Annotated in this window: 105 protein-coding genes, 1 other RNA gene, 1 pseudogene and 1 riboswitch (1 of these 108 cut by a window edge); of the genes and pseudogenes, 52 read left to right on the forward strand and 55 right to left on the reverse strand. The window is 64.2% G+C overall.

Going from position 1 to position 113,074, the window contains the following annotated elements; translation table 11 throughout:
* Positions 1 to 106 precede the first annotated feature (106 nt).
* Complete coding sequence (locus ACLFKU_RS15265; RefSeq protein WP_410849634.1) at positions 107 to 586, reverse strand: hypothetical protein; 480 nt, start codon at positions 584 to 586, stop codon at positions 107 to 109.
* Positions 587 to 878: 292 nt separating this feature from the next.
* Here ACLFKU_RS15265 and ACLFKU_RS15270 point away from each other — a divergent pair, with 292 nt between their 5' ends.
* The 3 genes from ACLFKU_RS15270 (at position 879) to ACLFKU_RS15280 (ending at position 5,038) form a co-directional block, all read left to right on the forward strand.
* Positions 879 to 2,255, forward strand: a complete 1,377-nt coding sequence (locus tag ACLFKU_RS15270) for a DUF7024 domain-containing protein (RefSeq protein ID WP_410849635.1) — start codon at positions 879 to 881, stop codon at positions 2,253 to 2,255.
* Between the two features lie 285 nt (positions 2,256 to 2,540).
* Positions 2,541 to 3,536, forward strand: a complete 996-nt coding sequence (locus ACLFKU_RS15275; RefSeq protein ID WP_368585886.1) for an FkbM family methyltransferase — start codon at positions 2,541 to 2,543, stop codon at positions 3,534 to 3,536.
* Between the two features lie 131 nt (positions 3,537 to 3,667).
* On the forward strand, positions 3,668 to 5,038 hold the full coding sequence (locus ACLFKU_RS15280; RefSeq protein ID WP_410849636.1) for a DUF7024 domain-containing protein: 1,371 nt from the start codon (positions 3,668 to 3,670) through the stop codon (positions 5,036 to 5,038).
* Between the two features lie 207 nt (positions 5,039 to 5,245).
* Here ACLFKU_RS15280 and ACLFKU_RS15285 read toward each other — a convergent pair whose 3' ends face one another.
* Positions 5,246 to 5,977 carry a glycosyltransferase gene (locus ACLFKU_RS15285; protein ID WP_410849637.1) on the reverse strand — a complete coding sequence of 244 codons (732 nt, stop codon included), beginning with the start codon at positions 5,975 to 5,977 and terminating at the stop codon, positions 5,246 to 5,248.
* A gap of 24 nt (positions 5,978 to 6,001) precedes the next feature.
* On the opposite strand from ACLFKU_RS15285, the gene ACLFKU_RS15290 reads away from it, so the two are divergent.
* From ACLFKU_RS15290 to ACLFKU_RS15320, 7 genes are all read left to right on the forward strand, one after another.
* Positions 6,002 to 6,346 carry a hypothetical protein gene (locus tag ACLFKU_RS15290; RefSeq protein ID WP_410849638.1) on the forward strand — a complete coding sequence of 115 codons (345 nt, stop codon included), beginning with the start codon at positions 6,002 to 6,004 and terminating at the stop codon, positions 6,344 to 6,346.
* A 271-nt stretch (positions 6,347 to 6,617) separates the two neighbouring features.
* Positions 6,618 to 7,640 (forward strand): MraY family glycosyltransferase, encoded by a 1,023-nt coding sequence (locus ACLFKU_RS15295; protein WP_410849639.1) that lies wholly within the window; start codon positions 6,618 to 6,620, stop codon positions 7,638 to 7,640.
* Between the two features lie 11 nt (positions 7,641 to 7,651).
* The gene (locus tag ACLFKU_RS15300; protein WP_176109369.1) at positions 7,652 to 9,532 is read left to right on the forward strand and encodes a polysaccharide biosynthesis protein; all 1,881 of its coding nucleotides are present in this window, start codon (positions 7,652 to 7,654) and stop codon (positions 9,530 to 9,532) included.
* Positions 9,533 to 10,000: 468 nt separating this feature from the next.
* A complete protein-coding gene (locus ACLFKU_RS15305) occupies positions 10,001 to 10,519 on the forward strand; it encodes a DUF2778 domain-containing protein (protein ID WP_368585890.1) in 519 nt (172 codons plus the stop codon).
* Positions 10,500 to 10,757: a hypothetical protein gene (locus ACLFKU_RS15310; protein WP_368585891.1), complete on the forward strand. Its 258-nt coding sequence runs from the start codon at positions 10,500 to 10,502 to the stop codon at positions 10,755 to 10,757. The genes ACLFKU_RS15305 and ACLFKU_RS15310 overlap by 20 nt, the downstream gene beginning before the upstream one ends.
* A 63-nt stretch (positions 10,758 to 10,820) precedes the next feature.
* Positions 10,821 to 11,315, forward strand: coding sequence for a DUF2778 domain-containing protein (locus ACLFKU_RS15315; RefSeq protein WP_368585892.1), 495 nt, complete (start codon positions 10,821 to 10,823; stop codon positions 11,313 to 11,315).
* Complete coding sequence (locus ACLFKU_RS15320) at positions 11,296 to 11,550, forward strand: hypothetical protein (RefSeq protein ID WP_368585893.1); 255 nt, start codon at positions 11,296 to 11,298, stop codon at positions 11,548 to 11,550. Before ACLFKU_RS15315 ends, ACLFKU_RS15320 begins: the two co-directional genes overlap by 20 nt.
* 216 nt (positions 11,551 to 11,766) lie before the next feature.
* Here ACLFKU_RS15320 and ACLFKU_RS15325 read toward each other — a convergent pair whose 3' ends face one another.
* Positions 11,767 to 12,867: an MraY family glycosyltransferase gene (locus ACLFKU_RS15325; protein ID WP_368585894.1), complete on the reverse strand. Its 1,101-nt coding sequence runs from the start codon at positions 12,865 to 12,867 to the stop codon at positions 11,767 to 11,769.
* 249 nt (positions 12,868 to 13,116) lie between these two features.
* On the opposite strand from ACLFKU_RS15325, the gene ACLFKU_RS15330 reads away from it, so the two are divergent.
* The 3 genes from ACLFKU_RS15330 to ACLFKU_RS15340 all read left to right on the forward strand — a co-directional run bounded on the left by ACLFKU_RS15330 (position 13,117) and on the right by ACLFKU_RS15340 (position 16,097).
* Positions 13,117 to 14,682: a methyl-accepting chemotaxis protein gene (locus ACLFKU_RS15330; protein ID WP_410849640.1), complete on the forward strand. Its 1,566-nt coding sequence runs from the start codon at positions 13,117 to 13,119 to the stop codon at positions 14,680 to 14,682.
* A gap of 206 nt (positions 14,683 to 14,888) precedes the next feature.
* Complete coding sequence (locus ACLFKU_RS15335; RefSeq protein ID WP_410849641.1) at positions 14,889 to 15,176, forward strand: hypothetical protein; 288 nt, start codon at positions 14,889 to 14,891, stop codon at positions 15,174 to 15,176.
* Positions 15,177 to 15,212: 36 nt separating this feature from the next.
* On the forward strand, positions 15,213 to 16,097 hold the full coding sequence (locus ACLFKU_RS15340; RefSeq protein WP_410849642.1) for a hypothetical protein: 885 nt from the start codon (positions 15,213 to 15,215) through the stop codon (positions 16,095 to 16,097).
* Positions 16,098 to 16,173: 76 nt separating this feature from the next.
* On the opposite strand, the gene galE is transcribed toward ACLFKU_RS15340, so the two are convergent.
* The 4 genes from galE to ACLFKU_RS15360 all read right to left on the reverse strand — a co-directional run bounded on the left by galE (position 16,174) and on the right by ACLFKU_RS15360 (position 20,567).
* Positions 16,174 to 17,196: a UDP-glucose 4-epimerase GalE gene (gene galE, locus ACLFKU_RS15345; protein ID WP_368585897.1), complete on the reverse strand. Its 1,023-nt coding sequence runs from the start codon at positions 17,194 to 17,196 to the stop codon at positions 16,174 to 16,176.
* A 13-nt stretch (positions 17,197 to 17,209) separates the two neighbouring features.
* The gene (locus ACLFKU_RS15350) at positions 17,210 to 18,358 is read right to left on the reverse strand and encodes a glycosyltransferase family 4 protein (protein ID WP_410849643.1); all 1,149 of its coding nucleotides are present in this window, start codon (positions 18,356 to 18,358) and stop codon (positions 17,210 to 17,212) included.
* Positions 18,359 to 18,477: 119 nt separating this feature from the next.
* Positions 18,478 to 19,308, reverse strand: coding sequence for a glycosyltransferase (locus ACLFKU_RS15355; protein ID WP_410849644.1), 831 nt, complete (start codon positions 19,306 to 19,308; stop codon positions 18,478 to 18,480).
* Positions 19,305 to 20,567 (reverse strand): oligosaccharide flippase family protein, encoded by a 1,263-nt coding sequence (locus tag ACLFKU_RS15360; protein ID WP_410849645.1) that lies wholly within the window; start codon positions 20,565 to 20,567, stop codon positions 19,305 to 19,307. The genes ACLFKU_RS15355 and ACLFKU_RS15360 overlap by 4 nt, the downstream gene beginning before the upstream one ends.
* A 328-nt stretch (positions 20,568 to 20,895) precedes the next feature.
* Between ACLFKU_RS15360 and ACLFKU_RS15365 the strand changes: the two genes are divergently transcribed.
* The 4 genes from ACLFKU_RS15365 (at position 20,896) to waaA (ending at position 25,843) form a co-directional block, all read left to right on the forward strand.
* Entirely contained in the window at positions 20,896 to 22,290 is a 1,395-nt protein-coding gene (locus ACLFKU_RS15365; RefSeq protein ID WP_410849646.1) for a phosphomannomutase/phosphoglucomutase, read from the forward strand.
* A 235-nt stretch (positions 22,291 to 22,525) separates the two neighbouring features.
* Positions 22,526 to 23,467, forward strand: coding sequence for a lipopolysaccharide heptosyltransferase I (gene waaC, locus ACLFKU_RS15370; protein WP_410849741.1), 942 nt, complete (start codon positions 22,526 to 22,528; stop codon positions 23,465 to 23,467).
* An 80-nt stretch (positions 23,468 to 23,547) separates the two neighbouring features.
* Positions 23,548 to 24,432, forward strand: coding sequence for a Kdo hydroxylase family protein (locus tag ACLFKU_RS15375; protein WP_410849647.1), 885 nt, complete (start codon positions 23,548 to 23,550; stop codon positions 24,430 to 24,432).
* 97 nt (positions 24,433 to 24,529) lie between these two features.
* The gene (gene waaA, locus ACLFKU_RS15380; protein ID WP_410849648.1) at positions 24,530 to 25,843 is read left to right on the forward strand and encodes a lipid IV(A) 3-deoxy-D-manno-octulosonic acid transferase; all 1,314 of its coding nucleotides are present in this window, start codon (positions 24,530 to 24,532) and stop codon (positions 25,841 to 25,843) included.
* A gap of 58 nt (positions 25,844 to 25,901) precedes the next feature.
* Here the strand turns inward: waaA and ureG (ACLFKU_RS15385) are convergent.
* Positions 25,902 to 26,378 (reverse strand): annotated as a pseudogene (ureG, locus tag ACLFKU_RS15385) (urease accessory protein UreG); the annotation flags it as partial.
* 100 nt (positions 26,379 to 26,478) lie between these two features.
* On the opposite strand from ureG (ACLFKU_RS15385), the gene ACLFKU_RS15390 reads away from it, so the two are divergent.
* Positions 26,479 to 29,019, forward strand: a complete 2,541-nt coding sequence (locus ACLFKU_RS15390; protein WP_410849649.1) for an N-acetylmuramidase family protein — start codon at positions 26,479 to 26,481, stop codon at positions 29,017 to 29,019.
* Positions 29,020 to 30,090: 1,071 nt separating this feature from the next.
* Here ACLFKU_RS15390 and ureG (ACLFKU_RS15395) read toward each other — a convergent pair.
* The 19 genes from ureG (ACLFKU_RS15395) to ACLFKU_RS15485 form a co-directional block, all read right to left on the reverse strand.
* Positions 30,091 to 30,753, reverse strand: coding sequence for an urease accessory protein UreG (gene ureG, locus ACLFKU_RS15395; protein ID WP_410849650.1), 663 nt, complete (start codon positions 30,751 to 30,753; stop codon positions 30,091 to 30,093).
* A 20-nt stretch (positions 30,754 to 30,773) separates the two neighbouring features.
* A complete protein-coding gene (locus ACLFKU_RS15400; protein WP_410849742.1) occupies positions 30,774 to 31,454 on the reverse strand; it encodes an urease accessory protein UreF in 681 nt (226 codons plus the stop codon).
* A complete protein-coding gene (ureE, locus tag ACLFKU_RS15405) occupies positions 31,441 to 32,085 on the reverse strand; it encodes an urease accessory protein UreE (protein ID WP_410849651.1) in 645 nt (214 codons plus the stop codon). Before ureE ends, ACLFKU_RS15400 begins: the two co-directional genes overlap by 14 nt.
* Positions 32,086 to 32,087: 2 nt before the next feature.
* Positions 32,088 to 33,794, reverse strand: a complete 1,707-nt coding sequence (gene ureC / locus ACLFKU_RS15410; RefSeq protein WP_368585909.1) for an urease subunit alpha — start codon at positions 33,792 to 33,794, stop codon at positions 32,088 to 32,090.
* Positions 33,795 to 33,881: 87 nt separating this feature from the next.
* A complete protein-coding gene (locus ACLFKU_RS15415; protein WP_013088655.1) occupies positions 33,882 to 34,187 on the reverse strand; it encodes an urease subunit beta in 306 nt (101 codons plus the stop codon).
* Between the two features lie 25 nt (positions 34,188 to 34,212).
* Positions 34,213 to 34,515, reverse strand: a complete 303-nt coding sequence (gene ureA, locus ACLFKU_RS15420) for an urease subunit gamma (RefSeq protein WP_008923043.1) — start codon at positions 34,513 to 34,515, stop codon at positions 34,213 to 34,215.
* Positions 34,516 to 34,625: 110 nt separating this feature from the next.
* A complete protein-coding gene (locus tag ACLFKU_RS15425; RefSeq protein ID WP_368585910.1) occupies positions 34,626 to 35,438 on the reverse strand; it encodes a transporter substrate-binding domain-containing protein in 813 nt (270 codons plus the stop codon).
* Between the two features lie 214 nt (positions 35,439 to 35,652).
* Positions 35,653 to 36,522 (reverse strand): urease accessory protein UreD, encoded by an 870-nt coding sequence (locus tag ACLFKU_RS15430; protein ID WP_410849652.1) that lies wholly within the window; start codon positions 36,520 to 36,522, stop codon positions 35,653 to 35,655.
* A gap of 73 nt (positions 36,523 to 36,595) precedes the next feature.
* Positions 36,596 to 36,793, reverse strand: a complete 198-nt coding sequence (locus tag ACLFKU_RS15435) for a hypothetical protein (protein WP_368585912.1) — start codon at positions 36,791 to 36,793, stop codon at positions 36,596 to 36,598.
* 64 nt (positions 36,794 to 36,857) lie between these two features.
* Positions 36,858 to 37,217 (reverse strand): hypothetical protein, encoded by a 360-nt coding sequence (locus ACLFKU_RS15440; protein ID WP_368585913.1) that lies wholly within the window; start codon positions 37,215 to 37,217, stop codon positions 36,858 to 36,860.
* Between the two features lie 150 nt (positions 37,218 to 37,367).
* Positions 37,368 to 38,060, reverse strand: a complete 693-nt coding sequence (gene urtE / locus ACLFKU_RS15445; protein ID WP_368585914.1) for an urea ABC transporter ATP-binding subunit UrtE — start codon at positions 38,058 to 38,060, stop codon at positions 37,368 to 37,370.
* Between the two features lie 50 nt (positions 38,061 to 38,110).
* Positions 38,111 to 38,974: an urea ABC transporter ATP-binding protein UrtD gene (gene urtD / locus ACLFKU_RS15450; RefSeq protein ID WP_368585915.1), complete on the reverse strand. Its 864-nt coding sequence runs from the start codon at positions 38,972 to 38,974 to the stop codon at positions 38,111 to 38,113.
* A 10-nt stretch (positions 38,975 to 38,984) separates the two neighbouring features.
* A complete protein-coding gene (gene urtC, locus ACLFKU_RS15455) occupies positions 38,985 to 40,175 on the reverse strand; it encodes an urea ABC transporter permease subunit UrtC (RefSeq protein WP_410849653.1) in 1,191 nt (396 codons plus the stop codon).
* Between the two features lies 1 nt (position 40,176).
* The gene (gene urtB / locus ACLFKU_RS15460; RefSeq protein WP_410849654.1) at positions 40,177 to 41,811 is read right to left on the reverse strand and encodes an urea ABC transporter permease subunit UrtB; all 1,635 of its coding nucleotides are present in this window, start codon (positions 41,809 to 41,811) and stop codon (positions 40,177 to 40,179) included.
* Between the two features lie 188 nt (positions 41,812 to 41,999).
* Positions 42,000 to 43,298 carry an urea ABC transporter substrate-binding protein gene (gene urtA, locus ACLFKU_RS15465; RefSeq protein WP_368586640.1) on the reverse strand — a complete coding sequence of 433 codons (1,299 nt, stop codon included), beginning with the start codon at positions 43,296 to 43,298 and terminating at the stop codon, positions 42,000 to 42,002.
* A 539-nt stretch (positions 43,299 to 43,837) separates the two neighbouring features.
* A complete protein-coding gene (locus ACLFKU_RS15470) occupies positions 43,838 to 44,239 on the reverse strand; it encodes a hypothetical protein (protein ID WP_410849655.1) in 402 nt (133 codons plus the stop codon).
* A gap of 11 nt (positions 44,240 to 44,250) precedes the next feature.
* Positions 44,251 to 44,988, reverse strand: coding sequence for a LysM peptidoglycan-binding domain-containing protein (locus tag ACLFKU_RS15475; RefSeq protein WP_410849656.1), 738 nt, complete (start codon positions 44,986 to 44,988; stop codon positions 44,251 to 44,253).
* A 420-nt stretch (positions 44,989 to 45,408) separates the two neighbouring features.
* Positions 45,409 to 45,732, reverse strand: a complete 324-nt coding sequence (locus ACLFKU_RS15480) for a rhodanese-like domain-containing protein (RefSeq protein WP_018431735.1) — start codon at positions 45,730 to 45,732, stop codon at positions 45,409 to 45,411.
* Positions 45,733 to 45,821: 89 nt separating this feature from the next.
* Positions 45,822 to 46,475: a protein-L-isoaspartate O-methyltransferase family protein gene (locus tag ACLFKU_RS15485; RefSeq protein ID WP_368586643.1), complete on the reverse strand. Its 654-nt coding sequence runs from the start codon at positions 46,473 to 46,475 to the stop codon at positions 45,822 to 45,824.
* A gap of 285 nt (positions 46,476 to 46,760) precedes the next feature.
* Between ACLFKU_RS15485 and ACLFKU_RS15490 the strand changes: the two genes are divergently transcribed.
* From ACLFKU_RS15490 to ACLFKU_RS15515, 6 genes are all read left to right on the forward strand, one after another.
* Positions 46,761 to 47,849 carry a LacI family DNA-binding transcriptional regulator gene (locus tag ACLFKU_RS15490; protein ID WP_410849657.1) on the forward strand — a complete coding sequence of 363 codons (1,089 nt, stop codon included), beginning with the start codon at positions 46,761 to 46,763 and terminating at the stop codon, positions 47,847 to 47,849.
* A gap of 3 nt (positions 47,850 to 47,852) precedes the next feature.
* Complete coding sequence (locus ACLFKU_RS15495) at positions 47,853 to 49,340, forward strand: sugar ABC transporter ATP-binding protein (protein ID WP_410849658.1); 1,488 nt, start codon at positions 47,853 to 47,855, stop codon at positions 49,338 to 49,340.
* Entirely contained in the window at positions 49,321 to 50,334 is a 1,014-nt protein-coding gene (locus ACLFKU_RS15500) for an ABC transporter permease (RefSeq protein ID WP_368586646.1), read from the forward strand. The genes ACLFKU_RS15495 and ACLFKU_RS15500 overlap by 20 nt, the downstream gene beginning before the upstream one ends.
* A gap of 101 nt (positions 50,335 to 50,435) precedes the next feature.
* Positions 50,436 to 51,398, forward strand: a complete 963-nt coding sequence (locus ACLFKU_RS15505; RefSeq protein ID WP_368586647.1) for a substrate-binding domain-containing protein — start codon at positions 50,436 to 50,438, stop codon at positions 51,396 to 51,398.
* 68 nt (positions 51,399 to 51,466) lie between these two features.
* Positions 51,467 to 52,516 (forward strand): sugar phosphate isomerase/epimerase family protein, encoded by a 1,050-nt coding sequence (locus tag ACLFKU_RS15510; RefSeq protein ID WP_410849659.1) that lies wholly within the window; start codon positions 51,467 to 51,469, stop codon positions 52,514 to 52,516.
* Positions 52,517 to 52,532: 16 nt separating this feature from the next.
* The gene (locus tag ACLFKU_RS15515) at positions 52,533 to 53,684 is read left to right on the forward strand and encodes a Gfo/Idh/MocA family protein (RefSeq protein WP_368586649.1); all 1,152 of its coding nucleotides are present in this window, start codon (positions 52,533 to 52,535) and stop codon (positions 53,682 to 53,684) included.
* A gap of 39 nt (positions 53,685 to 53,723) precedes the next feature.
* On the opposite strand, the gene ACLFKU_RS15520 is transcribed toward ACLFKU_RS15515, so the two are convergent.
* Positions 53,724 to 53,984: a hypothetical protein gene (locus tag ACLFKU_RS15520; RefSeq protein WP_368586650.1), complete on the reverse strand. Its 261-nt coding sequence runs from the start codon at positions 53,982 to 53,984 to the stop codon at positions 53,724 to 53,726.
* 90 nt (positions 53,985 to 54,074) lie between these two features.
* Here ACLFKU_RS15520 and ACLFKU_RS15525 point away from each other — a divergent pair, with 90 nt between their 5' ends.
* Together ACLFKU_RS15525 and ACLFKU_RS15530 are read left to right on the forward strand one after the other, a co-directional pair.
* Positions 54,075 to 54,758 carry a class I SAM-dependent methyltransferase gene (locus ACLFKU_RS15525; RefSeq protein WP_410849660.1) on the forward strand — a complete coding sequence of 228 codons (684 nt, stop codon included), beginning with the start codon at positions 54,075 to 54,077 and terminating at the stop codon, positions 54,756 to 54,758.
* 54 nt (positions 54,759 to 54,812) lie between these two features.
* On the forward strand, positions 54,813 to 55,577 hold the full coding sequence (locus tag ACLFKU_RS15530; protein WP_410849661.1) for a hypothetical protein: 765 nt from the start codon (positions 54,813 to 54,815) through the stop codon (positions 55,575 to 55,577).
* A gap of 12 nt (positions 55,578 to 55,589) precedes the next feature.
* Here ACLFKU_RS15530 and ACLFKU_RS15535 read toward each other — a convergent pair whose 3' ends face one another.
* From ACLFKU_RS15535 to ACLFKU_RS15550, 4 genes are all read right to left on the reverse strand, one after another.
* Positions 55,590 to 56,354 carry a ParA family protein gene (locus ACLFKU_RS15535; RefSeq protein WP_368586653.1) on the reverse strand — a complete coding sequence of 255 codons (765 nt, stop codon included), beginning with the start codon at positions 56,352 to 56,354 and terminating at the stop codon, positions 55,590 to 55,592.
* Between the two features lie 97 nt (positions 56,355 to 56,451).
* Positions 56,452 to 56,862 carry a DUF302 domain-containing protein gene (locus ACLFKU_RS15540; protein ID WP_368586654.1) on the reverse strand — a complete coding sequence of 137 codons (411 nt, stop codon included), beginning with the start codon at positions 56,860 to 56,862 and terminating at the stop codon, positions 56,452 to 56,454.
* Between the two features lie 137 nt (positions 56,863 to 56,999).
* Positions 57,000 to 58,169, reverse strand: a complete 1,170-nt coding sequence (locus ACLFKU_RS15545; protein ID WP_410849662.1) for an ABC transporter substrate-binding protein — start codon at positions 58,167 to 58,169, stop codon at positions 57,000 to 57,002.
* A 51-nt stretch (positions 58,170 to 58,220) separates the two neighbouring features.
* A complete protein-coding gene (locus tag ACLFKU_RS15550) occupies positions 58,221 to 59,162 on the reverse strand; it encodes a CysB family HTH-type transcriptional regulator (RefSeq protein WP_410849663.1) in 942 nt (313 codons plus the stop codon).
* Between the two features lie 243 nt (positions 59,163 to 59,405).
* Between ACLFKU_RS15550 and ACLFKU_RS15555 the strand changes: the two genes are divergently transcribed.
* The 6 genes from ACLFKU_RS15555 (at position 59,406) to cobA (ending at position 65,643) form a co-directional block, all read left to right on the forward strand.
* Entirely contained in the window at positions 59,406 to 61,085 is a 1,680-nt protein-coding gene (locus tag ACLFKU_RS15555; protein WP_410849664.1) for a nitrite/sulfite reductase, read from the forward strand.
* Between the two features lie 22 nt (positions 61,086 to 61,107).
* Entirely contained in the window at positions 61,108 to 61,653 is a 546-nt protein-coding gene (locus ACLFKU_RS15560; RefSeq protein WP_410849665.1) for a DUF934 domain-containing protein, read from the forward strand.
* Positions 61,650 to 62,396 carry a phosphoadenylyl-sulfate reductase gene (locus ACLFKU_RS15565; protein WP_176366992.1) on the forward strand — a complete coding sequence of 249 codons (747 nt, stop codon included), beginning with the start codon at positions 61,650 to 61,652 and terminating at the stop codon, positions 62,394 to 62,396. Before ACLFKU_RS15560 ends, ACLFKU_RS15565 begins: the two co-directional genes overlap by 4 nt.
* A gap of 99 nt (positions 62,397 to 62,495) precedes the next feature.
* Positions 62,496 to 63,458, forward strand: coding sequence for a sulfate adenylyltransferase subunit CysD (gene cysD / locus ACLFKU_RS15570; protein ID WP_410849666.1), 963 nt, complete (start codon positions 62,496 to 62,498; stop codon positions 63,456 to 63,458).
* Between the two features lie 24 nt (positions 63,459 to 63,482).
* Complete coding sequence (locus tag ACLFKU_RS15575) at positions 63,483 to 64,799, forward strand: sulfate adenylyltransferase subunit 1 (protein ID WP_368586659.1); 1,317 nt, start codon at positions 63,483 to 63,485, stop codon at positions 64,797 to 64,799.
* 88 nt (positions 64,800 to 64,887) lie between these two features.
* On the forward strand, positions 64,888 to 65,643 hold the full coding sequence (gene cobA, locus ACLFKU_RS15580; RefSeq protein ID WP_368586660.1) for a uroporphyrinogen-III C-methyltransferase: 756 nt from the start codon (positions 64,888 to 64,890) through the stop codon (positions 65,641 to 65,643).
* 57 nt (positions 65,644 to 65,700) lie between these two features.
* Here the strand turns inward: cobA and ACLFKU_RS15585 are convergent, their stop codons facing one another.
* The 3 genes from ACLFKU_RS15585 to lptF are packed head-to-tail and all read right to left on the reverse strand — an operon-like array spanning position 65,701 to position 68,378.
* Positions 65,701 to 66,081 (reverse strand): sirohydrochlorin chelatase, encoded by a 381-nt coding sequence (locus ACLFKU_RS15585; protein ID WP_368586661.1) that lies wholly within the window; start codon positions 66,079 to 66,081, stop codon positions 65,701 to 65,703.
* A gap of 47 nt (positions 66,082 to 66,128) precedes the next feature.
* Complete coding sequence (gene lptG / locus ACLFKU_RS15590) at positions 66,129 to 67,277, reverse strand: LPS export ABC transporter permease LptG (protein WP_368586662.1); 1,149 nt, start codon at positions 67,275 to 67,277, stop codon at positions 66,129 to 66,131.
* A 3-nt stretch (positions 67,278 to 67,280) separates the two neighbouring features.
* Positions 67,281 to 68,378, reverse strand: coding sequence for an LPS export ABC transporter permease LptF (gene lptF, locus ACLFKU_RS15595; protein ID WP_368586663.1), 1,098 nt, complete (start codon positions 68,376 to 68,378; stop codon positions 67,281 to 67,283).
* Positions 68,379 to 68,515: 137 nt separating this feature from the next.
* Here lptF and ACLFKU_RS15600 point away from each other — a divergent pair, with 137 nt between their 5' ends.
* The 3 genes from ACLFKU_RS15600 (at position 68,516) to ACLFKU_RS15610 (ending at position 71,376) form a co-directional block, all read left to right on the forward strand.
* A complete protein-coding gene (locus ACLFKU_RS15600) occupies positions 68,516 to 70,027 on the forward strand; it encodes a leucyl aminopeptidase (RefSeq protein ID WP_368586664.1) in 1,512 nt (503 codons plus the stop codon).
* 52 nt (positions 70,028 to 70,079) lie between these two features.
* Entirely contained in the window at positions 70,080 to 70,496 is a 417-nt protein-coding gene (locus tag ACLFKU_RS15605) for a DNA polymerase III subunit chi (protein ID WP_027196963.1), read from the forward strand.
* Between the two features lie 85 nt (positions 70,497 to 70,581).
* Positions 70,582 to 71,376 (forward strand): DUF2486 family protein, encoded by a 795-nt coding sequence (locus tag ACLFKU_RS15610; protein WP_410849667.1) that lies wholly within the window; start codon positions 70,582 to 70,584, stop codon positions 71,374 to 71,376.
* A gap of 24 nt (positions 71,377 to 71,400) precedes the next feature.
* On the opposite strand, the gene ACLFKU_RS15615 is transcribed toward ACLFKU_RS15610, so the two are convergent.
* Both ACLFKU_RS15615 and ilvD read right to left on the reverse strand, forming a co-directional pair.
* Positions 71,401 to 71,739, reverse strand: coding sequence for a c-type cytochrome (locus ACLFKU_RS15615; protein ID WP_410849668.1), 339 nt, complete (start codon positions 71,737 to 71,739; stop codon positions 71,401 to 71,403).
* A gap of 145 nt (positions 71,740 to 71,884) precedes the next feature.
* Positions 71,885 to 73,558: a dihydroxy-acid dehydratase gene (ilvD, locus tag ACLFKU_RS15620; protein ID WP_410849669.1), complete on the reverse strand. Its 1,674-nt coding sequence runs from the start codon at positions 73,556 to 73,558 to the stop codon at positions 71,885 to 71,887.
* Between the two features lie 159 nt (positions 73,559 to 73,717).
* Here ilvD and ACLFKU_RS15625 point away from each other — a divergent pair, with 159 nt between their 5' ends.
* Both ACLFKU_RS15625 and lgt read left to right on the forward strand, forming a co-directional pair.
* Complete coding sequence (locus tag ACLFKU_RS15625) at positions 73,718 to 74,704, forward strand: LysR family transcriptional regulator (RefSeq protein WP_368586668.1); 987 nt, start codon at positions 73,718 to 73,720, stop codon at positions 74,702 to 74,704.
* Between the two features lie 58 nt (positions 74,705 to 74,762).
* Positions 74,763 to 75,668, forward strand: a complete 906-nt coding sequence (gene lgt / locus ACLFKU_RS15630) for a prolipoprotein diacylglyceryl transferase (protein WP_410849670.1) — start codon at positions 74,763 to 74,765, stop codon at positions 75,666 to 75,668.
* 114 nt (positions 75,669 to 75,782) lie between these two features.
* Here the strand turns inward: lgt and ACLFKU_RS15635 are convergent, their stop codons facing one another.
* From ACLFKU_RS15635 to ACLFKU_RS15655, 5 genes are all read right to left on the reverse strand, one after another.
* Positions 75,783 to 76,508, reverse strand: a complete 726-nt coding sequence (locus ACLFKU_RS15635) for an SIMPL domain-containing protein (protein ID WP_410849671.1) — start codon at positions 76,506 to 76,508, stop codon at positions 75,783 to 75,785.
* 256 nt (positions 76,509 to 76,764) lie between these two features.
* Positions 76,765 to 77,223, reverse strand: a complete 459-nt coding sequence (locus tag ACLFKU_RS15640; RefSeq protein WP_176121144.1) for an EVE domain-containing protein — start codon at positions 77,221 to 77,223, stop codon at positions 76,765 to 76,767.
* Positions 77,224 to 77,362: 139 nt separating this feature from the next.
* Positions 77,363 to 77,544, reverse strand: a non-coding RNA gene (ssrS, locus tag ACLFKU_RS15645) — 6S RNA.
* A 78-nt stretch (positions 77,545 to 77,622) separates the two neighbouring features.
* Positions 77,623 to 77,937, reverse strand: a complete 315-nt coding sequence (locus tag ACLFKU_RS15650) for a cell division protein ZapA (protein ID WP_410849672.1) — start codon at positions 77,935 to 77,937, stop codon at positions 77,623 to 77,625.
* Positions 77,934 to 78,293, reverse strand: a complete 360-nt coding sequence (locus tag ACLFKU_RS15655; protein WP_410849673.1) for an ATPase — start codon at positions 78,291 to 78,293, stop codon at positions 77,934 to 77,936. Before ACLFKU_RS15655 ends, ACLFKU_RS15650 begins: the two co-directional genes overlap by 4 nt.
* A 220-nt stretch (positions 78,294 to 78,513) precedes the next feature.
* Positions 78,514 to 78,778, forward strand: a riboswitch (cobalamin riboswitch).
* Between the two features lie 89 nt (positions 78,779 to 78,867).
* On the opposite strand from ACLFKU_RS15655, the gene ACLFKU_RS15660 reads away from it, so the two are divergent.
* From ACLFKU_RS15660 to cobC, 6 genes are all read left to right on the forward strand, one after another.
* Positions 78,868 to 80,799, forward strand: a complete 1,932-nt coding sequence (locus tag ACLFKU_RS15660; RefSeq protein WP_410849674.1) for a TonB-dependent receptor domain-containing protein — start codon at positions 78,868 to 78,870, stop codon at positions 80,797 to 80,799.
* A 39-nt stretch (positions 80,800 to 80,838) separates the two neighbouring features.
* Complete coding sequence (locus ACLFKU_RS15665; RefSeq protein ID WP_368624194.1) at positions 80,839 to 81,903, forward strand: FecCD family ABC transporter permease; 1,065 nt, start codon at positions 80,839 to 80,841, stop codon at positions 81,901 to 81,903.
* On the forward strand, positions 81,903 to 82,754 hold the full coding sequence (locus ACLFKU_RS15670) for an ABC transporter ATP-binding protein (protein WP_410849675.1): 852 nt from the start codon (positions 81,903 to 81,905) through the stop codon (positions 82,752 to 82,754). The genes ACLFKU_RS15665 and ACLFKU_RS15670 overlap by 1 nt, the downstream gene beginning before the upstream one ends.
* A 35-nt stretch (positions 82,755 to 82,789) precedes the next feature.
* Positions 82,790 to 83,851, forward strand: a complete 1,062-nt coding sequence (gene cobT, locus ACLFKU_RS15675) for a nicotinate-nucleotide--dimethylbenzimidazole phosphoribosyltransferase (protein ID WP_410849676.1) — start codon at positions 82,790 to 82,792, stop codon at positions 83,849 to 83,851.
* 73 nt (positions 83,852 to 83,924) lie between these two features.
* Entirely contained in the window at positions 83,925 to 84,701 is a 777-nt protein-coding gene (locus ACLFKU_RS15680; RefSeq protein WP_410849677.1) for an adenosylcobinamide-GDP ribazoletransferase, read from the forward strand.
* Positions 84,686 to 85,276 carry an alpha-ribazole phosphatase gene (cobC, locus tag ACLFKU_RS15685; protein WP_176121149.1) on the forward strand — a complete coding sequence of 197 codons (591 nt, stop codon included), beginning with the start codon at positions 84,686 to 84,688 and terminating at the stop codon, positions 85,274 to 85,276. The genes ACLFKU_RS15680 and cobC overlap by 16 nt, the downstream gene beginning before the upstream one ends.
* A gap of 53 nt (positions 85,277 to 85,329) precedes the next feature.
* Here the strand turns inward: cobC and ACLFKU_RS15690 are convergent, their stop codons facing one another.
* From ACLFKU_RS15690 to cobU, 4 genes are read right to left on the reverse strand one after another with little or no spacing between them, the layout of a single operon-like run.
* Positions 85,330 to 86,280, reverse strand: coding sequence for a cobalamin-binding protein (locus ACLFKU_RS15690; protein WP_410849678.1), 951 nt, complete (start codon positions 86,278 to 86,280; stop codon positions 85,330 to 85,332).
* 54 nt (positions 86,281 to 86,334) lie between these two features.
* The gene (gene cobD, locus ACLFKU_RS15695) at positions 86,335 to 87,423 is read right to left on the reverse strand and encodes a threonine-phosphate decarboxylase CobD (protein WP_410849679.1); all 1,089 of its coding nucleotides are present in this window, start codon (positions 87,421 to 87,423) and stop codon (positions 86,335 to 86,337) included.
* Positions 87,424 to 87,456: 33 nt separating this feature from the next.
* A complete protein-coding gene (cbiB, locus tag ACLFKU_RS15700; protein ID WP_410849743.1) occupies positions 87,457 to 88,398 on the reverse strand; it encodes an adenosylcobinamide-phosphate synthase CbiB in 942 nt (313 codons plus the stop codon).
* Positions 88,398 to 88,952 (reverse strand): bifunctional adenosylcobinamide kinase/adenosylcobinamide-phosphate guanylyltransferase, encoded by a 555-nt coding sequence (gene cobU, locus ACLFKU_RS15705; protein WP_368586677.1) that lies wholly within the window; start codon positions 88,950 to 88,952, stop codon positions 88,398 to 88,400. The genes cbiB and cobU overlap by 1 nt, the downstream gene beginning before the upstream one ends.
* A gap of 90 nt (positions 88,953 to 89,042) precedes the next feature.
* Between cobU and ACLFKU_RS15710 the strand changes: the two genes are divergently transcribed.
* Positions 89,043 to 90,569 (forward strand): cobyric acid synthase, encoded by a 1,527-nt coding sequence (locus tag ACLFKU_RS15710; RefSeq protein ID WP_410849680.1) that lies wholly within the window; start codon positions 89,043 to 89,045, stop codon positions 90,567 to 90,569.
* 56 nt (positions 90,570 to 90,625) lie between these two features.
* Here ACLFKU_RS15710 and ACLFKU_RS15715 read toward each other — a convergent pair whose 3' ends face one another.
* Complete coding sequence (locus ACLFKU_RS15715) at positions 90,626 to 91,045, reverse strand: PaaI family thioesterase (protein ID WP_410849681.1); 420 nt, start codon at positions 91,043 to 91,045, stop codon at positions 90,626 to 90,628.
* A 245-nt stretch (positions 91,046 to 91,290) separates the two neighbouring features.
* On the opposite strand from ACLFKU_RS15715, the gene ACLFKU_RS15720 reads away from it, so the two are divergent.
* A complete protein-coding gene (locus ACLFKU_RS15720) occupies positions 91,291 to 91,929 on the forward strand; it encodes a ParA family protein (protein WP_368586680.1) in 639 nt (212 codons plus the stop codon).
* Positions 91,930 to 91,972: 43 nt separating this feature from the next.
* On the opposite strand, the gene panD is transcribed toward ACLFKU_RS15720, so the two are convergent.
* The 4 genes from panD to ACLFKU_RS15740 all read right to left on the reverse strand — a co-directional run bounded on the left by panD (position 91,973) and on the right by ACLFKU_RS15740 (position 94,642).
* Positions 91,973 to 92,359: an aspartate 1-decarboxylase gene (panD, locus tag ACLFKU_RS15725; RefSeq protein ID WP_018431692.1), complete on the reverse strand. Its 387-nt coding sequence runs from the start codon at positions 92,357 to 92,359 to the stop codon at positions 91,973 to 91,975.
* 60 nt (positions 92,360 to 92,419) lie between these two features.
* Complete coding sequence (gene panC, locus ACLFKU_RS15730) at positions 92,420 to 93,253, reverse strand: pantoate--beta-alanine ligase (protein WP_013088714.1); 834 nt, start codon at positions 93,251 to 93,253, stop codon at positions 92,420 to 92,422.
* A 259-nt stretch (positions 93,254 to 93,512) separates the two neighbouring features.
* Positions 93,513 to 94,436, reverse strand: a complete 924-nt coding sequence (locus ACLFKU_RS15735) for a segregation and condensation protein A (protein WP_368586681.1) — start codon at positions 94,434 to 94,436, stop codon at positions 93,513 to 93,515.
* Between the two features lie 20 nt (positions 94,437 to 94,456).
* Positions 94,457 to 94,642 (reverse strand): DUF3460 family protein, encoded by a 186-nt coding sequence (locus ACLFKU_RS15740; protein ID WP_013088716.1) that lies wholly within the window; start codon positions 94,640 to 94,642, stop codon positions 94,457 to 94,459.
* Positions 94,643 to 94,909: 267 nt separating this feature from the next.
* Between ACLFKU_RS15740 and ACLFKU_RS15745 the strand changes: the two genes are divergently transcribed.
* Both ACLFKU_RS15745 and ACLFKU_RS15750 read left to right on the forward strand, forming a co-directional pair.
* On the forward strand, positions 94,910 to 96,757 hold the full coding sequence (locus ACLFKU_RS15745; RefSeq protein ID WP_368586682.1) for an autotransporter assembly complex protein TamA: 1,848 nt from the start codon (positions 94,910 to 94,912) through the stop codon (positions 96,755 to 96,757).
* A gap of 44 nt (positions 96,758 to 96,801) precedes the next feature.
* Positions 96,802 to 101,142 (forward strand): translocation/assembly module TamB domain-containing protein, encoded by a 4,341-nt coding sequence (locus ACLFKU_RS15750; protein ID WP_410849682.1) that lies wholly within the window; start codon positions 96,802 to 96,804, stop codon positions 101,140 to 101,142.
* A 97-nt stretch (positions 101,143 to 101,239) separates the two neighbouring features.
* On the opposite strand, the gene metG is transcribed toward ACLFKU_RS15750, so the two are convergent.
* Both metG and ACLFKU_RS15760 read right to left on the reverse strand, forming a co-directional pair.
* The gene (gene metG / locus ACLFKU_RS15755; protein ID WP_410849683.1) at positions 101,240 to 103,375 is read right to left on the reverse strand and encodes a methionine--tRNA ligase; all 2,136 of its coding nucleotides are present in this window, start codon (positions 103,373 to 103,375) and stop codon (positions 101,240 to 101,242) included.
* A gap of 400 nt (positions 103,376 to 103,775) precedes the next feature.
* Positions 103,776 to 104,429 carry an OmpA family protein gene (locus ACLFKU_RS15760; protein WP_410849684.1) on the reverse strand — a complete coding sequence of 218 codons (654 nt, stop codon included), beginning with the start codon at positions 104,427 to 104,429 and terminating at the stop codon, positions 103,776 to 103,778.
* Positions 104,430 to 104,767: 338 nt separating this feature from the next.
* On the opposite strand from ACLFKU_RS15760, the gene apbC reads away from it, so the two are divergent.
* The 5 genes from apbC to ACLFKU_RS15785 all read left to right on the forward strand — a co-directional run bounded on the left by apbC (position 104,768) and on the right by ACLFKU_RS15785 (position 110,398).
* A complete protein-coding gene (apbC, locus tag ACLFKU_RS15765; protein ID WP_410849685.1) occupies positions 104,768 to 105,856 on the forward strand; it encodes an iron-sulfur cluster carrier protein ApbC in 1,089 nt (362 codons plus the stop codon).
* A gap of 130 nt (positions 105,857 to 105,986) precedes the next feature.
* On the forward strand, positions 105,987 to 106,523 hold the full coding sequence (locus tag ACLFKU_RS15770; protein ID WP_018431686.1) for a superoxide dismutase family protein: 537 nt from the start codon (positions 105,987 to 105,989) through the stop codon (positions 106,521 to 106,523).
* 180 nt (positions 106,524 to 106,703) lie between these two features.
* Positions 106,704 to 107,273 carry a dCTP deaminase gene (gene dcd, locus ACLFKU_RS15775; protein ID WP_013088723.1) on the forward strand — a complete coding sequence of 190 codons (570 nt, stop codon included), beginning with the start codon at positions 106,704 to 106,706 and terminating at the stop codon, positions 107,271 to 107,273.
* Between the two features lie 90 nt (positions 107,274 to 107,363).
* Complete coding sequence (locus ACLFKU_RS15780) at positions 107,364 to 109,649, forward strand: Orn/Lys/Arg decarboxylase N-terminal domain-containing protein (protein ID WP_410849686.1); 2,286 nt, start codon at positions 107,364 to 107,366, stop codon at positions 109,647 to 109,649.
* A 2-nt stretch (positions 109,650 to 109,651) separates the two neighbouring features.
* Entirely contained in the window at positions 109,652 to 110,398 is a 747-nt protein-coding gene (locus tag ACLFKU_RS15785) for a lysozyme inhibitor LprI family protein (protein WP_410849687.1), read from the forward strand.
* A 31-nt stretch (positions 110,399 to 110,429) separates the two neighbouring features.
* Here the strand turns inward: ACLFKU_RS15785 and ACLFKU_RS15790 are convergent, their stop codons facing one another.
* Both ACLFKU_RS15790 and ACLFKU_RS15795 read right to left on the reverse strand, forming a co-directional pair.
* On the reverse strand, positions 110,430 to 111,356 hold the full coding sequence (locus ACLFKU_RS15790; RefSeq protein WP_410849688.1) for a bestrophin family protein: 927 nt from the start codon (positions 111,354 to 111,356) through the stop codon (positions 110,430 to 110,432).
* A 152-nt stretch (positions 111,357 to 111,508) separates the two neighbouring features.
* On the reverse strand, positions 111,509 to 113,074 hold the 3' portion of the coding sequence (locus ACLFKU_RS15795; RefSeq protein WP_410849689.1) for a bifunctional transcriptional regulator/glucokinase. 351 nt of this gene lie beyond the right edge of the window; the window shows 1,566 of its 1,917 coding nt (coding positions 352-1,917); its start codon lies beyond the right edge, outside the window; it ends in the stop codon at positions 111,509 to 111,511.

Consider the following 113,074-nt stretch of genomic DNA (forward strand, 5'->3'; position numbering starts at 1 on the left):
CCAACGTCCTGGAGCCGGAACTCGACCAGAACTGACAAGGAAATCTACAATCGACACCGCGCAACGCCCAACCCCGCCGAATCGGTCACGTTCCCGAAATCGGCGGTCACGTTCGCCGAAATCCGCAGGATACGATAAAGGGGTCGCTGAAGCTCCCCATGAACGCGAGCAACGCCAGCCAAAAAAAAATTGCCTTCGAAAGCTGTGGCGCGCACCATTGACGATACGCGAACCAGAACAGACCTGCCCCGAGAAGGATCGTCGTGATGTGCGTGGGTGCGGTGCCGAGAACACGCATCGAGTGGTCGTCGATGACGATTGGAAGTCCCAGGCACACGAACACCGCTGCCTGTTGCCATCGGCTATCCGGGGTGATCTGACCGGTCATCCAGATGCAGGAGCAGACAACAGCTGCCCAGACCATCGCTGGAAAAATAAACAGGATTCGAGGGGTTAACCCCAGGAAGAGAGTCAACACACCCTCTGGAAGCAAATCCGTGAAATAGAATGGGTCGGGGGGGAATTCCCAACCGCGAAGCAGAGGATTGCCGAGCACTATGTCTCGGGCTGCCAACAACGAGTTCACGTCATCGCTGGTTCGTGCCAAAAAATGAAACAGCGAAAAGTACGTTACCGTGAGGACAATGAATGCGGATAGATATATTGGCGAGCGTAAATATCCCCAACGGTTTCGACTGCGAACCATGAACACACCTTTTGAGGTAAGGTTGCGAGACGAACTTTTCGATAGCACATATGCAGCTTGATTGACCGCGAAAACTACCTTTCGTGCTCCGCCATTGAGTATTCCGCTGGCTTATTTCAGGCCGCGCCGGGATGCCGACCAGGCAACGGTCCATTAACTTTCCGAGGATTCTATGGCAATTTTCGACCAGGGAGAACTGAAAGAAATCGACGAGATTCTGGCCTTCATCGAGAACGGAGCCACTCGTGACGTCAACCTGCAGGACCGCTTGGCGAGGATTTCGATCAGAGCTGCCGGCGAACTTCGTACGCTGAACGAGATGGATCCCTTCTCCGACGAGTACCTGACGAAAATTCGCCAAGTTCACGAAGAGATCGTGGGTCAAATGCATACTTTGGAGCCGCGAGCCACGCGTCAGTCGAACCATGAAGGTGAAAGTTCGGGGCCGTATCCATGGGATGCCCGACATCCGAAGTCGGTTGCTGCGATGCTTATCGCATGCGGGTTCCTGATCCAGGTTGCAGACATCCCGCGTCACGGACGCATCCTCGAAGTGGGTTGCGGTACGGGTTCGCTGACCTGGAATCTGGCGCGTATGGGATATCGAGTCGACGCGCTGGACCCGAGCTTCGCGCAATGCGATTCGGTCGTCGCCACGACCAGGGATCTGCCATTCGTGCCGAATGTCATCGCGTCGACGCTTAACGACTGGATCGATAAACGCCAAAAAAGCTATAAATACGACGCAGTGATTTTTTTTGAATCGTTCCGCCGTATCATGGATCACAAGTCTTGTCTCGAGAAGCTTACGCGAGACGGGCACATTGAAGATAACGCCAAAATCATCATTGCCGCAGAGTCAATTTTTCCGAGCACTTCCGAGCTGCTCCCGTATCCTTGGGGGCCTCGTCTGGATGGCGCATCACTGCGCTCGATGCGCAAATGGGGGCGGCTTGAACTCGGGTTTACACGAAGGTATCTGCAAGACTTATTGGCTCGGGTTGGCATGCAATATAAGCGTCTCGAAACGGACCTGGCCCTTCCGTTATCGCAAATCGTCGTCGGATCGCGCCGCATTCAACGTCCATATTGTGAAGTTCTACTGAAAGACGACTCTCGTCGTTACAAGGCTACGATCGAAGAGGGGTTCAATCTCGCCGCAGAAGGGTTCCCAGGCTTCCTCAAATGGGCCTCTGGCCTCTCGTTCAGGGAGGACTGGGGGCGATGGACGGTCGGCTCTCGCGTTGAGTTGGTGTTTAACGAGCAGTTACCGTCAAACGTGGAAATACTGCTCGAACTTCATCAAGTCTTTGGGCCAAATGTCGGCAAGTACCTCACTGTAGTGATCGACCAGAAGTCTCAGGTCGAGACTCTAAGGATGGTAGAAGACAAAAAGTCATATTCGTTCAGGTTTCGTGACGTAAAGACAAAGATGCTGACGCTGCTGATCCCGTGTCCAGGCAGACCCAAAGAAGTGCCAGAGTGGGGCAATGAGGACGCCCGCCAGATCGGAGTCGGAATTCGCTCAATTGCGTTCCGCGAACTGTAGCGAATCGTCCGGTGCGGAGAAAAGCTTTTGACTGCAGGCGAGGGGACGTGCACATCATCGCAAAGATGGTATCGGCGATCGACGCCCAAACCTCCGGCAACAGATGGTGGCAGTCTCGTTCGCCGATTTCATCGTTGAGTACCGCTCGAGTCACGGGATCGCGTCTATGTCAAAGCCGGGCGGGTGCGTGGGGACTTCGGGTGACGCCATATTTGCGCTTCTGCTTATAGAGAATCGTTGTCTAGCTGCGGATCGTATACAAATACTTACACCTCAGGATTGCAAATGAGTCTACAAAGCAGGAAGGTACGCATTGTTGATGCCATTTTCGACATTACTGGCGACAGCGGCTATCTCACCAGCATGGGCGACACATTCGAGCCGGCGACGCTCGACGTGCTGCACTCCCTGGTTACCAACGAGTCGCATGTTATCGACGTAGGCGCGAACATCGGATTTACGTCCATCGCTTTTTCTACATTCTGCCCAAACGGCAAGATTGCCGCCGTTGAACCTGTGCCTCGAACTTTCGAGCTATTGGAGAAAAACCTGTCCGCAGCTGGAGTGACTAACGTGTCGCGTCTTAATTTCGCGTTGGGCGCGCAGGCTGGCGAATTGAAAATGCAGGGAAATCCTGACTTCCTGGCTGGATCGTTCGTTGCCGACAAGTTCTCGATCAACGACGGCATCCATTTCGTAGACACTGTGCCGGTCTATCGTCTGGACGAAGCATTCGAATCCATGGGCCTCGCGCGTGTTGACGCGATGAAAGTCGATGTCGAGGGTTTCGAGCTCGATGTCTTCGAAGGCGCCCGCGCAACCCTCGAAACTTTCAAGCCTCTGGTGTTCATGGAGATGAATCACTGGTGTCTTTCCATGTTTCGACGAATGACTATTCCAGATTTTCGCGAACGGCTCCTCTCCATCTTTCCTTACATCTACGCCATCCACGGTTTGGAAGCGTGCGATATGCGCGTCGAGAATGTCGCCTATTACGTCGCTCATGAGCACCTGACGCAGAACAAATTTACCAACCTCATTGCCGGGTTCGACAAGGATCGCGTCGCTACGGCCATCGAACGATACAAGGAGCGGCGCGCTGCCCATTTGCCAGCGTGGGCGGGGCTTTTGCCGCATGAGATCGATGCATTGATCGCTCGAGCGAAAGCCGCGGAAGAACGCGCGAGGATTTATGAGTACCGTTCCGAAGTGCTGGAGAAGGTCGTCAATGACAAGGAGCGATTGATCTGGGCACTTGAAGAAAAGCTCGCTCGGAAATAGACCAGACTGCGCCGGCAACTCCAGCGCGAGTGCCGAATGAGCGGGGCGCCGCGAAGACCGTGCGGCGTTCTGAATGGCTGAATAGAACCCGCCGTCCGTGCGACTTAACTCATGAGGAGAAAGGAGCACCCATGACTCTCTTTAATCAAGCCGAATTCGCAGAGTTGGATCGCATGCTTGCAGATGTCGAGCATGCTGCTCAGGATAATGCTGATCTCGTTCGGCGCTTGGCGGCGTTTTCTATCTCACCCAGTGGCGATCTTTCTGAAATGAAACGCCTCGACCCGGTTTCCGATACTTATATTGCCCGTGTGAAATCGGTACACGAGGAAATCATTGGTCGGACGCATGACGCCCATCTCGAAGGGTTGCCGGACGCGAACCTCAATCCGGAGCATGAACGGGACTGGCCGTATCCTTGGGGTACCAAATCCGCAGGGACCGTGGGTATATCGCTGATTGCATATGGGTTTCTTATCAAGGTCGCCAACCTTCCGCCGAGCGCGCGCATTCTTGAAGTGGGTTGCGGTGTGGGTTCGCTGACCACGAATCTGTCGCGCATGGGATATCGCGTCGACGCTCTCGATCCGAACGAGTTGCAGTGCAAGATCATTCGCGATGCAACGAAGCACTATCCCGAGCCGCCAAACGTCATCGCGCAAACATTGGACCAATGGTTAGCGTCCAGGACTGCAAACTACAAGTACGACGCGGTTATCTTTTTCGAGTCGTTCCATCACGTCATCGATCATCGAGACTGTCTGCGCGAAATGCTCATTAATCACCTGGAGCTCGATGCAAAGATAATACTGGCGGCGGAACCTATCCTTGAACAGGAGAACTCGCTGCTTCCCTATCCTTGGGGGCCGCGCCTCGACGGGGAGTCCTTGCGGGCGATGCGCCGCTGGGGCTGGCTCGAATTGGGATTTACGCGTGCGTATATCAAGCGGCTATTCGACGATTTCGGGCTTTCCATCGAAACGTTCAGCTGTGTCGACGCGCTCCCGCTTTCTCAAGTCGTCATTGGCCAAAAGCCTCTCAATACCGTCAATCGGACGATTGATAACGGGAGCCGCTATGCCGCTGCGCTGGAGGATGGAATAGCTCTATCCATCGACGGAATGCCTGCCTATGTCTCCTCGTTTTCGGGACTCTCGGTAGCGGAAAGTTGGGGACGATGGACTATCGGCGATATCGTGAAGCTTGAATTTACGCACAAGCTGCCACGCGACTTTGCGCTCAGGTTGGAACTCAAAAGCGTCTTCGGTCCCAACGTGAGAAAAGACCTGCAGGTACGCGCCGGCGCAAAGACGTCCGCTAAGAAGCTCGCGCCGATCGAAGAGGCGACGACCTATGAATTTTGCTTCAACGATGTGGACGCAAATGCGCTGGAGTTCGTCATTCCCCATCCTTGCCGGCCGAAAGATCTGCCTGGGCTCGGCATCGAAGATCCCCGCCGCATCGGAATCGGCATCGAATCGCTAACTATCATGCCGCGATAATCCACTCTGCGAGCGCTGCGAGAGGCCGTTTGGCTGTCCTGGTTGCGCAAGGGAGAAGCATGACCGCAAGTCCTCTTTCACCGAGTAGGCGCAGCCGATCCCGCGCAACGCGCGCCGCCCGATGCGCCAGCGCGGGCGAACGCGTTGCCGAACGGATTTACGTCGGTCCTCCATGAGGCGACGCCGAGTTGCACTTGCTTTAGACGACTATGCTTCGATTAGGCCAAAGAGTTCGTCAAAGCTTTTTTCCCACGTTTGTCGCTCGAACCACTGTGGAATCTGCGCTTCATAGGCCTTCAGTCGTTCGGGGTCGTCGATCAGACCGCGAATCACCCTATAGGCCTGGCCCGTGTCGTACGAGTCGAACATCAGCGCAGGGAACGGATTGATCTCCGGAAGGCTCGTGTTGTTCGAGGTGACGCATACTTTGCCGTAAAACAGGCTTTCGCTCGCAGGCAAACCCCATCCTTCGGCATGCGACGGGAATGCCGTAAACATGCAGCCTTTCAGCAAGCCGACCAGCTGTTCGTCCGTGATGCCGTGACGGATCTCGATCAGATCCTTGACGAGCGGGTCATGCGAAAGCAGATAGACGAGATCGCTCGCCAGCCATCCCGCGCGACCTACCAGAACCAGCTTTGGGCAGCGTTCAGCGAGGTCTGCCGCAAGTTTTCGCCAGACGTAGTACAGCAGCAGATGATTTTTTCGTATCTCTATCGTTCCAACGCTGAGCACATATGGCCGGTCGATGTCCGGCGCGACGCCCGTCTGGCCCATATCGTTGCCGCTCTTCATCACGACCGTCTCGGCCCGCGGTGCCAGGATGCTGCGCACATCGCGGGCTGTGCTATCCGATACACAGACGTACCGGTCGACGACAGTCGGAAGCAACCTGAGGAATTGAGCCGCACGGTTGCCGAATTCCTGCTCGAAAAACATCGGCGATTTGATCGGGATCAGGTCGTGGACGAGATACTCGAAGATCGTACGCGGGTGCTCACGCCTCAATTCGGCCATACAACCATAGTACGGCGCGTGGTCCCAGCCGACTTCGCAAAAGAAGATCCGATCGCCTTCCGCAAGCTGCGATGTGAGCGGGTGACCTGCGGGGCAGCGGTCCGCGTTGAACGGTTCGTCTCCAGCGGCAAGCCGCTTGAAGTACGCGACGTCCCGGATGGCAATGAACGATTCTTCCGTGCGGTGGTAGTAAAAATACCGCACATCGTCGCGACGCAAGCTTTGCAGGAAGATGTTTTGCGTGACGCGCGGGATGCCGTGCGGTTTTGGTCCCCAGTGCTCCAGAAGTGAGACTTCAATCCACACCTGATTTATGCTCACATTCATCCTCTGAGGCAGGGTTCAATTGGGGCTCCGATCATACCGGGTTCCAGGACATCCTTGGTTGGTTGCCGGGAGGGCCAAGCGACTGCGTCGCACGTACAGTCTGGTAACACCGCAGGCGCGAAGTGCGTCGGAGCGACCCACAGTTGGAAGACTCGCGTATGGCGCTGCCCCATGCAGACTGCCGGCACACACGCGGTGGTTTAGAATTCTAAGCTTTTGGCTTCCACAAAAGGCGATGCCAGTCGCTGCACTCACCACTTGCCCGTTGTTCCATCTGCTCGTGTGGGCCGTCGCCGCACTTGCCGCCTGCGCCGCGATCCTGTGGACGCTCTTGCGCACCGGCCTCGCGTGGCGGCTCGCCACTGACATCCCCAACGACCGCTCGCTGCACACGCGCCCGACGCCGCGCGTCGGCGGCTGGGGCATCGTGCCGGTCGCGGTGCTGCTGATCGTGCTCGCGGCGCCGTCGCTGTGGCTGGCGGCGCTTGCCGCGGCGCTGCTCGCGGCGCTCTCGCAGATCGACGATCGACGCGGCCTGCCAGCGCGCGTGCGCTTCGGCGGCCATGCGACGGCGGTGGCGGCGCTGATCGCCGTCTATCCGGCCGACGTGCCCTGGTGGGCGCTCGCATGCATGGCGGTGCTACTGGTGTGGCTCGTCAATCTCTACAACTTTATGGATGGCTCGGACGGCCTGGCGGGCGGCATGGCGCTGTTCGGTTTCGGCGGCTACGCAGTGGCGGCCTCGCTGTCGAGGCACGCGGACCCTGCGCTCGCCACGGCGAGCCTGATCGTCGCAGGCACGGCCGCGGGTTTTCTGCTGTTCAACTTTCACCCAGCGCGCATCTTTCTCGGTGACGCCGGCTCGATCCCGCTCGGCTTTCTGGCCGGCGCGCTCGGCTATTGGGGCTGGCGCGAGGGCGTCTGGCCGGTGTGGTTTCCAGCGCTGTGCTTCGCGCCATTCATCGGCGATGCGTCGGTCACGCTGCTCAAGCGCCTGCTGCGCGGTGAAAAATTTTGGCAGGCGCATCGTGAACACTACTATCAAAGACTGGTGCAGTCGGGTTTGGGGCACGCATCGACCGCGTGGATTTGGTATTTGTTCATGGCGGCGGGCATAATGCTTGCTGTCTGGGCGCTACAATTCGCTCTTCTGTATCAATGGCTGGTTGTCGTCGCATGGGCTGCCGTGCTGGTCATAGCGGGGCTGTGTATTGATCGCCGCTGGCGGCGCCATGTGTCCCGTTCCGGGCCAATCTGAGGTTCTGCGCAATGAAAAGCTTCAAAGCCAGATGGCTTTCGTTCAGTGCGTTTGCGTTCGACCTGTGCGCGGTGGCCATGGCCTGGCTGCTGGCCTATGTGATCCGGTTCAACGGACCGGTGCCCGCGCCGTTCTGGTCGAGCGGGCTGCATGCACTCGTGTGGGTGCTGCTGATCTATGCGGTGATGTTTCGCAGCTACGGCCTCTATCGCGGCATGTGGGTGTTCGCGAGCCTGCCCGATCTGGTGCGGATCGCGAAGGCGATCGGCGTCGGCGCGCTCGTCGTCGTGATCGGCTCGGCGCTGTTGCAGCCGGCGCCGGTGGTGCCGCGCTCGGTGCTGATCGTGTCGCCGATGCTGCTGTTCCTGACCATGGGCGGCTCACGCGCGCTGTATCGCGCGGCCAAGGAGTTCTATCGCTACGGCGGGCTGGTCGGTCAGGGCAAGCCGGTGCTCGTGCTGGGCGCGGGCAATGCCGGCGCGAACCTCGTGCGCGAGCTGAAGCGCTCGGGCCAATGGCGCCTCGTCGGTCTGCTCGACGACGATCCGATCAAGCAGGGCCGTGAAATCTACGGCTATCGCGTGGTTGGCGCGATCAGCGATCTGCAGAAAATCTGCACGGAGCTGAAGGTCGAGCACGTGATCATCGCGGTGCCGTCGGCGTCGGTGGAGGCGCATCGGCGCATCGCCACCCTGTGCGTGCGCGCCGGCGTACGCGCGATGACACTGCCCGCGCTCACGCCGCTCACGCAAGGCCAGGCGTTCCTGTCGCGGGTGCGGCAGATCGATCTCGAAGACCTGCTCGGCCGCGACCCCGTGACGATCGACACCGAGCACGTCGCCGCGCTGCTGAAAAACCGCGTCGTAATGGTGACGGGCGCGGGTGGCTCGATCGGCTCGGAGCTGTGCCGGCAGATCCTGCGTTTCGGTCCGGTGCAACTGGTCGCGTTCGACATCTCCGAGTTCTCGATCTACCGCCTGAACGAAGAGCTCCGCGACAAGTATCCGGAAGTGTCGGTGGTGCCGCTCGTCGGTGACGTGAAGGATTCGCTGCTGCTCGATCAGGTGATGGCGCGCTACTGTCCGCACATCGTGTTTCATGCGGCGGCCTACAAGCACGTGCCGTTGATGGAAGAGGTCAACACCTGGCAGGCGGTGCGCAACAACGTGCTTGGCACGTACCGCGTCGCGCGCGCGGCGATCCGCCACGACGTCGCGCATTTCGTGCTGATCTCGACCGACAAGGCCGTCAACCCGACCAACGTGATGGGCGCGAGCAAGCGGCTCGCGGAGATGGCGTGCTCGGCGCTGCAGCAGCAGGGCGCGCGGCGCACGCAGTTCGAGACCGTGCGCTTCGGCAACGTGCTCGGCAGCGCTGGCAGCGTGATTCCCAAGTTCCAGGAACAGATCGCGCGCGGCGGACCGGTGACGGTCACGCATCCGGAAATCACACGCTTCTTCATGACGATTCCGGAGGCGTCGCAACTCGTATTGCAGGCGTCGAGCATGGGGCGCGGCGGCGAGATTTTCATTCTCGACATGGGCAAGCCGGTGCGTATCGCCGATCTCGCGCACGATCTGATTCGCCTGTACGGTTTCACCGAAGAGCAGATCCGGGTCGTGTTCACGGGTTTGCGCCCGGGCGAGAAGCTTTACGAAGAACTGCTCGCCGACGACGAAACCACCACGCGCACGCCGCACCCGAAGCTGCGCATCGCGCAGGCGCGCGAAGTGCCGGACAGCCTGATCGATAACCTGCTGCCGTGGCTCATGCAGCATCGCGTGCCGGCCGACGATGAAGTGCGGCGCGATCTGCGGCGCTGGGTGCCGGAGTATCTGCCGGCGACGGCGACGACGCTGCGTAGTGTGGCGCCGGCGACGCGGGTGTCGTAGGCGTTCCGCTGCCGCGAGTCGTCGGAGTAGTCGAAGCCTTGAATCAGTAACCGCGAATGCGGGTCGTTCGACCCGTTGAAATTGGCCGTTGGATGTTTATCGATAAGAGCCCCAGCAGAGTTGCTGGGGCTTTTTTATTTTTGCCGATCAGAGTTGACAACCTTCGCACAAGCCCCGGCTTTTCGGAGTCGTCTGAAGCCTGCGCCCGGCACATACCCCTAGCATTGAACCGTCGCTGCCCGGTGTGTCGGCCCGCTGAGGTGGCGGCTCTGTTGGCTCTTTTATCCGTGATGCAAATGTTTTGCGCGCACTTGAGGCGCGCTTTTTTGTGCAGGCGAAAGAGACGGCAAATCCGGAATCGACCAGTAGCGCGCCAGTGGCACGCGCGCTTGCGGTCTAGGCGCACCAACGGGAGAACCTATGCAGGACGCAATGACCTACAGTCAGCGCAATGAGGGGGCGTGACACATGGCCTACGCCGGCAAATTTCTCGTAAATAACGAGCCACTATCACCGCTCACCATTTCTGGCATCGGCACCTTCGACGCTTATTCAGGCAACAATCAATACCGTAATCGGGGCGGCTGCACGATGGTGCCTAATGATGGGCCACTCCCTGCCGGTAGATACTGGATCGTCGACCGCCCTACGGGCGGCATCCGGTCTCAGGTGTTTGCATGGGCAAAAGATGAGTGGAATACAGCAATGCGTCACCCATCGAATCACGGTGAATGGTTCGCGCTGTATCGTGATGATGGGACGATTGATGATGTGACGTGGATTAATGGCGTCAAACGCGGGCAGTTCCGTTTGCATCCGGCAGGCGGACGCGGGATTTCTCTAGGCTGCATCACGCTGCCGAGCCATAGCGATTTCATGAGAATCCGCAACGCGCTGCTGCACACCGCGGAAATTCCCGCACGCACTTCGGGGCTTCGCGCCTACGGAACAATTGAGGTCATCACATATGGCAACACTTGCCCGTAGGGTGTTCAAGGTCGCACTGTTCATCTGCCTGTTCTATCTCTCTCTGCTCTATGTCCGTCCATACGCCTATGAGTGGACAGAAAGCGAGTCGCGGGCATGGTTTGCTGCTTCGCGCTGGCTTGGCGTGCGCGATCCCGAAGATTTGTATTTCGTGGTGTGGGTATCGATTGAACTGATTGCGGCGGCGCTGGCGTATGTGGCGATCATGAAGCTATGGCGGTGGTATCGCACGAAGTAGACGAAAGCCCGGGCGACGGGGATTTTTTTGCTCAGGAGAGTTTACGACACCGGCAAATTTCTCGTGAAGCATGAGCCCCTATCACCGCTCATCATTTCCGGCATCGGCACCTTCGACGCTTATTCGGGCGACCGGCAATACGGCAATCGGGGCGGCTGCACGGCTGTACCTGACAAGGGGCCGATTCCCGCCGGTAAATACTGGATCGTCGCGCGTCCCGCTGGCGGTGTAGGCTCCAGGGCATTAGCGTGGATGAAAGATGCGTTTAGTGCCTATGATGGGAGTCCAACCGATCACAGTGAATGGTTCGCGTTATATCGTGACGATGGTGTGATTGATGACTGGACATGGGTCAACGGCGTCAAGCGTGGCCAGTTCCGGTTGCATCCGGCAGGTGGTCGGGGTATTTCGCTTGGCTGCATTACCTTGCCGAGCCGTACGGACTTCCTGAGAATCCGCAACTCACTGCTGCACACTATGACGATTCCTGCCGGCAATTCCGGGCTTCGCGCCTACGGAACAATTGAGGTCATCACATATGGCAACACTTGTCCGTAGGCTCTTCAAGATCGCGCTGTTTATTGGGTTGTTTCTTCTTTCATTCCGTTATGTCCGAATATCCGATCCGTGGACAGAAGGTGAAGCGCGAGTATGGTGGGGGGCTTCGGAGAGGCTCGGTGTCCGCGACCCCGAAAACCTGTATATCGGGGTATGGATGACTATCGAACTGATCGCGGCGGTGTTGGCGTATGTGGCGATCATGAAGCTATGGCGGTGGTATCGCACGAATTAGACGAAAGCCCCGGCGACAGGGCTCTTCTTTATCCCGTGCATTGATGAATCTCGAGGAATCTCTGTGACGAGCGGGTTTTATTGCCATTTCTCGAGCCGAATGAACGGATTTCGAATTTTCGGCCGATATCCATGACACACATGAGCCGCTTTGGATGCGGCTCCGTCTATTTCGTCCAACAAAAAGGCGCCCACCGGGCGCCTTTGTCGTTCCTGCCTACCGCTTCCCCTTCCTCACAACCATCCACCTCGGCGACTTGAACCGCACGATGCTCACGTAAAGCCACACATAAGTCGCCGCAAATACGACAACGAAGCAGAACAGATGCAGCGTGTGCCGCCAGAACAGCGTCGCCGGCACGACCGCGATCAGGCACAGCAGCCACAGGTACGGCGACGTCAGCGAGTTGCGGCGCGTCAGCTCGCGCGCGGTGCGCGCGCCGACCGCCCAGCGCATCAGCCGCTTGTAGACCAGCATATGCAGATGCACGCCGTCCGGAATGCCCGGCGACATGCCGCGAATGAACTTCTTGCGGTAGATCGAGAAGCAGGTCTCGAAGATCGGGTACATGAAAAGCAGCACCGGATACCACGCGGATACGTCACGATTGCGCATCACGAGCAGAATCGACAGCTCGGCGAGCATGAAGCCGATGAAGTAAGCGCCGCCGTCGCCGAGAAAAATCAGCCCGGCCGGGAAGTTCCAGATGAAGAAGCCGAGCACCGCGCCCATCATCATGAACGACGCGGACAGCACGACCGGGTCGTGCACCTGGAACGCCACATACGCGAGCGACGCGAACATCATGAACGCGACCATCGACGCGAGGCCGTTGAAGCCGTCGATGATATTGATCGCGTTGGCAAGCGCCGCGACCGCGAGCACCGTGACCACGAACGAGATCGCCGCATATGACAGCAGAAAGTCGAGCGGCGGCACGCTGATGCGCGTCACGGCGATGTCGAGAAAGAACCAGGCGAGCGCGGCGGCCGCCATCGTGCAGACGAGGCGCGCGAGCGGCGACACGCGTTTGGTCAGATCCTCGACGAGCCCCGAGCCGAACGCCGGCATGCCGCACGCGATCAGCCCGAGAATGCTGCCCGAGACGGCCGGATACGCGCGATGCAATTGCACCGCGGAAGCGAGCAGCCCGAGCAGAATCCCGGTCCCGCCGATGCGCGGCACCGGACGCACATGGAATTTCTGCACGCCGGCCAGATCGGTATCGGTCGAGAATTTTTCATGCAGATGCGCATAGCGCACGATCAACAGGGTGATCAGCAGAGAGACGAGAAAGCCGAGCGCAAAACTAAGCATGAAAATGGGCCTGAGCGAAGACGCGGAATTATACAAACGAAACATACGGCGGCCGGCGCGCGGCTGGGACGCAAAGCTTTCATGCGGGCCAGCAGAAATATCCCAGATAGCGAGATCGAAGCGGCCCGCAGAGGCCCGTCAGCGCTGGCTTCTCATGGATTCCCCCTATGCGCCGCACGCGCGCCGCAACCGTAAACCTGGATGCGACGAAGTGTCAGTCGCGCGCAACAAAGGCGTTCCGGAGACCCAATGCTAAACAACATCACAATTCGCGGCGGACTGACGCTCGTGATCAGCGTATTCGTCGCCTTCCTGCTGACAGTAATCGCTGTCGGATACGGCGCGCTGAAGCTCGCCAACGACAGCCTCGACGACACGCAGCGCAGCGAGGCCGCGCTGTCGCATCTGAAGGCGAGTTCCGAGAAGCTCCTGCAGGTGCAACTCGCGCTGGGCACCTATCAGACGTTGTTCAGTATCGGCAAGCAGACCGACGATCTGCTGCCGGCAGCGCACAAGGTGCTGGTCGAATCGAACAACGACTTCCACAACTACATGGCCGGCCCGTTCGCGAGCGACGCCGAGCGCAAGCTCGCGCACAGCGTCGGCGAGGCGCGCGCGGCGCTCGTCGACAAGGCGGTCGAACCGGAATTCAAGGCATTGACCGACTTCGACTTCAACACCTTCCGCACCATCCAGGGGGATACCGCGAACAGCCTGTACGCGTCTTACTCGAAAGCGATCGACGCGCTAGAACAGGCGCAGATGGACAATCAGCATCAGCAGGCCGCGACCGGCGCGCGACGCTTCCAGCTCGCGACAGTGCTGTTCGGCGCGATCGCGGTGATCGCGCTCGTGATTGCCGTGGGCGCGCGCGTCGCGCTGTCGTCGGCGCTGATCAAGCCGGTCAACGCGACGGTCAAGCACTTCGAGCGCATCGCGGCCGGTGACCTGAGCGTCGCGATCAAGGTCAAATCGCGCAACGAGATGGGTCAGTTGCTCGGCGCGCTGACCCGGATGCGCGACGGCCTTGTGGAAACGGTCGGCAAGGTGCGCGGCAGCACGAGCGCGATCACGCAGGGCGCGAACGAGATCGCGTCGGGCAATGCCGATCTGTCGGCGCGTACCGAGCAGCAGGCGGCCGCGCTGCAGGAGACCGCGGCGAGCATGGAGCAGCTGTCGGCGACCGTGAAGCAGAATGCCGACAACGCGAAGCAGGCGAACCGCCTCGCGCACGGCGCGCTCGATACGGTCACGCGCGGCGGCAAGGTGGTGTCGCGCGTGACGGAGACGATGGACGGCATCAGCGATTCGTCGCGCAAGGTCACCGAGATCATCGGCATGATCGAGGGGATCGCGTTCCAGACCAACATCCTCGCGCTGAACGCGGCCGTCGAAGCGGCTCGCGCGGGCGAGCAGGGCCGCGGCTTCGCGGTGGTGGCCTCGGAAGTGCGCAGCCTCGCGCAGCGCTCGGGCGCGGCGGCCAAGGAGATCAAGGAGTTGATCGGCGAGTCGGCGGCGAAGGTCGAGGAGGGCGCGTCGCTGGTGTCGGATGCGCAGAAGACGATTCAGGAAGCGATGAAGGCCGTCGAGCGCGTGACCGGCGTGATGAGCGAGATCGAGGCGTCGGCGCTCGAACAGAGCGACGGCATCGAGCAGGTCAACAAGGCGGTGTCGCAGATCGATGAGGTCACCCAGCACAACGCGGCGCTCGTCGAGCAGGCGGCGGCCGCGGCGAAGTCGCTGGAGGAGCAGGCCGTCGTTCTGAAGGACGCCATTGCGGTGTTCCGGCTCGAAGAGTCGGGGGCGGCAGCCTAGCGTCCAGCCGAAGAAATGCGTGGCTGTCGATGACATAGCGGGGGTTCAATCATCCTGGTCCCGCGCTTCTTTACGCGCTGGCCGCGGGCGAGATCGTATTTTTCGATCTGACGCACGCGGTTGCGTCGCCGTTTTCCGGTCAGATCCTTGCGGTTGCGCTGCTTTCCGCTCTCTGGATCGCGGCAATCGGGACGATTCTGATCAGGATGCAGCAGGCGAGGACGGAAGCCACCGCGGCAGCCGTCGTCACCACGGCCATATTCGTTGGCGTCACCGCTTACATCAACTACCAGGCCTTCGCGGGTCCCTGGTTCCCGCATCTCTACTACTTTGCTTTTGCGGCGTTCACGGTGTCCGTAGCCGCATTGATCATGGGACGCGCAGACGGACTTCTCCTGCTTGCGGTGAGCCTTGGATTTCTGCTGAACGGTCATGCATCTTTTCTGGGTATGACGGCCGTGATGCTGGCGTGCGCGCTGATAGCCAATGCCTGAATTTCCGTTCGATCGGGTTCCGGTAAAAGCTGGGTGTTGAGCCGGCATTTCCTCGCCGGCAATGTTCGAACGATTGCCGTTGCACTGGCGATCGTGGTGCTTTTCCTCATTCCTCTCGCGATCCAGACGATCCTTCACTTTCCCGGACCGCTCGCTGAATATGCCGCTTTTAGCCATGTCCACCGAGCCAATCGTTTAGTGGACGCCGCGCGCTTCGCCGGCGTTTTCTGGAGTAACGGACTCTTCGGCATTCTTCTGGGCGCGGCGGCTTGTGCTGTGCTGGTGACGAACGACCCTGCGCGCGACCATGAAAGCCGCGTTGCGCCTGAGCGTGCATTGTCGCTGGCGCTAGCGAGTGCGACAGTCGCCTTCGTCTTTTATGCCGTTTTCGGCGTCGACGATCTTTCGCTGATCTATGTTGGGATCTTCTACTACGTCGTTCCTGCTCTGGCGCTGACGTTGCTGGTCAAGCGTTTCCTCGACAATGTGACGGCGGCGACCGTGCCCGTTGCCGTGATCGTTTGTGTGATCGTCGCGGCTTTGACGGCGATCCGGATTCATCAGCCGCCTGAAAACGTTTCCCAGTACGACGATCCGCGAATTCCCGCTGCTTACTCGACTATCCGCAATCTCGATGCGGGGGGCGGCGTCGCAGTCTTCGACCTCGATGGTTCCGCGGATTGGGAACGGCTGTGGCCGATTCTCGTGGGCATCGAAGCGTATACGAAGCGTCAGGGCAGCGTACCGTTTTGCATCGCGCAAAACTGGCAGCTCGTGTTCACCCGGGCGACGCGCTGCACGCCTGTCGAAATGCGAATCGCCCACGGGCGTTTTCTGGTGTCGGCGGTGCCGAAGGAAGGAATGACCGGTGCGTTGAACTTGGCCGGTTTGTATTTTTATCCGCGCGAATCCGCGCAGTAGACGAGCAAACGGCGGCATCCGCGCGATGCGAATGCCGCCGCCGTTTTTTACCCCGACGCGATGACGCGGAAGCGCTTTACGCAAACCCCTGCGGATTCGTCGACTGCCAGCGCCAGTGGTCCGCGCACATGCGCTCGATACCGAACTGCGCGCGCCAGCCGATGATCTTCTCGGCCGCGCTCGGGTCCGCGAAACACTGCGCGACGTCGCCCGGGCGGCGCGCGACGATCTCGTACGGCACCGGCCGGCCCGACGCCTTCTCGAACGAGCGCACCACGTCGAGCACGCTATAGCCCTGGCCCGTGCCGAGATTGACGACGAAGCTCGCATCGCGCTTGACGAGCGCATCGAGCGCGGCGAGATGCCCGCGCGCGAGATCGACCACATGAATGTAATCGCGCACGCCGGTGCCGTCGGGCGTCTCGTAGTCGCCGCCGAACACGCGCAGCTTTTCGAGCTTACCGACCGCGACCTGTGCGACGTACGGCATCAGGTTGTTCGGAATGCCGGCCGGATCTTCGCCGATCAGGCCGCTCTCATGCGCGCCGACCGGATTGAAGTAGCGCAGCGTCGCAATGCGCCACGACGGGTCCGACACTTCCAGATCGCGCAGGATCTGCTCGGCGATCAGCTTCGATTGACCATACGGATTGGTCGCCGACAGCGGGAACGATTCGTCGATCGGCGAGCTTTCAGGCACGCCATACACCGTTGCAGACGAACTGAACACGAACTGCTTGACGTTGCGATCGCGCATCACGCCGAGCAGCGTCAGCAGGCTGCCCACGTTGTTCGCGTAATACTCGATCGGCTTCGCGACCGATTCGCCGACCGCTTTCAGTGCCGCGAAATGGATCGCGCCGGTGATCGGATGCGCGTCGAAAATGCGCTGCAGCGCGGCTGCGTCGCGTGCGTCGTTGTCATAGAAGCTCACCGCACGGCCGGTGATCTGCTCGACGCGCCGCAACGATTCGCGCTTGCTATTCACGAGGTTGTCGATCACCACAACGTCGTAGCCGCCGTTCAGCAGTTCGACGCAGGTGTGCGAGCCGATGAAACCCGCGCCGCCGGTTACCAGAATCGTGCCCTTCGTGGTCATGCTGTTGCTCCCATTAAAGTAAAACACCCGTGATTTTCTGCACCAGGTCTTTATACGTATCGACGACCATGCGTTCGTCGAATTCGGTCGCGACTTTCTGCCGGCCGCTTTCCGCCATCGCGCGCCGCTGCGCGCCGCTCATATCGAGCATGCGCGCGAGACTCGCGGCGAGGCTCTGCGCATTGCGCGCTTCACACAACAAACCGTTGACACCGTCGGCCACCACTTCGCGGCAGCCGGGCACGTCGGTCGCGACGATCGGCCGCCCCATCGCCGACGCCTCCATCAGCGTGCGCGGCACGCCTTCGCGATATGACGGCAGCACCACGCAATCGGCATCGGCGATGAACGGCCGCACGTCGTGCGCTTCGCCCAGATATTCGATCACGCCTTCCTGTTCCCACGCGGCGACTTCGTCGCCCGTGATCGCGCTCGGATTGTCGACGCCGACCGGCCCGAGCAACTGGAAGCGCGCATGGGGATAGCGCTCGCGCAATTGCCGCGCGGCCTCGACGTATTCGCCGACGCCTTTGTCCCACAGCAGCCGTCCGATCAGCACGAAGCGAAACTCCGCGCGAGCGCGCAGCGGCGTGAACGCGAACTGCTCGAGATCGACGCCCTCGCCGTGCAACAGCCGCGCGCGCTCCGGATGCACGAGCAGCTTGCCGTCGATGAACGCGGCCTGATCGTCGCGATTCAGGAACCATACTTCACGCGGAAAGCGGAACGCGAAACGATACAGCCTTTTGGCGATCTGCGCGGCGCGGCTATGCTGGATGAACACATAGCCGAGCCCGGTGGTGACCGCCACCGACTGCACGCCAGCCAGCTTCGCCGCGATCGAGCCGTAGATGTTCGGCTTGATCGTGTAGTGAAACACGACGTGCGGACGGATCCTCCTGTACTGCCGATAGAGCGCAAAGAGCGTGCGCAGATCTTCGCCCGGACTCGTGCCCTTCGACGCCATCGGCAACTCGATGCAACGGCAGCCCATCGCGGCGAGCAACTCGAACGTGCGGTCGCGCGGCGCAAGCACCGTCACATCGACCCCGCGCCCGATCAGTGTGCGGATCAGCCCTTGCCGATACGTATAGATTGCCCAGGCCGTGTTGCAGACGAGTGTAATGCGCAGCGCGGGCGTCGACTTGAAAGAGGGCTTCATGCGGAAAAAGGCACGGCGTTGAATGAAGTGTGGACCAGTGATACGAATACGGCGCCGCACGCAGCGGCGCGAAGTTCAGCGAACGAAGCGACAGCGACAGCGCTCACACGCGGCGCGCCTCAACGGCTCGCGCGCGGCGTGAGCAGCGCGCGCTTGACCCGCTGCAACGTGCGATAAGGCAGCAGCAAATGCGACAGGTTCTTCGCGAGGCCCAGCCAGTCATATGGATTGGCCACGTTGAAGTAGCGCAACTGCAAACGCAGCGTCGAACCGATCTGCCGGCGCCGCCTCGTCGCGCTGATGCCGCCTTCGTTCAGCTCATAGAAAAGGCCGAGTTCCGGCAGATTCGCGCAGTCGTAGCGTTCCATCAGACGTAAGAACAGATCGAGGTCCTCGGCCGAAGGATACGCGGCGCGGTAGTTGCCGACTGTGCGGACGGCATCGATACGCAGCATCATCGACGGATGCGCGAGGCACGAACGGAAAAAGCGCTGGCGCCGGATCACGTTCGGCTCGGCCGGCGGCGTCAGCATGAAAAGCGGCTTGCCCGCGCGCGTGACGACCTGGGTCCACATGCCGAGACCCGCCACGTTCGGATGCGCTCCCATGAACGCGCGCTGCTTCGCGAGCCGCTGCGGCACCGCGCGATCCCCCGCGTCGATGCGCGCGGCAAAGCGAAAGCCGCGCTGCGCGAGCGCATCGATCCCGGTTTGCAGCGCGCGCTCGATGCCGCTGTTGCGCGCCATGCGCAGCACTTCGACCTTCAGGTTCGGCAGCGCGGGCGCGACGATCGGCGGCGTGCTGCCGTCATCGACGATCAAAACGTGCACCAGCGCACTTTCTTCAAACGACGCGAGCGTAGAATCGACGTCCGCCTGGCCGTTGTAGGCGGGCATCAGCACCGCGACGTCGTCGAGCGTGGTTTGCGCGGTGGCGGATGAATTCGTCATGGGCGCAATTTGAAACGGATGTAATAAAGATTAACCGAGGCGGCCGCCAGATAGCCGGCCGCGAGGCCGACCAGCGCGCCATACGCACCGAGTCGCGGGATCGCCAACAGATTGACGGCGAACGCGACGGCGAGCGCGAGCAGCCACTTCGCCAGCAACACGAACTTGGCCTGATACTTGAGCACGACCAGATTCCCGATCGCCTCGATACCGGCGGGCACAGACAGCCACACGGCCCAGCGGAAGATCTCGATCGCGCCTTCGAAGTCCGGCCCGAACACACGGCGGATGATGAAGCCCGCGAGCAGATCGAGCACGAATGCGCCGCCCACCATCAGCACGGCGGTCAGTGCGGTGAGCCGCCACATGTTGCGGCGCAGTTGCGCGATGGCTTGGACTCGATAGACGAATGCGGGCGCAATGGTTTGCGCGAGCATCAGTGCGAGCGTGATCCAGTTTTCATTCAACTGCTGGGCGGCCGAGTAGCGCCCGAGGTCGGCGAAAGTAATCGCGCGCTCCAGCATCAGCCGGTCCAGTTTCAGGAACAGATACATACAGATGAGCCCGAGCCAGAATACCGTGCCCGCGCTCGCGAAGTGCTTGAAGAGCGAACGTTCGACATGCCAGCCCAGCTTGCCGCCATGCCGGCGCATGAAATAGAGCAACAGCACCGCGCCGATCGCCGCCGATTCGAGCGCCCACAGCCAGCCGAAACGCGCGGGCGCGGCCGTCGCGCGCACCAGCAGATAGACGAGACCGGCCTTGATCACAGCGGTGCTCATGCTGGTCAGCAACTGCGGCTTGCTGTAGGTCATGCTTTGCAGCCACGCGTTGATCACGCCGACGAACGGCTCGCGAAACAGCATCGTGAGCGCGAGGCCGGCGAGCATCGCACCGACGAGCGGTTCGAAGAAATGCAGCGCAATGCCGAGCCACGTGAGCAGCAGCGCAACGGTCGAGACGGAGAAACGCAACGCGAACGCGCTGCCGAGTACGGTGCCGAGTTGTGCGGGCGGCCGGTTGACGATGGTCGGCACGAGGATTTCCGCGCCGCACACCCATGTGATCGGCGACAGCACCAGCAGCAGCGTGTTCGCGTACTGCCATTTGCCGAAGGTATCGGGCCCGAAGTAACGCGCGAGCATGCCGCTGATCACGATCGCCACGCCGATCTGCGTGAGCCGCTCGAGACCCAGCCAGACGATGTTTGTAAACGCGCGCGTGACGTCGGGATTGGCGAAGCGTTTGAGCATCAGCATCCGTTGGCCGCTCGCCGCCGCGCGCCGCTCAAGCCACCTCTTGCGGCCATGCATGCGGCGCTGTGCGCGTTCGCCCGCCCGGCCGGCAGCCGCGGCAACTTTACAAAAGGAGGGCGTCTAAGCATTAGAATGGCGTTATTCAGGCTGGTCAGAAGAACGCAATTATAAGTTGGAACCGGACCGCTTCCGGCAAGGGCGCAACGAGGCGTGATAACGCGGTTTTTTAACGCGCGTATTACGGTGGTTTTTAATGCGATTTTTTCCGCGTTTTTACCGGTTATCGTCTGTGCGCAGGTCAAAATTTTCCATTGCACGCAAGTGAGCCAACATGATCTCCAAATCGATTTTCAAGGCGTATGACATTCGTGGCGTCATTGGCAAGACGCTCGACGCCGACGCCGCGCGTTCAATCGGCCGCGCCTTCGGCAGCGAAGTGCGCGCGCAGGGCGGCGACGCGGTCGTGGTCGCGCGCGACGGGCGCCTGTCGGGCCCCGAACTGATCGGCGCGCTGTCCGACGGCCTGCGTGCGGCCGGCGTCGACGTCGTGAACGTGGGTATGGTGCCCACGCCGGTCGGCTACTTCGCGGCGAGCGTACCGTTGAAGCTCGCGGGCGGCGAGCGCCGCGTCGACTCGTGCATCGTCGTGACGGGTAGCCATAATCCGCCGGACTACAACGGCTTCAAGATGGTCCTGCGCGGCGCCGCCATTTACGGCGAGCAGATTCTCGCGCTGCATCAGCGCATCGTCGACGAGAACTTCGCCGACGGTAACGGCAGCTACACCGAATACGACATCGCCGACGCGTATCTCGAACGCATTGCGAGCGACGTGAAGCTCGCGCGTCCGATCAAGATCGTCGTCGATACCGGCAACGGCGTGGCCGGCGGGCTCGCGCCGAAGCTGTTCAAAAAGCTCGGCTGCGAACTGGTCGAACTGTTCACCGAAGTCGACGGCAACTTCCCGAATCACCACCCGGACCCGGCGCACCCGGAGAACCTCGAAGACGTGATTCGCGCGCTGAAGGAAACGGATGCGGAAATCGGCTTCGCGTTCGACGGCGACGGCGACCGCCTCGGCGTCGTCACCAAAGATGGCCAGATCATCTACCCGGACCGTCAGCTGATGCTGTTCGCCGAAGAAGTGCTGTCGCGCAACAAGGGCGCGCAGATCATCTACGACGTGAAGTGCACGCGCAATCTCGCGAAGTGGGTCAAGGACAAGGGCGGCGAGCCGCTGATGTGGAAGACCGGCCACTCGCTCGTGAAGGCGAAGCTGCGGGAAACCGGCGCGCCGCTGGCGGGTGAAATGAGCGGCCACGTGTTCTTCAAGGACCGCTGGTACGGTTTCGACGACGGCCTGTACACCGGCGCGCGTCTGCTCGAGATCCTCACGCGCGTCGCCGACCCGAGCAAGCTGCTGAACTCGCTGCCGAACTCGCACTCCACGCCCGAGCTGCAACTGAAGCTCGAGGAAGGCGAGAACTTCGAGCTGATCGCGCGCTTGCAGCAGAACGCGAAGTTCACCGGCGCGGACAACGTCGTGAAGATCGACGGTCTGCGCGTCGAGTATCCGGACGGCTTCGGCCTCGCGCGTTCGTCGAACACGACGCCGGTCGTCGTGATGCGTTTCGAAGCCGACAACGACACGGCGCTCAAGCGCATCCAGGACGACTTCCGCCGCGTGATTCTCGCGGAGAAGGCCGATGCGAAACTGCCGTTCTGACGGCTGATGCGGCGGCGCGCTTCGAACTTCGTCAACATGGGTCGAAGCGTCGCCGCTACCCAACGCGGCGCGGGTTGCCTTACCGCGCCGCGTTTTTCATGTCTTTGATATCCGACGCGCTAGAATTGCGGTCCTTTCAACGCATCTTCGAGCCGGATAGCCGGTTTTCCCACTCTTGAGCGCGCAAAAGATTCTGATCGTGAGGGTGTCGTCGCTGGGCGACGTCGTTCACAACATGCCCGTGATCGCCGATATCCGGCGCCGCCATCCCGACGCGCAGATCGACTGGCTCGTCGAGGAAAGCTTCCTCGGGCTCGTGGAGCTCGTGAGCGGCGTGCGGCGCGCGATTCCGGTGTCGCTGCGGCGCTGGCGCAAGCGCATCCTGTCCGTCGACAATTGGCGCGAGATCGGTGCGTTTCGGCGCGCGCTCGCCGCCGAGCACTACGATCTGGTGATCGACTGTCAGGGGCTGATCAAGACCGCGTGGGTCGCGAGCATGGCGCGCGGACCGCTCGTCGGGCTCGGCAACCGCACCGACGGCGCCGGCTACGAATGGCCGGTGCGCTTCTTCTACGGACGGCGCGTGCCGATCGCGCCACGCACGCACGTGGTCGAACGCACGCGGCAACTGGTGGCCGCGGCGCTGAACGATCCGCCGCCGCAACCCACCGACGACATCGACTTCGGTCTCGATACGGGCCGCGCCGCGCTCGCGCTGTCGCAAGCCAATCTGAATCTGCCGGTGCCGTACGTGGTGTTCGTGCACGCGACTTCGCGCGCCGACAAGCAGTGGCCCGACGCCGCGTGGATCGAACTCGGGCAAACGCTGGTGCGGCGCGGCGCGTCGATCGTGCTGCCGTGGGGCAGCGACGCCGAGCGCGCGACCAGCGAGCGGCTCGCGAAGGAGTTCGGCGCGGCCGCGATCGTGCCGCCGAAGCTGTCGCTGCCGGCGGTGGTGGGGCTGATCGATGGCGCGGCCGCGACGGTCGGGGTCGACACAGGTCTGGTCCACATCGCGGCGGCGCTGAAGCGGCCTACGGTCGAGTTGTACAATTTCTCGACCGCGTGGCGCACCGGCGGCTACTGGTCGCCGAACGTCGTCAATCTCGGCGCGGCCGGGCAGCCGCCCACGCTGCAGCAGGTCAAGTCGGCGCTGGCCGCATTTGGTTTGCTGTAACCCGCGCCGGCAGTCATCAGCACCTGCTGCAACCTGTCGGTGCGCTTCGCCTTGCGCACCCTCCGTTCCAAAGGGCGACCATGAACGAAACCCAGATCATCGAAGTAGCGAACGCCGACTGGCACGGCTGCAACCTGTCCGTGCCGCGCGAAACGCTGCTCGCCGGCGTCGAGCGCGGCAAGGTGCTGTACTTCCCGAACCTGCGCTTCGCGATCGACGGCGGCGAGCAGGCGTTGCTCGATCCCGCGATCGCCGATCCGAGCCGCAAGAACATCAGCCTCGAACCGAACGGCGGCGCGTTGCATGGCGTGGCCGGCGATGCGGTCACGCAATCGGCGGTGCGCGCGTTGATCGCGCGTTATCAGGCGAATGCGCGCACGCTCGTCGACGGGCTCTTTCCCGAGTACAACGGCAAGCTGCGCGTCGCGCCGACGAGCCTGCGGCTGCATCAGGTCGAGACACGCGAAACCTCGTGGCGCAAAGACGATAGCCGTCTGCACGTCGACGCGTTTCCGTCGCGGCCGAATTACGGCGAGCGCATCCTGCGCGTGTTCACCAATGTGAATCCGCACGGCGTGCCGCGGGTGTGGCGCGTCGGCGAGCCGTTCGAGGACATGGCGCAGCGCTTCCTGCCGCGCATCAAGCCGCAGATGCCTGGCTCCGCGTGGCTGCTGAACCTGCTGCACGTGACGAAGTCACCGCGCAGCGAGTACGACCACCTGATGCTCAATCTGCACGACGGCATGAAGGCCGACCTCGACTATCAGAAGACGAGCCCGCAGCAGACCATGCCGTTTCCGCCGGGCAGCGTGTGGGTGTGCTTCTCCGACCAGACCTCGCACGCGGTGATGTCCGGCCAGTTCATGCTGGAGCAGACTTTCTTCCTGCCGGTGAAGGCGATGGCGCAGCCGGAATGCGCGCCGCTCGGCATTCTCGAGCGCCTGAAGGGCAGGGCGCTGGTTTGAGCGCGGCGGTCGCTTCGAGGGCCGGGCAGGTGCCGGTCCGCATCGCGCGTATCAGCGTCGTGGACTTTGCGACGAAGACGAACCACGCGGAGCGCCGATGCTAAGAGCGATCTATCGCGCGCTCTGGTGGCTGATCGCGCCGCTTGCCGTGCTGCGTCTGTTGATCCGTTCGCGCAAGGAGCGCGGATATCGCGAGCATATCGGCGAGCGCTTCGGTTATTCGCGTGGACGCTTGCCTGAAGACAACGCGCCGTTGATCTGGGTGCATGCGGTGTCGGTCGGCGAGACGCGCGCCGCGCAGCCGCTGATCGATGCGCTGATGAAGGCGCGCCCCGACGCTCGGATTCTGCTCACGCACATGACGCCGAGCGGCCGCGCGACCGGCACCGAGATTTTCGGCGACCGCGTGTTGCGCAGTTATCTACCTTATGACATGCCGCATGCGGTACGGCGCTTTTTGCGCGCGTGGCGGCCGTCGCTCGGTCTCGTGATGGAAACCGAGGTATGGCCGACCTTGATCGACGAATGCCGGCGCGCCGACGTGCCGCTCGTGCTGACCAATGCGCGGATGTCGGCGCGTTCGTTCAAGCGCGCGGCAAAGTTCGGCGGCGCGACCAAGGACGTGTTCGGCGGCTTCGCGCGCGTGCTCGCGCAGAGCCCGTCCGATGCCGAGCGGCTGACCTCGCTCGGCGCGCGCAACGTCGCGGTGCTCGGCAATCTGAAGTTCGACATGAACACGCCGCCCGAACTCGCGGCGCGCGGCCACGCGTGGCGCGCGGCGATCGGCACGCGGCCCGTGTGGGTCGCGGCGAGCACGCGCGAGGGCGAAGAAGCGATGGTGCTCGAGGCGCTCGCCGCGCTCGGCGTCGACGATGCGCTGCTGATTCTGGTGCCGCGTCACCCGCAACGCTTCAATGAAGTCGCGGCGCTCGTCGAGAAAGCGGGGTTGCGGCTCGAACGCCGATCGAACTGGGCACCCGATGCGAAGGTCGCGTCGGCGGCGCGTACTGTCGACGATGGCGTGCCGCCGCTGCCTCGCGACGTGAACGTGCTGCTCGGCGATTCGATGGGCGAGTTGGGCGCTTACTACGCAGCGTCGGATCTTGCGTTTATCGGCGGCAGTCTATTGCCGCTCGGCGGACAGAACCTGATCGAAGCGTGCGCGGTCGGCGTACCGGTGCTGATCGGACCGCACGTTTTCAACTTCACGCAGGCCACCGCCGATGCGGTCGCGGCCGGTGCCGCCGTGCAGGTGCAGGATCCCGCCGATCTGGCGCGCGCGCTGCGTGAGCTATTCGGCGACAAGTCGCGGCGGCTCGCAATGGGCGGTGCGGCTGCCGCGTTCGCGGCGAGGCATCGCGGGGCGACGGCGAGGACGGTGGATGTGTTGGCGGCGTTGTTGCCGGAGTAGGGATTAGCAGCGTGGCGTGTAAAGACGACACCACGCGCATTCCCAATTCCTCCCCTGACACCTTCAACAACCCCTTCTTTTCAATAAACTTCACCACTTCGTCGAGCCCCTCGAGCGCCTTCAGATTGCACATCACGAAGGGCCGCTCGCCGCGCATCTTCTTCGCGTCCGACGCCATCACGTCGAGGTTCGCGCCCACCAGCGGCGCGAGATCCGTTTTGTTGATCACGAGCAGATCCGACTTCGTGATGCCGGGTCCGCCCTTGCGCGGGATCTTCTCGCCACCCGCCACGTCGATCACGTAGATCGTCAGGTCCGACAACTCCGGGCTGAAGGTTGCCGCGAGATTGTCGCCACCCGATTCGATGAACACGATGTCCGCGTCCGGAAAACGCGTGAGCATGCGGTCGACGGCTTCGAGGTTGATCGACGCATCCTCGCGGATCGCCGTGTGCGGGCAGCCGCCCGTCTCGACGCCCATGATGCGTTCGGCCGGCAGCGCGCCCGCGACCGTCAGCAGACGCTGATCGTCTTTCATATTAGTGTTTGTATGAAATCAGAACTTGGCTAATTGACGATGCTTGTTTGTCCGTCATATTCGTGCGGTCCTTCTCATCCAGGAGAGCACCGAATCCATGACGAGCAAACCGGCACCTCACCGCCCGCAGACGCCGCAACCTCCCGTCCTCAAACAACTGGCCTTTGCCTTTCCCTTTCTGCGCAAGGCGCAAGGCAATGCCAGTGCATCCACCCGTTTCACCGACGAGCACGACATTTATCGCCTTCTTGCCACGAACGAGCCGTCCGGCGCGTATCTCGTCAGCCGCAAGGGCATGTGGCACGGTGGCATCCACATCACGGAGGCGGGCGCGGGGCAGGCGCTCGACCTCGACGCGGGACTACGCTGCATCGCGGATGGTGTGCTGATCGCGTATCGCGCCAACCAGGACTATCCGGTCAGCGAGGCAAGCGTGGACGGCAGTAACGTGCCGCTTCTGGCTCCGTACAGCACGGGCTTTGCCCTGGTGCGGCACGAGATGGAGTTTCCGCGCGGCACGCAGCTGACGTTCTACAGCCTGTACATGCACCTGATGTCCAACGCTGACTATGACAACTTCCCGAAGCGGCAGAAACCGGCGTACTGGTCGCGGCAGTGGCAGGTGACGCAGTTTGCGCAGGACAGGCCACGGCCGGGTCGCAGTGGGCAGGTTGCGGATCCGTCGCAGGTGGGTCTGCCTGTGCGCAGGACGCCGAATGGCCCCATCGTTGGCATCGTGCCGCAGGGGGCAAGTGTCAGCATCGGCAAGACTGACACGGTGCATGGTGCAACGTGGGGCCAGCTAACGGACCTGAACGGAGCAACGCTGTATGCGCCCGAGGCGGGCGGCTACGTCGCAGCTTCCGCGGCGGTGGGCGGATGGATTTGCCTGGGCGCGCAGAATGGCGGGCCGGTCGCGAAAGAGCGCATGCCGGATTCGATGTTCGACCGGGTGATTGTCACGACCAACCGGACGTGCAGCGCGGGCGATCCGCAGGGGACAGCCGGTGGATTTCCCGTCAAGGCCGGTGACCTGATCGGCCACCCTGGCCGCTATGACTCGCTGAACGCATGTACGAGCGGAACGCGGCTGGCGCACATCGAGGTGTTCTGCGGCGAGGGCATCAGGCAGTTCATCAAGTCCGGACGCGACTGGGTTCGGGCCAACTGTGCGCACGAGGACCGGTGGAGCGAGCTGGGCCTGTCACCGGAGCCCACCATTGTGCGCGTGGCGCGTGGAACGACCCTCTACCATGACCATGCCAATGGGCAATCCGGCAAGGACCCGAAACAGACCGATGTGGTCCAGGCTTATCGCTTTGCCGCGTTGCCGCAGGATGACGGTCACGTGTTCATGGAACAAGACCCAGGCAGCGACGGGACGAAACGGCGCTGGTGGAAGGTGGACAGCGCGGATGTGCGAGGCAACATCATTCGCGGATGGGTACGTGAGCAGAGCTTCGAGGGCGGTCGCGTGACGCGGGAGTTTTCGCAAAGCTGGATCGACTTCGAGTGTTACGACGAGGACCACGATCCGACGCATACCATTTTTGCAACCACGGGCGACTATGTGGACTATGCGCTTCGCACTGAGGCATCCGGTGCGGGTTCACTTGGCAAGCTGAGCCCACTGATGGCCGCAATCTATCGCGTCCTGTATCCGGGCGGTGACGGTCTTTACGCGGCGGACGAGCTGTGCAGCGGGGGACAAAGCCCTCAGCGTTCCGGATTTCCGTGGGCCGCGTTTCGCGCATCGCGCCTCATCGCGAAACACGAAAGTGAATGGGCCAATCCGGCGAAGTGGCAGGCGCTGGTCAGTGCCATCGAAGAGCGCACCGGACACAGGCCTGAGCATGAAGAGGAGAAGAAGCGCATCGCGAAGCTGGTGTGGTGGGACGAGGTGGCGGCGGGCGTCCCTGGCTTCCCCGGATCGGATGTGTATCACATCAATCCGATCGGGCTGGTGGGGAATTTTGCGCGGAGAGAGGCGCATCCATTCATTACCATTCAGGGTCAACGAATCGAACTGCAGTTTTTGTGGAAATACAGTGGTCAGTCGCTTAATGAAAGAGACTACGCAGAGGCGGCTACAGAACTGGGCTGTCACTCGCACGCAATAAAGGCTGTTGCAAAAACGGAATCCGGTTCGTCAGGCGCCTACTTCAAGCCAGGCCAAGATTTGGCTTCAGGGGATGATCTGGTGCCAGCCATTCTCTTTGAGCGACATCTATTTCATCGTGCTACCCATGGCAAATTCGATCAAAGCCATCCTCACATTTCCAATCCCACACAAGGGGGCTACGGAATCAAGGCAATTCAATATGAGAAATTGATGGAAGCTTACGCACTTGACCAAACCGCGGCATTGCTCTCCGCATCCTGGGGACGATTTCAGATATTGGGGAGCAACTTCAAGGCCGCGGGCTTTCAAAGAGTGCAAGACTATGTTGCATCGGTAAGTCAGTCGGAATCTAATCAACTTAGGGCGTTTGTCTCATTTATAAAGGCGGATCCGATTTTAACGAAGGCCATTTGCAATGAGGATTGGCACGCGTTTGCAGTTCGATATAACGGGCCCGCCCAGCAGGGCTATGATGCGACGATCACGAGAAATTATCGGGAGTTAGGTGGAAAATGAGATTGATAAGATACTGGATTTGTATTGGGATTTTTTTTGCAAATGCAACTTGCGGGGATGCTTTTGCTGCCCGTTCGCTATGCGCTCCGGAAGAATCAGTGATTTTCTCCTGTGCAACTAGAGAATCAAAGAAGATCGCTTTGTGTGTGGATAATCGAACAAAGATAATGACATATCTGTTTGGAGGGGTTGGAAATATAGAGATGGCGTACTCCGCAAACGAGGCGAGCGAGAATGGCTTTACTTATAATCATTATTTTCGGGCGGATGTTGATTATGCGCGAATTTCTTTCGTGAAGGGGGGTACGAGTATTCGGTGTTTAGGAGCTATGATGCAACTGAATCTCGGGTTCCACGTTATGGAGTTGCCGTTGCTCGTCGTGGAGGCGATGAAGTGCAGATTAAATGCCAATCTAAAGTGGTAGATCATCTCTCAAAGGTTATTGATCATTTGAAGTGCGATGCGAGTAGCGCACTAGGGTGCTCTTGATTTTCAACTCAGCTGTCTAGCTCGCTGCGACCGTCGGTCGGCACTGGGAGGGATATTTTTGGATGACAGACGCGTATCACCATGACGGCCCAGTCAGGCTTACGGCGGAGAGGAAAATTCGGAGCTCAAGGTATGCCAGTATTCGATCTTGTCTTGAATAAGGTATGTTCTAAAGTGGCGACTGAGGGTAGCCAATGAAAGCGATGCTGCTATTTCTTGGGCGGCCTGTGCAACCTGTTTTTGCATACGCTTCCCGGCCTCTTGCATTCGCGGTAAGTCAAGACCTTGGGCCGGTCCCGCAAGTAATTCGCTCAACCATGAATCAGAGATCTCCTTCAAACCTTATGGATCGCTGAATTGCAAAATGTAGAGAAAAAATTGCGCTGTCATAGGTTGGTCTCATATCTACATGGTTTGTCGCGACTAGTGAGGCCTGTAGATTGGGGGCGACACTTGGTCCCACATGGCTAGCGATTGCGAGGAAGTCACGCGGAGGCTTTATTGGCATTGCCTCGATTCCGGAATGGCCGAGGAGGCTATACGTAAGCGATATTCTTTTGACGAGAATAAAAATCCTCCCCTCACACCTTCAACAACCCCTTCTTTTCAATAAACTTCACCACTTCGTCGAGCCCCTCGAGCGCCTTCAGATTGCACATCACGAAGGGCCGCTCGCCGCGCATCTTCTTCGCATCCGACGCCATCACGTCGAGGTTCGCGCCCACCAGCGGCGCGAGATCGGTCTTGTTGATCACGAGCAGATCCGACTTCGTGATGCCGGGTCCGCCCTTGCGCGGGATCTTCTCGCCGCCCGCGACATCGATCACGTAGATCGTCAGGTCCGACAGCTCCGGACTGAAGGTTGCCGCGAGGTTGTCGCCACCCGATTCGATGAACACGATGTCCGCGTCCGGAAAACGCGTGAGCATGCGGTCGACCGCTTCGAGGTTGATCGACGCATCCTCGCGGATCGCCGTGTGCGGGCAGCCGCCCGTCTCGACGCCCATGATGCGTTCGGCCGGCAGCGCGCCCGCGACGGTCAGCAGACGCTGATCCTCTTTCGTATAGATGTCGTTCGTGATCGCGACGAGGTCGTACTGGTCGCGCATCGCCTTGCACAGCATTTCGAGCAGCGTGGTCTTGCCCGAGCCGACCGGGCCGCCGACGCCCACGCGCAGCGGCGGCAGCTTCTTGGTGCGGGTCTGGGTCGAGGTATGGGCAGCCGGATGATGGGGTGCGTTCATGATGGATCGTGGGAATCGTGTTACGAGCGGAAGAGCCGCGAATACTGCGACTCGTGGCGCGCCGACAGAATGCCGAGCTGCGGCGCGAATGTGTTGAGATCGTCACGCGAAATGGCGAGCGCGCGCGAGACGGCCGCATCGATCGGTTCGCGCAGCGCGACGATGATGCGCTGCCCCGCGAGCTGGCCGAGCGGCACCGCCTTCAACGCGGCGGCGGCCTGGTTCTCGACCCAACTGAACGCATAGGCGGCGAGCGCGGCATCGGTGGACGCATCATGCGCGTAGGCGGCGAATGCGAACGCGCTCGGCTGCGCGAGCGGCGTCAGCGACGCGAGCGTTTCGCGCCTCGCTGCATCGCCCCATTCGAGCGACACGCACAACTGCCGCAGCGACCAGCCCATCTGCTCGGTTTCGCGGCGCAGTTCGGCGGACTCGCGGCTCGCTAGAAATTCGGCGTTGGCGTCGGCGAGTTCGACCGCGTCGTGCGTGCGCCAGCGTTCGATCTGCTGCGCGAGGAACGGCAACTCGCCGCGCGCGAGCACGTCGGTCAGCCCGCGTTCGATCCACGTGCGCGCGGAGTCGGCGTCGGTGATGAGTTGCGCTTCGATCGCCGCTTCGAGACCCTGCGAATAACTGAACGCGCCGATGGGCAGCGCCGGCGACGCGAGATGCAGCAGCGCGGTGAGTTCAGCGATGCGCATGGTGGTGATGCGAGTGATGCCCATGTCCGCACGATTCGTCGTGCACGTGGTCATGATCGTGGTCCTGCGAGTGCGAGTGCGAGTGCGAAGAGCCTTCATGCGCATGCTCATGCCCATGATGCTCACCAAACACCTGCTGCGCGATCGCATAGTCCTCGGCGAAAGTCTCATCGTGCCCGTGCTTGTGCCCACCGCCATATGCGCCGGCCTCAGGCTGAAACGGCAGCGACACCCGCTCGAGCGTCGCGCCGATGCGCTCGAGCATGTCGGCGAGCACCGGATCGTATTCGAGCTTCAGATAATCGGCGCCCACTTCGACCGGCGTATGACGATTGCCGAGGTGATATGCGGCACGCGTCAACGTCAACGCGTCCGAAGCGCGTACCACAAGCACGGCTTCGTCAGCCGCAACGACACGCACGAGCCCGCCATCATCGGCGACGAGCACGTCGCCATCGCGCAGCACGGTGCCGCGCGGCAACAGCAATGCAATTTCCTCGCCGTTATCGAGCGTCGCCGCAAGACGGCTCTTGCGACGTTCATCGAATGCGAGCGTCAACGTCGGCGCTCGCTTGACGAGTACGGGCGCAATCTTCAGATGCGGCGCGAGAAGTTTGTTCAGTGTGCGCATGATCAGAACAGGAAATAGCGTTGCGCCATCGGCAGCACGGTGGCCGGATCACAGCTCAGCAGCTGGCCGTCGGCGATCACCTGGTAGGTTTCCGGATCGACGCTGATGTTCGGGCGCCACGCGTTGTGAATCATGTCGGCCTTCGTCACGTTGCGGCAGTTTTTGACCGCGACGATGCGCTTTTCCAAACCATAGCGTTCGGCGACGTTCGCATCGGCGGCGAGTTGCGACACGAAAGTCAGCGACGTGCGACCCAGCGCGCCACCGCGCGTCGCGAACATCTCGCGATAATGCACGGGCTGCGGCGTCGGAATCGATGCATTCGGGTCGCCCATCTGCGCCATCGCGATCATGCCGCCCTTCAGGATCAGCGACGGTTTGATGCCGAAAAACGCCGGCTCCCAGAACACCAGATCGGCCCACTTGCCCGGCTCGATCGAGCCGACCTCGTGCGCGATGCCGTGCGTGATCGCCGGATTGATCGTGTACTTCGCGACATAGCGTTTCGCGCGGAAATTGTCGTGACGCGCGTTGTCCTCGGGCAGCGCGCCGCGTTGCACCTTCATCTTGTGCGCGGTCTGCCACGTGCGGATGATCACTTCGCCGACGCGGCCCATCGCCTGCGAATCGGAAGACAGCATCGACAGCGCGCCGAGATCGTGCAGGATGTCCTCGGCCGCGATCGTCTCGCGGCGAATCCGCGATTCGGCGAATGCGATGTCTTCGGCAATCGACGGATCCAGGTGATGGCACACCATCAGCATGTCGAGATGCTCGTCGAGCGTGTTGACCGTATAGGGCCGCGTCGGATTCGTCGACGACGGCAGCACGTTCGTTTCGCCGCACACCTTGATGATGTCCGGTGCATGTCCACCGCCCGCGCCTTCGGTGTGATACGTGTGGATCGTGCGGCCCTTGAACGCGGCCACCGTCGTTTCGACGAAGCCCGCTTCGTTCAGCGTATCGGTGTGGATCGCGACCTGCGTGTCGGTATCGTCGGCGACGGAAAGACAGTTGTCGATCGCCGCGGGCGTCGTGCCCCAGTCCTCGTGCAGCTTCAGGCCGATCGCGCCCGCGGCGATCTGCTCGGTCAGCGGTGCCGGCTGGCTCACGTTGCCCTTGCCGAGAAAGCCGAGGTTCATCGGATAGCCGTCGGCCGCTTGCAGCATGCGCTCGAGATGCCACGGCCCTGGCGTGCAGGTCGTCGCATTGGTGCCGGTCGCGGGGCCGGTGCCGCCGCCGAGCATCGTCGTCACGCCGCTCGCGAGCGCTTCCTCGATCTGCTGCGGGCTGATGAAGTGGATGTGCGTATCGATGCCGCCCGCGGTCACGATCAGCCCTTCGCCGGCGATCACTTCGGTGGCCGCGCCAATCGCGATCGTCACGTTCGGCTGGATGTCCGGATTGCCGGCCTTGCCGATCGCCGCGATGCGGCCGTCCTTGATGCCGATGTCGGCCTTCACGATGCCCCAGTGATCGAGGATCACCGCGTTCGTCACGACGGTATCGACGACTTCGGCATGCACGCGCTGCGACTGGCCCATGCCGTCGCGGATCACCTTGCCGCCGCCGAACTTGACCTCTTCGCCGTAGGTCGTGAAGTCGCGCTCGATCTCGATCAGCAGTTCGGTGTCGGCGAGGCGCACGCGGTCGCCGGTGGAGGGGCCGAACATCTCCGCGTACGCGCGGCGGCCAATGCGTAGTGTCATGGTGTGGGTCCGGAGTGAGCTACAAGCGGGCTACAAGCAACGCAAGGCGGAGCAGGGCGGTCGAAACGCGAGGGCGCGGGCAGCGCATCACAGCTTGCCCATCACCTTGCCGTTGAAGCCGTACACGACGCGCTCGCCCGCCAGCGCGACGAGTTCGACCGTGCGCTCCTGGCCGGGCTCGAAGCGCACCGCGGTGCCCGCCGCGATATTCAGGCGAAAGCCGCGCGCCGCTTCGCGATCGAACGACAGCGCGTCATTCACTTCGTAGAAGTGGTAATGCGAGCCGATCTGCACGGGACGGTCGCCGGTATTCGACACGACCACCGTGACCGTCGCGCGGCCCGCGTTCAGTTCGTGCTCGCCGTCGTCGATGAGGAGTTCGCCGGGAATCATGGGGCCTGCCTTGACGAAGAGGAGTTCAGGGAATCGGATGATGGACGGTGACGAGCTTGGTGCCGTCGGGAAACGTCGCTTCGACCTGGATGTCGGGGATCATTTCGGGCACCCCCTCCATCACGTCGGCGCGCGTGAGCAGCGTGGTGCCGTAGTGCATCACCTCGGCGACGCTCTTGCCGTCGCGCGCGGCTTCCATCAGCGCGGCGGTGATGAAGGCGACCGCCTCCGGATAGTTCAGCTTTAGGCCGCGCGCGCGGCGCCGTTCGGCGAGCAGCGCGGCGGTGAAGATCAGCAGCTTGTCCTTCTCGCGAGGTGTCAGCTTCATCGGGGTGTGGGTCTCGGCGTTGAGGTGTCGTGGCGGCGTGCTCGTCGCGCCATCAGCCGGTCAAGGTATCAAGCCCGGCTAACGGCGCGCTTACAAACGCGCTTGCACGATTACAGGTCGGCGGGCAGTGGAGCGCCGAACCACTTCTTCGACATTGCACCGAGCGTACCGTCGTGTTTGGCCTGCGCGATTGCGGCATCGACCTTCTGTTGCAGGCGCGGCTCGTTCTTGTTCATGCCGACGAAGCAGGGCGAGTTCTTGATCACGAACTTCGGTTCCGGACGGCGCGACGGGTTCTTCGCGAGGATCGCGGCCGCGACGATGTTGCCGGCCGCGATCAGCTGCACCTGGCCGGACAGGAACGCGGCGATCGTCGCGTTGTTGTCCTCGAAGCGTTTGATCGTCGCGTTCGGCGCCATTTGTGTGAGACCGATTTCCTCGAGCGCGCCGCGCGTTGCGCCGACCGTCTTGCCTGTCAGATCGGCGGGAGCGCTCACCTTGATATCGGCGGGACCGAACACGCCCTGGTAATACGGCGCGTACGCGCTCGAGAAGTCGATCACCTTCTCGCGCTCAGGCGTTTTGCCGAGCGACGAGATCACCAGATCGACCTTGCCCGTTTGCAGATACGGAATGCGATTCGCGCTGTTGACCGGCACCAGTTCGAGCTTCACGTTCATCGCTTTGGCGAGCAGCGCGGCGGTGTCGATGTCGTAGCCCTGCGGCTTCATGTCGGGACCGACCGAGCCGAACGGCGGATAGTCCTCGGGCACGGCGACCTTCAGCACGCCGGCCTTGGCGATGTTGTCGAGCGTGTCGGCGTGCGCGGCGCCCGCATGAAACGCGAGGTCGGCGAAGATGGGCAGGGCGAGTAGCGCGGCCAGCAAGGCGCGGCGCGCGGAGCGGGACAGAGTGCGGGTCATTGGCGTGAGCGTGGTGGTGTCGTTGGAGTCGGGTCGTGGCTGGCTTCTTCGTGTCCGGCCGCGAAGTGGCGAATCCAATGCAAGCTGTGTGCCATCGTGCTTCGCCCCGATTGGGCGGCACGCTGCGCCGGTTCGCGCACATGCTTGGGGCGTGCGCGTGCGCCGCCTTGGTGCGCGAGGAGGGCATTGAAGACGAAAGCGGGAAGCCGCGCGCTCAGGTCGACCAGATCCGCAACGGCACCGCCGCGACACCATGCACGACCGGCCGCAACTGCAGCCAGCAGCGCGTGAGCGCGTGCTGCAGCGTTTCCATCGAGCGTGACACCGCGCGCACGAGCAGTACGCCGTTGGTCACGCACGAGGCTGCCGCTCGCAACGTGTCGTCGAACGGCAGTTGCGCGGTGAGCGACTCGGCGAGCGCGTCGTCGCAAGCAGCGCCTACGGCCCACAGCGTGCCGTAGGCCGGAAAGCCCGCGAGGCCCTGCGGCGCGTCGCGCAGCGGATCGTCGGCGCTAAGCGTCGCGCGTTCGAACCACAGCGGCTCGCCATTCGCGCCGACGATACGCGACACCGCGCGCAAGCTACCCGCCGACCAGCGTTCGCCGGCCGCCTGGCGTCCGAGCTGCGTTGCATCCCAGCCGATCGCGCTCGCGCCGGCGCCGAGCGTCAGCGAAAAATCGAGTTGCGCATTCGCGTGATCGAACACGATGTTGTTCTGCGGCAGCCAGTCGAGCTTCGCCTGGTCGCCGACCTGCAGCGCAATGCGCTGCCGCGCCGCGCGGCCGTTCGACTTGTACCACTTGGTTGCGCCCGGCGTCGTCAGCACCGCGTGCGTGTGCGCGCCGAGGGTGATGTCGATGTCGAGCTGATCGCCACCCGCGACGCCGCCGGGCGGATGCACGATCACCGCGTGACAGATCGCCGGGCCTTCCGGATAGAGCGGCCGTTGCACGCGCAGCGGCCCATCGTGCAGCCGGTGCGCAAGCGTCGTGCGAGCGTCGCCGCCGACGAAGCCGAGTTCGAGTCGCGCGCGCCACGGTGAGTGAGCGGTGGCGAGCGTGGCGTGGTTTTCGTGGAGCGACATGCGGATGAAAGGGGGAACCGGCGTGCGGCGAGGATAGCACGCGGGTCGCGGCGCGAGAGCCGCGCGCTAGCGACTACGACGCAGTGTCTTCAGGCGAGGCCTCGGTCACCGACAGCACCTTGATGCCCTCCCACTGCGGATGCAGCAGCCGGAGCAACGCGACGATAGCGCGCGGGGTGTTTTCCTGGACGGTCAACGAGTCGCTGCCTGTCTCGATTGCTTTCTTGCCATGTCGGCAGTACTGATACTCGACGTTAACCGTCACGGACATGCTTTTCTCCCTTCTCTTCTCTAACGATGTTGTGTTGCTAACCCGGGTTTTACAGCGGCAGCGTCTAGCGCACGCGGCTCGGCGCGGCGTGATCGTCCACGCCGCGTTCCGCGCGATTGATGAATCCGCAGTCGAGCAGGAGCTGACAGAAAGCTTCCGGCGAACACGACGGACCGGTCGTCTCAGCCATTCTCGCGAGGACGTCCTGGAACGACGCGAGCACGTGCCAGCTGTCGTAGTACGCGTGCAGCTGGGGCGCGAGTTCGTTGCCGAGCTTCTCCCAGCGCACCGACAGCATGCCGACCGTACCGCCGCTGTCCACCTCGAATAAACCAAAGGTGACCGCCGACACCACGTTCATCACCCGGCAATAGGAGGCTGGGTTTCTGTAAAACTCGCGTCTGACCTGCTTGTTGTCGTCCATGGTGTCCACCTGTCGAACCGTTGCGGCGCTGCCTAGCCTGTGTAACGGTTGCGCGGCGGATAACTTGAGCGGTGAGCTTCAGTCGCGTTAGACGGGGCCGACGGCGCGGGCCGCAAGCTTTCTAACTGCTGTCGCAGATTGAAAAAACGCTTACACGGCAATCAACCCCCGCACTCCATCGGCATCCATGTTCGCCCCTTCGCCGCCCGCGATGATTTCGCCGCGACTCATCACCCAGTAACGATCGGCGATCGCTTTGGCGAAGTCGTAGTACTGCTCGACGAGCAGCACCGTCATGCCCATGTCCTCGACGAGCTGCCGCAGCGTGCGGCCGATGTCCTGAATGATCGACGGCTGGATGCCCTCGGTCGGCTCGTCGAGGATCAGCAGTTGCGGCTCGCTCATCAGCGCGCGGCCGATCGCGAGCTGTTGCTGCTGACCGCCGGACAGATCGCCGCCGCGGCGGTTGCGCATGTCCTTCAGCACCGGGAACAGCTCGTAGATGCGCTCGGGGATTTTCTTCGGCGCCTTTCTGCTGGCGGCGCCCACCAGCAGGTTTTCCTCGACGGTCAAGCGCGGAAAAATATCGCGGCCCTGCGGCACGTAGGCGAGCCCCTGGGCGACGCGCGCATGCGTGGGCAGTTTCATCAGCGGTTCGCCGCGCCACGCGATCGCGCCGCTTTTCGCGGGCACGACGCCCATCAGGCAACGCAGCAGCGTGGTCTTGCCGACGCCATTGCGCCCGAGCAGCACCGTGAGCTTGCCGTCGGGCACCGTGAGTTTCACGTCGCGCAGAATATGGCTGCCGCCGTAGTACTGGTTCAGTCGGTCTACTTCGAGCATGTTTCAGTCATCCTGTCGGGTTGACGATGCGGTACCGCCTTGAGCTTCGATCAGCGGCCGAGATAAGACTCGATCACGGTCTCATCGCGCTTCACTTCGTCGAGCGTGCCGTGCGCGAGCACGCGTCCTTCGGCCATGACCGTCACCTTGCCCGTATCGCCCGCGAGCGCCGCGACGAACTCCATGTCGTGCTCGACGACCATCATCGAGCAGGTGCCGCGCAGGTGGTTGAGCAATTCGGCGAGTTGCATCGTCTCGTCGTCGGTCATGCCGGCCGCGGGTTCGTCGAGCAGCAGCAGCGCAGGGCGTTGCATGAGCAGCATGCCGATTTCGAGGCGCTGCTTCTGGCCGTGCGATAGCTCTCCGGCGAGCCTGCGCGCTTCGCTTTCCAGTCCGATCAGCGCGAGCGTTTGCTCGATGCGCGCCTGCGCGTCTCGATCGAGCCGTGCGCGCAGCGACGCCCACCAGCCTTTGTCGGTTTTCATCGCGAGTTCGAGGTTTTCCCACACCGGATGCTGCTCGAACACGGTTGGCTTCTGGAACTTGCGACCGATGCCGGCGCGCGCGATCGCCGGTTCGTTCATCCGCGTCAGATCGATCGACTGGCCGAGAAACACCTTGCCTTGATCGGGCGCGGTCTTGCCCGTGATCACGTCCATCATCGTCGTCTTGCCCGCGCCATTCGGGCCGATGATGCAGCGCAGTTCGCCCGCGTCGATCGCGAGCGACAACGCGTTGAGTGCGCGAAAGCCGTCGAAGCTGACCGTCACGTCTTCGAGGTACAGGATCGTGCCATGCGATACGTCGATCTCGCCGGGCACGACCGTGTGCCCCATGCTCGCGACGCCGCTCAGCGAGCGTTCCGCCGGTGCTTCGGGCAAATCCAGATCGGGAACCATCGGGTTTTCGTTCATCAGCGGTTCCTCAGCGGTTTCTTTTGCGCGTCAGCAGATCGGCGAGACCCATGATGCCGTTCGGCAGCAGCAGCGGCACCAGCACGAAGATCAGGCCGAGAAAGAACAGCCAGTATTCGGGGAAGTTCGCCGTGAAGAAGCTCTTTGCGCCGTTGACCGCGAACGCGCCGATGATCGGGCCGATCAGCGTGCCGCGTCCGCCGACCGCGACCCAGATCGCCATTTCGATCGAGTTGCCCGGCGACATCTCGCCCGGATTGATGATGCCGACCTGCGGCACGTACAACGCGCCCGCGATGCCGCACAGCACCGCCGACACGGTCCACACGAACAGCTTGTACGCGAGCGGGCTGTAGCCGAGAAACATCAGCCGCGTTTCGCCGTCGCGCACCGCGGTCACCACGCGGCCGAGCTTCGACGTGACGATCGCGCGCGCGCCGAGGAACGCGGCGATCAGCACCGCGAAGGTGATCAGCAGCAACGCGGCGCGTGTGCCCTGATGCGTGATCGGAAAACCGCCGATGCGCTTGAAGTCGGTAAAGCCGTTATTGCCGCCAAAGCCCGTTTCGTTGCGATAGAACAGCAGCATCGCGGCGAAGGTCATCGCCTGCGTGATGATCGACAGATACACGCCCTTCACGCGCGAACGGAACGTGAAGAAGCCGAATACCCACGCGACCACGGCCGGCACCAGCACGACGAGCAGCAGCGCATAGCCGAGATGCTGCGTGCCTTGCCAGTACCACGGCAACTGGTGCCAGTCGAGAAACACCATGAAGTCGGGCAGATCGCTGCCGTACTTGCCGTCGTGACCGATCGCGCGCATCAGGTACATACCGATCGCATAGCCGCCGAGCGCGAAGAACAATGCGTGGCCCAGACTCAGGATGCCGCAGTAGCCCCACACCAGATCGAGCGCGAGCGCGGCGATCGCATAGCACATGAACTTGCCGGTCAGCGTCATCGCATACGCGGACAGATGCAAGGCGCTCGTCTGCGGAATCACCAGCGCGGCGAACGGCACCCCGAGGCCGAATACGATGATCAACGCGATCAGCGCGAGCCACGCGCGACGCGACAGCAACGCGGGCCGCGGTGGCAGACCGAGCGCAAAGCCGGTGTTGAATTCGCGCGCGGCGCCTGCCCCCGCGCGCGACGACGCGGCTGAAGAAGGGTTCGACGACGAAGTAGCCGATGTCATCTCATGCCTCCGCGCTGCGGCCCTTCAAGGCGAACATGCCCTGCGGACGCTTCTGGATGAACAGCACGATCAGCACGAGCACCGCGATCTTCGCGAGCACCGCGCCCCAGAACGGTTCGATCGCCTTGCTGACGAGCCCGAGGCCGAAGCCGCCGAGCACGGTGCCCGCAAGCTGGCCGACACCGCCGAGCACGACCGCCATGAACGAATCGATGATGTAGCTCTGGCCTAGATCGGGCCCGACATTGCCGATCTGCGACAGCGCGCAGCCGCCGAGCCCCGCGATGCCCGCGCCGAATGCGAACGCATACGAATCGACACGCGCGGTTTTCACGCCGACGCACGCGGCCATGCGGCGGTTCTGCGTGACCGCGCGCACGAACAGACCCAGGCGCGTGCGGGTGAGCACGGCCCACGCGATCGCGACGACGATCAGCGAGAACGCGAGAATCGCGAGCCGGTTGTACGGCAGGATCAGGTTCGGCAGCACGGTCACGCCGCCGCTCATCCACGACGGATTGACGACCTGGACGTTCTGCGCGCCGAACAGCATGCGGGTTGCCTGAATCAGGATCAGGCTCACGCCGAAGGTGGTCAGCAGCGTTTCGAGCGGGCGGCCATACAGGTGCTTCAGCACGAGCCGTTCGAGCACGATGCCGACCAGCGCGGCCGCGACGAAGGAGGCCGGTATCGCGACGAGCGGATACCAGTCGAACGCGTTGGGTGCAAAGCGCTGAACGAGGTTTTGCACGACGTAGGTCGCGTACGCGCCGATCATCAGGAATTCGCCGTGCGCCATGTTGATCACGCCGATCAGGCCATACGTGATTGCGAGGCCGAGCGCGGCGAGCAGCAGCACGCTGCCGAGCGACAGCCCGGCGAACAGCGTGCCCGCGATCTGGCTGCGGCGCTGGATCGCATCGAGCTCATCGATGCCGCTTTGCGCGGCCGCGCGCACGCGTTCGTCGGTTTCGGCAAATGTGCCGTCGGCTTTCTTCGCGACCAGCGGGCGCAGCAACTCGTTCATATCGAGATCGTGACGCGCGGCGACCAGTTGCACTGCTTCGAGACGCTTCGAAGGGTCCGGGTCGTGCAATGCGCTCATCGCCCACAGCGTGTCGAGACGCTTCTTCAGCGCGGGATCGGTTTCTTTCGCGCGCGCCGCGTCGACGAGCGGTTTGATCGATGGATCGGGGTTTTTTAGCAGCGCATCGATGGCGGCTGCGCGTGTCGCCTGGTCGGGCGACGCGAGTTGCAGACCCGACAGCGCGCCCGCCACTTTCGAGCGCAGCAGGTTGTTCAGCGTGACGGGTTGCGCGTCGCTCGCTGCGACCGGCTGGCCGGTGACGGCATCGCGGGTGGCGTCGCCGTCCTGCAGCAGTACCGCGCCTGAGTCGGTGGCGAGCGCGCTGTCGTCGGCGAGGGCCTTCAGCACCGCGAGCGATGCGGTGTCATGCGTGGCGATCAGTTTGTCGATCGCGGCGGACTTTGCCTCGAAGTCGTCGCCGGCGAGCGGCGCGACGTCGGCCTGGGTCAGCGCGAATGCGGCGCCCGGCGCGGCGGCGAGAAGAACCGCGAGCGGCAGCAGGAGCGCCGCGCCGCGTCGTCGTACGGAAGTCGGAAATGAAAACGCCATGATGGCCTTTTGCACTGGGTTGAATCGGTGAGCCGCTCAGCGCGCGAGGGTGCCGCTGCCGCTTCAGCGGGACGCCGCCGCGCGAGCGCCGCGCGTGCCGGTACGCAGGCCGCACGTCGCGGCAGGCGGCTGTTGCGGCGCGGCACGCGCGGTTCGCCGCGTGCCGCGACGCGGCTCACGCCGGCACGTCACGCAACGCGCGAGCGCCGCAGGAACGCCGGAATCGAGCTGACCACATCCGGCTTGCCCGCATTGCCGGCGATGAACGGGCTCCACGGTTGCGCGCGGATCGGCCCCTTGGTGCGCCACACGACGTTGAACTGGCCATCCGCGCGTACTTCGCCGATCATCACCGGCTTGTGCAGATGGTGGTTGCCGTCCATCTCCAGCGTGAAGCCCGACGGTGCCGCGAAGGTCTGCCCGACCATCGCGACGCGCACCTTGTCGACCTCAGTGCTCTTTGCTTTCTCGACCGCCTGCTTCCACATATGGATGCCGACGAAGGTCGCCTCCATCGGATCGTTGGTCACGCGCTTCGTGCCGCCCGGCAGGTTGTTGTCCTTGACCCACGTGGCCCATTGTTTCTTGAACTTCTCGTTGGACGGATTGCGCACCGACATGAAGTAGTTCCATGCCGCGAGATTGCCGACGAGCGGCTTCGTATCGATGCCACGCAGTTCCTCTTCGCCGACCGAGAACGCGACGACCGGCACATCCGACGCCTTCAGCCCCTGGTTGCCGAGTTCCTTGTAGAACGGCACGTTCGAATCGCCGTTCACGGTCGAGATCACCGCGGTCTTGCCGCCTTGCGAGAAGCTCTTGATGTTGGCGACGATGGTCTGATAGTCGCTGTGACCGAACGGCGTATAGACCTCCTGGATGTCGGTTTCCTGCACGCCCTTCGATTTGAGGAACGCGCGCAGGATCTTGTTGGTCGTGCGCGGATACACATAGTCGGTGCCGAGCAGGAAGAAGCGCTTCGCGCCGCCGCCTTCGGCGCTCATCAGGTATTCGGTCGCGGGAATCGCCTGCTGGTTAGGAGCTGCGCCCGTATAGAACACGTTGCGCGACATTTCTTCGCCTTCGTACTGCACCGGATAGAACAGCAGGCCGTTCAGTTCCTCGAACACCGGCAGCACCGACTTGCGCGACACCGAGGTCCAGCAGCCGAACACGACCGCGCATTTGTCCTGCGTCAGAAGCTGGCGCGCCTTCTCGGCGAACAGCGGCCAGTTCGACGCCGGGTCGACGACCACCGGCTGGATTTGACGGCCCATCACACCGCCGTTCTTGTTGATGTCGGCGATCGTCATCAACGCGGTGTCTTTCAGCGACGTCTCGGAGATCGCCATCGTGCCGGATAGCGAATGCAGGATGCCCACCTTGATCGGACCGCTATCGGACTGCGCGTGCGCGAACGGCACGCGGCCCGCGAGCGCGAGCGCGCCGGACATGGAGCCGAACTTCAACAGACTGCGACGTTTCATGTGCTTTCCCCTTGTCATTGATGGTCACTGTTTATGAGCGTCGATTTCAGCCAGCAGGCTGAGCTCGCACGGCTTGCCGCTCGTCTACTGCAAGGCACATGCCATGTGATGCATTCGACGCGATGCGTGTGCGATGCCTGTGGTGGCGCGGTTATCGGAGCGCAGGTGGCGAGTCGGTCCATCGATGGCGCGGCGCGAAACTGGTGCAGTCGCGCGCGCCGCGCCTCGTTCGGGTGCGTGTCGCGCCGCGACGAAGCGTGCTTCGACGCCAGTGAAGCGTCGCTGGCGCAGGTGGGGCATCGGCGGTGCATGGGCGCCTTGGGGACGCCGCGCTTTTGTGCATGGCGTGGACGCTGCCCACACCGGAACACCAGTGATACTGACTGCCGATCAGGGAGACCGGACATGATCGAACGCGCCGTCGCCAGCCCGCCCGATAAGTCCGCTTTCTGAATGCCCTTCACCGCGAACCGTCAGTTAGAGAGCACGCCGCGGCTGCTCGCGAGCGCGAAAGCGATGTACTACACCACGCAATGAGCTTAGTCTGGTCCTACCATTAAACACGACAAAATTTGCCGTTCGGGTAACGGGGAATTATTCCAGTCTGGCAAATCCCTTTTTTGAAATCCTTCCGGGGACTGGTAACCACTCACATTCCAGTTGTGCCCACTTGCGTGCTCAACTTCCACAATCCTGAATCGACACTGGCGACTTGGATTTTTCAAGTGAAAGACAATGCGTCTTTGCTCATCGCTGAAATTCTTTTCCGTGATTTCGTAGCGTGTCGGCTTACAGACGCTATATGTTGAATTCCATTCAATTGTGTTGGCTCGCACATAGAGCGCACCGGAACACGCACGACCTGTTCCCTCGAAATTCCCTTTAAAACCGACTTCGGCGCCAATCGCTATGCTTGATATGCTGTAGAGAATGATGCACATCGCCGTAACCTTCACTGAGCACATAATGCAGACTCCCCCTTGTGGATCAGGCTCAGCGCATAATCCAGCTTCTTGGCATAGAGTGAATCGCCAGAGTTATAGTGTTTAGCGATGCTTGATGTCGTAATGATTTTCCAGCTAACAATGACTTTCTTTAGCGAAGCTTTCTGATATTTCAGTACTTGACCCGCTCTCAATAAATGAGAGGAAGGATTCAGTTTCTGTATCACTTCAATAGTGCTTCCATTTGTCTTGGCAATCTTGGCGATGCTATCCCCTGCCAGTGCCCTGACTTCGTAGATTGTGGCGTCTGCGTCTGGGACGTTTTTGATCGCATAGTTCGCCGTTCGCATCAGCAAGTAGCCAATACCAGCGGCGATATTGTGAGGGGGATTCGTTATCGCATTACCAAGGGTGAGTCGATTTTTCCACGTTGGGGGAATAATCAAATCACCTCCTTCATTGCCAGCTAATAGCGCTCGCAGTCCTGGATCGCCGGGATTGCCTATTTGAATCGGATTCGATTCCCATTTTTTGCTTTCCGCACCGGTCTCCACCCAAATCATCGCCTTGATGAGCCGCCAATCCAATGGCCTGTACCCGGCAGTCCCCGACAGATGACGGTTGTACTGGTTCACGGTCATCTGGATTGCGCAATCGTAGAGGTCCCATTTGGCATTGCCCACAGCGCTGTTGATGCCCTCTTGCCATTTTTCATAGCCAGTCTTCGGTGGTGCTTGAACAGCCATACGACTCCTGCCTAGGGTTGAACTCAACATAGCGCCGGAATCCGAAGCAATAGTGTCCAATAAACGACTCAAATACGGACAGGGACTTCGGTATGTCGAAGATCTATGCAAAGTCGCTGCTCGGATCGGCAGCGATCAGATAATCACCTCGCGACAGGTTGTATGTACATGGGCGATGGCCCAAATTTCCTCGACTTTCCTAAGTGCACACCAGTCGTGGCACGGCTAGGAGTTCCTCGACGGACCGTTAGTCCTTGCTCATCCGATGGGCTGAATAACGCGTCAGCAAAAACAAAGACCCCGCAAGCCAAAACCATGGCTTGCGGGGTCTTTGCACCCATCCTGGCGCAGCACAAAAGAAAAACGGCGCAAGGACCATCAGCCCTTGCGCCGCTTCAACGCGTTACCTTCGCGCAAACCTCAATAAGTCGGAACCGACGGATCGACCTGACGCGACCACGCGTCGATCCCACCCTGCAGATTGAACACATTGGTGTGTCCGCGCGATTCGAGGAACATCGCGACTTGCGCACTGCGCGCGCCGTGATGGCAAATGCAGACGATCTGCGCATCGTCATCGAGTTCTTCGCTGCGCGCGGGAATCTCGCGCATCGGAATCGACACGACGCCGGCCATCGACGCGGTTTGCAGTTCCCACGGCTCGCGCACGTCGAGCAGTACGGGTGCGGGACGCGAGGTATCGGCGAGCCATTCGGCGAGTGCGGGAGCGGTCAGGTTTTGCATCAGCGGGACATCCAGTTCGTGGGACGGTGGGCTTGCTCGCCGCCCGTCCAGATCAACAATACAACTCGAAGCGCAGCGAAAACCGCCGCTTAGAACCTGAACCGCGCCGGCTGCACTGCATTGGCGAGCGGCTCGACATAGGTTTCGAACACGTCGGAGATGCGGTATTGCTTCTCGTCGATGCGCGTAATGATCTGCGCCTTCATCACCGGCGCGCTGCCGACGAATGCCGCGAGACGGCCGCCGACTTTCAGCTGTTCGAGGATTTCCTGCGGCAGCACCGGCAGACCGCCCGACACGCAGATCACGTCGTACGGCGCCGCGCCGCTCCAGCCGCGCGAAGCGTCGCCGGTCGCGACTTCGACGTTCAGCACGCCGTTGGCGATCAGGTTGCTCTTCGCGAGCTCGGCCAGTTCCGGCTCGATGTCGACGGTCAACACGTGTTGCGCGCGATGCGCGAGCAGCGCCGCCATGTAGCCCGAACCCGCGCCGATTTCGAGCACGCTTTCGTGCTTCTTCACCGCCAGCTCCTGCAGCACGCGCGCCTCGACGCGCGGCGCCAGCATGTGCTGGCCGGCCGGCAGCGGCACTTCGAAGTCGGCGAAAGCGAGATCACGGTAAGCGGCGGGGACGAATTTCTCACGTTTGACGATCGACAGCAGATTCAGCACGTCCTGGTCGAGCACTTCCCAGGGGCGGATCTGCTGTTCGATCATGTTGAAACGCGCTTGCTCGATGTTCATGGTGGATTCGGCGGTTTTGGTTTGGCGAGCGGGCGACGATTGCCGCTGACTTTTTTCCTGACCCGGCCCCGGCGGATTGCCGGCGGCGGCGGCCTCCGAAAGGCGTTCGCTTTGCAAGCCGCGTCAGGGGAACTGCGGGATTGTACCAAATGGCGGACTCGCGCCGGACGCTCGCGGGCAAGTGCCGGCCGGGCCGCCCCCGTGTTAATCCCTAGCGATCCGAGCTTGCGATTCGCATCGCGATCGCTACAAAATGTAATCGATTACATTTCGCTGCGAGGTCGTGTGTCCCGAACGCCGTCCCGATCGTCGCCGGCCACGCTGTCCGGCGCGAGCAGTCAACCGCTACGTCCGCCGCAGAGGCGCTCGCCGCGTACGGAGGACGGGTCGTCGATCGCCGGCGTGGCCGAGCAGGCGGGCGTGTCGGTGGCGACGGTGTCGCGCGTGCTGAACGGCCACGGCAATGTGCGGCCCGCCACGCGCGACAAGGTGCTCGCCGCGATCGACGCGAGCGGCTACCGCGTCAACGAACTCGCACGCAATCTGCGCACGGCCGTAAGCCGCCTGCTGCTGACGATGGTGCCGGACTTCGGCAATCCGTTTTACGCGGAGATCGTGCGCGGCATCGACAGCGTCGCGCGTCAGCACGGCTACTTCATGCTGCTATGCGACACCGGCGCGGACCCGGGCCGCGAGCGCAGCTACTTCGACATGCTGCGGCGTCGCCGCGCGGACGGCGCGATCTGCCTCGATCCGGCGACGATCCAGCAGGCGCTCGGCGAGGCGTCGCAGGCGCTGCCGTGGGTCGCGTGCTGCGAGTTCGATCCGGAGATGGGCGTGCCGTACGTCGGCATCGACAACTACCGCGCGGCCGGCGACGCGGTGCGCCATCTGCTCGCGCGCGGGCACCGGCGTATCGGCCTGATCAACTCCGACGTCGACTATCTGTATGCGCGCCAGCGTCAGCAGGGGTACCTCGACGCGTTGCACGACGCCGGCATCGCGCCCGACCCGCGCTGGCGCATGAATCTCAACAGCCTCGATTACGAGGCGGGCGCGTCGGCCGCAGCCGGGTTGATGCAGCAGTCCGATGCGCCGAGCGCGATTTTCGCGGTGTCGGACACGCTCGCGATCGGCGTGATCCACGGCTTGCGCAGCGTCGGCAAGCGCGTGCCCGACGACGTCGCGGTGGCCGGCTTCGACGACATCTCGCTCGCCGCGCAGATCGATCCGCCGCTCACGACGATCGCGCAGCCGATGCGCGAGCTCGGCGAGACCGCCGCGCGTCTGCTGCTGCAACGCCTCGCGAATCCGCAGGCCAACGTGCCGGGCGTGCTGCTGCCGCATCGTCTGGTGATTCGTGGGAGCGCGTGAACCATGAGCCTCGCGATCCGCTTCGACGACATCCGCAAGGACTTCGGTCCCGTGCGCGTACTGCACGGTGTGAGCTTCGAGCTCGCACCCGGCCGCATCTACGGTCTGCTCGGCGAGAACGGCGCGGGCAAATCGACGCTGATGAAAATTCTCGCCGGCTATGAAGCGGCAACCTCGGGCAGCGTGCTGGTCGATGGCCACGCGCAGCGTTTCGCCGGTTCGCGCGACGCCGAGGCGCAGGGCATCGTGCTGATCCACCAGGAGTTCAACCTCGCCGAGCATCTGACGATCGCGCAGAACATGTACCTCGGCCACGAGAAGCGCCGCGGCTGGTTCGTCGACGATGCCGCGATGCGCAGCGACGCCGCGCGCTATCTCGCGCAGGTCGGGCTCGAGCGCGCGCCGGACACGAAAGTGCGCGAGCTGATCGTCGCGGAAAAGCAGATGGTCGAGATCGCGAAGGCGCTGTCGCGCCGCGCGCGTCTGTTGATCATGGACGAGCCGACCGCGACGCTGACGCCGGCCGAAACCGAGCGGCTGTTCGCGCTGATGCTGAAGCTGAAGGCCGATGGCGTGACGATCGTCTACATCTCGCACAAGCTAGACGAAGTGGAGCGCATCACCGACGAAGTGATCGTGATGCGCGACGGCCGCTTCGTCGCGCGCGGTGAAACCGCGGGGCTCGCGCGTCAGCAGATGGCGAACCTGATGGTCGGGCGCGATGTGTCCGACATGTTCCCCGACAAGCAGACGGTGCCTGCCGACACGCCGGTCGCGTTGCGCGTGAGCGGCCTGACGGTGCCCGACTGGGTCGAGGATCTGAGCTTCGACGTGCGCGCGGGCGAAGTGCTCGGCTTCGCGGGCCTCGTCGGTGCGGGCCGCACCGAGGCGTTCGAGGCGATCATCGGCTTGCGCAAACGCACCGGCGGCACGATCGAAATCGCCGGCCGGGCAGTCGATCTGAAGAACCCGCGCGACGCGATGCGCCACGGTCTCACGTATCTGAGCGAGGACCGCAAAGGCAAAGGCCTGCACGTCAACATGAGCCTGCAGGACAACGTCACGCTGATGACGCTCGAACGCTACGCGCATCCGCTGCTCGACCTGAAAGCGGGGCGCGCGGCGTTGCAGGAGGCCGTCGGTGAATTCGGCATTCGTACCGGCGACCTGTCGAGCCGCGCGCGCATGCTGTCGGGCGGCAACCAGCAGAAGCTCGCGCTCGCGAAGTTCCTGCAGCCCGACCCGAACGTGATCGTGCTCGACGAGCCGACACGCGGCGTCGACGTCGGCGCGAAACGCGACATTTACTTCCTGATTCATCGTCTCGCCGCGCAGGGCCGCGCGGTGATCGTCATTTCATCCGAACTGATCGAGCTGATCGGCTTGTGCCATCGTGTCGCGGTAATGCGCGCGGGACACCTGCAAGCGACGCTGACGCTCGAGCATCTGACCGAAGAGGAGTTGATCGCTCATGCGACCGGCACCCACTGAAGCCGTGCAATCACGGCGCGCGCTGCGCGTCGCGCAGCGGCTCTACACGCTCGGGCCGCTCGCCGGGCTGATCGTGCTGTGCATCGTCGGCACGCTGCTCAATCGCGACTTCGCGACGCTCGACAACCTGATGAACGTGCTCACGCGCACGTCGTTCATCGGCATCATCGCGGTCGGCATGACCTTCGTGATCATCTCGGGCGGCATCGATCTGTCGGTCGGGTCGATGGCCGCGTTGATCGCCGGCATCATGATCTGGCTGATGAACGGGCTCGCGGCCGGTGCTACCGGTCATGCGTTGCCGCCGTTGCTGATCGTGACGATCGGCATCGTCGCGGCACTCGTGCTCGGCGCGCTGTTCGGCTGCGCGCATGGGCTGCTGATCACCAAAGGGCGCATCGAGCCGTTCATCGTCACGCTCGGCACGCTGGGGATTTTTCGCGCGGTGCTGACATGGCTCGCCGATGGCGGCGCGCTGACGCTCAATGATTCACTCTCCAATCTGTATGGTCCCGTCTATTACGCGAGCCTGTTCGGTGTGCCGGTGCCGATCTGGGTATTTCTCGTGGTCGCGGCGGGCGGCGCGCTGATCCTGAATCGCACCGCGTTCGGCCGGCACGTGCAGGCGATCGGTTCGAACGAACAGGTCGCGCGTTATGCGGCAATTCGCGTCGATACGGTCAAGATCGTCACGTACGTGCTGCTCGGGATCTGCGTGGGCGTGGCCACCGTGCTCTACGTGCCGCGCCTCGGCTCCGCCACGCCGACCACGGGCCTGTTGTGGGAGCTCGAAGCGATTGCATCGGTGGTGGTCGGCGGCACGGCGCTCAAGGGCGGCGAGGGACGCGTGATCGGCACCGTGATCGGCGCGATCCTGCTGTCGGTGATCGCGAACATCCTGAACCTGACCAGCATCATCAGTGTGTATCTGAACGCGGCGGTGCAGGGCGTCGTGATTATTTTCGTCGCGTTCGTGCAGCGTGGGCGGCGGTAGGCGGGCGTTTCAAGCAGGTGTAGCAAGGCAGGCGCGGTAAAACCAACGGCAGGTCCGATAAATCGGGGCGAACGAACGCCTCTTGATTGGAGACACACACCATGAAGCAAGTCATTCGAGCGATCGGCGCCGGCGTGCTGGCGTTGGGGATGCTGGGCACGAGCGGCGCGGCGCGCGCCGACGACAAGGTCACGCTGGGCGTCGCGATTCCGACGGCCGATCACGGCTTCACCGGCGGCATCGTCTGGTGGGCGAACAAGGCGAAGGAGGATCTCGAGAAAGCGCATCCCGATCTGAAAGTGATCGTGAAAACGGCGGCCAACGCGCCCGAGCAGGCGAACCAGTTGCAGGATCTGGTGACCGTCAACAAGATCAATGCGCTCGTGATCTTCCCGTACGAATCGGCGACGCTGACGCAGCCGGTCGAACAGGTGAAGCGCAAAGGCGTGTACGTGACGGTGGTCGATCGCGGTCTTACGAACACGAGTGCGCAGGATGCGTACGTGGCCGGCGACAACACCGCGTTCGGCAAGATTCCGGCCGAGTACCTGGCGAAGGCGCTCGACGGCAAAGGCAACGTCGTCGCGCTGCGCGGCATTCCGACCACGCTCGACAACGAGCGCTGGACCGCCTTCACCGGCGTGATGAAAAACTATCCGGACATCAAGATTCTCGACGCGAAGTACGCGAACTGGAATCGCGACGACGCGTTCAAGGTGATGCAGGACTATCTGACGCGCTTCAAGCACATCGACGCCGTGTGGGCCGCCGACGACGACATGGCGGTCGGCGTGCTGAAGGCGATCGATCAGGCCAAGCGCAACGACATCAAGATCGTGTTCGGCGGCGCGGGCTCGAAGGGCATGGTGAAGAACGTGATGGACGGCGCGCCGATGATCAAGGCCGACGTGTCGTACTCGCCGAAATTCATCTACGACGCGATCAAGCTGACCGCCGAAGCGCGGCTGAAGGGCGACAAGCTGCCCGCCACGACGATCATCCCGTCGGTGTTGATCACGAAGGAAAACGCGCAGCAGTTCTATTTCCCCGACTCGCCGTTCTGAGCGGCGCTCCACGCATCGTCTAACGCGCGCGGGTGCGGCCCGCGCGCAACGTTCGAGGAACCGTAAAGATGAAAACCATCAAAGGGCCGGCGATTTTTCTCGCGCAGTTCATGGGCGACGACGCGCCGTTCGACAATCTCGCGCATCTCGCCGAATGGGCCGCGGGCCTCGGCTTCAAGGGCATCCAGGTGCCGTGCGACCCGCGTCTGATCGATCTCGAGAAAGCCGCCGTGAGCGACGCGTATTGCGACGAATTGCGCGAGACCGTCGACAACGCGGGCGTCGCGATCACCGAACTCTCGACGCATCTGCAAGGGCAACTGGTTGCCGTGCATCCGGCGTACGACACGCTGTTCGACGGCTTCGCCGCACCGCACGTGCGCGGCAAGCCGGCGGCGCGCACCGAGTGGGCGATCGCACAGATGAAGTTCGCGGCGCAGGCGTCGCGCCGTTTGGGGCTGAGCACGCACGTGTCGTTTTCGGGCGCACTAGCGTGGCCGTATATCTACCCGTGGCCGCAGCGGCCGGCCGGCCTCGTCGAAACCGCGTTCGACGAACTGGCGCGCCGCTGGACGCCGATTCTCGATGCGTTCGACGCGGCAGGCGTCGACGTCTGCTACGAACTGCATCCGGGCGAAGACCTGCACGACGGCGTGACGTTCGAGCGCTTTCTCGCGGCGGTCAAACAGCATCCGCGCGCGAACATCCTGTACGACCCCAGCCATTTCGTGCTGCAGCAGCTCGACTATCTCGCGTTCATCGATATCTATCACGAGCGCATCAAGGCGTTTCATGTGAAGGACGCGGAGTTCCGTCCGACCGGCAAACAGGGCGTGTACGGCGGGTATAGCGGCTGGGTCGAACGCGCGGGGCGCTTTCGTTCGCTCGGCGACGGGCAGATCGACTTCGGCGCGATCTTCTCGAAGATGGCGCAGTTCGATTTTCCGGGCTGGGCCGTGCTCGAATGGGAATGTGCGTTGAAGCATCCGCACGACGGCGCGCGCGAAGGCGCGGAGTTCATTCGCCGGCACATCATCCGCGTGGCCGAGCATGCATTCGATGACTTCGCGGGCAGCGGTGTCGATACCGCGCAGTTGAAGAGCGTGCTGGGCATCTGACATGGGAGCGCAAACGATGCAGAGAAGAAGGCTCAGGCTGGGCATGGTCGGCGGCGGGCAGGGCGCGTTCATCGGCGCCGTGCATCGGATCGCCGCGCGGCTAGACGATCGTTTCGAACTGGTGGCGGGCGCGTTATCGTCCGATCCCGAGCGTGCGCGGGCGAGCGCCGCCGAAGCGGGCATCGCGCGCAGCTACGCGGACTGGCGCGAGATGGCGCGCGCCGAGGCCGCGCGCGACGACGGCATCGACGCGGTCGCGATCGTCACGCCGAATCATCTGCACGCGCCGGTCGCGACGGCGTTTCTCGAAGCGGGCATCCACGTGATCTGCGACAAGCCGCTCGCGGTTTCGCTCGCCGAAGGCGAAGCGCTCGCGAAGCTCGCGCAGTCCACCAAGCGGCTCTTTGCGCTGACCCATACCTATTCGGGCTACCCGCTGGTGCGGCATGCGCGCGAGCTGGTCGAAGGTGGCGAGCTGGGCGAGATACGCGTCGTGCAGGTCGAATATGCGCAGGACTGGCTCGCCGAGCCGCTCGAAACGGGCGGCGCGAACAAGCAGGCTGGCTGGCGTACCGATCCGGCGTTGGCGGGGCCGGCCGGGTGCCTTGGCGATATTGGCACGCACGCGTATCAGCTGGCCGCCTTCGTGACGGGGATGATGCCGCGCGCGCTGTCGGCCGAGCTGCACACGTTCGTGCCGGGGCGTCGTATTGACGATCACGTGCAGGCGATGCTGCGTTATGCGAACGGCGCGCGCGGCATGTTGTGGGCGAGCCAGGTGGCGAGCGGCGCGGAGAACGCGCTGCGCTTGCGGGTGTATGGCACCAAGGCGGGCCTTGCGTTCGATCAGGAGGAGCCGAACGCGTTGTGGTTCACGCCGCTGGGCGGCGCTGCCGAACGATTGACCCGCGCCCGTGTGAAAAGTCCTGTTGCCGCGCATGCGACGCGCGTGCCGGCCGGGCATCCGGAAGGCTATCTGGAAGCGTTCGCGCAGTTGTACAAAGATGCGGCGTTGCAGATCGATGCACTGAACGAAGGTCGTGCACCGCCGGCGGAAAGCCTGCTGTTGACGACGGTCGATGATGGCGTCGACGGATTGCGGTTTATCGACGCGGTGCTGAGAAGCAGTGCGGCGGATGGACGGTGGGTGGAGATCGAAGGGGCTTAAAGCGTTGCAGCGAAGCGCCAGGTCGGCGAAGCCGGAGCGTCAACCCCCCTTGCTTTTCTTGATCTGCGCTTCGAATGCGATGTCGAGCTTGCTGGCCTTGCGCGGTTTCTGCGGGCCGTACGCGTCGACGAACTTGACGAAGTCGTCGAGCGCCAGCGGGTCGGACACCTTCTTGTCGACCCCGCTCGATTTGTCGACCAGGTAGAACAGGCCGCCGGACAGGCTGATCGCGGCGAAGCGCGGGTTACCGGTGCGCGTTTTCAGGCGCTCGACGGCGTGGATGGCTCGGGTGGTGCGCATGATGGGGACTGCGGCTGCTGATTGACGAGAGCGTTACTTTAACAATTTTGCTGACGGTGTGCGGTTGGCGCCAACGAATCAAAACACGCGATGAACCTCGACCCGCTCAGCGACGACAAGATCATCGAAAGCTGGCAGCGCAACGCGTCGCCGTGGACGAATGCGGTGCGCGCGGGTGAGATCGACAGCCGCCGACTGGTCACCGATCAGGCCGTGCTCGACGCGGTCCTTGCTTGCGACCCGGCCACGGTCCTCGACCTGGGTTGCGGAGAAGGCTGGCTCGCGCTTGCGCTTCAGCGCCACGGCATCCGGGTGACGGCGGTGGACGCGATTGCCGAGCTAGTGCGTGCCGCGACCGATGCCGGCGTGACTGACGCGAGAACGCTGTCGTATGAACAGATCGCGGCAGGCGGGCTAGAGCTGCGCGCCGACGTCGTCGTTTGCAATTTTTCGCTGCTCGGCAAGGAGTCGGTCGACGGACTGCTGCGTGCGATGCCGACGCTGCTCACACACCGTGGATCGCTGGTGACACAGACGCTGCATCCGCTCGTCGCATGCGGTGAACTGCCGTACGTGAATGGCTGGCGAGCGGGTTCGTGGGCGGGCTTCGGTGACGCATTCAGCGATGCCCCGCCGTGGTTCTTTCGGACCTTGCAAACGTGGGTCGAACTGCTGGCAACAAGCGGGCTGACCCTGCAGCAGATGCAAGAGCCGTTGCATCCGCGAACCGGCAAACCGGCGTCGGTGATTTTTCGCGCGCGAGCGACCGGCTAGCCGGCCGCCGCAAGTTACCGCGTCTCACGCAGATGTCCGCAACGGAGGCATGGCATGCAAGCATTCGTCGATCGTCCAGGCACGCTGTTCGTGGTACTACTGGTCGCTTTCATCGGCGCGATCACGTTCGGCGCATTGGCGCTGCGACGCGTTTTCGCACTGAAGAGCGAGGAGCGCGAAGATTTCACGATCGTGGAGACGTCGACGTTGACGTTGCTCGCGCTGCTGATCGGCTTCAATCTGTCGATGGCGGTCAATCGCTACGACCAGCGCAAGAACCTGGAAGAAAACGAAGCGAACGCGATCGGAACCGAGTACGCCCGGGCCGATGTGGTCGCGCCGCCCATCGGCGCGCAGATGAAGGCTGAATTGACGCATTACGCGCAATTGAGACTCGCGCATTTTCAAACCCGAGATGCGCAGGACATCGCTCGCATCGAGGCAGACACAGCGAAGTCTCAGGCCGTACTTTGGCGCCTCGCGGCGCAGGTCGCGAAGGACCAGCCGACGCCGATCGGCGCGGTCGTGATGACCGGCATGAACGACGTCCTCAATTCGCAGGACTATTCCGAGGCGGCGCTGTTGAACCGGATTCCGCTGGGCGCGTGGACGCTGATGATCCTGATCGGACTATTTGCGTGCGTCGTGCAAGGTTATGGAGCGAGAGGCAGCGTTCGACGAGGCATCCTGATCATCGTGCTGCCCGTCACGGTTGCGCTGTCGCTGACGCTGATCGCGGACATCGACAGTCCGCGAGGCGGGATCATTCATATCGAGCCGCAAAACCTCGCGCGGCTGCTGAGATCGCTGGGGCAATGACGTCGCTCGGGCTTACTCGCTCAATTCGCGATGCAACGCCCGATACTCCTGCGCGAGCTTATGCCCCGGATCGAGATGAATGACGGGCGTCGCCAACTGATGCGACTCGCGGATCTTCACCGACGATGACAAGCGCGACCCCAGCACCGGCAAGCCTTCGCCGATCAGTTCGTCGACGAGCTTCTGCGGCAGGCTCGCGCGGGGCTGGAACTGGTTGATGACGATGCCTTCCACCTGCAGCGCGTCGTTGTGATCCTGCTGGATCTCCTTGACGTTTTCGAGCAGCGTGTAGAGCGCGCGACGCGAGAAGTCGTCGCAGTCGAACGGAATCAGACAACGCTCGACGGCAATCAGCGCCGAGCGCGTGTAGAAGTTCAGCGCGGGCGGCGTGTCGATGTAAATCGCGTCGTACATGTCGAGTTCGTTCAGCGCGTCGCGCAGCTTGTAGATCTTGTAGCGCGATTCGAGCTTGCCGTGCAGCGAGTCGAGGTCGGGATGGGCGGGCATCACGTCCAGATTCTCGAAGCGCGTCGGATGGATGTACGAGGTCGCTTCGACGGGCTTGAAGCTGAAGCCGAGCGCGGTTTCGAAGAAGCCTGCGACAGTGGGGTGGACTTCGCTCGCCTGCGGGCCGAGCAGATACTGGGTCGAATTCGCCTGGGCATCGAGGTCGATCACCAGCGTGCGCAGTCCTTCGCTCGCGCTGATGGCCGCCAGGTTGCAGACGATGGTCGATTTGCCTACGCCACCTTTCTGATTGAATACAACGCGCCGCATGGTCTCCCCTTGAACGGAAGCAGTTACAAAGGGCCCAGCATACCTGAGTCGCGTGACGGCGCTGATTTCGCTGGGTTGTTCGTGACCGTTCGACGCTTTACCGCGCGACCGCATCCACGAGGGCGGCCACACCGCTCACCGGCTTCATCACGTCGTCCGGCAGACCATGACGTTCGCGAAGATAGGCCGTCGAGTTGAACGACAGCCACGCGCGGCCGTCCGCGTCCTCCCAGACGAGCACCTTCAGGGGGAGATCGAGCGCGGCGGTCGGCGCGAGTTGCATCAAAGGTGTGCCGGCTTTGGGATTGCCGAAGATCAGGAGCCGGCTGAACCGCATCGTCAGTCCCGCGCGCGCAGCGTCGCCGCTGAAATCGATGCACGCGAAAACCGTCAGTCCGCGCTCCAGAATCAGGGTTTGCAGACGCTCGGCCGTTGCGCTGCCCGCGTGGGCGCTTGGAACGGTGACGATGCCAGTACTGGCGTTCTCTGCGATCGAAGCGGTAGCCATCTTGCCTCCCGTGCGCCAACGGTGACGCGAACCCATGCAGTGTAGGCGTTCGCCGGCGCGGTGTGGCCGATCGTGCGGAGGCGCCGGGCGGGCAGTTCTACCGAAAGGCGGAGCGTCATCGACGCCCCGCTGCCGGATTACTGGCTCAGATAAACGAACTTGCCATTCTTGATGGTGCCCATCACGCTAGCCCGCTGATCGAGACCGACGTGATCCTTCGGGCTCGTATTGACGACCCCGTTCGGCACCACCAGCTCATGCGCGTGCTCGAGTTCATCGCGCAACGCGACGCGAAACGCCGGCGTGCCCGGCCGCGCGGTCTTCAATGCGCGCGCGACGGCGTCCTGCAGGCGCGGGTACACGCCGGCCGCGTCGCCCGCGAACTGCGTGACGCTGCCGGGACCGTATTTCGCCTCGTACGCGTCGACGAACGCGAGCGCCGCCTTCTTCGACGGATGATCGGCCGGCAGCGTGCGCGCGACGACGACCGGCTGCGTCGGGAACAGCGTGCCTTCCACGTCCTTGCCGCCGAGCTTGATGAACTCCGGCGTCGCGATGCCATGCGTCTGATAGATCGGACCCTTGTAGCCGCGCTCGATCAGCGTGCGCTGCGGCAGCACCGTCGGCGTGCCCGCGCCGGCGATCAGAATCGCGTCGGGCTTCGCGGCCATCAGCTTCAGGATCTGGCCGGTCACGCTCGCGTCGGTGCGGTTGTAGCGCTCGGTCGCGACCAGCTGGATATGACGCAGCGCCGCGAACTTGCTGAATTCGTTGAGCCAGCTTTCGCCGTAGCCGTCCGCGAAACCGATGAAGCCGACCGTTTTCACGTTGTGATTCGACATGTAGCGCGTCATCACGTCGGCCATCGCGCTATCGGTCTGCGCCATTTTGTAGGCCCAGACCTTCTTGCCTTCCTGCGGCTCGACGACGCTCGCCGAGCCGATCAGCGTGATCATCGGCGTCTGGCTGTCGGCGACCGGATCGAGCGCGGCCATTGCGGCCGGCGTGATGTTCGGCCCGACGACCACATCGACGTGGTCCTCGTTGATCAGCTTGCGGATGTTGCGCACCGCGTTGCCGGGGTCGGATGCGTCGTCGAGGAAGATGTAGTCGGCTTTCTGGCCGGCGATCGTCTGCGGCCACATCAGCATTGCGTTCTTGCTGGTGATGCCGATCACGGCGGCCGGCCCCGTGTTCGACAGATCGATGCCGACTTTCAGGTCGGCGTGCGCCGCGCCGGCGACGAGTAGCGCCGCGGCCCCGAGGCCGCGCAGGGTGTTGCGTACTTTATTGTTGTGCAACTTCATCAGAAGTGTCTCCGTAGCGAGAGAGCGGTATGGAAGCGGTATGAAAGCGGTTCAAAGCTCATAGGTCTCGTGTTCGCCCTTCAGCGCCTGCTCGATCAGCTTGCGGTTCAGGCTCGGCGACAGAAGCTCGACGAGCGTGTACACGTAGCTGCGCAGATACGCGCCCTGTTTCAGCGCGACGCGCGTCACGTTGCTGCCGAACAGATGGCCGACCGGCATCGCGCGCAAATGGCGGTCGCGCTCGCCGTTGAACGCGATGTCGGCCATGATGCCGATGCCGAGGCCCAGCTCAACGTAGGTCTTGATCACGTCGGCGTCGATCGCCTCGAGCACGATGTCCGGATGCAGCCCGCGCAGGCGGAACGCCTCGTTGATCTTGGTGCGGCCGGCGAACGCGTTGTCGTACGTAATCAGCGGGTACTGGGTCAGGTCGTCGAGCGACAGCAGCTTGCGGTCGAGCAGCGGATGGTCCGGCTGCATCACGGCGACGTGGTGCCACTGGAAGCAAGGTAGCGACACCAGATCCTTGTAGTTCGAGATCGCCTCGGTCGCGATCGCGAGGTCGGCCTGGTCGTGCAGCACCATTTCGGCGACTTGGGTCGGGCTGCCTTGCAGAATCGAAAGGTGGACCTTCGGGAAGCGCTTCTTGAACACGGCGATCGCCGCCGGCAGCGAGTAGCGCGCCTGCGTGTGGGTCGCGGCGATCGTCAGGTTGCCCTGATCCTGCGCCGCGTAGTCCTTGCCGACCCGCTTCAGGCTTTCGACTTCCTGCAGAATTTTTTCGATCGATTGCAATATGATGCGGCCCGGCTCAGTCAGCGAGCGCACGCGCTTGCCGTGGCGGGTGAAGATTTCGACGCCGAGTTCGTCCTCAAGCTCGATGATCGCCTTCGAGACCCCCGGCTGGCTCGTAAACAGGGCCTTGGCCGCTTCGGTGAGGTTGAAGTTCTGCCGCACAGCCTCGCGGACGAAGCGGAATTGGTGCAGGTTCATATATAACCTCGCCGCATATAAAAAGAATTTTTTAGTCGTTTGAAATATAAGGCCAGTTTATTACGATCTGTCCATCTTTTTCAATATGGATATCTGTATTTGTTATAAGCAAATGAGCGATGGGTCTAAACGCTTGCTTGCGGCAGCTGACAAACACGGATGTTCGAGCCGCAGCAGAACCGGAGCGCCGGCCGCCGGACTGCCGTGTGTCACGCAAGTTTCGAAAAAAATTGGGGTCCCCGAATGTACCAATACGATCAATACGACCAGACCATCGTCGATGAACGGGTCGCGCAGTACGCCGATCAGGTTCGCCGCCGCTTGTCGGGCGAATTGAGCGAAGAGGAGTTCCGTCCGCTGCGTCTGCAGAACGGCCTGTACTACCAGCGCCACGCGTACATGCACCGCATCGCGATTCCGTACGGCAACCTGCGCAGCGACCAGCTGCGCGTGCTCGCCCAGATCGCGCGTGAACACGACCGCGGCTACGGCCATTTCTCGACCCGCTCGAACATCCAGTACAACTGGATCAAGCTCGAAGAAACGCCGGAAATCCTGCGCAAGCTCGCTGCCGTGCAGATGCACGGCATTCAGACCTCGGGCAACTGCATCCGCAACATCACCGCCGATCAATTCGCCGGCGTCGCGCCCGACGAAGTGGTCGATCCACGTCCGTGGGCCGAAATTCTGCGTCAGTGGTCGACGTTCCACCCGGAATTCGCGTGGCTGCCGCGTAAGTTCAAGATTGCCGTGTCCGGTTCGAAGGAAGACCGCGCGGCCGTGCAGATCCACGACATGGGCGTTTATCTGAAGAAGAACGCGCAAGGCGAACTGGTGGTCGACATTCTGGCGGGCGGCGGTTTGGGCCGCACGCCGATCGTCGGCGCGATCATCCGCCGCGATCTGCCGTGGCAGCATCTGCTGACCTACAGCGAAGCCGTGCTGCGTGTGTACAACCGCTACGGCCGCCGCGACAACATGTACAAGGCGCGGATCAAGATCCTGGTGAAGGCGCTGTCGCCGGAGAAGTTCTCCGCGCAGGTCGAGCAAGAGTGGCAGCACCTGAAGGACGGCCCGTCGACGCTGACGCAAGCCGAAGTCGATCGCGTGTCGCAGTACTTTGCGCCACCCGCTTACGACAAGCTGCCGGATACCGATGCGTCGTTCGAAAAGCATCTGCTGGAAAACCGCGCGTTCGCGCGCTGGGTCGAGCGCAACGTGCGTCCGCACAAGGTCGCGGGCTATGCGTCGGTCACGCTGTCGCTGAAGCCGACCACGGTCGCGCCGGGCGACGCGACGGACGCGCAGATGGAAGCGGTCGCCGACTGGGCCGACGAATACTCGTTCGGCCAGATCCGCGTGTCGCACGAACAGAACCTGATCCTCGCCGACGTGAAGAAGCGCGACCTGTTCGCGCTGTGGGAAAAGGCCAAGGCGCAGGGTTTCGCGACGCCGAACATCGGCTTGTTGACCGACATCATCTCGTGCCCGGGCGGTGACTTCTGCTCGCTCGCGAATGCGAAGTCGATCCCGATCGCGCTCGCGATCCAGGAACGCTTCAACGATCTGGACTACGTGTACGACCTCGGCGACGTGTCGCTGAACATCTCGGGCTGCATCAACGCGTGTGGTCACCACCACGTCGGCAACATCGGCATTCTGGGCGTCGACAAGGACGGCTCCGAGTGGTACCAGGTGACGCTCGGCGGCGAGCAGGGTACGGGCGCGACCGGCGCTCACCTTGGCCGCGTGATCGGCCCGTCGTTCTCGGCCGAGGAAATGCCCGACGTGATAACGAAGGTGATCGATACGTTCGTGGACAACCGCCAGGAAGGCGAGCGTTTCATCGATACGTACACCCGCATCGGCATCGCGCCGTTCAAGGAGCGCGTGTACGCCGCGCGTCAACCGGCTCACGCGTAACCGCGCAAAGGATACTGAACAGATGGCTTCTATCATCAAGAACCGCGACATCGTCAACGACGACTGGAGCGTCGTGCGTGCCGCGGAAGACGGCGCTTTGCCGGCGGTGAGCGAACTGCCGGCCGGCAAGGTCATCGTGCCGCTGGTGCTGTGGCAGGCCGAGCGTGAAGCGCTGATCGCCGCGCGCGGCGCCACCGAAATCGGCGTGTGGCTCGCGCCGGATAGCGAACCGGCGGACATCGCCGGCGACTTCGACAAACTCGCGCTGATCGCCGTGGACTTCCCGGTGTTCCGCGACGGCCGCGGCTACAGCATCGGCCGTCTGCTGCGCGAGCGCCATGGCTACAAAGGCGAGCTGCGCGCGATCGGCGACGTGCTGCGCGACCAGGTCAGGCTGATGTTCCGCTGCGGCTTCGACGCGTTCGCGGTGCGCGCGGACAAGGACATCAACGACGCGCTGAAGGCGTTCGACGACTTCACCGTGCAGTACCAGGGCGCCGTCGATGACCCGTCGCCGCTGTTCCGCCGCCGTGCCGCCCAGGCTGGCGCCGACAAGGTGCCGGCATGAACACCGCCCAATCGTTGAGCCCGGAGCTTGCAGCGAAGGTCGAGCGACTCGACGCGCTGCTCGACTCGATCGCCGCGCGCCACGCGAACGTGAAGCTCGCGAGCAGCCTCGCCGCCGAAGACATGCTGCTCACGCACGCAATCCTGTCGCGCGGCGTGAAGATCGGCATCTTCTCGCTGAACACCGGCCGTCTGCATGCGGAAACGCTCGGCATGCTCGATCGCGTGAAAGAGCGCTACGGTTACGACATCGAGCAGTTTCATCCGCAGGCGGCCGCGGTCGAGCAGTACGTGGGCGAACACGGCCTGAACGCGTTTTACGAAAGCGTCGAGCTGCGCAAGCGCTGCTGCGAGATCCGCAAGGTCGAGCCGCTCAATCGCGCGCTCGCCGACGTCAGCGCGTGGGTGACCGGGCAGCGCCGCGAGCAGTCGGTCACGCGTGCTGAACTGCACGAGGAAGAGCACGACGGCGCGCGCAACATCGCCAAGTTCAACCCGCTCGCGGACTGGACCGAAGCCGAAGTCTGGGATTATCTGAAGGCGTTCGATGTGCCGGTCAATCCGCTGCATGCGCGCGGTTATCCGAGCATCGGCTGCGAGCCGTGTACGCGTGCGATCCGCCCCGGCGAAGACAGCCGGGCGGGGCGCTGGTGGTGGGAGTCGCGCGATACGAAGGAATGCGGCTTGCATATCACGGCGATTACCCCGATTGCGGTCGAACGCAACGAAAACGCGCCGGCCTGAGCGCCGCGCACGAGCTTGCGGTCGACCGCCGCCGAAACCGATCTGAATACTTCCGTCCGCACGCATGCGCTTGCCGGGCGAACCAACGAAGGACCCGCTATGAGCACCACGCTCGATTCCGCTCTCAACGCTCCGCTTGCCAACACGGTCAACCGGATGGATCACCTCGATTGGCTCGAAGCCGAGTCGATTCACATCCTGCGCGAACTGGTCGCCGAGTGCAGCAAGCCGGCGCTGCTGTTTTCGGGCGGCAAGGATTCCGTCGTGGTGCTCGCGCTCGCACTGAAGGCGTTCGGCCTCGGCGCGAACCGCAAGACCCAGCTGCCGTTCCCGCTCGTGCATATCGACACCGGTCATAACTATGACGAAGTGATCGACTTCCGCGATCGTCGCGCGCAGGAGATCGGCGCGGAACTGGTGGTCGGCCATGTCGAAGATTCGATCAAGCGCGGCACCGTGCGTCTGCGTCGCGAAACGGATTCGCGCAACGCCGCGCAAGCGGTCACGCTGCTCGAAACCATCGAGCAATACGGCTATACCGCGATGATCGGCGGCGCGCGCCGCGACGAAGAAAAGGCCCGCGCGAAAGAGCGCATCTTCTCGTTCCGCGACGAATTCGGCCAGTGGGACCCGAAAGCGCAGCGCCCGGAACTGTGGAGCCTGTACAACGCGCGTCTGCACAACGGCGAACATATGCGCGTGTTCCCGATTTCGAACTGGACCGAGCTCGACGTGTGGCAGTACATCGCGCGCGAACAGCTCGAACTGCCGTCGATCTACTACGCGCACCAGCGCGAGATCGTGCGCCGCAACGGCCTGCTGGTGCCGGTCACGCCGCTCACGCCGATGCGCGAAGGCGAGGCGAGCGAACAGGCGCTCGTGCGTTTCCGTACGGTCGGCGACATCAGCTGCACGTGCCCGGTCGAAAGCGACGCGGACGACATCGAGAAGATCATCGCCGAGACCGCCGTTACCGAAATCACGGAACGCGGCGCGACGCGGATGGACGATCAGGTCTCTGAAGCGGCGATGGAACAGCGCAAGAAGCAGGGTTATTTCTAAGCACACGACGAGGGTAACGTAACCATGAGCAGTATTCATCAACCAGAAGACCTCGGCGTGCTGCGTTTCATCACCGCGGGCAGCGTCGACGATGGCAAGAGCACGCTGATCGGCCGCCTGCTGTACGACAGCAAGGCCGTATTGAGCGACCAGCTCTCGGCGCTGTCGCGCGCGAAGAACAAGCGCACCGTCGGCGACGAGATCGATCTGTCGCTCCTGACCGACGGCCTCGAAGCCGAGCGCGAGCAGGGCATCACGATCGACGTCGCGTATCGCTACTTCGCGACCGCCAAGCGCAAGTTCATCATCGCCGATACGCCGGGGCACGAGCAGTACACGCGCAACATGGTGACGGGTGCCTCGACCGCGCATGCGGCGATCATCCTCGTCGACGCGACGCGCGTGACGTTCGAGAACGGCGTCGCGCAACTGCTGCCGCAAACCAAGCGTCATAGCGCGATCGTCAAGCTGCTCGGTCTGCAGCACGTGATCGTCGCGATCAACAAGATGGACCTCGTCGACTACAGCGAAGCGCGCTTCAACGAGATCCGCGACGCGTATGTCGAGCTCGCGCGTCACCTCGGGCTCGAGGACGTGCGCTTCGTGCCGGTGTCGGCGCTGAAGGGCGACAACATCGTCACGGCCAGCGAGCGGATGCCGTGGTACGCGGGCCAGCCGCTGCTCGACGTGCTCGAAGCGCTGCCCGTCGAAACCGCGAGCGGCGAGGCGCTGCGCTTTCCGGTGCAGTGGGTCGCGCGCCAGGACGGCAGCCAGGCCGACGATTTCCGCGGCTACATGGGCCGCGTCGAATCGGGTGAAGTGAAGCTCGGCGACACGATCGTCGTGCTGCCGGCCAATCGCGAGGCGACCGTGGCCGAGATCATCGCGCCGGTGGTCGGCGGCACCGCGCAGGTGGACCGCGCGTTCGCCGGTCAGACGGTGACGATCCGCCTCGCGGAAGACGTCGACGTGTCGCGCGGCGACACCTTCGTGCTGCGCGCAGCCGCGCCGGAACCGGCGAAGAAGCTCGAAGCGGACCTGTGCTGGTTCGACGACACGCCGCTGTCGACGCAACGTAAGTATCTGCTGAAGCAGACCACCAACACGGTGTTCGCGAAGATCGGCGCGATCAAGGAAGTGCTCGACGTGCATACGCTGTCGCAGGCGACCGATCGCAAGGAACTGGCGATGAACGACATCGGTCGTGTCGCGCTGACCTTGCAGAAGCCGCTCGTGTGCGACGCATACGACGCGCATCAGGGCACGGGCGCGTTCGTGCTGATCGACGAGGCGACGAACCACACCGTCGCGGCCGGCATGATCCGGGCGTTTTCCGCCTGAGTTCGGGATAGGCCGGTAGGTAACGGAAGGGCCAGGCAGGCGGCGCAACGCGCCGCCTGCGTTCGCTCCAACGAACAGGTTGAGGTCAATGGGTAAGGTTTATCTGATCGGCGCGGGACCCGGTGCCGCGGACCTGATTACGGTACGCGGCGCGCGGCTGCTCGGCGCCGCCGATGTGGTGCTGCACGACGCGCTGGTCGAGCCGGCGATGCTCGACTACGCGCCCGCGCACGCAAAGCGCATCGCGGTCGGCAAGCGCTGCGGCCAGCTATCGACGGCCCAGCAGTTCATCAACAAGCAGATCGTCGATGCGGCATTGGAGCACGGCGTGGTCGTGCGTCTGAAGGGCGGCGATCCGATGCTGTTCGGCCGCGCCGACGAAGAGATGCGCGCGCTGGAAGCCGCGGGCATCGAGTATGAAGTGGTGCCGGGCATTACCGCCGCACTGGCGAGCGCGGCCACGCTGAAGCGTTCGCTGACGTTGCGCGGCGTGTCGCGCAGCGTCGCGCTCGCGACGTTCAGCCGCGCACCCGGTTCTGACGAGATTCGCGAGCAGGTCAACGCCGATTCACTGGTGTTCTACATGGGCCGCGACAGCGGTGTTGAGATCGCGCAGCAACTGATCGACGCCGGCAAGCCCGCGGCTACGCCCGTGGCGATCGTCGAGGCGTGCAGCACGCCGCGCGAACGCATGCTGACGCTGACACTGGAAGATCTGGCTGCGGGAGAAGCGCAGCGCTGGGTCGATGCGTCGCAGCCGAGTCTGTTGATGATCGGCGAGGCATTCGCGGCGCGGCAGACCGAGGCAAAGCGCTCGTCGAACGGGATGCTGGTCGCGGCCTGAAGGTCCCCGGCAGGGCCGGCCCGACAGCGGCGAATCTGAGCAAGCAGAACGAAAAAATCAGAGTTGCCGCAAGCAATACTGCGCGAGCGCATCCAGCACCGAATCATCCTCACCGGCCGCCACCGCGCAGCGAATCTCGACACCGGGATGCGCGGCGCGGCATTGCTCGACGAGCGCGGGCAAATCCTGGCGCACATGTCCGCCTTGCCCGAAGAATACCGGCACCACGGTGATCGCGGCGCAGCCTTGCGCAACCAGTTGCGTGACGGCCGTCGGCAGGCTGGGTTCCATCAGTTCCAGAAAGGCAAGCGTAACCGCCTGCGCTTCGCCCGTCGCCGCGCGCGCGGTGCGCAGCTTGTCGGCGAGCCGCTCGAACGGCTCGCGCCAGCGCGCATCGCGTGCGCCGTGGCCAAACAGAATCAGTCCGTGCGTAGCCATCGCGTCAACTCCTGACGATGCCCTTCAACGCCCTCTGGCGTTGCGAGTTAGTGCCGGTCGACCCACTTCAAGCCGACGAGCCCGAGCACCAGGTAAATGAGCCCCGGCGTCGCCGCAGTCAATGGCGCAGGCCACGTATTGAGCGTGCCGATGTGCGAGAACAGCGTGTTGAACAGCTGGAAGCTCATGCCGAGCATGATGCCGCCGAACACCTTCATCCCGACCACTCCCGCGCGCGTATGCAGATACGCGAACGGCAGCGACAGCACCAGCATCACGAACACCGCGAACGGATACAGTACCTTTTTCCACAGCGCGATTTCATAGCGCTGCGTGTCCTGATGGTTTTCGGTCAGATGCTGGATATAGCGGAACAGATTGAACATCGACATGCGGTCCGGCGACACCAGCAGCACCGACAGAATCTGCGGCGTCAGCTCAGAGCGCAGCGAATACTCGGGCAGCGTGACCTGGTTGGCGCGATACACCGGATTGAGCGCATCGGCCGGCGTGCCGGGAACTCGGGCCACGTCCAGCAGTTGCGTGTCGGTCACGCCGGTCAGCAGCCAGTGACCCGGCGGTTGATACCGGCCGCTCTGCGCGATGCGGATGTTCGACAGACGGAACTTCGAATCGAACTCGTAGATGCGCACGTTGCTGATCGTCGCGTCGGGTCTCAGCTCGCCGACATTGACGAAGCGCGTGACCTGCTCGCCGTCGGCGCGCTCGGTCAGCGTGTCCTTGACCCACACGCCCGACTGGAAGTTGCTCGACACCGACGAGCCGAGCGCCTCGAGCCGCACGCGCTCGGACAGCTGGTCCGTGTACGGCCCGACCACTTCGCCGATCAGATAGGTGACGATCACGAGCGGAATGCCGATTTTCAGCAGCGAGCGCAGCGCCCGGTTGGTGGCGAGACCGGACACGCGGAAGATCGTGTACTCGGAGTTGGCCGCCATCTGCGCGAACACGTAGATCGCGCTGATCAGCGCCGCGACCGGAATGATTTCATAGAAACGCGACGGCGTTTGCAGCGCGACGCGCAGCACCGCGTACTGAAACTTGTAGTTGCCGTGGCCGACCGAGTTCAGTTCGTTGATCAGATCGAAAAAGAAGAACAGACCTGAAAATGCAAACAGGATGAAGACGAACGTGAGATAGATCTGACGCGCGAAATACCTTTCATAAATGCGCATCGGTCAGGCTCCCTGCGAACGGCTGAACATGGCGCGCGTGAACAGCGGCCGGTTGCGCACTCGCATCCAGAAGATGAACGCGACGATGCCGAGCACGATCACGTGCAGGATCACGAGCCCGATGCCGAACGACATCTTGCCCTGCTCGATCCAGGCCTGCACGACGTTCAGCAGATTCGAATAGGTCAGGTAGATCAACACGGCCATCACGAGGTTGATCGTGCGGCTGCGCCGCGGGTTCTGGTGCGCGAGCGGAATCGCGAGCAGCATCAGGTTGATCGCGATCAACGGCAGACCCGCGCGCCACGCGAATTCGGCGAGGTTCTCGTTGGTCGGATTGCGCAGCAGCGTCATTGTCGGCAAGCCCGTGGTGGTCGGTGTATTGACGACCGGCTGGCTCTGGATCTTCACGCCGTAGCGCTCGAACTCCATGATGCGGAAATCGGGGTGGCCCGGCTCGCCGTCGTAGCGGCGGCCGTTTTCCAGCACGACGAAGCGGTCGCCGTTCTTGTGCGTCTCGATGTGGCCGTTCTTCGACACCACGACGTTGACCTTGCCGCCCTCGGTGCTCGTCACGAACACGTTTTCCACGTGCCCCTGGTCGGGCGACATCTTCTCGATGAAGAACACGCGGTGTGTGGTCGGGGATTCGCGGAACTGCCCGGGAGCCAGCAGCGAGACCTCGTCGCGCTGCTGGAAGCGCGCGCGGATCAGCTTGCTCTGCTGGTTCGACCACGGCCAGCCGACGAACACGAAGAACATGATCAGGATGATGATCGGCGTGGCGAAGATGCCGATCGGCTTGATGAATTGCGTGAGACTGACGCCCGAAGATAGCCACACGACCATCTCGGAGTCCTTGTACCAGCGTGTGAGCACGAACAGGATCGACACGAACAGCGTCGCGACGAGCATGATGGCCAGATAGCCGATCACGGTGAGGCCGATCAGGACCAGCACGTCGCGCGGATCGATCTCACCCGAGGCCGCGAAGCCGACGATGCGGATCATCATCGTCGTCAGCACGAGCGTGAGGAGAACCATGAACACGGCGCCAGCCGTGTACGCGAGCTCGCGCTGGAGGGAGCGTTCAAAGATCATTATTGATGACGAGAGGGGGCGCTCACGGCGACGCGGGGGTTCGTTCCCGTCACGCCTCCGGTGCAGCCGCCGCGGGAAAAATAGCGGATAATTGCGGCTTTCATCCTAAGCCCAGATTTTATCCGAGGACAAGCGCGATGGACTTTAGCATAAAAGCCTGTGATTGGACCAAAGGCTCGACGAACGGTTTCCTCACCGGGAAATCCGATTGCATCGTGATCGGTGTGTTCGAGTCGCAAACGCTGTCGGGCGCCGCGCTGGAGATCGACGCGGCCACCAAGGGCCTGCTCACGCGCATCATCAAGGCGGGCGACATGGACGGCAAGGCGGGTACCACGCTGTTCCTGCACGAAGTGTCGGGCATCGGCGCGTCGCGCGTGCTGCTCGTCGGCCTCGGTAAACAGGATGCTTTCAGTCAGAAAGCCTACGGCGAGGCGGTCCGCGCTGCCTGGCGCGCGCTGCTCGGCACGAAGATCGTGCAGGTCACTTTCACGCTGGCGCAACTGCCGGTGCTCGAACGCACGGCCGACTGGTGCGTGCGCGCCGCGATCCTCGCGCTGCGCGAGCTGACCTACCGCTTCACGCAGATGAAGAGCAAGGCGGAGAACACGCCGCGCGCGTTGAAGCGCGTCGTGATCAGCGTCAACACCGGCGACGAGAAGGCCGCCAAGCTGGCCGCCAAGCAGGGCGCCGCGCTTGCGAACGGCATGGACCTGACGCGCGACCTCGGCAATCTGCCGAGCAACGTCTGCACGCCAACCTACATTGCTAACACCGCGAAGAAGCTCGCGAAAGACTGGAAGCTGAAGGTCGAGGTGCTCGGCGAGAAGCAGTGCGAAGCGCTGAAGATGGGCTCGTTCCTGTCGGTTACCGCGGGCGCGGTCGAACCGGCGCAGTTCATCGTGCTGCAGTACCAGGGCGGCGCCGCGAAGGCCGCGCCGGTCGTGCTGGTCGGCAAGGGCGTCACGTTCGACACGGGCGGCATCTCGCTGAAGCCGGGCGAGGGCATGGACGAGATGAAGTACGACATGTGCGGCGCGGGCTCGGTGCTCGGCACGCTGCGCGCGGTCGCCGAAATGGGGCTGAAGATCAACGTGGTCGGCATCATCCCGGCCGTCGAGAACATGCCGTCGGGCACGGCCACCAAGCCGGGCGACATCGTCACCAGCATGAAGGGCATCACGATCGAAGTGCTGAACACCGACGCCGAGGGCCGCCTGATTCTGTGTGACGCGCTCACCTACGCGGAGCGCTTCAAGCCGGCCGCGGTGATCGACATCGCGACGCTGACGGGTGCCTGCATCATCGCGCTCGGCCATCATAACAGCGGCCTGTTCTCGAAGGACGACGCGCTCGCGGGCGAACTGCTCGACGCGTCGCGCGAAGCGGCCGACCCGGCCTGGCGCCTGCCGCTCGACGACGAGTACCAGGATCAGCTGAAGTCGAATTTCGCCGACGTCGCGAACATCGGCGGGCGTCCGGCGGGCAGCGTGACGGCTGCGTGCTTCCTGTCGCGCTTCACCGATTCGTACCCGTGGGCGCATCTCGACATCGCCGGCACCGCGTGGAAGAGCGGCGCGGCGAAGGGTGCGACGGGTCGTCCGGTGCCGCTGCTCGCGCAGTTCCTGATCGACCGCGCCGGCCAATGACGCAGTGCGGTAAGCGCGTACACGGCGCGCGGCAAGCGGGGCGGAGCGGCCGATGACGAGAATCGACTTTCACTCGAACGTCGGCGATTCGCTGCTGTACGCGTGCCGCCTCGCGCGCAAGGCATATCTGGCGGGCCAGCCGCTCGTCGTGCTGGCCGAGCCTGCGCGCCTGCGCGCGTTCGACGAAATGCTGTGGACCTTCTCGCCGCTCGACTTCGTGCCGCACTGCATGGCGGGCACGCCGCTTGCCGCCGATACACCCGTCGTGCTGGCCACGAATCTCGACGACGTGCCGCATCATCAGGTGCTGCTCAATCTGGGCGCAACGGTGCCGGCGCAGTTCGCGCGCTTCGAAAGATTGCTCGAAGTGGTCGGTAACGCACACGAGGAACTCGCTGCGGGCCGCGAGCGCTATCGCTTCTATCGCGATCGCGGCTATGCTTTGAACAACTACAAGCAGGGCGGCTAATTCGTTCCGCTCTCACGTCATGGCCGCGAGGAGCGCGGCATGCGGACCGCCAGCCCTGGCTTCGACTCAAACACGGAGAGCGCACGTGTCCGATCCCAACGACAATTCGATCCCGATCCTGAACGAGGTCATCGTGCCGGGCCGCGCGCGCGAAACGCGCGACGCGTCGGCCGATGCGGCCGCACCCGCGCCCCAGGGCACCAAGCCCGCAGCCCCAGCCGCCGCGCAGCCGGCGGCGCGCGAGCCGGGATTGCGCACCGAGCCCGCGTTCGCGCCGCCGGCCGCGCCGCCGGCCGCACATCCGGCCGAACCGACGCTGGCGCCCGAGCCCGTGCTCGCGCCGCAGCCCGTGCCCACACCCGAGCAACTGAGTTCGCCGGAGCCGGTTCTCGCGCCGCAGCCGGCGCAGACGGAACTTCATCAGCCGCACGTGGCCGATCACACGCACGCGAGAAAGCAGGCCCGGCCGCATCACGGCATTCATGCGCGACATGGGCATGAGGAGTTGCATGAAGGCCTGCATGAGGACGTGGCCGAGGTGTCGGCCGGCGTGTTCGATCGCACCGAGCCCTTCATACCGCTCGAAGCCGGCGCGACCGTGCCGCCGGATTTCGATCATGAGGGCGCGCATGAAGCCGCCCCCGCTCAGCCACCACTCGACGCCGACGCGCTCGCCGAACGTTTGCATGGACGCTTCCAGCGTTTTCTGACGGGCGAGGGGCGCGGCATCATCGAGGCGCGCTGCCGCGACGCAGTGCAGCAGCACACGAGCCTGCTCGTGAGTCAGATCACACGCGAGGTCGCGCAGACGCTCGAAGCCGAGATGACCGATTGGGTACGTGAAGCGGTGGAAGAAGAAATCGCGCGGCGCTCGCGTTGAGGCCGCGGCGACACGAGAGGTCCGTTATTTGAGCGTCAGCACCCAGGCCGCCAGCGCGGCCGCCTGATCGGGCGTCAGTTGCGTGTTCGCGGGCATCGGCACGGTTCCCCATGCACCGGTGCTGCCATCGAGGATCTTGTGCTTCAGATAGGTCGCGGCGTCGTCGCGCCCCGCATACCGGATAGCGACGTCGTGCAGCGCCGGCCCCATGAACGGGCGGTTGACCGAGTGGCAGCTCATGCAGTTCTTCTGCTGGGCGAGCGCGAGGCCGGCTGCTTCGGCGTTGGCTGCGGGACTGGCGGCGCTCAATGCGGCGGCGAGCGCAACAGAAGCTGCTACGGCTGCGTACGACATCGATTTCATTATGGTCTCCGCCAGTGCAGATGCCCGGCTCGTGGTGCACGCATTATAAGAGCAAAGGGGCGCACGGATTTTCGTGCGCCCCTTGCGTTTTTGCGTGGCGTGGCGGCGGGTTCGTCCAGCGAAGCGGGCGCGCCGGCCCGTAGTATTAACCCGTCACCGCCCCCCGATTCGCCGGCAGCGCGAGCGCGAAATACTTCGCCAACACGCCGCGGGTGTAGCGCGGCTTCGGCGCCTGCCATGCGGCGCGGCGGCGCTGCAACTCGGCGTCGTCGATGTTCAATTGCAGCAGCAGCCGGTGTGCGTCGATCGTGATCGAATCGCCTTCCTGCACGAGCGCGATCGTGCCGCCGACGAACGCCTCCGGCGCGACGTGCCCGACCACCATGCCCCACGTGCCGCCCGAGAAGCGGCCGTCGGTAATCAGTCCGACCGACTCGCCGAGCCCCTTGCCGATGATCGCCGAGGTCGGCGCGAGCATTTCCGGCATACCGGGGCCGCCCTTCGGGCCCAGATAGCGCAGCACCACGACATCGCCGGCGACGATCCTGTCGGCGAGGATCGCTTCGAGCGCGCTCTGCTCGTCGTCGAATACGCGCGCCGGACCTGTGATGACCGGGTTCTTCAGCCCGGTGATCTTGGCGACCGCGCCGTCTTCGGCGAGATTGCCCTTCAGGATCGCTAGGTGGCCTTCCGCGTACAGCGCCTGGTCGACGGGCAAGATCACCTGCTGATCGCTGCGCGGTTTGCCGGGTACGTCCTTCAGTTCCTCGGCGAGCGTTTTGCCGGTGATCGTCATGCAATCGCCATGCAGAAGCCCGGCATCGAGCAGAATCTTCAGCACCTGCGGAATGCCGCCCGCCTTGTGCAGATCGGTGGCGACATACTGGCCCGACGGTTTCAGGTTGCAGATCACCGGCACTTTCTTGCGCATGCGCTCGAAGTCCTCGATCGTCCATTCGACCTCGGCCGCGTGTGCGATCGCCAGATAGTGCAGCACCGCGTTGGTCGAGCCGCCGGTCGCCATGATCAGCGCGACCGCGTTCTCGATCGATTTCTTCGTGATGATGTCGCGCGGCTTCAGATCCTTTTTCACCGCCTCGACGAGTACGCGCGCCGATTCGGCGGCCGAATCGACCTTCTCCTGATCCGGGTTCGCCATCGTCGACGAATACAGTAGCGACATGCCGAGCGCCTCGAACGACGAGCTCATCGTATTGGCCGTGTACATGCCGCCGCACGAACCGGTCGACGGACACGCGTTCTTCTCGATGCCCTCGAAGTCCTCCTGCGACATGCGGCCCGCCGTGAATTCGCCGACCGCCTCGAACGACGACACGATCGTCAGATCGGTGCCTTTCCAGTTGCCCGGCCGGATCGTGCCGCCATACACGTAGATGCCCGGCACGTTCATGCGCGCGAGGCCGATCATGCCGCCCGGCATGTTCTTGTCGCAGCCGCCGATCACGACCACGCCGTCCATCCATTGCCCCTGCACGCAAGTCTCGATGCAGTCGGCAATCACCTCGCGCGACACCAGCGAGTACTTCATGCCTTCGGTGCCCATCGACATGCCGTCGGAGATCGTCGGCGTGCCGAAAGTCTGCGGATTCGCGTCGGCGCGCTTGATCGCGGTGACGGCCGCGTCGGCGAGGCGCTGCAGGCCGGCGTTGCATGGCGTGATCGTCGAGTGACCGTTGGCGACGCCGATCATCGGTTTGTCGAAATCCTCCTTCTGGTAGCCAAGCGCGTAGTACATCGAGCGATTCGGGGAACGCGCGATGCCTTGCGTGATGTTCTTTGAACGACGGTTGTAGGCCATGGGGAGCTCCAAGTCTGGCTGTTCTGATGAATGCGCGCGACGGCGTCCGCGCGCGCATCCGTTCAGTGTAGTTCCGCCAGACCGTGCGAACAGGCGGTTTTGCGTGACCGGCGTCGCGTGTATTATTCGCGGCTGTTTAGGTCGTAAAATATATTAATCATGCTGCCGACGATTCCCGATCTGCGCCAGTTGCGCTATTTCGTCACCGTCGCCGAGGAAAAGCACTTCGGGCGAGCGGCCGCGCGTCTGTCGATGACGCAGCCGCCGCTGTCGCAGGCGATCCGCGCGCTGGAGGAGACGCTCGGCGTTGAGCTGTTCGCGCGCACCAAGCGTTCGGTCGAGCTGACCGCGGTCGGCGCCGATCTGCTGCCCGAGGTGCAGCGGCTGCTCGCGGCCGCGGAAGGGTTGAGGCCGCTCGCGCAGAGCCTCGCGCGCGGCGAGGCGGGCGTGCTGTCGCTCGCATTCGTGTCGACCGCGGATTACGGCCTGCTGCCTCTGCTGTTGCGCGATTTCGGCGCGCGGCATCCGCGCGTGCGGCTCGAGTTGACCGAGGCGACCAGCGACGTGCAGGTGGACGAACTGGTAGCCGGGCGTATCGACGCGGGTCTGGTGATCGCGCCGCTGCCGTCGCGGCATGCGGCGCAGCTGTCGTGGCTGCCAATCGCGCGCGAGCCGCTGGTGATCGCGATGTCGACGGAGATGGCGCAACGCTTGCAAGGCAGCGTGAACAAAAACGGCAAGGGCAAGCCAAAAGAAGACCCCGCCGCCGAATGGCTCGACACGCCCGTCAGCCTGCGCGATCTCGGCGACGCGCCGCTCGTGATCTTCCCAAGACGTCTCGCGCCAGGCTTTTATGACATCATTATGGATTGCTACGGCGTCGCGGGCCTCGCGCCGCGGATCGGCCAGGAGGCGATCCAGATGCAGACCATCGTGAGTCTCGTGTCGGCCGGCATGGGCGTCGCACTGGTGCCGCAATCGTTGCGTAACCTGCGGCGCACGGGCGTCGTCTACCGGCCGTTGTCCGAGTCGGTGCCCGCGATCGAAACGGGACTCGTCTGGCGCACCGACGAGGTCAGCCCGGTGCTGGCGGGCTTCATCGAGATCGTGCGCGCCCATGCGGCGAGCGTGGCGTCGCGTGTCTAGATCCCGCTTCTGGTCCCTGTAAAACTGCTTTCGAACCTGAACTGCCCATAACTACACGATGCTCATTCACCCGAATTTCGACCCTGTCGCCATCCATCTGGGGCCGCTCGCCGTGCGCTGGTATGGCTTGATGTACCTCGTCGCGTTCGTCGCGGCGATCGTGGTCGCCCGGCTGCGGCTGCGGCTGCCGTACGTCGCCGCGCAAGGCTGGACCGCGAAGGACATCGACGACATGCTGTTCTTCGGCGTGTTGGGCACGATCCTCGGCGGCCGGCTCGGCTATGTGCTGTTCTACAAGGCGAGCTTCTATTTCGCGCATCCGCTCGACATCTTCAAGGTGTGGGAAGGCGGCATGTCGTTTCACGGCGGCTTTCTCGGCGTCACCATCGCGATGATGCTGTTCGCGTATCAGCGCAAGCGCTCGTGGTTGCAGGTCACCGATTTCGTCGCGCCGATGGTGCCCACGGGCCTCGCGGCGGGACGCCTCGGCAACTTCATCAACGGCGAGCTGTGGGGCCGCGTGACCGATCCGGCCGCGCCGTGGGCGATGCTGTTCCCGGGCGCCGCGCCCGACGACGCCAGCTGGCTCGCCGCGCATCCGCAACTGGCCGCGCAATGGCATCTGAACGAAGTGTTTGCGCAATATCACATGCTGCCGCGGCATCCGTCGGAGCTGTACGAGATCGCGCTCGAAGGCGTGGCGCTGTTTTTCGTGTTGATCTTTTTCTCGCGCAAGCCCAAGCCGCTCGGCGCGATTTCCGCGATGTTCCTGATCGGCTATGGCCTCGCGCGCTTCACGGCCGAATTCGCGCGCGAGCCGGACGATTTCCTCGGCCTGCTCGCAATGGGTCTGTCAATGGGTCAATGGCTGTCGCTGCCGATGATCCTCGCGGGCATCGGCCTGATGGTGTGGGCGTATCGCCGGGGACGCCGCGAGCCGGCGCAGGCGGTTGGCGCGAACTGAGCTGCGCCCGGCTAGCGTAGCGAACGCTGCATGAAAAAACGCCACGGCATCGATGGATGCCGTGGCGTTTCTCTTTGGGGCGCTGACTGAGGCGCTGAAGTTCGCGCGTGCGCGTCACTTCATCTGCACCGACCCCGACACGTTGACCGTCACCGTCGACGTACCGCCTTCGAGCGGCATCGGCGCGCTCTTCGCGTCGGCGCCCATCGCGCGTGCGCTCATCATCATCATCGGACGCGGCATCGCGCCGCTGTGATTCACGTTGACCTCGCGGATCGAATAGCCGCTAAAGCCGAACGCCTGCGAGGACGCCGCGGCCTGCTCGCGAAACGATTTGATCGCCTCGCCGCTGAGCCGCTGTTCGGCCGCGCGTTGCGCTTCCGGCGACAGCGAGAAACGCACGTTGCCCACCTGCATGATCGATGCCATCTGTCCGGCGAGCTTCGAGGCCGCGGCGAAGTCGCGCGATTCGAGCACGACTTCCGTGCGGCCGCGCCACGCCGAGATACGTCCGTCACGGTCCGTCGACGGGAAGATCGAGAACGCACCCGAGCGCGCGGTCACGCCGGCGACGCCGCGCGCCTTCTGCAATGCGGCGTCGGCGCGCTGGTTCAGCGTCGACGTCAACGCGGACGGCTCGCTCGCTTCCTGCTCGTAAAACAGCGTGATTTCGACTTCGTCCTGCGGGACTTCCGCGCTCGCCTGCGCATTCAGCGACAGCACGCCCGAAGGCTGCGGCATCATGGTCTGCGCGCGAGCGGGCGCAGGGTTCAGCGCGAGCGCCACAGGCGCGCCAAAGGCGAGCGCGAGTGCGAGGGCCCGTGCGGTTTTTGTCGTCATGGCTGGAATCCTTGTTTGAACAGGTTGTGCACGTTCGACGCGTGCGCCGAGTGATGACGCGATGGCGGCGCGCGGTTTGACGGAAGCGCTGGCGAATGGATCGGGGTGCCGTCGAACGGTTGATTCGAGCTCGCGCTTTCGTCGACCGATTAGGCGCGTTTTATTGACGCTTGGTTCCCCAATTAGTGTTTCGCCGCCGCATCGGGAATGATGGCCTGGACGCGATCACGACACGTGCCGCGTCGCGCATTTGCCCTTAAACCAGCTGTTTAGTGATGAAGCGCCATTCGGCGTCGGTCACCGGTGTGATCGACAGACGGTTGCCTTTGGCGAGCACGCGCATGTCCTGCAATTCGGCATGTTCGCGCAGCGCGGCCAGCGGAATCAGCGGGATTTTCTTCTTGAACACGACGTCGACGAGCATCCAGCGCGGCGTTTCCGGCGACGATTTCGCGTCGTAGTACGGACTCTTTTTATCGAACTGCGTCGGATCCGGATACGCGGTCGACGAGACTTCCGCGATGCCCGCGATGCCGGGCTCCGGACAGCTCGAATGGTAGAAGAGCACGCCATCGCCGACCTGCATCACGTCGCGCATGAAGTTGCGCGCCTGATAGTTGCGCACGCCGGTCCACGGCAAGGTGCGATGCGGTGCGTTGGCGAGGTCGTCGATGCTTGCTTCGTCCGGTTCGGACTTCATCAGCCAGTAGCGCATGAATCGGCGTGAGCGTGTGAGATTGAACGAGGCGCCAACAACAGGCGCGTGCGGAAAAGCCCCTGAAACAGGCACTCAAACGAAAAAACGACGACCAAAGAAAAACGGCATCGAACCGAAGTCCGATGCCGTTCCAGATAAGGTCCCCGCCTTAGCCGCTAGGCCGGCATCCTGAACCGAGGGTTCAGAATTGGTCGCAGTTAGCAACACTTCGGGTACATCAGACAGAGTGACGCGCACACCCGTGCTACAAATTTCCGCAACCGTGCACATGGCATTGGTTCAAGGAATATATGACCTTGGCGAACCAGGCAGGGAAGCTAAACAGATGAAGCTACAACACAAACCGTTGAACAAGTGACCGGTTCGAAACCGGCCTGCTATTGAGTCAACTACTGCTTACTGCATGCTGTACTGCTCAATCACAGTACCTAGTTGTTCGTTCATTTGCTGCATTGTACGCCGGATTTCTTCAGCAGGAAATGCTTCTCCGTGTCGCACGCTGCTTTGCAGCTTAAGCAGTTCCGATGCCAGCGACAGCGCCGCCATCACCGCGATGCGATCGGTGCCGCGCACATTGCTGGCGCTGCGAATTTTCTTCATCTCGGCGTCGACGCGCGCGACCGCCTCGAGCAGCGCGCCTTCCGTTTCAGGCGAACAGGCGAGACGGTAGGGTACTTCGAGAATCGATACTTCGATCTGCTTGGTGGTCATGCGCTTTCTCCGTGTCGGCTCACGTCGCCTGCCGCTTCCTCGTGTTCGGGCTCGGCGGACTCGAGCAGATCGAGCTGGTTATCCGGTTCGCTGCTCGCGCGTGCGCGCGGCAATTTTTCGAGAATCGCATTCAGGCGCACCTGAGCGTCGTCGATCTTGGCGGACAGCGCGTCGCGTTCAGCTTGCAGTGCGTCGCGCTCGGCACGCAATTGCGCGAGTTCTGCGTGCGTGGCTTGTACTTCCGCACGCGTTTGCGCGAGCTGCTCTTCGAGCGCGATCCGCGCTTCATTGTGGCGCTGGCTGATCGCAATCAGCTTGCCGATGTTCTGGGAGAGTGATTCGAGTTCGGTGAGCATGTGCTGCGTCCTCTAAAGACATCGCATTTTAGCGCGGAATATTACAGGTTCCGACAATTGTCTCGTTTCGAGACGTAACAGCATCGCTTCGTGCAGGTTCGTTGCGAGTCGTGTCGTCGACCATAAGATAAAAGACCGGCAATCCATCGGACAATAACCTGCATTCGACAGAACGGATTGCGCTCCGGTTGGCGTTTCTTGACGCCCCGCGAAGCCGCTCCTACACTTCCCGCACTCTGGTGCCCGCGCGCGCTTTTCGGCGCGCGCAGTTAAACGGGAAGCAGGGCGCGCGCGGTGCCAAACCGGATGCGCGAACCTGCGCTGCCCCCGCAACGGTAAACGACCGCATGTGATGTGCTCATGCAGGTCGGTCCTGGTCGCAAGGTTGGAAGTTCAATCTGCGAGTGTGCCACTGCGCGTCACGCGTGGGAAGGCGGGATCGATGTGTCGTAGCCCGGATACCGGCCAGAAAAGAGGGACGTCCCCCGCGAAAACGTTAAACAAGGGGGCGCCTCGTGACGCGTCGGCCCGCGGGGAAGCAGGCCGCGCACGCTATCCACAGGAATGTCATCCCATGTTGTCCCCCATCGCCCGCGCGACGCTGCTCGCGTTCGCGAGCATGCCGCTCGTCGTGCATGCGCAAAGCGCCGAGCCTGTGTCTTCATCGTCCACTGCGGATGCAAGCACCGCGAACGCCGCAAACGTTGCCGATTCGTCATATCCCGCTTCCGCCGATGCGTCGGGCAACGTGCTGTCGCCGATCGTCGTGACCGCGCAGCGCGGCGCGCAAGCGTTGCGCGATGCGATCCCGCAGACCACGCAGTTCGATCAGCAGGACATCGCCGACACGACCGCGACCGATCTGCCCGGCTTGCTGCGACTCGCGCCCGGCGCGCAAATCTCGCGCACGGGTGGCCCCGGTTCGACCACGAGCCTCTTTCTGCGCGGCGCGTCGTCGACACAATCGCTGCTGCTGATCGACGGCGTGCGCGTCGATTCTGTGAGTCTCGGCTCCGCTCAGCTCGCACAGATCCCGCTCGACCAGGTCGATCACGTCGAAGTCGTGAACGGCAACGTGTCGGCGTTGTACGGTTCGGGCGCGATCGGCGGTGTCGTGCAGGTGTTCACGAAAGACGGCGGCGATCATCCGCCGCGCTTCAATTTTTCTGTCGGCTACGGCAGCTATCACACGCAGACGCAAACGGCCGGCGTGAACGGCGCGCTCGATCAGGACGGCCGCACGACCTTCAACATTTCGCTCGCGCGCACGAAGGGCGACGGCTTTTCGTCGCTCAATCCGCTCGAGGCGCCAGCCGCAAATCCGAACGCGAACGGCAATCTGAACGAGAGCATCAGCGCGTCGCTGCGCCACAAGTTCAACGACAAGTGGGACGCGGGCGTCAGCTACTTCCAGTCGAACAACAACAACAGCTACGACAATGCGTACGGCGTGCCGACCGATCTGAACAACCTCTATAGCAAGGTTCGCCAGGCGTCCGTGTTCGCGAACGGCAAGCTGACCGACTGGTGGACCACCCACTTCACGCTCGCCGAGGGCGACGACCGCAGCGTCTCGAACACCAATGGCATCTACGACGACCGCTTCGATACCGACAATCGCCAGTACACGTGGCAGAACGATTTCGCGCTCGCCGCGAACCAGAAGCTGCAGCTCGGCTACGAGCATCTCGAACAGACTCTCGACTCCGACACGTTCGCCGCGCCCGACCGTCACGTCGATTCGGTCTTCGCCGGCTACAGCGCGCGCTTCGGCCGCAACCAGATTCAGGCCAACGTACGCCGCGATCAGTACTCCGATTTCGGCGGAGCGAACAGTTACTATCTCGGCTACGGTTTCGACATCACGTCGCACTGGAAGGTAACCGCAAGCTATTCGGATGCGTTCCGCGCGCCGAGCTTCGACGATCTGTACTATCCGATCAGCGGCAACCCGTCGATCCAGCCCGAGCGCAGTCACTCGGTCGAAGCCGGTTTGCAGTACGCGACCGATGCGCTCGGCGTGATGCGTCTGAACGCATTCCAGACGCGCTATACGAATCTGATCAACTACGTACAGACGATCCCCGGCATTTATCTCGCGGAGAACGTCGGCCATGCGAAGGTGCAGGGACTCGAAGGATCGTGGAGCGGTCATGTCGGCAAGACCGACGTACGAGCGACGTTGACGCTGCAGAACCCGGTCGATCTCGACAGCGGTACCGACCTCGTGCGGCGCGCGCGACGCTTTGGGTCGTTCGCGGTGAATCGCAGCATCGGTGGATGGCGGGTCGGCGGCGAGTGGATCGTCAGTGGTCCGCGTCCAGACAGCACCGGCAACCTCGGCGGTTATGGCATCGTGAATCTATCGGCGCGCTACAACATCACGAAGGCGTGGTACGTCAGCGCGCAAATCGACAATCTGTTCAACAAGGACTATGAAACGGCCTACTCGTATAACTCGCCGCGACGCGGTGCGTATGTCACGCTCGGCTGGCAGCAGCAGTGACGCGCGCGCCGGGCTGCCCGCATGCGTGAGCGCACGCGGATGAGTCGCGCGTCCGGTTCGCTGTCCGCCGCGATGGCAACGCCACGCCCGATGAATGCGAAACGCGCGGCCGCGATCTGGCTCGGACTCGCGCTCGCCGCCGTCGCGCTGCTCGGCGCGTCGCTCGTGCTCGGCAGCGTGCCGCTCGCGCCGTCGCGCGTGCTTGCGGCGCTCGTGCCAACGCACACGTTCGGCGCCACGGGCAGCGACGATCTCACCGGCGAAATCGTGCGCACGTTGCGATTGCCGCGCGCGCTCGCGGGCTTCGCGTGCGGCGCGTTGCTGGCGCTCGCCGGCGCGCTGCTGCAGGTGCTGCTGCGCAATCCGCTGGCCGAGCCGTACGTGCTCGGCGTGTCGGGCGGCGCTGCCAGCTTCGCGCTGGTCGCGATGATCGCGGGCGGCGCCTGGTGGATCGTCGATGCGAGCGCGTTCGCCGGTGCGTTCGTGTCGATCCTGCTGGTGCTCGGACTCGCGCGTCGCGAACTGTGGCGCGGCGAGCCGCAGGATACGTCGCCGCGTTTGCTGCTGACCGGGGCGGTGATCGCGGCCGGGTGGGGCGCGATGATCACGCTGCTGCTCAATCTCGCGCCCGATAGCCGTCTGCGCGGCATGCTGTTCTGGCTGACCGGCGACCTCAACGGCGGCGCGCTGCCGTGGACCGCGCTGATCGCGCTCGCGCTCGTGTTGCTCGCGATCGTGCCGGCCGCGCCGCGTTTGAACCTGCTGCTGCGCGGCGACGCGGCCGCGCAAGCGTTGGGCGTTGCGGTGATGCCGCTGCGTTTGCGCGTGTACCTGGTCGCTTCGCTGGCGGCGGCCGCGGCGGTGACGACCGCCGGCACGATCGGCTTCGTCGGTCTCGTCGTGCCGCACATGCTGCGGCTCGCGTTCGGCAACGACCAGCGCATGCTGCTGCCGGCGGCCGCGCTCGGCGGCGGTGTCGCGGTGATGGGCGCGGATCTGATCGCGCGTACCGTGATCGCACCCGCGCAATTGCCGGTCGGCGTGATTACTTCGCTGGTCGGCGTGCCGGTGTTTTTGTGGATGCTGCTCAAACGCCGCCGATGATGCAAGCCGAACCCAGACCCACCTCTTCGATGCTGAGCACGCAACGCCTGACGCTGCGCGCCGGCGCGCGCACCTTGCTCGATGCGTTCACGCACACCTTCCATGCGGGAGAAATCTGGTGTATCGCCGGGCCGAACGGCGCGGGCAAGACCACCTTGCTGTCGACTCTGGCAGGCCTGTTGCATCCGGCGGCGGGCCATGTCGAACTCGATGGCGTGCGCGTGGCCGACTGGCAGCCGCTGCCGCTCGCGCGGCGCCGCGCGCTGATGCCGCAAAGCGCGGCCGATGCGTTCAATGCCAGCGTGCTCGACATCGTGCTGCTGAACCGCTTCCCGCATCTGGGCGGCTGGGGCTGGGAGCGCGATGAAGATCGTGCGGCCGCGCAGGCGGCGCTCGAATCGCTCGGCCTTGCGGACTTTGCGGCGCGCGATGTGCTGTCGCTATCGGGCGGCGAGCGTCAGCGCGTCGCGCTCGCGGCAGTGCTGTGCCAGGACGCGCCGCTATTGCTGCTCGACGAACCGTTGTCGCATCTCGATCTGCATCATCAGATCGATTGCCTCGAAGCGCTCGTCGCATGGACGAGCGAACCGGGACGCAACCTACCGCGCAGTGTGCTGTTTTCATGCCACGACCTGAACCTCGCGCGCCGCTTCGCGACGCACGCGTTGCTGCTCGACGGCGCGGGCGGCGCGTATGCGGGCCCGGTGCGCGACGTGCTGACGCCCGCGTTGACGAGCCGCGCGTTCGGCTATCCGCTGATTCTGATTCGCGATGGCGAGCACGAGGCGCTGATTCCCGCGCCGCGCGCGCGTCATGAATCGCCTGCCGGTCATGACGGACAGTCAGGCTGACTATTCATCCCCCATACCTTGTCTCGATCACACCTATGACTCGCATCCCACTCCTGGCCGGTTTGCCCGAAGTCGCGCCGCTCGATCAGACGCTGCGCGCCGAGCTGCAACGGATCATCGATACGCGCACCAAACCGCCCGGCAGCCTCGGCCGGCTCGAAACGCTCGCGCGTCAGATGGGTCTGATCCAGCGCAGTACGCGTCCCAGTGTGCAGCGTCCCGCGATGATCGTGTTCGCGGGCGATCACGGCATCGCCGCCGAAGGCGTGAGCCCGTACCCGCAAGCGGTGACCGCGCAGATGGTCGCGAACTTCATCGCGGGCGGCGCGGCGATCAATGCGCTCAGCCGCGTCGCAGGTCTCGAACTCGAAGTGGTCAACGCGGGCATCGCCACGCCGCTGCCGTCCACCGACGGACTCGTCGATATTCCGATCGGGCGCGGCACGCGCAACTTCGCGCACGAAGCCGCGATGACGCACGGCGAAGCGCTCGCCGCGATGCAGGCAGGCGCCGCGCGCGTGCGTCATCACGCGGCGCTCGGCACCAACGTGATCGGCTTCGGCGAGATGGGCATCGCGAACACGTCGGCGGCCGCCTGTCTGATGAGCCGCCTGTGCGGCGTGCCGATCGACGACTGCGTCGGCCGCGGCACCGGTCTCGACAATGCCGGACTCGCGAAGAAGCGCAACGTGCTCGCGGCGGCGCTCGCGCGTCATCCGGACGCCTGCGCGCCGCTCGACGTGCTGGCGACCTTCGGCGGCTTCGAAATCGCGATGATGACAGGCGCGTTTCTGGCGGCCGCCGAGGCGCGCATGACGATCCTCGTCGATGGCTTCATCGCGACCTCCGCGCTGCTGGTCGCCGATGCGCTCTCGCCCGACGTGCGCGAGTACTGCGTGTTTGCGCATGCGTCGAACGAGGCCGGGCATCGGCGCATGCTCGACCATTTCGGCGCGCAGCCGCTGCTGTCGCTCGACATGCGGCTCGGCGAGGGCACCGGCGCCGCGCTCGCGGTGCCGGTGCTGCGCGCGGCGGCGGCCTTCATCAATGAGATGGCCAGCTTCGATTCCGCGGGCGTCGCGGATCGCGAACCGTGATGCACTCGAACCCACGCTTCGCGGCAACGCGAAGCCCGGCTCGCATCGCTGTGAACATGCACTCGACACGTCCATGAACCCGCTCGCGGAATTGCGCTATTTCTTCACGGCGCTCGGTTACTTCACGCGCGTGCCCGTGCCGCGCTGGGTCGGCTACGAGCCGCATTATCTGAACGCGGCGGCGCGCTATTTTCCACTCGTCGGCGTGCTGGTCGGCGGCTTCAGCGCGCTCGTCTACCTGGCCGCGCTGCGCGTGTTTCCGGGGGGCGTCGCGGTGCTGCTGTCGATGGCCGCATCGCTGCTCGTGACGGGCGCGTTCCACGAGGACGGTCTGGCCGATTGCGTCGATGCGTTCGGTGGCGCCTATACGCGCGACGATGCGTTGCGCATCATGCACGACTCGCGCATCGGTGCTTTCGGTGCCATCGCGCTCGTGATCGCGTTGGCGATCAAGTGGCAAACGCTCGCCGCGTTGCCGCCGCTTTCCGCCGCAAGTCTGATGGTTGCGGCGCATGGCGCGAGCCGCGCGTGCGCGATCAGTTATCTGGCCACGCTCGACTATGTGCGCGCCGCGGGCAAAGCCAAGCCGGTCGCGCAGCGTCTGAGCGGGCCGGCCCTGCTGTGCGCCGCGCTGTTCGGGCTGCCGTGGCTGCTGTGGCCGAACGGCCCCGGCGCGCCCGACTGGCGTTTCGCCGCGCTCACGTGTGTCGTGCTGTTGGCGCTGCGCTTCGCGATGGCCCGTTATTTCGTCAGACGCATCGGCGGCTATACCGGCGACTGTCTCGGCTTCGCGCAGCAGATCTTCGAATTGAGCATCTATCTGGTGGGGCTTGCATGGATATCGTCCTGATTCGACATCCCGCTGTCGCGCTCGAGGCGGGGGTTTGTTATGGCCATAGTGATGTCGCGTTGGCGGAAAGCGCCGAGGTCACGTCCAACGCGTTGGCGGTGAAGCTCGCGAGCTTGCAGGTGCCGGCGCCGCGCGTGCTGATCACGAGTCCGCTCACGCGCTGCGCCGCGCTCGCGAACGAGATCGCCAACGACTTCGGCTGCGTGGTCAGCCACGACGAGCGTCTGAAGGAGATGGATTTCGGCGAATGGGAAGCGCAGCGCTGGGATACGATCGATCGCGCCCAGCTCGACGACTGGGCCGCCAATTTCGAACATGCGCGCGCGCATGGCGGCGAGAGCGTCGCGCAATTCGTCGCTCGTGTGCGAGCGTGGTTCGATGCGTTCGCGCTGACGCGCGAGCTGTCGCCCGCGTACGTGGTCACGCACGCGGGCGTGATGCGCGCGATCGCGTCGTGGGTGCTGGAGGTGCCGCTCGCACGTTGCCTGCAGTGGTCGCTCGATATGGCGGGGATCGTCTGGTTGCGGCGTAACGACGAGACGCTGCAGTGGTCGCTGGTGCGATGGAATGCGTGACCCGCGTGCTCATCCGGAGAACTGAGCGTATTTTTTGCGCGTCCCGCGGCGCGTCATGGCGCGGTTTTGTTTGTGCGCGAGCGCGCCAGTTCAAGGTCCTCGCACAGTTGCCGTGCGCCTTGCGCGATGCGCGGCGCGGGGCGATTGATCAGATCGCCGTCGATCGCAAACAGGTTGTTGTTCGCGACGGCCGCGAGACGCGGCCACGCGCGCCATGTGTCGAGTTGCGGCAGCGTCGTGTCGGGCTGCGTCGCGCCGGGCGCGGCCGTGACGATCGCCTGCGGATTCGCCGCGAGCACCGCTTCGGTCGATACGGTCGGCACGAGCGGCTGCAGGTCCGCGAACACGTTGCGGCCGCCGCATAGCGTGATCACGTCGCTGATCATGTGCTCGCCGTTTAGCGTCATCAGCGGCCGGTCCCATACCTGATAGAACACGCTGACTACCGGGCGATTCGCATACCGCGCGCGCAGACGGGCGATGTCGCCGCGATAGGCGGCCGCCGCCGCGTCCGCGCTCGCCGAGGCGCCGAGCAGCCGGCCGAGCTTCGTCAGCGACACGGCGATATCGTCGAGACGGCGCGGCTCGCTGAAAAAGAGCGGCACGTGCAGCTCGCGCAAGCGCTCGAGCTGGCGCTGCGCATTGCCATGCCGCCAAACGACGATCAAATCCGGTTTCAGCGCGACGATGCGTTCGAGGTCGAGCGCCTTGTTGTCGCCGACGCGCGGCAGTTGCTTCGCTTCGGGCGGATAGTCGCTGTACGACACCGCGCCGACCATCTTCGGCCCGCCGCCCGCGGCGTACAGCAATTCGGTCACGTGCGGGGCGAGGCTGATCACGCGTTGCGCGGGCGCGGCGAGCGTGACGGTCGCGCCGCTGTCGTCGGTGACGGTGATCGCGGCGTGCGCGCTCAGCGCAGATAAAGCGAGCGCCGCGGCGCTGAACCACTGGATCGATCGGCGCGCGGGCGCGGCAAGGCGGGTGGAGCGAGTGAAGCGGGTCATCGGGCGAGGGCGGATCACGAAGCGTTGAACGGCTGCGGTGCGAAGGACGGTGCGCTAACCGGAGCGCGCGGTATCGATCGAATCAACCGCCTGTTGCAGCTGTTGTTCGAAGCGGGTCCATTCGGTTTCATCGCCCGGCAGGCCGAAGCGTACGCTGGCCGATGGCATCCGCGGAGATGGCGGAAAAAGACGCGTCCACACGCCGCGCCGCGCGAGCGCTTCGTGCAATGCGGCGGCGCGCGCATCGTCGGTCCATGCGAAAAGCGGGGTCCCGCGTGTCGCGAAACCGTGCGCATGCAACAGCCCGGCAAGCCGCGCGCTTTCGGTGGTCAGCCGCTCACGCATCCGCGTTTGCCATGCGGCATCGGCGAACGCGGCGCTCACCGCATGACGTGCGGGACCGCTGACCGTCCACGCGCCCAAACTGTCGCGCAACGCGGCGAGCAAGGCCGGCGCACCCAGCACGAAGCCGGCGCGCACCCCCGCGAGCCCGAAGAACTTGCCGGGCGAGCGTAATACGACGAGCCCGTCTCGCCCCGTATGCGCCGCCAGCGACGCGACGCGCGCGGCCGGCAGCGTATCGGCGAAAGCTTCGTCGACCAGCAGCGTGCCGCCGCGTTCGCGCAGCTGCGCGTGCCAGTGCAGCAGCCTCGCGGCATCGGTATGGGTAGCCGTCGGATTGTTGGGATTGACGATCACGACATGCGTGAGCGCGGCGGGCAGCGTGTCGAGCTGCACGTCGAGCGGCGCGTCGAGCGGCGCGACCTCGTGTCCGGCGCGCGCGAACGCCGGCGCGTACTCGCCGTAGGTCAGCGGCGCGATGCCGACCGTGGCGCGCGGCAGCAGCGCGGGCAGCGCGCGAATCCCCGCCTGGCTGCCGGCCACCGGCAGCACGTGCGCGGCATCGGGCGCGCCGTAGTAGCGCGCGGCCCGCTCGGCGAAGCCGTCGCCTTCGTCGGGCAAACGGCGCCATGCGTCGGCGGGCAGCGGCGGCACCGGGTAGCCGTGCGGATTGATGCCGGTCGACAGATCGAGCCAATGTGCGTACGGAATGCCGTAGCGCGTCGCCGCTTCGTGCAAGTTGCCGCCGTGTGCGATCGTGTCGCTTGCGGCTGGCTCGCGCGCGTGTATCCGGTCGGTCATGCGCTCGTCCCATCGCTACGCGTGTCGTTTCGCTCAGCCATGAAACGGCACGCTCAACAAGGCCAGCACGATCAGCACGGCCAGCCACAGAATCACCGTGCGTTCGACCAGCATCAACGCGGCGCCCACATGACGCGCCTCGGCGCGATGCCCGAAGCCCAGCGTCGGCCGATGTTCGAGCGTGCCGTGATACACGGCCGGCCCGCCGATCAGCACGTTAAGGCTGCCGGCGCCGGACGCCATCACCGGTCCTGCGTTCGGGCTGTCCCAGCGCGGCGCCTGTTCGCGCCAGCAGCGCCATGCGGTCAGTGTGTCGCCGAGCAGCGCGTAGCTGGTGGCGGTCAGCCGTGCGGGAATCCAGTTCAGCACGTCGTCGATGCGCGCGGCGGCCCAGCCGAAGCGCAGATAGCGCGGCGTGCGATAACCCCACATCGCGTCGAGCGTATTGGCGAGGCGAAAGCCGAGCGCGCCAGGCCCGCCCGCGAGCGCGAACCAGAACAGCGCGCCGAAGATCGCGTCATTGCCGTTTTCGAGCGCCGATTCGACCGCGGCGCGCGCGAGCGCGGCTTCGTCGGACTGACTGGTGTCGCGCGACACGATCCGCGCGGTCAGCTCACGTGCGGCGGCGAGATCGTGTTGGCCCAGCGCCCTCGAGATCGGCGCGATGTGGTCGCGCAGGCTGCGCGCGCCGAGCGCGAACCACAGCAGCGCGACATGCAGCGCGCAGGCCGCGAACAACGGCAGCACGGCGACCAGCCACCACGCGGTCAACACCGGCGGCAGCACCGCGAGCGCCCATGCGAGCAGCCCCTTGAGCCGCAGACGCCGGTCGTGATTGAAGCGCGCCTCGATGCGCGTGGCCCAGTTGCCGAAGCCGACCAGCGGATGCCGGCGGCTCGGCTCGCCGAACCACCGATCGACGGCGATGCCCGCGACCGCGAGTGTCGCGACCAGCGGCATCGTCAGCGGCGGCATCACGCGTGGCTCGCGCTTTTCAGCGCGAGCGGCAGTCCCGCCACCATCAACGTGGCCACGCTGCTCAATGCGGCGATGCGCTGATTGAGGCGGCCGAGTTCGTCGACGTAAAGGCGGGTGGCTTCGCCGAGCGGCACGACGCCGAGCCCGATCTCGTTGCTGACGATGATGATCTTGCCGCGCGCGCCGGCGAGCGCGGCTTCGAACGCGGTGGCCTGCTCGTAGTAGTGCGACAGCGGCGGTGCGGCGCCGTCGGCGGGACACAGCAGGTTGGCGAGCCACAGCGTCAGGCAGTCGATCAGCAGACACTGGCCCGGCGCGTCGTGTTGCGCTAGCGCGCCCGCGAGATCGTCGTCCGCTTCGACGAGCCCCCAATGCGCGGGCCGCCGCTCGCGATGATGCGCGATGCGCGCGTTGAATTCGGCGTCGTCGGTGACGCGGGCGGTGGCGATGTAGGTGACGGGGAGGGCGCTGTCGCTGGCGAGCCGCTCGGCATGCGCGCTCTTGCCCGAGCGGGCGCCACCGAGGACGAAGGTGAGGTCGCGGGGAGTCATCCTATGATTGTACCCGGCGCGATGGGATAATGCCGCTCGATTCCATTACAACGCCACTGTCCACCTTCCACCTGCACCGCCGTGACCCGAATGCCCATTTCCCCCGACACCCTGCCTGTGCCGCGCGGCACGCTGATGATCCAGGGCACCACGTCCGATGCGGGCAAGAGCACGCTGGTCGCGGGACTGTGCCGCCTCGCGCGGCGCGCGGGCGCGCGGGTCGCGCCGTTCAAGCCGCAGAACATGGCGCTGAACAGCGCGGTGACCGTCGACGGCGGCGAGATCGGCCGCGCGCAGGCATTGCAGGCGCTTGCCGCGGGCATCGACGCGCATACCGATCTGAACCCGGTGCTGTTGAAGCCGACCAGCGATCGCGGCGCGCAGGTGATCATCCACGGCAAGGCGCGCATCAATCTCGACGCGCGCGCGTATCACGACTACAAGCCGGTCGCGTTCGAGGCGGTGCTGGAGTCGTATGCGCGGCTGCGCGCGTCGTACGACACGATTTTCGTCGAAGGCGCGGGCAGTCCGGCCGAGATCAATCTGCGCGAGCGCGACATCGCGAACATGGGTTTCGCGGAGGCGGTCGATTGTCCGGTCGTGCTGGTCGCCGACATCGATCGCGGCGGCGTGTTCGCGCACCTGACCGGCACGCTCGCGTGTCTGTCCGACAGCGAGCAGGCGCGCGTGCGCGGCTTCATCATCAACCGCTTTCGCGGCGACATCGGTCTGCTCAAGCCCGGGCTCGACTGGCTGGAAGCGAAGACCGGCAAGCCGGTGCTCGGGGTCGTGCCGTACCTGCACGGCCTGACACTCGATGCCGAGGACATGCTGCCGCCCGAGCTGCGCGCGGCGGCGAGCGGGGAAGCGCGCCGTCTGCTGCGCGTGGTCGTGCCGGTGCTGCCGCACATCAGCAACCACACCGACTTCGACGCGCTGCGCGCGCATCCGCAGGTCGATTTTCACTATGTGCGCGCGGGCACGCCGCCGCCGGCCGCCGATCTGATCATCCTGCCGGGCTCGAAGAACGTGCCGGACGACCTCGCGTTTCTGCGCGCGCAGGGCTGGGGCGACGTGCTCGCGCGGCATCTGCGCTATGGCGGCCGCGTGATCGGCATTTGCGGCGGCATGCAGATGCTGGGCCGCGAGATCGCCGATCCGCATGGCGTCGAGGGCGCACCCGGCACCTTCGCAGGCTTCGGCTGGCTCGACTATGCGACGGTGCTCACGCGCGACAAGACGCTGAAGAACGTGACTGGGCGCCTCGCGCTGCCCGGCGCACCGGATGTCGCCGGCTACGAGATTCACATGGGCGAAACGCGCGGGCCGGCATTGGACACGCCGGCGCTGCGGCTCGACCGTGCTGGTCCGCGCGAGGGCGGCGCGGATCTTGGCCGTCCCGATGGCGCGTTGTCCGCCGACGGCCAGATTCTCACGACCTACGTGCATGGCCTGTTCGACACGCCGGCCGCGTGCGCGGCGCTGCTCGCGTGGGCGGGGTTGAGCGATGCCGAAACGGTGGACTATCCGGCGTTGCGCGAGGCGTCGCTGGAGCGGCTGGCCGATACGCTCGCCGAGCACGTCGATATGCGCGGGCTGTTCGCGGCGCTGGGGTGACGCTTTGCGCTGGCCTTTCGATCGGATCGAAAGCCATTGCTGCGCGGGCGGGGCGCTTAGTACAACACCATCTGCGTGCAACGAAACAGTGCGATGGTCTTACCATCGGGACCAGTGACCGTCGCGTCCCAGACCTGCGTGCTGCGCCCAAGGTGCACACTCTTCGCGACCGCGCGGATCGTGCCCTGCGTGGCGGTGCCGAGGAAGTTGCTCTTCAGCTCGACCGTCGTGAAATTGCGCGAATTTTCGGGCAGATGCGCGATGCACGCGTAGCCGCAGGCGGTGTCGGCGAGGCCGATCACGGTGGCCGCGTGCAGGAAGCCGTTCGGCGCGAGCAGCTCGTCGCGCACGGTCAGTTCGGCGATCAGCGTGCCCTGGTCCACGGTCAGCACGCGTAGGCCCAGCAGGTCCGGCAGCGTGCCCTTCTGGCGCTCCTGCAGGCGTTCGACGGTGTATTCCGGGCGCAGTTTGCTCATGAGATTTCAGGTCCTTGTCGATAAAAACGGCGGTTTGCGGCGGCTGATTCGCGATGCGGGGGTTTCGGCCGCGCGGGATTTGTCGATATTATCAACGGCTGAACCGGTGGGCGTACCTTGAGACCGAACTTCGAACGGCAGCGATCATGGAGCCCGCCGGCGCCGGTCACAGCGGATCGGCGGGTACGGAGCAATAGCGCGGCAAACCGGCTGGCAGCGGTCCAGCCTTCTTTCCGGGAGATTTCATGTCGGTGATCGTGGTGGCGAATCCGAAGGGCGGCGTGGGCAAGAGCACGCTATCGACCAATCTGGCCGGCTATTTCGCCGCGGAGGGCGAATGGGTCGCGCTGGCCGACCTCGACAAGCAGCACTCCGCGCATGCGTGGCTCGAATTGCGGCCCTCCACGCTGCCGGCCATCGAAACCTGGGAGGTCAATCCCGACACGCCGGCCAAGCCGCCGAAAGGCCTCGAGCACGCGGTCGTCGACACGCCGGCCGGCCTGCATGGCAATCGCATGAACATCGCGCTCGATCTCGCCGACAAGGTGATCGTGCCGCTCCAGCCGTCGATGTTCGATATTCTCGCGACCCAGGAATTTCTCGAGCGGCTCGCGAAGGAAAAGGCGGTCAGGAAGGGCGCGATCGAGATCGGCGTGGTCGGCATGCGCGTCGATGCACGCACGCGCTCGGCCGAGCAGCTGCATCGTTTCGTCGAGGGATTGAAGCTGCCGGTGCTCGGCTTTCTGCGCGACACGCAAAACTACGTGCAGCTCGCGGCGCACGGCCTGACGCTGTGGGACGTCGCGAAAAGCCGCGTGGAGAAGGATCTGGAGCAGTGGCAGCCGATCGTCGAGTGGACGAACGGCACGGGGAAGAAGGGCTGAGGCGGGGGGCTGCCCGCCATCAGTCGCGCATCACGAGCTGCGCTCAGCTCCAGGCCTGGGTGGGCACATGGTCGCGGCTGCCCTTGATCTTGTTGTTTTCATCGACGAACACCAGGTCCGGCTTCCAGCCCGCCTTCAGCTCCGCCTCGTCGACCACCGCGAACGCCGCGATGATGACCAGATCGCCGAGCTGCGCGCGACGCGCGGCCGAGCCGTTCAGCGAAATCATCCCGCTGCCGCGCTCACCCTTGATCGCGTAGGTCGAGAAGCGCTCGCCGTTGTTGATGTTCCAGATGTCGATCCGTTCGTTTTCGACGATGTTCGCTGCTTCGAGCAGGTCTTCGTCGATCGCGCACGAGCCCTCGTAGTGGAGCTCGCAGTGCGTGACCGCGACGCGGTGAATCTTCGACTTCAGCATATTGCGTTGCATGATCAATCCAATCCTGTGTGACTGCGCAGTGTAATCAGGTTCGCGCGGGCGGGTGCGGCGTCAGATTTCGAGGTTGTCGATGAGCCGGGTCGCGCCGAGCTTGGCGGCGGCCAGCACGACGAGCGGTGCGTTGGCGTCCTGCGCGCCGGGCGCGATCAGGTTCGAGCGCTTGCGGATCGCGATGTAATCGGGATTCCAGCCGCGCGCCGCGAGCGTCGCTTTGGCCGACTCCTCGAGCTTCGCGAAGTCGCGCTCGCCCGCGAGCACTGCGTCGCGCACGCGATTGAGTTCGGCGGCCAGCATCGGCGCCTCGGCGCGCTCGGCGGCCGAAAGGTAGCGGTTGCGCGAGCTGAGCGCGAGGCCGTCGGTGTCGCGCACGGTTTCGGCGGCGACGATGTCGGTCGGCAGCGCGAATTGGTGGCACATCTGGCGCACGATCATCAGCTGCTGATAATCCTTCTTGCCGAACACCGCGACGCGCGGCTGCACGCACGACATCAGCTTCATCACCACGGTGCAGACGCCGTGGAAGAAGCCGGGGCGGAATTCACCCTCGAGGATGTCGCCGAGATCGTGCGGCGGATGGACGCGATACTCCTGCGGCTCCGGATACATGTCCTTTTCGGTCGGCGCGAACAACACGTAGACGCCTTCCTTCTGCAGCTTCTCGATGTCGGCTTCGAGCGTGCGCGGATATTTGTCGAAATCCTCGTTCGGGCCGAACTGCAGGCGATTGACGAAAATGCTCGCCACGACCGGGTCGCCATGCTGGCGCGCGAGGCGCATCAGCGACAGATGGCCCTCGTGCAGGTTGCCCATCGTCGGCACAAAGGCCGTGCGATTCTGGCCGCGCAACTGGTCGCGCAATTCATGGATCGAGCTGATGACTTTCATGATCGGACAGGGAAAGGCTCGCGCGGCGCGCGATCCGGTTGGCGCGACACCTGGCGGAATCGCGCGGGTCATCGCCTCGCCGGCAAATGACGGGTTCGGAGCGCGGATTGTAGTGGATTTGGGCAGCGGGCGCACCGAATCGCGGCGGCTCCTCGGAGCGGCGCGCCGCGAGCTTGCCGCGCGGTTCCCGCGGAGGCCCGCCAGGCTTCGCTGCGACGGTTCCTAACGATTTTCCCGCGGTCCGGCCGCTATTTCGCAATCAGGCCGGCAGATACGCCAGTCGCACGTAAATCGGCGCGAACGGCTCCGCCTGGGTGATTTCGACGAGCGATTCGCGGCACAGTTCGAGCACGGCGATGAAGTTCACCACGACCACCGGCACGCCGCGGCTCGTGTCGAACAGATCGGAAAACTCGATGAAGCGCGCGTTCTGCAACTGCCGCAGTATCAGGCTCATGTGCTCGCGCACCGACAGTTCCTCGCGCGAAATCTTGTGATGCTGGACCAGCTTCGCGCGCTTGATCACGTCGGCCCACGCGGCGCGCAGGTCGTCGCTGTTCACGTCCGGGAACCGCGGCGTGACGCTCTGCTCGATGTAGACCTCGGCGCGCAGAAAGTCGCGCCCGAGCTGCGGCAATTGGTCGATGCGTTGCGCGGCGAGCTTGATCTGCTCGTATTCGAGCAGGCGGCGCACCAGTTCGGCGCGTGGGTCTTCGGCCTCTTCGCCGGTGTCGGCCTTCTTGACCGGCAGCAGCATGCGCGACTTGATCTCGATCAGCATCGCGGCCATCAGCAGATACTCGGACGCGAGTTCGAGATTGGTCTTGCGCAGTTGCTCGACGTAGCCGAGATATTGCTCGGTGACGTCCGCCATCGGGATGTCGAGCACGTTGAAGTTCTGCTTGCGGATCAGGTACAGCAGCAGGTCGAGCGGCCCCTCGAAGGTTTCGAGGAACACTTCGAGCGCGTCCGGCGGGATGTACAGGTCGTTCGGCAGCTTGAACAGCGGCTCGCCGTACAGACGCGCGAAAGCGACGCCGTCGACCGTATCGGGCGTCGAATCGGTCGCGGGCGTGGAAAGCGCGGTGGCGGACGGTGCCGGCGCTGGGCCATGAACCGGGCCGTGGACCGGTTCGTGAACTGGGCCGTGAAGCGGACCATGCACCTCGTCAGCGTGACTCATCGTCGGCGTGACTGGGGCGCTTAGAAGTTCTGGTAGTACGAGTAAGGCGTCTGCTGCACGCGCGAAGCTTTCTGCTCGGCGCGCTCTTCCAGATCGATCGGCTGTTTGTCCCACAGCAGTGCGCGGCCTTTGCGTTGCTCGGCCTCGAGATTGGGCTTCTGTTGCTTGAGCTGGTTCAGGAACTGGGTGATGTCCGATTGATACATGGCTCGACGTCCGTGGTGGGTAAGGTGGCGGCTCTCCGCTGGCCGCTGCGCGGTGCCGCTAGGAGGGCGCCGTCATCCGCGATTTTACCGCATGCGCCGCGCGCGGTCGAAAATCGCCGCAAGCCGTCTATTTTTGAGATGAAGCGCGGGGTGCCGCCTGGAGCACGATACGGGCCGATTGGGGTCGCATTGTGGTCAAATAGCATGCCTCGATCGCGCGGCGCGGCCGGGGCGCAAGAATTCACTCATTGAGGCCGGAGGTCCTGTTTGGCGGGAGGTACGATCGACAAGCCGCGTGTGTGGCGCGGCGAGACCGGCCAGACGCGAGGGCCCGCGCGCGAGCGCGAGGCGCTCGCGCGGTGCTGGCTGCGCGTGTCGTTCGCCTTCGGCCTCCTGATGTTGCTGCTCGCCGGAGGCGAGGCCTACGCGGCGAGCAAGGCGCCCAGCTATAAAGTCGAGGTGGTCGCCGAGCCGCGCGCGCTGCGCCGGCTGCTCCAACAGCACCTCGATATCTCGCGTTTCGCGAAGCGCCCCGACGTCAGCGACGACCAGTTCTCGTTCCTGATCACCGCGACGCCACAGCAGGCGCGCGATCTCGCCGCGACGCAGGGCTATTTCTCACCGCTCGTCAGCACCGACGTGCGCACCGTCGACAACATCCGCCAGGTCACCGTGCGCGTCGAGCCGGGCCCGCAGACCAAAGTCACGTCGGTCGATCTGTCGTTTCGCGGCGCGGTGCTGACCGAAGACCCGTCGCGCGAAAACGCGACGCGCTTCGCGTTCTCGCTGCACGAGGGCCAGCCGTTCTCGCAAAGCGACTGGGACGACGCGAAGAACGCGTCGCTGCGCGAGCTGCAATCGCGCCGCTACCTCGCCGCGAAGATCTACCACTCGGAGGCGCTGATCGATCCGCGCACGCACACCGCGAAGCTGTCGGTGATCTACGACAGCGGGCCGACCTTCACGATGGGCCAACTCGACGTGCAGGGCACGAAGCGCTATCCGGAACGCATCGTCCATAACGTCAATCCGATCTCGCCGGGCGACATCTACGACACGCGCACCGTCGCCGAACTGCAGCGGCAACTGCAGAACACGCCGTACTTTGCGAGCGTGGCGATCGACCTCGACAACGACCCCAGCAAGCCGCTCGACACGCCGGTGCACGTGAAGGTGTCGGAGTTTCCGTATCACAGCTTCCGCGGCGGGGTCGGCTATTCGACCGACAACGGTCCGCTCGTGCAGGGCGGCTACACGTATCTGAACACGTTCGGCGCGGCGTGGCCGTTCACCGTCGAGGGCCGCGCCGACCAGACGCAGCAATACGGCCAGGTCCAGCTATCGATGCCGCCCGGCCAACGCGGCTGGACCAACAGCGTGCTCGCGTCGTACACGACCACCGACGTCTCCGACACGCGCATCTACAGCATCCGCGGCGGCGTGCAGCGCTCGCGCACGTCGCAGTTCCTCGATTACAGCTATTCGCTGCTGTTCTACAACGATCAGCTGAACCAGAACGCCGCGCCGCCGACCCGCGCGCACGCGCTGGTGCCGGGGTGGTCTTGGACCCGGCGCGACACCGATGACCCGCTGTTCCCGCGCCGTGGCAACCTGATCCACGTCGAGGCGGGCTTCGCGGTCAAGGGAGTGCTCGCCGACCAGTCGTTCATCCGCGGCTACGCGCGCGGCCAGCAGTACTTCCCGATCGGCGACAACGACATCGTGCTGATCCGCGCCGAGCTCGGCGGCGTATTCACCAGCGGCAGCTCGAGCGGCGTTCCGGCGTCGCTGCTGTTCCGCGCGGGCGGTTCGAACTCGGTGCGCGGCTACGGCTTCCAGAGCATCGGCAACAACGTCGCCGGCTCGGTCCTGCCGACCAAATACCTGGTGACGAGCGCGGCCGAATACCAGCACTGGTTCTCGCACAACTGGGGCGCGGCCGTGTTCTTCGACATCGGCACCGCGACCGACACCTGGGGCGAGAAAATCTTCTATCCTGGCGCCGGCGTCGGCGCGCGCTGGCGCAGCCCGGTCGGCCCGGTCAATCTCGATGTCGCCTACGGGATTCGCGACAACAGGGTGCGGCCGTACATCACGCTCGGCATCGCGTTCTGACGTTTGACGACAACCCGCCACCTTATTTGCCACCGTATTCACGCATGACCACCGACGTCACCGACCCGCCCCCCGCGCAGCCGCCCGGCGCCACGCCGCCAGGACCGCCGGACGGGCAGCAGCCGCCCGACACGCCGCCGCCGAAACGGCGCTGGGGCCGGCTGCTGCTGAAGGCGATCGCGGGCACGGTGATCATGCTGGCGCTGCTGGCCGTACTCGCGGTCGGCCTGCTGTACGGCGCGCTGACGACCGAGCGCGGCACCGCGTACGCGTGGCACGCGGCCGTGAAGCTGCTGGGCGGCCGGCTCGCCGGCACGCTCGACGGCGGCACGCTCGCGCACGGCGTGCAACTGCGCGACGTGCGCTGGCGCAGCCTCGACGGCAACGGCACCGACATCCAGATCGACCGCGTCGCGGGCAGCTGGGCGCTCGCGCGCGAGCCGTGGCGGTTCACGATCGATTACCTGCACGTCGGCACGATCGAGGCGCGCATGGGCCCATCGTCGCCGAGCAGCAACGAGCCGATGAAACTGCCGCAGGATCTGCAATTGCCGATGCAGCTGGAGATCCGCGACGTGCGGGTCGAGCGGCTGCTGCTGCACCAGGGCGCGTCGACGACGGAGCTCTCTAGCTTCGCGTTTCATGGACGCAGCGACGGGCGTCATCACGAGGCCGCGATCGATCGGCTCGAGACGCCGTTCGGCGCACTGACGGCAGCGGCGAAACTCGATGGCGTGCAGCCGTTTCCGCTCACCGGCGAAGTCGGTTATGCGGGCAAGGTCAACGATGAAGCGGTGCAGGTGGCCGGTCACCTGAGCGGCACGCTCGAGCAACTGGTCGCCGAGCTCGATGCGAGTGGCATGAAGCTCGCCGGACACGCGCGGGTCGAAGCGGCGCCGTTTGCCGCGGTGCCGTTGCAGCGCGCGACGCTGAGCTTCGATCATGTGAATCCGCAGGCTTTCGCGCCCGGTGCGCCGTTGGCCGATCTGGCGGTGCGCGCGGAGTTGCAGCCGGTGGAGTCCGGCGCGGCGGGCGCTGCCAGCGCGGCTAGCATGGCCAGCGCGGCCGAACCGTCGGCCGCCAGCCATCCGCACCACCTCTTCGGCGGCCACCACGCGCCGGCCGAACCGGCGGCGGGTTTCGCCGTCGCGGGCCACATCTCGATCGTCAACGCGAAACCCGGCGCAATCGACCAGAAACTGCTGCCGCTGACCGACGCGAACGCCGACGTGCGGCTCGACGCCCGCACGCAGAGCATCTCGAACCTGAACGTGCGGCTCGTGCGCAACGCGACGCTCACCGGCGGCGGCACGCTGAGCGGCCGGCACGGCCAGCTCGATCTGAACGTCGCGCGGCTCGACCTGAACGCGCTGCAGGCGACCGTGCGGCCGACGCAACTGTCCGGCCCGATCGGCATCCGCCTGAACGACGACATCCAGAGCCTCACGCTCGATCTCGCCGACCCCGCCGCCGCGCTGCGCGCACAGGGCAAGATCACGTTCGATCCGGCGCGCATCAGCTTCAACGACGTGCGCGTCACGTCGGGCCGCGGCCGCATCGATCTATCGGGCGCGCTTAAACACGATGCGAATTCGACCTACAACCTGAAGGCGCAACTGACCGATTTCGATCCGCTGTCGCTGACCTCGCAGATGCCGGCGCGCACGCCGGTCACGAGTTCCGCCGCGCCCGCCGCGCGCGGCGCGCGGAGCGAGCGGCAAGCGCAGGCCGCGGCGCTCGCGGGCAGCACCGCTGGCGCGAAGAGCGCGGCGCCCGGCGATCAGGCCGCGGCCATCGCGAAGAACACCGCGCAGGCCGCGGTGCAGACCGAAGTGCTCGAGCGCAGGACGCCGGCGCCCGCGCATCGCGCAGCCGCGCGCGCGGCCCCACGCCCGGCCACGCCCGCGCGCAGGATCGAGGCGCGCGTGACCGCCACGCTCAGCGCGGCCGGCGTGCTCGCGCCGGTCTTCACGACGCGCGCCGAATTCACGCTCGGCCCGAGCGTTTACAACGACCTGCCGCTGACGGGCGGCGGCATGATCCAGTTGGCCGGCTCGCGAATCCTGCCGAGCCGCGCGAATCTTTCCGTAGCGGGCAATCAGGTCAATCTGCAAGGCAGCTTCGGCGCGGCCGGCGACCGGCTGCGCTTCGCCATCGACGCCCCACAGCTCGATCGGCTCGGCTTCGGCCTCGCGGGCGCGGTCGCCGCCGACGGCGACGTGACCGGCTCGTTCGCGCATCCGAACGTGACGCTGAACTACAAGGCCGACAGCGTCGTGTTCGCGAGCAACCGTGTCGGTCACGCACAAGGCCACGCCGAGTTGCGCGACGGCGCGAACGGCGCACTCGCGTTTACGACCGACGCGCGCAATGTCAGCGCGGGCGGCGTCGACCTCGCCACGCTGACTGCCCGGCTGTCCGGCACACGCGCGAATCACACGCTCGAAGCCGCCGCGACCGGCAAGCTGCAGGACCGTCCGCTCGATCTGACGCTCGCCGCCAACGGCAAGCTGACCGACACGCGCGACGGCTCGCGCTGGGACGGCACCGTCACGCGTCTGCAGAATCGCGGCACGCCGGCGCTCAATCTCGAATCGCCGCTCGCGGTCAGTGCCGGGCCGGGCCACCTGACGCTCGGCGCGACGCGTCTGACGATCGAAGGCTCGGCGCTGGCGCTGAAGTCGTTCGCATTCGATCATGGCCGCATCCAGTCGGCCGGCAGCCTGACCGACGTGTCGCTCGCGCACTTGCAGGAGTTGCGTCGCCAGATCACCGGCGAGCCGCCCGCCGTGCGCACCGACCTCGTGTTCGACGGCGACTGGGACTTCTCGCTCGGCGCGACGGCGAGCGGCCACCTCGAGCTGCGCCGGCGCAGCGGCGACGTGACGGTCGAAATCGGCCGCGGTCTAGCGTCGATGGGCATTGGCGCGATCCGCGCGCGCGCCGAATTCACCGGCGGCAACCGGCTCAACGCGACCGTGCATGCGCAGGCGAGCCGCATCGGCGTGATCGATGCCGACGCGCACACGCCGCTCGTGCTGCGCGACGGCATGTTGACCGTCGATCCGCAGAGCGCGCTGTCGGGCAACGTCAACGCGAACGTGCCGTCGCTGCGCACGACGGGCGGCCTGCTCGGCCCGAGCTACCTGCTCGACGGCCGTCTCGCGCTGCAACTCGCGCTCGGCGGCACGGTCGCGAAGCCGAACGTGACCGGCTCGCTGACCGGCGACGGTCTGTCCGCCACGGTCGTGAGCCAGGGCGTGCAACTGAAGGACGGCGTCGTGCGCATCGCGCTGTCGCAGAACACGGTGGACTTCCAGCAGGTCGAGTTCCACGGCGCGAGCGGCACGCTGCGCGCGACCGGGCGCGTGCGCCTCGACAGCGCGGAGCCCGACATGACCGCGAGCATCGTCGCGGACAAGCTCGATGTGTTCGCGTCGCCGGACCGCCATCTGTCGCTGTCGGGCAGCGCGAACATTTCGAACGGCGGCGTGGAGCGCGGTCCTGTGATCGACGGCAAGTTCGTGGTCGATAGCGCGCTGTTCGATCTGCCCGAGCAGGCCGCGCCGAGCCTCGGCGACGACGTCGTGATCATCCGCCCGGACGGCACGCGCTCGGGCGGCCGGCCGCGTCCGACCGAAGGCGGTCAGCCGCCGGCGAGCCCGTTCGCGCCGCGCGCGAACATCGAGATCGGCCTCGGTAACGACTTCCGCTTCCGCGGTAAGGGCGCCGATCTCGGCCTCGCCGGCACGATCACTGCGACGAGCGCGCCGAATACGCCGCTGCGCGCGGTCGGCAATGTGCGCGTCACGCCGGGTTCGACCTACACCGCATTCGGCCGCAAGCTCGCGATCGAGAACGGCTTCTTCACGTTCAACGGGCCGGTCACGAATCCGGGCATCAACATTCTCGCGATGCGCCGCAACCAGCAGGTCGAGGCCGGCGTGCAGGTGACCGGCACGCTCCAGGCGCCGGTCGCGCGGCTCGTGTCGGAGCCGAGCGTGCCGGACAACGAAAAGCTGTCGTGGCTGCTGTTCGGTCACGGCACCGACCAGGGCAACAACCTCGGCCAGCAGAGCACGATGACGACGGCGCTCGCGCTGCTCGGCAGTGCGACGGGCGCGCGGATCGCGCAGACCGTCGGGCTCGACGAGTTTTCGATCGGCCGCAGCGACGTCGGTCTGACCGATCCGCAAGTCGTGATGGTGTCGAAGGCGATCAACGAGTGGCTCGTGATCGGCTATGAGCAGGGGCTGCAGTCGGCCAGCAATGCGATCAAGGCGACGATCAATCTGACGCGGTACTGGTCGCTGGTCGTCTACGGCGGCACGTTCTATGGCGCCGACGTGTTGTACACACGGCGCTTCGATCGGATCGCCTGGTGATGAGGGCAGCATAAAAAAACGGCACGCCTGGAAGCGTGCCGTTTTCGTCATACCTGCTTGCTGCGAGGTGGGGTGGGGCGCCCGAGCGCGCCGCGCGTTACTTCACGCGCATGCCGGGCTTCGCGCCGCTATGCGGCTCGAGCACGTAGAGGCCCGGTTCGGCCTTCTCGTCCGCGGCCGAGGCCGCCAGCACCATACCTTCGGACATGCCGAACTTCATCTTGCGCGGCGCGAGGTTCGCGACCATCACGGTCAGTTTGCCGATCAGTTGCTCCGGCTGATACGCGGACTTGATGCCCGAGAACACGTTGCGGGTCTTCTCTTCGCCGACGTCGAGCGTCAGTTGCAGCAGCTTGTCCGAGCCTTCCACCGCCTTGCAGTCGACGATTTTCGCGATGCGCAGATCGACTTTCGCGAAGTCGTCGATAGAGATGATGCCGGACTCTTCTTCCTTCGCGGCGGCGGCGGCCTTGGCGTGTGCCTTCGCCTTAGCCTTCGCGTCGGCCGCCGCCGCTTCCGGCGTGGCCTGCAGCGACTCGCGATTGGCCGCGAGCAGCGCCTCGATCTGCTTCGGATCGACGCGCGTCATCAGATGCTTGTACGCGTTGATCGGGCGCGCCGAGCTGAGCGGCGCGGCGGCGTCGGCCCACACCAGTGGCTCGATGCCGAGGAACGCCTCGACCGCTTCGGCGAGCTTCGGCAGCACCGGCTTCAGCGCGAGCGACAGCAGACGGAACGCCTCGATGCTGACGCTGCAGGTCTCGTGCAGCGCGACCGCGTTGGCCGGGTCTTTCGCCTGATCCCAGGGCTTCGCGGTATCGACGTAGGCGTTGACCGCGTCGGCGAGCTCCATGGTCTGACGCAGCGCGCGGCTGTACTCGCGAGCCTCGTAGTGCGCGGCGATCTGGGGCAGCGCCGCGCGCAGCGTGCCCAGCAGCGGATGGTGCATCGCGCTGTCCTGCACGCGGCCGTCGAAGCGCTTGATCAGGAAGCCGGCCGCGCGGCTCGCGATGTTCACGTACTTGCCGACCAGATCGCTGTTCACGCGCGCCTGGAAGTCGTCCAGGTTCAGGTCGAGGTCTTCCATCGTGCTGTTCAGCTTGGCCGCGAAGTAGTAGCGCAGCCATTCCGGGTTCAGGCCGGTGTCGATCACGCTTTGCGCGGTGATGAAGGTGCCGCGCGACTTCGACATCTTCGCGCCGTCGACGGTCAGAAAGCCGTGCGCGAACACGTTGGTCGGCGTGCGATGGCCCGAGAATTCGAGCATCGCGGGCCAGAACAGCGTATGGAAATACAGGATGTCCTTGCCGATGAAGTGGTACTGCTCGGCGGTCGAGCCCTTGCGGACCCACGCGTCGAAATCGAGGCCGCGCTTTTCGGCGAGGTTCTTGAAGCTCGCGTAGTAACCGACCGGCGCGTCCAGCCACACGTAGAAGTATTTGCCGGGTGCGCCCGGAATCTCGAAGCCGAAGTACGGCGCGTCGCGCGAGATGTCCCAGTCGGCGAGCTTGGCTTCGCCGGCGTCGCCGAGCCACTCGCGCATCTTGTTGGTCGCTTCCGGTTGCGCAAGGCCGCCGACCCACGCGCGCAGGAAGTTCTCGCAACGCGGATCGGACAGGCGGAAGAAGTAGTGCGTCGAGGTCTTGCGAATCGGCGTCGCGCCGGAGACGACCGAGTACGGATTGACGAGCTCGGTGGGTTGATAGGTCGAGCCGCAGACTTCGCAGCTGTCGCCGTATTGGTCTTTGGCACCGCATTTCGGGCACTCGCCCTTGATGAAGCGGTCCGGCAGGAACATTTCCTTGACCGGGTCGTATGCCTGTTCGATCTCGCGCGCGTCGATCAGCCCCGCTTCTTTCAGCGCGAGGTAGACGCTTTCGCTGAGCACGCGGTTTTCGTCGGAATCGGTCGAGTAGTAGTTGTCGAACGAAATGCCGAAGCTGTCGAAGTCGCGCTTGTGTTCCAGCCACACGCGATCGATCAGCTGTTTCGGCGTCAGTCCTTCTTTTTCCGCGCGCAGCATGACCGGCGTGCCGTGCGTGTCGTCGGCGCCGACGTAGTAGACCTCATGACCGTGCATTCGCAGCGCCCGGACCCAGATGTCCGTCTGGATATATTCGACCAGATGGCCGATATGAATCTGCCCGTTCGCATACGGAAGGGCCGACGTGACGAGAATCTGACGGCGGCCGGACGGCGCGCCTGCGGGGAGGTCGGTGGCGGGTGCTGACATAAGGATCGGGGTGCCTGCGGTGGGACGAAACGATGATTTTAGCAGGGCGCACGCCGCACGCGGGCCAGGCGCGGCGGGCTGGACGAGCGGAGCAGAAGGGGATGGGCGCTGCGGTGAGGGACAACCGGGGGCGACGCCTCGCGAGCGAGATGTAAAACCGCGCGGGCAAAAAAAAACCGGGGTCGATAAACCCCGGAGCAACAACGACAAGAGGAGAATGGTGACGTGACGGCTTCGCCAGTCACGTACCGTAAAGACAGACCGCGGATTTTCCGTAGAGTTCGAAATTTTTTTCGATTTACCGACAAACCGGTCCGGCGGCTCATTCCGGACGCCAGCCGGGCTCGTTTGGCCGCAACGCCCGGCCCGCCCGGCGGCGCCTTCTCCTGTTGACTTGCGCTTATTGCGTCGCGTGCTGGGCGGTGGCGCGCAGGTAGATCTCGACGCGACGGTTCGCCGCACGGCCGGCTTCGGTGTTGTTGTCGGCGATCGGCTGGTTCGGGCCCATGCCGGTCGCCGACAGGCGCTGCGGCGCGATACCGCGTTGCGTCAGATAGCCGGTCACGCTCTGCGCGCGGTTGACCGACAGCGTCTGGTTGTATTGCAGCGAGCCGGTGTTGTCCGTATGGCCGACGACCGATGCGACGACTTCCGGATTCTGCTCCAGCGTCTGGGCGAGCTGGTCGAGCACCGGCGCGAACGTCGGCTTGATCGCGTAGCTGCTGGTGTCGAACGTGACCGAACTCGGGATGTTCAGCTTGAGCGAGCCGTCCGGCTGCTCGGTGATCTGCGTGCCGGTGCCCTTGGTCGCGCCCGACATGCGGTTGCGGATGTTGTCCCAGTTGTAGCCGGTGATGCCGCCCACCGCGGCGCCGGTCGCCGCGCCGATCGCCGCGCCCTTGCCGCCGCCGAAGATCGCGCCGAGCGCGGCGCCGGCACCGGCGCCCACGCCGGTGCCGACTGCGGTGTTGGTGCCCTGTTGGGTCGCGCAGCCTGCCACCAATGAGCCTGCCACGGCGAGTACGGCCACGCGAGTCATGATTCTTGCATTCATCTTGGTTTCCTTTCGTGTGCGAATAAACCAGCGGGTAGCGGTCAGTCTATGCACCGAACATTACGGCAACGCAGCGACCACCCAGAAAGTTCAGGAACGATTCCTGCGCCTTGCTTCGCGCGGTCCGACAGCGAAGCAGGGTCTTCGGGCACCGTCTGCCGTCAGACACTACAATAATGCCTGAACACGCAGCGATGCGACCCTACGGCGTCCCGCGTGCCCCGAAGGGTGCCCGGCACGTTAGATTTTCGCAATGCCGCATAACAATTTCTTGCAATTCCGCGCCGCGTGGGCGATTCGTCCATCCTCACGCCGCACCTCTTCCCCACGGAGTATCAATGAGTATCGATCGGGCTTTGGTCGACGCCGCTGTCGCGGCCGTCACTGACCCCAACACGGGCGCACCGTACGCGGCCGCGAAGAGCATCCGCAACGTGGTTGTGGAGGGCGACGCGGTCAGCCTTCAGGTGACGCTCGGCTATCCGGCGAAAAGCCAGTTCGACGCGATCCGCCAGCAGTTCGCCGACGCGCTGCGCGCGCTGCCCGGCGTCGCGAACGTGCACGTCGAGGTTTCGCAGCAGATCGCCGCGCACACGGTGCAGCGCGGCGTGAAACTGCTGCCCGGCGTGAAGAACATCGTCGCGGTTGCGTCGGGCAAGGGCGGCGTCGGCAAGAGCACGACCGCCGTGAATCTCGCGATCGCGCTGGCGAGCGAGGGCGCGTCGGTCGGCATTCTCGACGCCGACATCTACGGTCCGTCGCTGCCCACCATGCTCGGTATCGAGGGCCGCCCTGAATCGCCGGACGACAAATCGATGAACCCGATAACCGGCCACGGCGTGCAGGCCAACTCGATCGGCTTCCTGATCGAGGCGGACAACCCGATGGTATGGCGCGGCCCGATGGCGACCTCGGCGCTCGAACAGCTGCTGCGCCAGACCAACTGGCACGAACTCGACTACCTGATCGTCGACATGCCGCCCGGCACCGGCGACATCCAGCTGACGCTCGCGCAGCGCGTGCCGGTCACGGGCGCCGTGATCGTCACGACGCCGCAGGACATCGCGCTGCTCGACGCGAAGAAGGGCCTCAAGATGTTCGAGAAGGTCGGCATCCCGATCCTCGGCATCGTCGAGAACATGGGTCTGCACATCTGCTCGAACTGCGGCCACGAGGAGCACATCTTCGGCGCCGGCGGCGCCGAGCGCATGAGCAAGGAGTATGGCGTCGACGTGCTCGGCAGCCTGCCGCTCGACATCACGATCCGCGAGCAGGCCGATTCGGGCCATCCGACGGTCGCCGCAGACCCGAACGGGCGCATCGCGGAGATCTATCGCTCGATCGCGCGCAAGGTCGCGGTGCATATCGCCGAACGCGCGCGTGACATGAGCTCGAAGTTTCCGAACATCGTCGTGCAGAACACCTGAGCGGCCGTCCGGGCAAGGGATTAGGGGCGATCTCGATCCCTATTTTCATGAGCTCTCGCGGTATCATGTCGACTTCACGGGTTCGGCTCGGCGGCCGCAGGGGCGGCCGCCAGGCCGACAAGAGGATCGCATGGGAAAACGAATCGACGGGCACGCGGTACATGCGTTCATCGTCCTGACTGCCGGCTGTGTGCTGTTGAGCGGCTGTGGCGTCTTCCTGAGACCACAGGAAAAGCGCGCCGACGCGCAGTTACTGCCCACCGTAGGCAATCAGGCACACGGCCTCGTGACCTTTATCGAGCGCTCGGACGGCGTGCAGGTCACCTACAATCTCACCGGCTTGCCGCCCAATAGCGACCACGCGCTGCAGGTGCACGAGCGCGGCGACTGCAACGCCGCCGACGGCTCAAGCGCCGGTCCGGTGTTTTCGCCGGCGGCCGAACGGCTCAAGGCCGGCGCGCGCGTCGAGGGCGATCTCGGCAACATCCATGCGGACGCGAACGGCGTGGCCACCGGCTTCATCGTCGCGCCGGACGTCGCGCTCGACGGCATCCGCTCGGTGCTGCAGCGCGCAGTTTTGCTGCACCGCGACGCGACCGATCCCTACGCGTACCCTCAGCACGGCGCCGGCACGGCCATCGCCTGCGGCGTGATTCGCCAGCAGTGAACGGCGGGCGCGCTTTCGCCGCCAGGCCACCGCTCGGTGGCATACATGACGCCATCGGCGGCAGCGATTCCGTGATCGCGTAAAATAAGCGGCCTTCGCCGGCTGAGCGCCGCAGCGCCGCCGGCAGTTTTCATCTATCTTTTCGTCACACCTGACATTCACGTCGAGCAGCGTTCACCTATGACCATCAAATCTGACAAGTGGATCCGGCGCATGGCCGAGTCGCACAAGATGATCGAGCCGTTTGCGCCCGATCAGGTTCGCGTCTCACAAGACGGCCGGAAGATTGTCAGCTACGGCACCTCGAGCTACGGCTACGACATCCGCTGCGCCGACGAATTCAAGATCTTCACCAACATCAACTCGACGATCGTCGATCCGAAGAATTTCGACGAGAAGTCGTTCGTCGATTTCAAGGGCGACGTCTGCATCATCCCGCCGAATTCGTTCGCGCTCGCGCGCACGGTCGAGTACTTCCGCATTCCGCGCAGCGTGCTGACCGTCTGCCTCGGTAAATCGACGTATGCGCGCTGCGGGATCATCGTCAACGTGACGCCGTTCGAGCCGGAATGGGAAGGGCACGTCACGCTCGAATTCTCGAATACGACACCTTTGCCTGCGAAAATCTACGCGAACGAAGGCGTCGCCCAGGTGCTTTTCTTCGAAAGCGATGAGATTTGTGAAACGTCGTACGCGGATCGCGGCGGCAAGTATCAAGGTCAGCACGGCGTCACGTTGCCGAAGACCTGACGTCGGCAGCGTCCCGACCCACCAGTTATTCGGGTGACCGCTGCGCTTTCTACATAACGCAGCGGTCGTTTTCTTTTTGGAGAATCGCCCATGAAGTTCCGTTTCCCCGTCGTCATCATCGACGAAGATTTCCGCTCCGAGAACATCTCGGGTTCCGGCATCCGGGCTTTGGCCGAAGCCATCGAGAAAGAAGGCGCGGAAGTGCTCGGGTTGACGAGCTACGGCGATCTGACCTCGTTCGCGCAGCAGTCGAGCCGCGCGTCGTGCTTCATCCTGTCGATCGACGACGACGAACTGCTGCCGTACGTCGACAACGTGGTCGTCGAAGGCGAGACACCCGAGCTAGCGGCCGCGATCGTCGCGCTGCGCGCGTTCGTGACCGAAGTGCGCCGTCGCAATGCCGATATCCCGATCTTCCTGTACGGCGAGACGCGCACCTCGCGCCATCTGCCGAACGACATCCTGCGCGAACTGCACGGCTTCATCCACATGTTCGAGGACACGCCGGAGTTCGTCGCGCGCCATATCATCCGCGAGGCGAAGGTGTACCTGGATTCGCTCGCGCCGCCGTTCTTCAAGGAACTGGTGCAGTACGCGGAAGAGGGTTCGTACTCGTGGCACTGCCCGGGCCACTCGGGCGGCGTCGCGTTCCTGAAGAGCCCGCTCGGCCAGATGTTCCACCAGTTCTTCGGCGAGAACATGCTGCGCGCCGACGTCTGCAACGCGGTCGACGAACTCGGCCAGCTGCTCGACCACACCGGTCCGGTCGCGGCCTCGGAGCGCAACGCCGCGCGCATCTTCAGCGCCGACCATGTGTTCTTCGTGACCAACGGCACGTCGACGTCGAACAAGATCGTCTGGCACGGCACGGTTGCGCCGGGCGACATCGTGCTGGTCGACCGCAACTGCCACAAGTCGATCCTGCACGCGATCACGATGACCGGCGCGATTCCGGTGTTCCTGACGCCGACGCGCAACAACTTCGGCATCATCGGCCCGATCCCGCGCAGCGAGTTCGAACCGGAGAACATCCGCAAGAAGATCGAGGCGAATCCGTTCGCGCGCGAAGCGCTCGCGAAGAACCCGAAGCTGAAGCCGCGCATCCTGACGATCACGCAAAGCACGTACGACGGCGTGGTCTACAACGTCGAGATGATCAAGGAGATGTTGGGCGAATGGCTCGACACGCTGCACTTCGACGAAGCGTGGCTGCCGCACGCGGAATTCCACGAGTTCTATCAGGACATGCACGCGATCGGCGCGGGCCGTCCGCGCATCGGCGCGATGATCTACGCGACGCACTCCACGCACAAGCTGCTCGCCGGCATCTCGCAGGCGTCGCAGATCGTCGTGCAGGATTCGAAGAACAGCCGCTTCGACAAGCACCGCTTCAACGAGGCCTATCTGATGCATACGTCGACAAGCCCGCAGTACGCGATCATCGCGTCGTGCGACGTGGCCGCGGCGATGATGGAAGCGCCGGGCGGCACTGCGCTGGTCGAGGAGTCGATCGCTGAAGCGCTCGACTTCCGCCGCGCGATGACCAAGGTCGACACCGAATACGGCGACGACTGGTTCTTCAAGGTGTGGGGCCCGGACCAGTTCGCCGAGGAAGGCATCGGCTCGCGCGAAGACTGGATGTTGCGTCCGGACGACGCGTGGCACGGCTTCGGCCCGCTCGCCGAAGGCTTCAACATGCTCGATCCGATCAAGGCGACGATCGTCACGCCGGGTCTCAACATGGACGGCGGCTTCGACGACACCGGCATTCCCGCGGCGATCGTCACGAAGTACCTGGCCGAGCACGGCATCATCGTCGAGAAGACGGGCCTGTACTCGTTCTTCATCATGTTCACGATCGGCATCACGAAGGGCCGCTGGAACTCGATGGTGACCGAGTTGCAGCAGTTCAAGGACGACTACGACACCAACCAGCCGCTGTGGCGCGTGCTGCCCGAGTTCGTCGCGCATCATCCGATGTACGAGCGTGTCGGCCTGCGCGATCTGTGCCAGCAGATCCACGGCGTGTATCGCGCGAACGACATCGCGCGTCTGACGACCGAGATGTACCTGTCGAGCATGGAGCCGGCGATGAAGCCGTCCGACGCATTCGCGAAGCTCGCGCACCGCGAGATCGACCGGGTACCGATCGACGAACTCGAAGGGCGCGTCACGTCGATCCTGTTGACGCCGTATCCGCCGGGCATTCCGCTGCTGATTCCGGGCGAGCGCTTCAACAAGACCATCGTCAACTACCTGCGTTTCGCGCGCGAGTTCAACGAGCGCTTCCCGGGCTTCCATACGGATATCCACGGGCTCGTCGGCGAAATGGTCAACGGGCGCATCGAATATTTCGTCGATTGCGTGCGCATCTGACGATGGCTTGGGTGAAGTTGCTGACGGGCCTGCCCGCCATCGGGCGCTGGCGGCGCGGGGCCGGCGTGCTGGCGTTCGCGCTCGCGGCCGGCACGCTGGTGCTCGGCGCCATCGCGAGTCCGGCGGCGCATGCCGAAGTGGCCGCCGCCGATCCGATCGATGCGGCGATGCGCGCCTGTCTCGCGCGCGCCGACATGTCGACGACGATCGGACAGGTGCAGTGCATGGACAATGCGCGCATCGGCTGGATGGCCGCGGTCGATAGCGCGTACCAGCAGTTGCTCGCGAAGGTGCCGCCCGCGCGGCGCAGGCTGTGGGAAAAGAGCCAGTCGAGCTGGCTCGCGTCGCGCGATGCCGAGAAGCAGTTGCTCGCCGCAGTCTTCGCGACGACCCAGGGCTCGATGTACGTGCTTTCCGAAGCCGACATGCAGCTGCAGCCGGTACGCGACCGCGCGCTCGTGCTGCGCAGCGCGCTCGCCGATGCGAGCGGTCCGGCGCCGCGCCGGCCGCGCGCGTGCAACGCCGATGCGCGCTGCGAACACGCGATGTTTGATCTGAACCGCTACTACCGTGTGCTCGAATCGAAGATGCCGGCGAAGTCGCGGCCCACGCTGGTGCACGCGCAACGCGCGTGGAATGCGTATCTGACGGCATCGACGCCGCTCGTGGACGAACGCGGACGAATCGACATCATCGGCGCGCGCGTCGCGACGATCAAACGGCTCTCCGAAACGGCCGGCAACCACTGACGGCCGCCGAGCGGCGCGACCCGCCGCAGCTTCAATCCCATTGAACACCGTCTGCGCGCGGCTGCGGCGGCGCGAGCGCCGGCTCGCCGCGCAGATCGCGCATCGCATCCTCGATGATCGTGGACATCGTGTTGAGCGCGAGGTCGTTGTCGTCGGTGCCGAACGGCTCTTCGAGTTGCGACGCGATCGCTTCGTGCGCCATGAACGTGTACGCGACGAACACCGCGAACACCGGCGTGAAAATGCCGATGCTGTTGACGAGCCCGAACGGCAGCGACGCGCAGAAGAAGTACACGGTGCGGTGGATCATCACCGAATACGCGAACGGCAACGGCGTCGAAGCGATGCGCTCGCAGCCGCCGATCACGTCCGATAGTCCGTTCAGATTGCGGTCGAACGCGAGCACCGTGATCGGATCGAGTGCGCCCGCGCGCGCCGCGCGCTGCACCCATTCGCCGAGGCACAGCATCAGCGTGGCCGGCTTGTAGCGCGATCCCATTACACGTTCGAACAGTGCGCCCGGCAGCCGCGCGGCAAGGTCGTCGCGGGCTTCGGTCTTGCGCAACTGGTGACGCAGCGCATGCGGAAGCGCGCTCAGTATCGCCAGAAACGCGGCGGCTTCCTCTTTGGGCAATTCGCGCGACGGCAGCGTCAGCGCCTGGCGCGTCAGCGAGCGCGACTCATTGAGCAATTGCCCCCACAGCTTGCGCGCTTCCCACCAGCGGTCGTAGCTCGCGTTGTTGCGAAAGCCGAGAAACACCGCGAGCGCAATGCCGACCAGCGAGAACGGCGCGATCGAGTTCAGGTTCAGGCTGACGGGCAGCAGATGATCGTGCGCGGCGAGCGCAATGATCGAGATGACAAAGATCAGGAAAAGCCGCGGCAGCAACTGCGGCAGCACCGAGCCGCGCCACGCGAGCAGCATGCGGAACCAGTGGAGATGCGGGCGAATGATCATGGACGCGCGGTTCGTCTGAAGCGATAGAGCGCTTATTATCGATCGCTTTTCGCGTCCCCCGAACAGAAAACCCGCGGCGTGCGCATCACAGACGATGCACACGCCGCGGGTTCGTTCACCGCAAGCGCAGCGGGACAGCAGCTAACCGCGCGTCAGTCGCGCGCCGACGAAGCCGCGCCGTGGCTCAGCCAGTCGAGTACGGCCGTTGCGTCGTCGTCGGCGCCTTCGCGCGCTTTCTCGACCGTCTCGGCCACCTCATCGCTCGGCACCGCGCGGCGAATCGCCACGCCGACCGCCAGAATGTCGATCATCACGAGGTGCAGGATGCGCGAGATCATCGACAGTTGCGACTCGCGAATCTCGATGTGATCGGTTTCCAGCGCGACGGTCGCGCGCTTCGCGAGCGGCGTGTTGCTCGAGGTGATCGCGATCACCTGCGCGCCGGCCTGCATCGCGACGTCGAGCACGCGCAGCAGCTCGGGCGCGCGCCCCGACTTCGACACCGCGACGATCACGTCGCCCTTGCCGAGCAGCGCGGCCGAGGCCGCCTGCATGTACAGGTCACCATACGCGATGGTCGGAATACCGAAGCGGAAGAATTTGTAGTGCGCGTCCTGCGCGACGATGTTCGAATTGCCGAGCCCGTAGAACTCGATGCGCCGCGCGCCGTTCAGCAGGTCGATCGCGCGCTCCACGTGCTCGAAGTTCAGATGCTCGCGCAACTGCAGGATCGCCGACACCGTGTTGTCGAGCACCTTCGCGCCGAAATCGGTCGCGGTGTCGCCGAGATGCACCTGGCTGTGGCTGACCGGAATCGTGCCGGTCAAGCCGGTCGCGAGCTTCAGCTTGAAATCCGACAACCCCTGGCAGCCGAGCGAGCGGCAGAAGCGGATCACGGTCGGCTGACTGACGTCGGCCTTGCGCGCGATGTCGACGATCGGATCGTTGATGATCGAACGCGGATGGTTCAGCGCGAGATCGGCGACGCGGCGCTCGGCCGGCGTCAGCGCGTCGCGCATCTGGCGAATCCGCTCGAACACCGCCGACGAGCTGCCGCCCGCGCGGTTCGACAGCTGCTCCGCGAGAATCGCCGATACGCCGAGAAACGCTGGGTATTCGGCGGTGATCACATAGGTCGGCACGTTCTGCAGATACGCCTCGAAGCGGCCCTTCGCCTCGAAGCGCTTGCGGAACGACGAACGCGCGAACAACTCGCCGAGGCGCGGCACCACACCGCCGCCGATATAGATGCCGCCGAGCGCGCCGAGCGTCACCGCGATATTCCCGGCGAAGGTGCCGAGAATGCCGCAGAACACGTCGACCGATTCGGCCGCGAGCGGCTCGCCTTCGTGCGCGCGCTTGACCACCTCGGCCGGATTGACGCTGGCCGGCACGCGTTTCTTGTCGCGGCCCGCGAGCGCGCGATAGATCACCTCGAGGCCCGGACCCGCGGCCACCCGTTCGAACGACACGTGCGACCACTTCTTGCGCGCGTAGTGCAGCACGATCTCTTCGCGTTCGTCGGCGGGCGCGAAGGTGGCGTGGCCGCCTTCGCTGCCGAGCGCGATCCAGCGGTCGTCGGCGGGGATCAGGCCCGACACGCCCATGCCGGTGCCGGGGCCGAGCAGGCCGATCACGCTGTTGGGCCGGCGCTGGCCGCCGCCCACCTGCACGCGCTGCGTGTCGGTGAGACCGGGCAGCGCCATCGCGAGCGCGGT

The sequence above is a fragment of the Paraburkholderia sp. EG304 genome, assembly GCF_046543485.1.
GTDB classification, from domain to species: domain Bacteria; phylum Pseudomonadota; class Gammaproteobacteria; order Burkholderiales; family Burkholderiaceae; genus Paraburkholderia; species Paraburkholderia youngii.

Coding starts and splice junctions, on each gene's coding strand:
- ACLFKU_RS15275 (WP_368585886.1), top strand. CDS start 2,541: ATGAGTCTACAAAGCAGGAAGGTACGCATTGTTGATGCCATTTTCGAC.
- ACLFKU_RS15280 (WP_410849636.1), top strand. CDS start 3,668: ATGACTCTCTTTAATCAAGCCGAATTCGCAGAGTTGGATCGCATGCTT.
- ACLFKU_RS15360 (WP_410849645.1), bottom strand. CDS start 20,567: ATGCTGATGCTCAAACGCTTCGCCAATCCCGACGTCACGCGCGCGTTT.
- panC (WP_013088714.1), bottom strand. CDS start 93,253: ATGAAAGTCATCAGCTCGATCCATGAATTGCGCGACCAGTTGCGCGGC.
- ACLFKU_RS15330 (WP_410849640.1), top strand. CDS start 13,117: ATGCTAAACAACATCACAATTCGCGGCGGACTGACGCTCGTGATCAGC.
- ACLFKU_RS15760 (WP_410849684.1), bottom strand. CDS start 104,429: ATGAATGCAAGAATCATGACTCGCGTGGCCGTACTCGCCGTGGCAGGC.
- ACLFKU_RS15740 (WP_013088716.1), bottom strand. CDS start 94,642: ATGTATCAATCGGACATCACCCAGTTCCTGAACCAGCTCAAGCAACAG.
- ACLFKU_RS15440 (WP_368585913.1), bottom strand. CDS start 37,217: ATGGACGACAACAAGCAGGTCAGACGCGAGTTTTACAGAAACCCAGCC.
- ACLFKU_RS15270 (WP_410849635.1), top strand. CDS start 879: ATGGCAATTTTCGACCAGGGAGAACTGAAAGAAATCGACGAGATTCTG.
- ACLFKU_RS15565 (WP_176366992.1), top strand. CDS start 61,650: ATGAACACCGCCCAATCGTTGAGCCCGGAGCTTGCAGCGAAGGTCGAG.
- panD (WP_018431692.1), bottom strand. CDS start 92,359: ATGCAACGCAATATGCTGAAGTCGAAGATTCACCGCGTCGCGGTCACG.
- ACLFKU_RS15670 (WP_410849675.1), top strand. CDS start 81,903: ATGCAAGCCGAACCCAGACCCACCTCTTCGATGCTGAGCACGCAACGC.
- ACLFKU_RS15575 (WP_368586659.1), top strand. CDS start 63,483: ATGAGCAGTATTCATCAACCAGAAGACCTCGGCGTGCTGCGTTTCATC.
- apbC (WP_410849685.1), top strand. CDS start 104,768: ATGAGTATCGATCGGGCTTTGGTCGACGCCGCTGTCGCGGCCGTCACT.
- ureA (WP_008923043.1), bottom strand. CDS start 34,515: ATGAAGCTGACACCTCGCGAGAAGGACAAGCTGCTGATCTTCACCGCC.
- ACLFKU_RS15790 (WP_410849688.1), bottom strand. CDS start 111,356: ATGATCATTCGCCCGCATCTCCACTGGTTCCGCATGCTGCTCGCGTGG.
- ACLFKU_RS15710 (WP_410849680.1), top strand. CDS start 89,043: ATGCCCATTTCCCCCGACACCCTGCCTGTGCCGCGCGGCACGCTGATG.
- cobU (WP_368586677.1), bottom strand. CDS start 88,952: ATGACTCCCCGCGACCTCACCTTCGTCCTCGGTGGCGCCCGCTCGGGC.
- ACLFKU_RS15625 (WP_368586668.1), top strand. CDS start 73,718: ATGCTGCCGACGATTCCCGATCTGCGCCAGTTGCGCTATTTCGTCACC.
- ACLFKU_RS15715 (WP_410849681.1), bottom strand. CDS start 91,045: ATGAGCAAACTGCGCCCGGAATACACCGTCGAACGCCTGCAGGAGCGC.
- urtC (WP_410849653.1), bottom strand. CDS start 40,175: ATGACATCGGCTACTTCGTCGTCGAACCCTTCTTCAGCCGCGTCGTCG.
- ACLFKU_RS15525 (WP_410849660.1), top strand. CDS start 54,075: ATGAACCTCGACCCGCTCAGCGACGACAAGATCATCGAAAGCTGGCAG.
- ureC (WP_368585909.1), bottom strand. CDS start 33,794: ATGACACTACGCATTGGCCGCCGCGCGTACGCGGAGATGTTCGGCCCC.
- ACLFKU_RS15520 (WP_368586650.1), bottom strand. CDS start 53,984: ATGCGCACCACCCGAGCCATCCACGCCGTCGAGCGCCTGAAAACGCGC.
- urtE (WP_368585914.1), bottom strand. CDS start 38,060: ATGCTCGAAGTAGACCGACTGAACCAGTACTACGGCGGCAGCCATATT.
- ACLFKU_RS15495 (WP_410849658.1), top strand. CDS start 47,853: ATGAGCCTCGCGATCCGCTTCGACGACATCCGCAAGGACTTCGGTCCC.
- cobA (WP_368586660.1), top strand. CDS start 64,888: ATGGGTAAGGTTTATCTGATCGGCGCGGGACCCGGTGCCGCGGACCTG.
- ACLFKU_RS15295 (WP_410849639.1), top strand. CDS start 6,618: ATGCCAGTCGCTGCACTCACCACTTGCCCGTTGTTCCATCTGCTCGTG.
- urtD (WP_368585915.1), bottom strand. CDS start 38,974: ATGAACGAAAACCCGATGGTTCCCGATCTGGATTTGCCCGAAGCACCG.
- cobD (WP_410849679.1), bottom strand. CDS start 87,423: ATGACCGACCGGATACACGCGCGCGAGCCAGCCGCAAGCGACACGATC.
- ACLFKU_RS15680 (WP_410849677.1), top strand. CDS start 83,925: ATGAACCCGCTCGCGGAATTGCGCTATTTCTTCACGGCGCTCGGTTAC.
- ACLFKU_RS15305 (WP_368585890.1), top strand. CDS start 10,001: ATGGCCTACGCCGGCAAATTTCTCGTAAATAACGAGCCACTATCACCG.
- ACLFKU_RS15720 (WP_368586680.1), top strand. CDS start 91,291: ATGTCGGTGATCGTGGTGGCGAATCCGAAGGGCGGCGTGGGCAAGAGC.
- waaA (WP_410849648.1), top strand. CDS start 24,530: ATGCTAAGAGCGATCTATCGCGCGCTCTGGTGGCTGATCGCGCCGCTT.
- metG (WP_410849683.1), bottom strand. CDS start 103,375: ATGTCAGCACCCGCCACCGACCTCCCCGCAGGCGCGCCGTCCGGCCGC.
- ACLFKU_RS15530 (WP_410849661.1), top strand. CDS start 54,813: ATGCAAGCATTCGTCGATCGTCCAGGCACGCTGTTCGTGGTACTACTG.
- ACLFKU_RS15390 (WP_410849649.1), top strand. CDS start 26,479: ATGACGAGCAAACCGGCACCTCACCGCCCGCAGACGCCGCAACCTCCC.
- ACLFKU_RS15665 (WP_368624194.1), top strand. CDS start 80,839: ATGAGTCGCGCGTCCGGTTCGCTGTCCGCCGCGATGGCAACGCCACGC.
- ACLFKU_RS15535 (WP_368586653.1), bottom strand. CDS start 56,354: ATGCGGCGCGTTGTATTCAATCAGAAAGGTGGCGTAGGCAAATCGACC.
- ACLFKU_RS15515 (WP_368586649.1), top strand. CDS start 52,533: ATGCAGAGAAGAAGGCTCAGGCTGGGCATGGTCGGCGGCGGGCAGGGC.
- ACLFKU_RS15485 (WP_368586643.1), bottom strand. CDS start 46,475: ATGAACATCGAGCAAGCGCGTTTCAACATGATCGAACAGCAGATCCGC.
- ilvD (WP_410849669.1), bottom strand. CDS start 73,558: ATGGCCTACAACCGTCGTTCAAAGAACATCACGCAAGGCATCGCGCGT.
- ACLFKU_RS15600 (WP_368586664.1), top strand. CDS start 68,516: ATGGACTTTAGCATAAAAGCCTGTGATTGGACCAAAGGCTCGACGAAC.
- ACLFKU_RS15310 (WP_368585891.1), top strand. CDS start 10,500: ATGGCAACACTTGCCCGTAGGGTGTTCAAGGTCGCACTGTTCATCTGC.
- cysD (WP_410849666.1), top strand. CDS start 62,496: ATGAGCACCACGCTCGATTCCGCTCTCAACGCTCCGCTTGCCAACACG.
- ACLFKU_RS15375 (WP_410849647.1), top strand. CDS start 23,548: ATGAACGAAACCCAGATCATCGAAGTAGCGAACGCCGACTGGCACGGC.
- urtA (WP_368586640.1), bottom strand. CDS start 43,298: ATGAAACGTCGCAGTCTGTTGAAGTTCGGCTCCATGTCCGGCGCGCTC.
- cobC (WP_176121149.1), top strand. CDS start 84,686: ATGGATATCGTCCTGATTCGACATCCCGCTGTCGCGCTCGAGGCGGGG.
- ACLFKU_RS15640 (WP_176121144.1), bottom strand. CDS start 77,223: ATGCGCTACTGGCTGATGAAGTCCGAACCGGACGAAGCAAGCATCGAC.
- ACLFKU_RS15545 (WP_410849662.1), bottom strand. CDS start 58,169: ATGAAGTTGCACAACAATAAAGTACGCAACACCCTGCGCGGCCTCGGG.
- ACLFKU_RS15325 (WP_368585894.1), bottom strand. CDS start 12,867: ATGCTTAGTTTTGCGCTCGGCTTTCTCGTCTCTCTGCTGATCACCCTG.
- ACLFKU_RS15635 (WP_410849671.1), bottom strand. CDS start 76,508: ATGACGACAAAAACCGCACGGGCCCTCGCACTCGCGCTCGCCTTTGGC.
- dcd (WP_013088723.1), top strand. CDS start 106,704: ATGACCATCAAATCTGACAAGTGGATCCGGCGCATGGCCGAGTCGCAC.
- ACLFKU_RS15500 (WP_368586646.1), top strand. CDS start 49,321: ATGCGACCGGCACCCACTGAAGCCGTGCAATCACGGCGCGCGCTGCGC.
- ACLFKU_RS15350 (WP_410849643.1), bottom strand. CDS start 18,358: ATGAAGCCCTCTTTCAAGTCGACGCCCGCGCTGCGCATTACACTCGTC.
- ACLFKU_RS15550 (WP_410849663.1), bottom strand. CDS start 59,162: ATGAACCTGCACCAATTCCGCTTCGTCCGCGAGGCTGTGCGGCAGAAC.
- ACLFKU_RS15480 (WP_018431735.1), bottom strand. CDS start 45,732: ATGCAAAACCTGACCGCTCCCGCACTCGCCGAATGGCTCGCCGATACC.
- ACLFKU_RS15400 (WP_410849742.1), bottom strand. CDS start 31,454: ATGCGCATCGCTGAACTCACCGCGCTGCTGCATCTCGCGTCGCCGGCG.
- ACLFKU_RS15660 (WP_410849674.1), top strand. CDS start 78,868: ATGTTGTCCCCCATCGCCCGCGCGACGCTGCTCGCGTTCGCGAGCATG.
- ACLFKU_RS15650 (WP_410849672.1), bottom strand. CDS start 77,937: ATGACCACCAAGCAGATCGAAGTATCGATTCTCGAAGTACCCTACCGT.
- ACLFKU_RS15470 (WP_410849655.1), bottom strand. CDS start 44,239: ATGTGCATCATTCTCTACAGCATATCAAGCATAGCGATTGGCGCCGAA.
- ACLFKU_RS15690 (WP_410849678.1), bottom strand. CDS start 86,280: ATGACCCGCTTCACTCGCTCCACCCGCCTTGCCGCGCCCGCGCGCCGA.
- ACLFKU_RS15335 (WP_410849641.1), top strand. CDS start 14,889: ATGCAGCAGGCGAGGACGGAAGCCACCGCGGCAGCCGTCGTCACCACG.
- ACLFKU_RS15430 (WP_410849652.1), bottom strand. CDS start 36,522: ATGTCGCTCCACGAAAACCACGCCACGCTCGCCACCGCTCACTCACCG.
- ACLFKU_RS15605 (WP_027196963.1), top strand. CDS start 70,080: ATGACGAGAATCGACTTTCACTCGAACGTCGGCGATTCGCTGCTGTAC.
- ACLFKU_RS15770 (WP_018431686.1), top strand. CDS start 105,987: ATGGGAAAACGAATCGACGGGCACGCGGTACATGCGTTCATCGTCCTG.
- ACLFKU_RS15415 (WP_013088655.1), bottom strand. CDS start 34,187: ATGATTCCCGGCGAACTCCTCATCGACGACGGCGAGCACGAACTGAAC.
- ACLFKU_RS15300 (WP_176109369.1), top strand. CDS start 7,652: ATGAAAAGCTTCAAAGCCAGATGGCTTTCGTTCAGTGCGTTTGCGTTC.
- ACLFKU_RS15735 (WP_368586681.1), bottom strand. CDS start 94,436: ATGAGTCACGCTGACGAGGTGCATGGTCCGCTTCACGGCCCAGTTCAC.
- ACLFKU_RS15435 (WP_368585912.1), bottom strand. CDS start 36,793: ATGTCCGTGACGGTTAACGTCGAGTATCAGTACTGCCGACATGGCAAG.
- cbiB (WP_410849743.1), bottom strand. CDS start 88,398: ATGCCGCCGCTGACGATGCCGCTGGTCGCGACACTCGCGGTCGCGGGC.
- ACLFKU_RS15655 (WP_410849673.1), bottom strand. CDS start 78,293: ATGCTCACCGAACTCGAATCACTCTCCCAGAACATCGGCAAGCTGATT.
- ACLFKU_RS15510 (WP_410849659.1), top strand. CDS start 51,467: ATGAAAACCATCAAAGGGCCGGCGATTTTTCTCGCGCAGTTCATGGGC.
- ACLFKU_RS15365 (WP_410849646.1), top strand. CDS start 20,896: ATGATCTCCAAATCGATTTTCAAGGCGTATGACATTCGTGGCGTCATT.
- ACLFKU_RS15750 (WP_410849682.1), top strand. CDS start 96,802: ATGACCACCGACGTCACCGACCCGCCCCCCGCGCAGCCGCCCGGCGCC.
- ACLFKU_RS15560 (WP_410849665.1), top strand. CDS start 61,108: ATGGCTTCTATCATCAAGAACCGCGACATCGTCAACGACGACTGGAGC.
- cobT (WP_410849676.1), top strand. CDS start 82,790: ATGACTCGCATCCCACTCCTGGCCGGTTTGCCCGAAGTCGCGCCGCTC.
- ACLFKU_RS15285 (WP_410849637.1), bottom strand. CDS start 5,977: ATGTTTTTCGAGCAGGAATTCGGCAACCGTGCGGCTCAATTCCTCAGG.
- ureE (WP_410849651.1), bottom strand. CDS start 32,085: ATGCGCACACTGAACAAACTTCTCGCGCCGCATCTGAAGATTGCGCCC.
- ACLFKU_RS15555 (WP_410849664.1), top strand. CDS start 59,406: ATGTACCAATACGATCAATACGACCAGACCATCGTCGATGAACGGGTC.
- lptF (WP_368586663.1), bottom strand. CDS start 68,378: ATGATCTTTGAACGCTCCCTCCAGCGCGAGCTCGCGTACACGGCTGGC.
- ACLFKU_RS15425 (WP_368585910.1), bottom strand. CDS start 35,438: ATGACCCGCACTCTGTCCCGCTCCGCGCGCCGCGCCTTGCTGGCCGCG.
- ACLFKU_RS15475 (WP_410849656.1), bottom strand. CDS start 44,988: ATGGCTGTTCAAGCACCACCGAAGACTGGCTATGAAAAATGGCAAGAG.
- ACLFKU_RS15505 (WP_368586647.1), top strand. CDS start 50,436: ATGAAGCAAGTCATTCGAGCGATCGGCGCCGGCGTGCTGGCGTTGGGG.
- lptG (WP_368586662.1), bottom strand. CDS start 67,277: ATGCGCATTTATGAAAGGTATTTCGCGCGTCAGATCTATCTCACGTTC.
- urtB (WP_410849654.1), bottom strand. CDS start 41,811: ATGGCGTTTTCATTTCCGACTTCCGTACGACGACGCGGCGCGGCGCTC.
- ACLFKU_RS15320 (WP_368585893.1), top strand. CDS start 11,296: ATGGCAACACTTGTCCGTAGGCTCTTCAAGATCGCGCTGTTTATTGGG.
- waaC (WP_410849741.1), top strand. CDS start 22,526: ATGCCCGTGATCGCCGATATCCGGCGCCGCCATCCCGACGCGCAGATC.
- ACLFKU_RS15355 (WP_410849644.1), bottom strand. CDS start 19,308: ATGACGAATTCATCCGCCACCGCGCAAACCACGCTCGACGACGTCGCG.
- lgt (WP_410849670.1), top strand. CDS start 74,763: ATGCTCATTCACCCGAATTTCGACCCTGTCGCCATCCATCTGGGGCCG.
- ACLFKU_RS15785 (WP_410849687.1), top strand. CDS start 109,652: ATGGCTTGGGTGAAGTTGCTGACGGGCCTGCCCGCCATCGGGCGCTGG.
- ACLFKU_RS15585 (WP_368586661.1), bottom strand. CDS start 66,081: ATGGCTACGCACGGACTGATTCTGTTTGGCCACGGCGCACGCGATGCG.
- ureG (WP_410849650.1), bottom strand. CDS start 30,753: ATGAACGCACCCCATCATCCGGCTGCCCATACCTCGACCCAGACCCGC.
- ACLFKU_RS15540 (WP_368586654.1), bottom strand. CDS start 56,862: ATGGCTACCGCTTCGATCGCAGAGAACGCCAGTACTGGCATCGTCACC.
- galE (WP_368585897.1), bottom strand. CDS start 17,196: ATGACCACGAAGGGCACGATTCTGGTAACCGGCGGCGCGGGTTTCATC.
- ACLFKU_RS15780 (WP_410849686.1), top strand. CDS start 107,364: ATGAAGTTCCGTTTCCCCGTCGTCATCATCGACGAAGATTTCCGCTCC.
- ACLFKU_RS15615 (WP_410849668.1), bottom strand. CDS start 71,739: ATGAAATCGATGTCGTACGCAGCCGTAGCAGCTTCTGTTGCGCTCGCC.